Raw genomic sequence first — 114,228 nt, 5'->3', positions numbered from 1 at the left:
CGTTCCGGGGACCGCACTGGACGCTGCTGGGAGCGTCGCTGCCGGACGTCCGGTCGCTCCCGTCGGCTCCGGAGTCCTACGGGCCGGGAGTCTTCCTGATCCGTCCGGACGGGTACGTCGGCTGGGCGGGCGACACCACCGAGGGCCTGCGGGAGTACGCGGAAGGGGTGGGAACCCTCGTGGTGCCGTAGGGCGGAACCCCGAGCGGTCAGGCGCCGGCCAGCGACAACTTCACCGCGAACCCGAGGAACAGGGCACCCGCCGCCGAAGTGGCCGTGGCCGACAGCCGCTTGCGGCGCCGGAACGCCGCGGCGAGGCGGGTGCCGCCGAATATCAGGCCGCTGAGGTACAGGCAGCTGGCCAGCTGGGCGAGGGTGCCGAGGACGACGAAGGACAGGGCGGGGTAGGCGTAGCCCGGATCCACGAACTGCACGAAGAAGGCGACGAAGAAGAGGATCGCCTTGGGGTTGAAGAGGCTGACGACGAAGGCACGGCGGAAGGGCCGCTCGTCGGTGACCTTGGCGGGGACGGCGTCCTCGACGGTCCGCTCGCCCCGGGCCCGCCACATCTGCCACGCGGACCGCAGCATCCCGATCGCCAGCCAGGTCAGATAGCCCGCACCGGCGTACTTCACGATCCCGAACAGCAGGGCGTTGCCCTGGAGCAGCGAGGCGACGCCGGCGGCGGACAGAGTCATCAGCACGGTGTCCCCGCACCACACGCCCGCGGCGGCGGTGTATCCCGCCCGCACACCACGGCGGGCGGCCACGGAGAGCACGTAGAGGGAGTTGGGACCGGGCAGCAGGACGATCAGGATCAGGCCCGCGAGGTACGTGGGGAGGTCGATGACGCCGAACATGGAAGGAGTGTCGCACGGGGGTACGACACCGCGGACCGGGGCGGGTCACCCCTCCCGGGCGCGCCCCGCACACGTGACGTACCCGGCACGTGACGTACCCGGAAATGTCCTTCAGAACGCGTCATTCGGTACGTGACTCCCCCACACCTCCCGCAGCGCCCCGCAGACCTCCCCCACCGTCACCCGCCCCCGCAACGCCTCCTTCATCGGGTACAGGACGTTGTCCTGGCCTTCGGCGGCCTTCCTCAAGGCGTCCAGCGCCGCCTCCACCGCCCCCTGGTCCCGCTCGGCCCGCAGCCTGGCCAACCGCTCGGCCTGCCGGGCCTCGATCGCAGGGTCCACCCGCAACGGCTCGTACGGCTCCTCCTCGTCCAGCTGGAAGCGGTTGACGCCGACCACCACCCGCTCGCCGGAGTCGGTCTCCCGCGCGATGCGGTAGGCGTTCCGTTCGATCTCGGACTTCTGGAAGCCCCGTTCGATCGCCGCGACCGCCCCGCCCAGGTCCTCGATCCTGCGCATCAGGCCGACGGCGGCCTCCTCCACGTCGTCCGTCATCCGCTCGACCGCGTAGGAGCCCGCGAAGGGGTCCACCGTCGCCGGTACGTCCGTCTCGTGGGCCAGCACCTGCTGGGTGCGCAGCGCCAGCCGGGCGCTTTTGTCCGTCGGCAGCGCGATCGCCTCGTCGAAGGAGTTGGTGTGCAGGGACTGGGTGCCACCGAGCACGGCCGCCAGGGCCTGGACGGCCACCCGGACCAGGTTCACCTCCGGCTGCTGGGCCGTCAGCTGGACCCCGGCGGTCTGGGTGTGGAAGCGCAGCATGAGGGACTTCGGATTCCGCGCCCCGAACTCCTCCCGCATCACCCGCGCCCAGATCCTGCGCGCCGCGCGGAACTTGGCGACCTCCTCCAGCAGCGTCGTACGGGCCACGAAGAAGAAGGACAGGCGGGGGGCGAAGTCGTCGACGTCCAGGCCGGCCGCCACCGCGGTGCGGACGTACTCGATGCCGTCGGCGAGGGTGAAGGCGATCTCCTGCGCGGGGGACGCGCCCGCCTCGGCCATGTGGTAACCGGAGATCGAGATCGTGTTCCACCTCGGCATCTCCGTTCTGCAGTACTTGAAGATGTCCGCCGTCAGACGCAGGGAGGGCTTGGGCGGGAAGATGTAGGTGCCCCGCGCGATGTACTCCTTCAGCACGTCGTTCTGGATGGTGCCGGTCAGCCGGTCAGCCGGGACGCCCTGTTCCTCGGCCACCAGCTGGTAGAGCAGGAGCAGCAGCGCGGCCGGCGCGTTGATCGTCATGGAGGTGGAGACCTGGTCCAGCGGGATGCCGTCGAACAGCAGCCGCATGTCCTCGATCGAATCGACGGCCACGCCCACCTTGCCCACCTCGCCGTGCGCCAGGGGGGCGTCCGAGTCGTGGCCCATCTGGGTCGGCAGGTCGAAGGCGACGGACAGGCCGGTGGTGCCGTGGGCGATCAACTGCCGGTAGCGGACGTTGGACTCGGCCGCCGTGCCGAAGCCCGCGTACTGGCGCATGGTCCAGGGGCGGCCGGTGTACATCGTCGGGTACACCCCGCGGGTGAACGGGTACGCGCCCGGCTCGCCCAGCTTCCGGTCCGGGTCCCAGCCGGTCAGGTCGGCCGGCCCGTAGACCGGCTCGATCGGCAGGCCCGACTCCGACTCACGTGCCATGGATGCCTCCGCAGTACGACGCGTACCCCTCACCATGCCCCGTAGTTCGACGCCGGTCACGCGGGGAAGCATCCACGGCATGAGGATCCCGGGGACACCCGCCGCCCTGCTCGCCTCGACCGCCGCCGCGGTCACCGCTCTCGCCGCGCTCTGCGGATGCACCGTGCAGCCGCAGGACGCCGACGGCAAGCGCGGTCTGCCGGTGCACATCCGGCTGCCGGACAGCCGGGCTTCCGGGCCGGCCGGGACGACACCCGCCGCTCAGCCGGCGCCGCGGGTGCTGTGGTCGCGCGGGGACGACGGGCCGGCGGTACGGGAGCTCCAGGCGCGACTGCGCCAGGTGGCCTGGCTGGCCGAGGGGCCGACGGGGTCGTACGACGGTCCGACCGAGCGGGCGGTCAGGGGCTTCCAGGGCAAGCGCGGGCTGCCGCGGACCGGCGCGACGGACGCCGAGACCTGGCGGCGGCTGGTGGCGATGACGCGTCCGCCGGGCAGGTGGGAGCTGTATCCGATGGGCGGTCAGCCGGCCGCCGCGCCGGATCCGCGCTGTCTGACCGGGCGGGTGCTGTGCATCAGCAAGGCCAGCCGGACACTGCGCTGGATGATCGACGGGCGGACCCTGTCCACGATGTCCGTGCGCTTCGGCACGCAGTACACCCCGACCCGCGAAGGTGTGTTCACCGTCTACTGGAAGTCACGGCACCATGTGTCGACCCTTTATGACGCGCCGATGCCGTACGCGATGTTCTTCAGCGGTGGCCAGGCGGTGCACTACTCGTACGACTTCGCGGCACGCGGCTACGCGGGCGGCTCGCACGGGTGCGTGAACGTCCGGGACGAGACGGCGATAGCCCGGCTCTTCGCCCAGGTGCGGATCGGCGACAAGGTCGTCGTCTCCTGGTGAGACCTGCCCGGCGAAAGCGGTGCGTTGCGGGGCGCGGGCGGGACCGGGGGAACGTGTCCCGCCCGCGCCGAGTGCACGAGCCCTGGGTACGGGGGGAACCCGGGCTCAGTGCGACGGCCGATGACCAGTCGGCTCACTCAGTACTGCGTCACCGACTCCAGAAACGTCACACCTCACGCCGAAAAACTTCCATGCCACGCAAAACCGCAGGTCAGAGAGTTGCGTCGGGCACCCGGGGGGGCGGGCCACGGCGACACAGAGGAGACGCCGCAGGTGGGAGGGGTGGCGTGAGGCGGGAGGCAGGACGACGGGGCTGGGCGGACGAGGGCCGTGAGATCGAGGGGAGGGCGACGGCGCTGATCTGACGCGGCCGTGCAGCGGGAGGGAGGGCGACGGGGCTGGGCGGACGAGGGCCGTGAGGTCGACGGGAGGGCGACGGCGCTGATCTGACGCGGGCCGTGCAGCGGGAGGGAGGGCGACGGGGCTGGTCAGTGTGTGGTGTGCGTGGGGCTCGGCGAGGGGGCCGGCTGTCGGTCGCCCGGGCGGGCGGGGTGCGGGGCGGACGTGGAGGAAGAGGGGGGAGCAGCAGGTACGGCGCCACCTCGGTGCCGGCCACCCTCGCCGTGACTCCGTTGACCGTGACCGTGGCCGTGGCTGTGGTCGCGGGTGTGGCCGTGGTCCCGGCTGTGGCCGTCGCCGCCCCCGCCGTCGCCCCTGTGGTGACCGTCGCCCTTGCCGCCTTTGCCGCCCCTGTCGCCTTTACCGCCCTTGCCGCCCTTGCCGACGCTGTCGCCCTTGCCGTCCTTGTCGCCTTTACCGTCCTTGTCGCCCTTGCCGTCCTTGCCCGTCCGCTTGTCTCTGTCATGTCCTTTGCCGGTGTCCCCGCCCGTACCTCCGTTCGTGGCGCCGGAGGCGGCGTCGCCGGAGGTCAGCAGAACCTTGCAGTACCTGGTCACCCGGGTGGGACCGCCCGCCAGGTTCTCCAGGGCGCGCTTACGGCCGGCGTCCAGGCCATTGCCGTCCCGCAGGGCGCGGCAGGCCGCGGCGACGCCGGGCCACCCGGAGCCGGACGTCGCGGAGGGGGATCCCGAGCCGGGAACGGCGCCCCGGCCCGTGCCGTGGTCCTCTCCGGCCTCGTCGGAACCGGCGTCGCGGCGCCCCTCCGCACCGCCACCGGGCACGCCCGTGCCCGTCCCCGTCCCGCCACCCGGTGTGACCGGCGGGGACGGAGAGCCGAGCGGCTGCCCGGTGGTCGTGTCGGCCGAGGCGGAGGCGCCGGGCCGGGGATGCTCGTCACCGAACGGCGTGGGCAGCACTCCGCTGCCGGCGGCCACGGCGACCCCGCCGAGCGTACCGACGGCCAGCGCGGCGGCGAGCGCCAGGCGTGCCGGGCGGGCCCAGCCGGGCCGCCGGGCCGGGATTCCGGTACGGGCCGGGGCGCCGATGCGGACCAGGCCCGCGTCGGTGCCGGGTGCCGGCGTGCGGGCGGCGACGGGGGCGCGGGCGGCGGCGGCGCGCTCCGCCTCGGCGGCCTCCCGGGCCTTACGGAACGCGGCCAGCGCGGCCTGCTCACCGGGGAGTTCACCGGCGGCGGGGGCCGCCTCCGCGGACAGCGCGCCGAGCGCCTGGGAGAGGCGTTCGGCCTGGTCACGGGCAGAGGGGTCGACGGCTTCCAGCGACTCACCGCGCAGCAGACGTTCCGCCGTCTCACGGTTCAGCCACTTGTACTGCTCGTCGGCCATCACATGTCCTTCTGCGTCCGCGCACGCGTATGCGTCACAGTTGCGGACGTCACCGCGCCGCGACGCGGTTCTCGCTGTGGTGGAAGTCCGTCGAGTCCACCCGCCGATTCCGGATCCGCGCCGATCAGCTCCGCGAGTCGCTTCAGGCCGCGGTGCGCGGCGGTACGGACGGCACCCGCGCGTTTGCCGAGCGTCTCGGCGGCGGTCTTGGCGTCCAGGCCCATGACCACGCGCAGGACGACCGCCTCGGCCTGGTCCTGCGGGAGCCGGGCGATCAGGGAGAGGGTGCTGCCGGTGGTCAGGGCCTCGATGGCCTCGCCGGCCGTGTCGGAGTCGGCGGCCCTGCCGGTCAGCTCCGTCTCGTCGCCACCTATGGCGGGGCGTCGCCCGCGCATGCGGATGTGGTCCAGTGCGCGGTTGCGGGCTATCCGGGCGGCCCAGCCGCGGAACCGGTCGGCGTCACCGCTGAAGCGGTCGAGATCCCGGGCGATCTGGAGCCATGCCTCGGACGTGACGTCCTCGGCGTCCGGGTCACCGACCAGTGTGCGGACGTATCCGAGCAGCCTCGGGTGCACCGCGCGATACACCGTACGGAACGCGGTCTCGTCCCCGCCCTGTGCCGCACACACCGCGGTGGTCAGCTCCGCGTCGTCCCCCAGCACCGTACTCCTTCAACGCCTGTCTTCGGTCGGCGCGAAAGGCACGTTACGGCGTTAAACCGCTGCTCGTCCATGTCTGTAGAAGATGCAACTAACTCGTGACCGGGTTCGTATGTGCACAGGGTGATGCCGTGACGTGGCCGGGTGTGACAGAAACCGCACTCGCGGCGCTGAAGGAAGTGCGGGCCGCGCGCGGCCCGTCCGCGCGACGGCCGGGGCCTCTCCTGTGGGGGGTGGCGGCCCCGGCCGTTGCCTCGGTGCCGCCGGCCGGCGCCCATCGCCCGCCGGCTTCCCACCGAGCGGCTTCTCCTGACCGCCACCGCCGTCCTCACCCCGACCGGGTGTCCTCACCCCTGCCGGGTGTCCCCACCACTGCCGCGTGTCGTCGCCACTGCCGGGTGTCCTCACCCTCGCCGGGTGTCCCCACCAATGCCGGTGCCGCTGCAATCGCCCGGCCGGCCGGTGTCCGTTCCGGTGGACCGGGGCGTGGTCGGACCGTCGGCGTCCGTACCGGTGCCGGTGGAGCCGAGCGCCGCGACGGCGAGCGGGCCCAGGGTGAGGCTCGCGAGCCTCGGCGAGAGCGCGGTCCCCGGTGAGCGCCGGGCGCGGGCCGGCCGCCCGGGCCGCCAGTCGTCCCGGGCGCGGGTCCGCGCGTCGTGCGCGCCCGCGTCGCGAGCGGCCCGGAAGGCGGCCACGGCGCCGCGCTCGGCCTCGGGGTCGATCCCCGCGGCGCGCAGTGCGGCGCCGAAACGTGTCTCCAGCCGGGACGTCCCGCGGGAGATGTCGACCGGTTCGGGCACGGCGACCGTGCCGCCGGGGTGCACGTGCCGGCCGCCGCGTGGCCCGTCGCCGCTGTGCCGTTCACCCATGTCCGTTCCCGCCCTCGTCCGGTCCGCCCCGAGATCCACACACCCTTGAGGCCGACGCGCCACACACCCTTGAGGCCGACGCGCCACACACCCTTGAGGCCGACGCGCCACACACCCTTGAGGCCGACGCGCCACACACCCGTGAGGCCGACGCGCCACACACCCGTGAGGCCGACGCGCCACACACCCGTGAGGCCGACGCGCCACACGCCCTTGAGGCCGAAGCGCCGCACGCCGCCCCCGCGGCGAAGGCGCCCTGCGCCCCCGCGGCCGACGCGCCGTCCGCCCTCATATACGTCCCGCGCCCGCTGCCGTTCATCTCGACTCACCCGGCGCCGGGGGATCGCCGTCCCCCACGGGCTGGGCGCGCTCGTCCGCCGGGCCGGGGGCGCCGAGCCGGCGGGCCAGGCCGCGCAGCCCCCGGTACGCGGCCGTACGGACGGCGCCGGGGCGCTTGCCGAGGACGCGGGCGGCGGCCGGCCCGTCGAGGCCGACGACCACCCGCAGCAGGACCGCCTCGGCCTGGTCCCGGGGCAGCGCGCGCACCAGCTCCAGCGCGCGTTCGGTGGAAAGCGACTCCAGCGCCTGGTCGTGGGTGCTGTGCCGGCCGGGCAGTTCCAGGACGTCCTCTTCGAGCCGTGCCACCCGCGGCCGTACCCGTTGCCGGCGCAGATGGTCCAGGGCGCGGTGCCGGGCGATGGTCGCGGTCCAGCCACGGAACCCCGCGCCGTCACCCTGGAACCGGCCGAGGTCCCGGGCGATCTCCAGCCATGCCTCGGAGGCGACGTCCTCCGCGTCCTCGCCGACCAGGCCCCGCAGATAGCCCAGCAGGCCGGGCTGCACGATCCGGTAGGCCACCGCGAAGGCGGTCTCGTCACCCTCCTGGGCCCGCGCGACGGCCGCGCCCAGCTCCCCGTCCCGCGGCTGCGGGCGGCGGGGCTCCCCTCCCTGGCCCAAGACCGTCCTCGTTCGTGCCGAGTTCCTGGCCACTGCGTGGCGCTTCCCTCACGGTGCGAATCGCTCCGGCCGTGTCGTCGCCCTCCACGATCACCAGCGTCGGCCCCGACGGAAGTGTCACAGCCGGCCGGCTCCCCCGCCCGGCGCCGGTCGGCCGGAGGCGGTAGCGTCCCGGCACAGCAGCCGGAGCGAGCCATGCCCGCTGTAGCAGCGGCGCGCCTCGTCGATCGGGTCCCACAGCCGGCCGTCGGGGGTGCGCACCCAGTGCTCGCCGCCGGTCGCCCACCACTCCGCGCCGGTCTGCCGGACGATCACCTCGCCGGCGTAGGCGCCGAAGCCGCGCAGCGCGCTCTCGACGGCCGCGTACGGAGGCCCTTCACGGCGTATCTCCTCGATCATCCGGTCCACCCGCCACAGACTCTGCGCCGAGTAGTCGAGCCGCACCCGCGCACCCTCGCGCATGGTCGCCACCGCGTCCGCCGCCCACCGCACGGGCTTCGCCGCGGCGTGCGGCCTGGTGTCCTGCTGTGCTGTCACGTACTGGGCTGTCACATGGGCTGTCACATAGGGAAGAGCGAGCCGGGGCGAGGTTCTGTCACGGGGTTTCGAAACGTTTCTCCAACGTTTTGCCAACCGCCGCAGGACCGCCCCACGTCCACCGCAGGAAGGTCACAGGTCCCCCTCACGCCCCGGGTTCCGCGGCGCTGCGCGCCCGGCGGGAGACCACCGCGCGCAGCACCCGGCGGCCCTCCACCGACACCTCCAGCGCCCCGCGCAGCCCCTGCGCGCCATGACCCGCCAGGAGTTCCAGGACCGCGGCCTGCCGGCGCAGCTCGGCGGCGACGAGCGGGGGCAGCTCCGCCGTGTCCCCCGCGCGCCCGGCGTCCAGGCCGTCCGGGGCCGGGCTGCCGTCGGCGGCGGGGTCGAGGAGGCGGTGGACGCGCAGCGAGGCGACCGAGCAGGCGTCGGCCCAGGGCCGTACCGCGGCGGTGGTGCGCCCGGCCGGAGCCGACTCCAGCATGCGGCGGGTGAGCCGCACGGCCTCGTCGTCGGCGGGCTCCGCGGAGCCGAGCGCGGCGCGGGCCACGGTCAGGCCGCCGGCCCAGTCGGAGCCGTCGGCGAGGCTCGCCCACAGGGGGCGCAGCAGCTCGTCGTCGCCGCCGAGCAGCGGCAGACACCGATCCAAACAAGCCAACCCGCTGGCGGCCAGTCCGCGTTCGTCGGCCTGTGCGATCAGGTCCACCAGGCTCATGAATGCCTCCCTCGCCAGGGCGCCGACCGGTACGGAGCCCGCACTTCCCCTTACTGCGTGCGACGGCGCGGGAGTGTCACAGCCACGAGTTTTCAGCCATGGGCGGGCGTCGGCAGCTCGTCGGAGCGGACCTTGCGTTCCCGCATGCGGGTCAGGCGGACGACCACCACGACGGCGAGGACGGCCGCCGCGATGTCGAGCCCGGGCCGGGCGGGGCGGCGTACAGCGGCGCGGGCACGGGTGGGCGCGGGCCCGGGCGAGGGCGGGCGGCTCTCCCCGAACCGGACGCGCGAGCACCCGAACATACGGTCGAGTGCGCCCCGCGTCCGTCCGGTTCTCAGCCCAGCCGGTTCGCCAGCTTCTGGAAGTCGGCCCAGGACAGCGTGGGCTTGCCCGGGTTCCACAACCTCTGCACGGTGGCCCGCAGCGGCATCCGCACACCGGCGGCGACCTGGTCCTGCGTCTGCGCATGGGGGAAGTCGCCCCACACCGCGAACGTCCCGCCGAGGATCTGCCCGTCGTAGCGCGCGGGTACGGCGGTCGTGCCGCGCACCACCCGCGGGTTCCACTGCTCGTAGATGCGCTGCCCCGTCGGGTACACGAACGTCTGCGGCTGCCCGAGGACGTAGTAGAGGAACTCGTCGTTGTAGTTGATGACCTTCCGTCCGGCGCTCAGGTACTCCGCCGGCGGCCGGGCGCCGATCTCCTTGCCGGTCCAGTAGGCGGCCTGGAGGTCCTTGGCGGGCTGCACGGAGGTGCCCCGCAAGAAGCCGTCGTTCCACGCCCGCATCGTCCTGCCGTGGGCGCGGACGGTGTCGGCGCGGTCGTTCAGCCAGCCGGTGGCCAGGTCGGCGACGGTGCCGCCGGAGCCGTACCGCTGCCGGGCGGCGGCGGCCAGCCGGGGATAGGAGCCCTGCGGGTCGCGCACCGTCAGCGCCTGGTACTCGTCGCCGCCGAGGTTCCACTGGCCGCCGGTGAAGAGCCCGGCGTACTCGTTCAGGAGATCGTCGACGATCTTCGCGGAGACGGGCTTGGAGATGTCGATCGCACCCCGGGTCGCCACCCCGTTCACGTTGCGCAGCTGGAGGTCGGGGTGGGCGGCGATGACGGCACCCAGGTGCCCCGGTGAGTCGATCTCGGGCACGACGGTGATGTGCCGGCTGTTCGCCAGCTCCACGATCTTCCTGACCTGCGCCTTGGTCAGATGGTCCGGCGAGACGATCTCGGGGTGGGTGCGGGACTCGATCCGGAATGCCTGGTCGTCGGAGAAGTGCAGGCCCAGCTCGTTGAACTTCAGGTCGCCCAGCTCACGTATCCGGTCCTCGATCCAGGACTCGCTGTACGGTTTGCGCGCGATGTCCAGCATGAACCCGCGCACCGGCTTGGCCGGCTCGTCCCGTACGACGCCCTCCGGGGCCGTGCCCCCGCCGTGGACCTCCTGCTTCAGGGTGCGGGTGCCGTAGAAGACGCCCGCCTCGCCGGGCCCGCTGATGTCGACCCGCCCGCCCCGGACGGTCATCGTGTACGACTCCCGGTTCCCGCTCCCGCCGAGCGCGAGCCGCACATCGCCCGCCCGCACGTCGTCCGTCCGTCCCGCGTAGGTCAGCCCCAGCTCCCCGGCCACCAGTCGCCCCTCGTCGGCCAGCCCGGCGTCGCTCACGACCACCCGCTCACCGCTCCGCGGCTGCCAGCCGGGCCCGCGCGCCGGGGTGTGGGAGCGCACCGCGGGGATCGTGCGCGGTGCCTGGGACAGCGGATACGACCGGCTCGGACGGGGACTGGCCGAGGGCGCGCCCGGTTCCGCCGGGTCGGCGCCGGAGACCCGGCCGGACGACGAGTGCCGGGCGCTCCCCTCCGCCCCGCCGCTCCCGTCCGCCGAGGCCCATACGCCGACGCCCGCGCCGAGCGCGATCGTCCCGACGAAGGCGGCGGCCACCACGGCCCGCTTCCGTATCACCTGCCGCGCCGAATCCCGGCGCCTGTGCTGGGTCACCATGCCAACGTACGACCCCTCACCGACCCAGCGGTCACTTGAACGAAGCGAAACTCTCCCGTTCGAGTGAAAATCAGGTATCCCTCGGACACAGCATGACCACTCTCGATAACCTGACGACACACCTTTCACAGCATCCCCTGCCACACCACATGTGACGCGAGGACCCACGCTGCCCGCCCACCATCTGCCGTATCTCCCCACGCCTCTCGACGCCTTCAACACCGCTCCCGCCGACGAGGCGCGCACCCTTCTGCTGCACTGCCTGCACAGCCAGCGCTGGGCCGACCGGATCGCGGACCACCGTCCGTATCCGGATCCGGAGGCACTGCTGGCGGCGGCGGACGAGGCGGCGTACGACCTCTCACCGGCCGATCTGGGGGAGGCCCTGGCGGGCGAGTCGCTGCCCGAGCTTCCCGAGGACACCTACTCGGCGGCTCACATGGCCCTCGGCGCGGCGCACGCCGCGTACGAGGCCAGATTCGGACACGCGTTCGTCATCTCGCTGGGTGGCGTCCCGCGGGACGAGATCATCGACCGCATCCTGGAGGCCATCCGGTCACGATTGGCAAACGATCGCGAGGAGGAGCGGGTGACGGCGGCGGAGGAACTGCGCCGCCTGGCACGAGGCCGGCTCCTGGGCCTGCTGAGCGGCGCGAGGAACCACACGACCAGTCACAACGCACCCGCACCCGGCAGATAACGGGACATCTCGCCCAGGAGGGCGCCGCGGCTAGCCCAACCGCGTGCCACTTCGATCACACAGGTAGGCCCCCCGTAAACCACAGCGCAGCGCCTCGCTACGATGCATAGGGCCGGTGGACCGTACCCGGCCGGGCCCGACCGACAGTGCGCATCCATTTTGCTTACGCGTGGCGGCACGGCCCTAGTCCCCGCTCCCGGAGGGTTCTTCCGTGCCGGCTGGAACGCTGTACCGCGGCCGGGAAGGAATGTGGTCCTGGGTGGCTCACCGAGTCACCGGCGTCCTCATCTTCTTCTTCCTGTTCGTTCACGTCCTTGACACCGCACTCGTGCGGGTCTCCCCCGAGGACTACGACAAGGTCGTAGCCACGTACAAGACGCCGATCGTCGCGCTGCTGGAGTACGGCCTCGTCGCCGCCATCCTCTTCCACGCGCTCAACGGTCTGCGCGTCATCGCCGTCGACTTCTGGTCGAAGGGCCCGCGCTACCAGAAGCAGATGTTCTGGGTCGTCGGCGTCGTCTGGGCCGTGCTGATGCTCTGCTCGGTCATCCCGCTGCTGGGCCACGCCTACCGTGTCCTCGTGGGGAGCTGACGCCACCAATGTCGAACAACTCAGTCACGACGGAAACCGCCGCGTCCGGAGTCGGCCCCGTGGAGGGCGCCCCCGTCTACACCGTCGACAATCCGGCCCCGCTGATCGAGGCGCCGCGCAAGCGCACCAAGAAGTCCCCGAAGTCCACGCGGGGCAACTTCGAGATGGCGGCCTGGCTGTTCATGCGCCTGTCCGGCATCGTGCTGGTGGTCCTCGTCCTCGGCCACCTGCTGATCCAGCTCTTCCTGGACGGCGGCGTCTCCAAGATCGGCTTCGCCTTCGTGGCCGGCCGCTGGGCGTCCCCGTTCTGGCAGGTCTGGGACCTGGTGATGCTGTGGCTGGCGATGCTGCACGGCTCCAACGGCCTGCGCACGATCATCAACGACTACGCGGAGCGCCCGAACAGCCGCCTGTGGCTGAAGGCGCTGCTCTACACCGCCACGGTGTTCACCATCCTGCTGGGCACGCTGGTGATCTTCACCTTCGACCCGAACATCCGCTAGGCACGGGGCTGCGAGAAACATGAAGATCCACAAGTACGACACCGTCATCGTCGGCGCCGGCGGCGCGGGCATGCGCGCCGCCATCGAGGCGACGAAGCGCAGCCGCACCGCCGTGCTGACCAAGCTCTACCCCACCCGCTCCCACACGGGCGCCGCGCAGGGCGGCATGGCCGCCGCGCTGGCGAACGTGGAGGAGGACAACTGGGAGTGGCACACCTTCGACACGGTCAAGGGCGGTGACTACCTGGTCGACCAGGACGCCGCCGAGATCCTGGCGAAGGAGGCCATCGACGCTGTCCTCGACCTGGAGAAGATGGGCCTGCCGTTCAACCGGACGCCCAACGGCACCATCGACCAGCGCCGCTTCGGCGGTCACTCCCGCAACCACGGCGAGGCACCGGTCCGCCGGTCCTGCTACGCCGCGGACCGCACCGGCCACATGATCCTCCAGACGCTGTACCAGAACTGCGTCAAGGAGGGCGTGGAGTTCTTCAACGAGTTCTACGTCCTGGACCAGCTGATCACCGAGGTCGACGGCGTCAAGAAGTCGGCCGGTGTCGTGGCGTACGAGCTGGCGACCGGTGAGATCCACGTCTTCCAGGCCAAGGCGGTCATCTACGCCTCCGGCGGCACCGGCAAGTTCTTCAAGGTGACGTCGAACGCGCACACGCTGACCGGTGACGGCCAGGCCGCCGTCTACCGCCGGGGGCTGCCGCTGGAGGACATGGAGTTCTTCCAGTTCCACCCGACCGGCATCTGGCGCATGGGCATCCTGCTCACCGAGGGCGCCCGCGGTGAGGGCGGCATCCTGCGCAACAAGGACGGCGAGCGCTTCATGGAGAAGTACGCTCCCGTCATGAAGGACCTGGCGTCCCGTGACGTCGTGTCCCGCTCCATCTACACGGAGATCCGGGAGGGCCGCGGCTGCGGTCCCGAGGGCGACCACGTCTACCTGGACCTCACCCACCTCCCGCCGGAGCAGCTGGACGCCAAGCTCCCGGACATCACCGAGTTCGCGCGGACGTACCTCGGCATCGAGCCCTACACGGACCCGATCCCGATCCAGCCGACCGCGCACTACGCCATGGGCGGCATCCCGACCAACGTCGAGGGTGAGGTCCTGGCGGACAACACCACCGTCGTCCCGGGTCTGTACGCGGCCGGCGAGGTCGCCTGCGTGTCGGTGCACGGCGCCAACCGCCTCGGCACCAACTCGCTGCTGGACATCAACGTCTTCGGCCGCCGCGCGGGCATCGCCGCCGCCGAGTACTCCGCGAAGGCCGACTACGTCGAGCTGCCGGAGGCCCCGGAGGCGTTCGTCGTCGAGCAGATCGAGCGGCTGCGCACCTCCACCGGCAGCGAGCGGGTGGCGACCCTGCGCCGCGAGCTGCAGGAGACCATGGACGCCAACGTCATGGTGTTCCGCACCGAGCAGACGATCAAGACGGCCGTCGAGAAGATCGCCGAGCTGCGCGAGCGCTACAAGAACGTGGCGATCCAGGACAAGGGCAAGCGGTTCAACACGGACCTGCTGGAGGCCATCGAGCTGGGCAACCTGCTGGACCTGGCCGAGGTCATGGCCGTCTCGGCGCTGGCCCGCAAGGAGTCCCGCGGCGGTCACTACCGCGAGGACTACCCGAACCGCGACGACGTCAACTTCATGCGCCACACCATGGCGTACCGCGAGGTCGGCGCCGACGGCTCGGAAACCGTCCGTCTCGACTACAAGCCGGTCGTCCAGACCCGCTACCAGCCGATGGAGCGTAAGTACTGATGGCTACCCCTGTTCTGGACAAGGCGGACGCGGCCGGCCAGCCCGAGCCCGGCTTCGCCGACTCCCCGTACATCACGGTCACCTTCCGCATCCGCCGGTTCAACCCGGAGGTCTCGGCGGAGGCCGTCTGGGAAGACTTCCAGCTGGAGATCGACCCCAAGGAGCGGGTCCTCGACGGCCTCCACAAGATCAAGTGGGACATCGACGGCACCCTCACCTTCCGCCGCTCGTGCGCGCACGGCATCTGCGGCTCGGACGCGATGCGGATCAACGGCAAGAACCGTCTTGCCTGCAAGACGCTGATCAAGGACATCAACCCCGAGAAGCCGATCACGGTCGAGCCCATAAAGGGCCTGACGGTCCTGAAGGACCTGGTCGTGGACATGGAGCCGTTCTTCCAGGCGTACCGGGACGTCATGCCGTTCCTGGTCACGAACGACACCAACGAGCCGACCCGCGAGCGGCTGCAGTCGGCCGAGGACCGCGAGCGCTTCGACGACACCACCAAGTGCATCCTGTGCGCCGCGTGCACGTCGTCCTGCCCGGTGTTCTGGAACGACGGCCAGTACTTCGGTCCGGCCGCGATCGTGAACGCCCACCGCTTCATCTTCGACTCGCGTGACGAGGCGGGCGAGCAGCGCCTGGAGATCCTGAACGACCGCGACGGCGTATGGCGCTGCCGTACGACCTTCAACTGCACGGACGCCTGCCCGCGCGGTATCGAGGTCACGAAGGCGATCCAGGAAGTGAAGCGCGCGCTGATCACGCGCCGCTACTGACCTTCCAGGTCGATCCGAGGGCCCCGTCTCCACTGGACACGGGGCCCTCGGGCATATGCCCCGCCTCCGGGTGACGGGTCCGCGCCGGAGCCCCGCCGCGGTCCGCTCCGGTGGGGCTCCTCGCATCCGGGGAGAAGGGCTCCTAATCTGACGACATGTCAGACGAAGAGTCGTACGAACTGCTCGGTTTCGACCACGTGCTGCTCCCCGTCGGTGACCTCGGCGAGGCCGTCGCCTTCTACCGACGAGCCGGGTTCACCGTGGGGTTCCGGTTCGACGAGGCCGGGATCGCGCAGCTGAGGGTCGGCGGGGAGACGCCCGGCATCCTGCTGCGCGCCGAGGAGGGGCTGGGGCACCGGCCGCCGCACTGGCCCGCGCCGCGGGTCTGGCTGGAGGTGCCGGACGCGCGTGCGGCGGCACGGGAGCTGGCCGCCGCCGGCATCGAGCCCCTGGACGAGCTGACCCAGGCGGTCACCGGCTGGACCGTGGAGATCGCCGACCCCTGGGGGAACGTCCTGGGCTTCACGGACTACACCAAACGCCCGGCACTGGGCCGCAGAAGCTGAACCCGCAACCCCGTTGAACACGGCCTCAACCTCGCCGACCTCGGCTTCGTGGCGCTGTACCCGAGCGGCGACGAGACGATCGAGGACACTCGCGGCGTCTTCAAGGCCCTGTCGGCCAGGCTGGGCGCGGTCCTGCCGGTGCTCGGCGTGATGCACCTGGGCAACGTGTACGTGCTCCACCTGATCCGGCGGCGGCCCGACGGCTGGTCGTACCACCCGGGTACCGGCTGGAGCTACGAGCCGCCGTCCCGCTCAGGCGCCGCCGCCACTCGTTAGGCTCTCCTACCGTGCCCGCGAAGAACGACGGCCCCGAGGCGGCCGGCCCCCAGAGCAGCAAGTCCGAGCAGACCCGCGCGCTGATCCTGGAGACCGCGATGCGGTTGTTCCAGGAGGGCGGGTACGACAAGACGACGATGCGGGCCATCGCCAAGGAGGCCGGGGTCTCCGTGGGCAACGCCTACTACTACTTCGAGGGCAAAGAACACCTGATCCAGGGGTTCTACGACCGGATCGCCGCCGAGCACCAGGCGGCGGTCCGCGAAGTGCTGGACCGGGAGACCGACCTGGAGGAGCGGCTCGCGGGCGTGCTGACCGCCTGGCTGGACATCGCGCGGCCGTACCACGAGTTCGCGGTCCAGTTCTTCAAGAACGCCGCCGACCCCGACAGCCCGCTCAGCCCGTTCTCGCCGGAGAGCGAGCACGCGCGCGAACAGGCCATCAGCGTGCACCGGGAGGTGCTGGCCGGCTCCAAGTCCAAGGTGGCTCCCGAACTGCGGGAGGTCCTTCCGGAGTTGATGTGGCTCTCCCAGATGGGCCTGGTCCTGTACTGGATCTTCGACCGGACGGAGGGGCGGGAGCGCAGCTACCGGCTGGCCCGGCGCGGGGCCCGGCTGACCGCCCGCGGTGTCTCCCTGGCCCGCTTCCGCGTCCTGCGCCCGCTGGTCATGGAGGTCCACGAACTGTTCACGGACTTCCTGCCGGGGATGACGAAGGCACTGCCGGATCCGGCGGGCCGGGAGCGGCAGGTCGAGTGACCACTTCCGCGTGAAGGGGTCCGGACGGGACACCGCGGGTCCTGGCTGCCCGCGCTGCCGCGGACGGCAAGCGCCGGGGCGCCGGACCCACCGGGGACGAGTACGCGAACCGCCGCGTCCACGGCCCCGGTGAGATCGGCGCGCTGTCCGGGTCCGTCGGCGCCGAAGTCACCCTCGGCGTCGACGCGAGCCCGGTGCCGGCACCGGCACCGGCACCGGCACGAGGTACCGATCGTGCGCCGGTGGCCTCCCGCGGTCCGGCCGGCGCCCGCCCCCGGCCGGCAGGGTCACCGCCACGTCTCCGCCGGCTCGTCGTCGGCCGTGCGGACGTAGCCGTGGGCCACCGAAGCGGGGTTCTGCGCAGGTACGGCCCCCGCTTCCGCCTCCTTGGGCTCCACCGCGAGGTGCGGCAGCCGCTTCTCCAGCCATCCCGGCAGCCACCAGTTGGACTTCCCCAGCAGGTGCATGGCGGCCGGCACCAGTGCCGTACGCAGGATGAACGCGTCGAGCGCGACCGCCGCCGCCAGGCCCACGCCCGCCATCGCCCCGCCCGGGTCGCCGCTGAGCACGAAGGCCATGAACACGCAGACCATGATCAGGGCCGCCGAGTTGATCACGCGGCTGGTCTCGGCGAGGCCGACGCGGACCGCGCGCGCGTTGTCCTTCGTGTGCACCCACTCCTCGTGCATCCGGCTGACCAGGAACACCTGGTAGTCCATGGACAGGCCGAAGAGCAGGGACAGCATGATGACCGGCAGGAAGGCGTTGATCGGGCCCTCCTTGCCGAGGCCCAGCAGATCCAGGCCCCAGCCCCACTGGAAGACCGCGACCAGGACACCGAAGGAGGCCGCCGCCGCGACCAGGTTCATCACGGCGGCCGTCAGCGGGACCACCAGGGAGCGGAAGGCGATCAGCAGGAGCACGAAGCCGAGGCCGATGATCGTCGCGATGAAGTAGGGCAGGCGCTGGCCGGTGACGGACGCGAAGTCCTTGTAGAGCGCGGTGTCACCGCCGACGTGGGCCTGCACCTTCGCCGCCGGGATCACCTCGTCCCGCAGGGTGTCGATGAGGTCGTCGGTCTCCTTCGCCTGCGGTGACGTCTTCGGCACCACCTGCACGACCGTCACGCCCCCGCGCGCGGGCAGCGCGCCGACCTGGGCGACCCCCTCGGTCGCCTGGATGTCCTTCACCAGGGCGGTCGCGTCCCCGTCGGCGACCACCACCTGAAGCGGGCCGTTGAAGCCCGGCCCGAAGCCCTCGGCGAGCAGGTCGTACGCCTTGCGGGTCGTCAGGGACGCGTCGTCGTTGCCCTGGTCCGACGCACCGAGGCGCAGGGACAGCACCGGCAGGGCGAGCACGGCCATTACGACGAGGGCGAGCGCCGCGATCGTACGGGGGCGCTGCTGCACGCGCGCCGACCAGCGGGCCGCGGGACCGCTCGCCCGCTCCCGCTCGGGGCCGTTCTCGGCGAGCCGGCGGCGCTGCTTGCGGCTGAGCACGCGTGGGCCGTAGAAGCCCAGCAGGGCCGGCAGCAGGGTGGTCGCCGCGAGGACGCTGAGCACGACCGTGAGCGAGGTGCCGATGACCACGCCGTCCAGGAAGCGCAGGTTCGTCACCAGCATGCCGGCGAGCGCGATGCACACCGTGCCGCCCGCGAACAGCACCGCACGCCCCGAGGTGTTGAGGGCGTTGACCACCGACTCCTCGGGGTCCATGCCCCGCAGGATGCCGCGCCGGTGCCGGGTGACGATGAACAGCGCGTAGTCGATGCCGACGCCGAGACCGATCAGGGAGGACAGCAGCGGCGCCAGATCCGGGATCTCGGTGGTGTGGCTGAGCAGCTGTACGGAGAACATGCCCATGCCGACGCCGAAGACGGCGATCCCGATCGGCAGCAGCATCGCGAGGAACGAGCCGAACGCCAGGAACAGCACGACGGCCGCGGCGAGAACGCCGACCATCTCCGACAGGCCCTGGGGCGGCTCCTGCACCCGCTGGATGGCCGGGCCACCCAGATCGACCTCCAGGCCCCCGCGTTCGGCGCCCTGCGCGGTGTCGACGACGTCCTGGATCAGGTCCTTGGGTACGGTTTCGGCCCGCTCGGTGAACGTGACCCGGGCGTAGGCGATCCGCCCGTCCCGGCTGATCTGTGCCGCCCCCTGGGCGCCGGTGTAGGGGCCGGCGACCTCGCCGACGCCCTTCATCTTCGCGATCTCGTCCAGCGCGGGCTGGATGCGGGACTTCACCCGCGCGTCACGCACCGATCCGCCGTCGGTCTTCCACACCACCGTGTCGGTGTCGCCCGCGCTCTGCGGGAAAGCCTTCTCCATCAGGTCGTACGCCTGCTTGGAGTCCGTGTTCGGGAGGGAGAAGACGTTCGCGTAGTCCGTGCCCGCCGCCGAGGCCGCGAAGCCCAGGCCGAGCAGTGCCCCCACCCACAACAACAGGACCACCAACCGGTGCCGGTAGCACCACCGTGTCCATGTCGTCACGCTCAACTCTCCTTAAGAGGTCGGTACTTCTTCGGCCGGTCCCTCGAGGCCCTGGGCTCCAGGATCGGCATCCGCAGGCGCGCGTGGGCACCTGTCACGCATGACTCTCAAGGAACTCCAAAGCTCGTTCCGGCCCCGTCGTGGGCGACCCGGCCGATACTGGGGGCATGACGGCTCTGGGAACCGTGCTGGTCGTGGAGGACGAGGAGAGCATCGCGGACGTCCTCGCCATCGCCCTGCGCTACCACCGCTTCGAGGTGATGACCGCGGGCGGCGTACGCGAGGCCCTCGCGCTCTTCGAGCGCACGCGGCCCGACGCCGCCCTGCTCGACGTCATGCTGCCGGACGGCGACGGCCGCGCCCTGGGCCGCGAACTGCGCGTCCGCCAGCCGGATCTGGCACTGGTGTTCCTCACCGCGCGCGACTCCCCCTCCGAGATAGTCGGCGCCCTCGGCTTCGGCGACGACTACATCACCAAGCCGTTCGACATCGACGTGGTCGTCGCCCGGATCGGCGCCGTGCTGCGCCGCACCCGCCCCGACGACGTCATCCCCGAGCGCCCGCCCCTCAGATACGGCGATCTGGAGCTGGACGAGACGACGTACTCGGTGCACCGCGCGGGCCGCACCGTCGAGCTGACCCCCACCGAGTACGCGCTGCTGCGGTTCCTGGTGCGCAACGGCGGCCGGATCGTGCCGAAGGAGCAACTGCTGCGCCACGTATGGCAGTACGAACACGCCCCGTCGGAGTCGACCGTCGTGGAGACGTACATCAGCTATCTGCGGCGCAAGCTCGACACCCTGGGCTCGCCGGTGATCACCACCCGGCGAGGGGTCGGATACGGGCTCGCATGAGGCCACGCATCAGGCGCGGGGTGCACTCCCTGCGCGGCCAGCTCACCCTGGCCAACGTCGGACTGCTCGCCATCGGCATCGTGGTCGCGACCGCGGTGAGTCTGATGGGGATGCGGCACTACCTGGTCGGCCAGATCGACACCGAACTGACCAAGACGCGCGACTCGATAGGAAGTTCGGGGCTCACCCTGCAACAGGTCGACTCGCTGCGCGTGCTGGACTTCGTCCGGGACCGCATCGCGCCCCGGCACATGAACCAGCAGCCCACCCCGGACTCGATCTTCACCGCCGTGGATGCCCGCGGGGAGCCGCTCGCCCTGTTCGGTATCCAGCCCACCGAAGCCCAGCGTTCCCTCGCTGCCGCCGCCGCCGGCCCGCGCGCCCTCACCACGGACCCGGCCCCGCACGACGTCACCGTGCACGGCGCCACCTACCGCGTGACCGCGACCCGCCTCGCCGACGGCCCGTACATCCTGGTGGCCATCTCCACCGAGGCCCTGGACAACGGCATAGCCAAGGCCCTCAAGCTCGACCTGGCCGTCGGCACCCTGCTGCTCGCGCTGCTGTGCTGCCTGACCATGTTCAGCGTCCGGCGCCGGCTGAGGCCACTGGAGGACATGGTGGAGACCTCGTCCGCCATCGCCGAGGGCGACCTCACCCGGCGCGTGCCCTCCAGCCACTATCCGACGCAGGAGGTCGAGCAGCTGCGGCTGGCCCTGAACTCCATGCTCCACCAGGTGGAGTCCGCGTACCGCACCCGCGAGCGCACCGCGGCCCAGCTGCGCCGCTTCGTCGCCGACGCCTCGCACGAGCTGCGCACCCCGCTCGCGGCGATACGCGGCTACCTCCAGCTGTACGACAAGGGCATGCTGAGCGAGCCCGGCGAGCGCCGGCGCGCCTGGGACCGGATGAACGCCGAGGCCGATCGCATGGGCCGGCTCGTCGACGAGCTGCTCACCCTCGCCCGTCTCGACCAGCGGCCCGAACTTCGCCTGCGGGACGTCGACATCAGCCGGCTGGTACGGGAGGCCGCCGAGGACCTCCGGGTGCAGCAGCCGGACCGGCCGGTCACCGTGGCGGCGGACGGGGTGCTGCTGGTGCGCGCCGACGAGTCGGGGCTGCGCCAGGTGCTGGGCAACCTGCTGGCCAACGTCCGCACGCACACGCCCGCCGATGTGCCGGTGCGGCTGGGCGCGGAGCGTGCGGAGGGGGTGCTGCGGCTGTGCGTGGCCGACGAGGGGCCGGGGCTGGCCGAGGAGGACGCCACCCGCGTCTTCGACCGGTTCTTCCGGGCCGGTGGCGGCGCGGGCAGCGGGCTGGGCCTGGCCATCGTGCAGGGCGTGGTGCACGCGCACGGGGGCGAGGTGGCCGTGCGGACGGCGCCCGGCGAGGGGCTCGCGGTGACGGTGACCCTGCCGCAGCGTACGTCCGTTCGGTGAGGGACTCCCTGCGGGACGGGCGGACCCGTCAGATCCACCCCAGCCGCCACAGCCGGAACACGCCCGTGCCGTCCACCAGGTACTGGGCGCCGCCGACGTCCTCGATGCTGACCACGTACTCCTTGCGCTGCCACAGCGGGATCAGCGGAACGTCCTGGGCGACGTCCCGCTGGATCTCCTCGAAGTCCTTCGCGGCCCTGCTGCGGTCGGCGAACTGCTGGCTGTCCAGGATGAGATGGTCGACCAGCTTGTTGCTGTAGCCGGTGCTCATGGCGGAACCGGTGCCGACGAGCGCGGCGCCGAAGGTGTCCGGGTCGGGATAGTCGGCCACCCAGCCGACCGACCACGCGTCCATCTTCCCGGCGGCCCAGCGCTTCTGGAAGTCGGTCCACTCGTAGCCCTTGACGTCCACCTTGAACAGGCCGCCGGTCTCCAGCTGCTTCTTCAGCTCCGCGGCCTCCTCCGCGCTCGCCTCCCGGTTGAGGCCGTAGCCGAGGGTGACGTGCACCGGCAGGCTCACCCCGGCCTCGGTGAGCAGCTCCCGCGCCTTGTGTGTGCTCGGTTCGGGATAGTTGTCGAAGAACGAGGTGGTGTGGCCGATGATGCCGGTCGGGATCAGCGAGTAGAGCGGATCGACCGTGTCCTGGTAGACCGTCGCGGCGAGCTGCTCGCGGTTGACCAGCCAGGCCAGCGCCCGGCGCACGCGCGCGTCGTGCAGCGGGGAGCGGGAGCGGGTGTTGAGGTACAGGTTGCGGGTCTCGGAGCTGTCGGAGTCGGTGACCCGCTGGCTCGGGTCGCTCGGGTTCAGCGCGGAGAGCACGTTCGGTGGCAGGGTCCGGGTGGCGACGTCGATCTGCCGGCCCTTCCACGCGCGCTCCAGCTTCTCGGAGTCGGTGTAGTAGCGCAGCTCGATCGGGCGGCCGGTGCCGCTGAGGTACCCGCTGTAGCGCTTGTTCGGCGCGAGGTCGGCCTTCCGGCCCTTGGTGTACCCCGTCAGCGTGTACGGCCCGGTGCCGTCGACGCCGGTGTCCGTACGCAGGGCGCCGGCCGGGTACTTGTCCTTGTCCACGATCACACCGGCGCCCGTGGCGACCTTCAGCGGGAAGGTGGCGTCCGAGGACGACAGGTGGAAGGTGACGGTGTGCTCGTTGTCGGCGCTCACCGAGGCGAGCGTGCCGAGCAGCGACGCCGGGCCCACATCGGAGTTGATCTTCTTGACCCGGTCGAAGGAGTACTTCACGTCCTCGGCCGTCATGGCGCGCCCGCTCGGGAAGGTGATCCCGGAGCGCAGGGTGCACCGGTACGTCTTCAGGCCGCTGCCCTCGAACGCGCAGCTCTTCGCGGCGTCCGGGACCGGCTCGACCCCGCCCGGCTCGAACGTCAGCAGCGACTGGAAGACATTGCTGAACAGCGCCCAGGAGCCGGCGTCGTAGGCGCCGGCCGGGTCGAGCGCGGTGACCGCGTCCGTCGTACCGACGGTGATGGTCCTGTTGTCGTTCCCCCGCGACGGCAGCAGCTGCCAGGCGCCGACCCCCACGACAGCGAGCACGAGCAGCGTCAGAAGAATCCGCATGCGAACAGATCGCACGGTGGTGCCCTCCCCGGGGCCGTCGAGGCCCTACCCCTGGCCCAGCACGAATCGGTCACTTCCCCATGAGTGACGCGGCTCACCTAACCACACGGTTTTCACCGCGGGGAAGGGCTTTCTGACCAGTTGTGGAAGAACTTACCCAGGCATGGTTTCCGCCGGGTTCCACAGCTTCCGCACAGCCGTGGGAGGGCGGCCGCAGCAGCTCCCCGCTATGACGTCCGGCGCAGTGCGCGCAGGCCGCGCAACCCGATGACCCCGATGACCGTCCCCAATACGAAGGAAACGACCGCCAGCATCAGATGCACCCAGAAGTACGCGGTCGGGTGACCGTCGTCGAAGGCGAGCCCGCTGCCGTCCTTGACGAGATTCTTGACGAAAGTGACCCAGATGACCCAGCTCCACACCCCGAAAGCGAGCAGGAACCAGGAGACAGGGCGGCTGAGTTTCACAGGGACGGACCTTTCCGCACGACACCGGTCACCCGCGAGCGGCCGGGGGTCCGGGGGTCGCCCCCCGGGTGGGCACAGCATGTCCCCAGTATCGCCCGCCTCCGTCCGGTGCCGGGTCGGGGGTGGGGCGGCCGGGACTTCCCGCAGTGGTGCCGGTACGTTCTCGACCGTGCCCGCACCGAAGAAGCCCGGCCGGCGATCCCTGCTGGTCACCTCCGCCACCCTGCTCTCCCTGTCCGTCACCGCGCCCGCCGCCCTCGCCGCGCCGGCACCGGCCCCCACGACGAGCCCGACGGCCACGCCCCCGGCCCTGATGTCGACGCTGGGCGGTGCCCGGCTCGGGCAGCCGGGCACCCAGGTCAACCTCGCCCCCGGCGTCCCGGTGCTGCCCAAGGACCTGACCGCCCGCTCCTGGATCGTCTCCGACGCCGAGTCGGGCGAGGTCCTGGCCGCGCACAACGCCCACTGGCGGCTGCCCCCGGCGAGCACGCTCAAGATGCTGTTCGCGGACACCGTGCTGCCCCGGTTCCCCGCGAGCACCCGGTACAAGGTGGCTGCGTCGGACCTCAAGGGGGTGGGCGCCGGCTCCAGCGTGGTGGGGATAAAGGAGGGCGGCACCTACTCGGTCCACGACCTGTGGCTCGGGGTCTTCCTGCGCTCGGGCAACGACGCCGTGCACGTGCTGTCGTCGATGAACGGCGGTGTCCGGCAGACCGTCGAGGACATGCAGGACCACGCCGAGGAACTGCAGGCACTGGACACGTACGTGGTCTCCCCCGACGGCTACGACGCCCCGGGGCAGGTGTCGTCGGCGTACGACCTGACGCTGTTCGCCCGTTCCGGACTGCAGAAGAAGGACTTCCGCGACTACTGCTCGACCGTGAGCGCGAAGTTCGGCTCCGCCGAGATCCGGAACACCAACCGGCTGCTGAGCGGCGACAGCGACGTCCCCGTCTACCAGGGCATCGCGGGCGTGAAGAACGGCAACACCAGCCACGCGGGCGCCACCTTCACCGGGGTCGCCGAGCGGGGCGGCAAGGTGCTGCTGGTCACGGTGATGAACCCGGAGAAGCCCGAGCACAACGAGGTCTACAAGGAGACCGCGAAGCTGTTCGACTGGGGTTTCCAGGCGATCGGCAAGGTCAACGCGGTGGGCGAGCTGGTCCCGCCGAGGAGCGCCTCGTCGGCCACCGCGCAGCCGGACGCCGGCGTGTCCCCCGGGCAGGGCGCGCAGCCGTCGTCCGGCGGGACCGGCGGGCCGGGGTCGAAGCCGGCGGCGAGCGCCACCGCCGGGTCCGCATCCAGCGGCGTCGGGATCGCCCTGGCCGTCGTGGGCGGTGTGCTGGTGCTGCTCGGCGGCGGGGCGTTCCTGGTCAACCGCCGGTGGCCGCTGCCGGACCTGATGCGCCGTCGGACGCGTCCCTGAGGCCGACCCCTTCCTCCTCCTTGCTCCGGGTAGCCGTCCAGGCGGCGCAGAACAGTACGAGTTTCGCGGTGAAGTTGATCCACAGCAGCAGGGCCACGGGGACCCCGAACGCGCCGTACATGCTTTTCGCGGCGACGCCCTGGATGTAGCCGCTGAGCAGCAGTTTGAGCAGTTCGAAGCCGATCGCGCCGAGCATCGCGGCGACCAGCAGGCGGCGGCGCGGCGGCTCGACCCCGGGCAGCAGGGTCAGGACGTAGAGCAGGACCAGGAAGTCGGCGAGTACGGCGACGACGAACGCGGCTATCCGCAGCAGCGCGCTGCCCCAGCTGTGTTCGTCCAGCCCGACCTCCCGGGACAGCCGGCCGACGGCGGCCGAGGCGAGGATGGACGCGGCGAGGGTGAGCAGCAGGGCGCCGCCGAGGCCGAGCAGAATGCCGGCGTCCTTGGCCTTGGTGAGCAGCGGGTTCTCCTCGCGGTCCGGCAGCTCCCAGACCGAGCGCAGGCAGTCCCGCACCTGACCGACCCAGCCGATGCCCGTGAACAGCAGGACCGCGCCCGCGATGACACCGACGGTCCCGGCGTTGTCGACGAGCGAGGTGAGGTCCAGCCGGCTGGAGACGACGCCGGGGAACTGCTCGGCGATCTTGTGCTCGACCGTCTTCTGCCGGTCGGGGCGGAGCGTGGCGGCGCTGACGGCGGCGGCCACGGTCAGCAGCGGGAACAGCGCCACGAAGCTGACGAACGTCATGGCGGCGGCCAGCCGGGCCCACTTCACCCGGTCCAGCCGCTCGTAGGACCGCCACGCGTGCGTGGCTGCCAACCGGATGACGATCGGCCCGATGCCGGGGAGCTTCTTCAGCCAGTCCATGATCCGACTGTGCCCGCTGCACGGGAGCGTCAACACCGCGTTTCTTCGCCAGAACGGTCATATGTGGGCTATACGGTCAGCTGTCATGAAGGATGCCTCCGAACCGTCCACCGCGCTGCCCCGGTCGTTGCTCGTCCTCGGCGGCACGTCCGAGATCGCCCTGGCCACCGCGCGCCGGCTGATCGCCCGCCGCACCCGCACGGTGTGGCTGGCCGGCCGCCCCTCCCTCGCCCTGGAACAGGCCGCCGAGAGCCTGCGCGCGCTCGGCGCGGATGCCCGCACCGTCGCCTTCGACGCGCTCGACCCCGAGTCCCATGAGAGCGCCCTCGGCAAGGTCTTCGCCGAGGGCCCCGTCGACATGGTGCTGCTCGCGTTCGGCATCCTCGGCGACCAGGCGCACGACGAACGCGACCCGGTCCGCGCGGTGCAGGTCGTGCAGACCAACTACACCGGGGCCGTCTCGGCGGGGCTGGTGGCCGGCCGGGCCCTCCAGGCCCAGGAGCACGGCTCCATCGTCGTGCTGTCCTCCGCCGCCGCCGAACGCGCCCGCCGCGCCGACTTCATCTACGGCTCCAGCAAGGCCGGCCTCGACGTGTTCGCCCAGGGCCTCGGCGACGCCCTGCACGGCACCGGCGTGCACGTCATGGTCGTACGCCCCGGATTCGTGCGGACACGGCGGACCGCGGGACGGCCGCCGACACCGCCCACCACCACACCGGAGGCGGTCGCCACGGCCGTCGAACTCGGCCTGCGCCGGCGCTCGGAGACGGTCTGGGTACCGGGCAGACTCCGCCTGCTGATGTCAGCACTACGGCACGCGCCACGGCCGCTGTTCCGGCGGCTGTCGGTCTAGCGCCCCGTCAGAGGGCGGGGGCCGCGCCGGCATGCGGCTGTGCCGCGGGCGCGATCGGCCCGGACGAGCCGCGGGCCGCACGAGGGCACATCACGGCGCGACCCGCGGAGCGCACATGTCGGCGTGGCCGGGCTGCGGCGGTACGACGGCCCCGCCGAAGGCGTACTCGCGCAGCTTGCGCCAGACGCCGTCGGCGCCCTGCTCGTACAGCGCGAAGCCGGTGCAGGGCCACTCTGCGTCGTAGCCCGCCAGTTCCTCGAAGGCGCGGTCCATCGCCGCGTCGTCGATGCCGTGCGCGACGGTGACATGCGGGTGATACGGGAACTGCAGCTCGCGCGCCATCGGCCCGGAGGCGTCCCGGATGCGCTGCTGAAGCCGGCCGCACTCCTCGGCGCCCTGGACGACGCGCACGTAGACCACCGGCGACAGGGGCCGGAAGGTGCCGGTGCCGGACAGCCGCATCGGGAACGGCCGGCCCGCCGCCGCGACCCCGGTGAGATGCGCCTCGATCGCCGGCAGGTCGGCCTCGTCGACCTCGGTCGGCGGCAACAGCGTGACGTGCGTGGGGATTCCGTGAGCCGCGGGGTCGCCGAAGCCCGCGCGCCGCTCCTGGAGCAGGCTGCCGTGAGGCTCCGGGACCGCGATCGACACGCCGATCGTTACGGTCCCCACGTCGTCTCCTGTCGTCGCGTCTGTCGTCTTCTCGGCCGTCTCGTCCCGGCCGTCGGATATCGACTGTACGGCCACGGATGTCCTGTGGGCAGGCGCAGCGGAAGTGATGTGCAGCGCTCTGCCCGAGCGGACCCGTACGGTCGTACGCCTCAGTGCTTGGCCGGGAGGAAGCCCACGCGGTCGTACGCCTGCGCGAGGGTCTCGGCGGCGACGGCGCGCGCCTTCTCCGCGCCCTTGGCCAGGATCGAGTCCAGCGTCTCGGAGTCGTCCAGGTACTGCCGGGTGCGCTCCCGGAACGGCGTCACGAACTCGACCATGATGTCGGCGAGGTCGGTCTTGAGCGCGCCGTACATCTTGCCCTCGTAGTCCTGCTCCAGCTCGGCGATCGACTTGCCGGTGAGCGTGGAGTAGATGGTGAGCAGGTTGGAGACGCCCGGCTTGCTCTCGGTGTCGAAGCGGATCACCGTGTCGGTGTCGGTGACCGCGCTCTTGACCTTCTTGGCCGTGGTCTTCGGCTCGTCGAGGAGGTTGATGAGGCCCTTCGGCGTGGACGCCGACTTGCTCATCTTGATCGACGGGTCCTGGAGGTCGTAGATCTTCGCCGTCTCCCTGAGGATGTACGGCTTGGGGACGGTGAAGGTCTGGCCGAACCGGCCGTTGAACCGCTCCGCGAGATCGCGGGTCAGCTCGATGTGCTGACGCTGGTCCTCGCCGACGGGCACCTCGTGGGCCTGGTACAGCAGGATGTCCGCGACCTGGAGGATCGGGTACGTGAACAGGCCGACGGACGCCCGGTCGGCGCCCTGCTTGGCGGCCTTGTCCTTGAACTGGGTCATGCGGCCGGCCTCGCCGAAGCCGGTGAGGCAGTTCATGACCCAGGCCAGCTGGGCGTGCTCGGGGACATGGCTCTGCACGAAGAGGGTGCAGCGGTCCGGGTCGAGGCCGGCGGCCAGCAGCTGGGCGGCGGCGAGCCGGGTGTTGTCCCGCAGCTCCTTCGGGTCCTGCGCGACCGTGATCGCGTGCAGGTCGACGACCATGTAGAACGCGTCGTGTGACTCCTGCAGGGCCACCCACTGGCGGACGGCGCCGAGGTAGTTGCCGAGGTGGAACGAGCCGGCGGTGGGCTGGATTCCGGAGAGCACGCGAGGACGGTCAGCAGAGGCCATGTCCACCATTCTCGCAGAGGGCGCGGGTGGGGTCGGCCCGGGAACGGTGGGGGATCCCGGAGCGCGGGGGTCTGCCGGCCGGTGGGGGCCGTTCGCGCAGTTCCCCGCGCTCCTGGGCGGGCCGCCCCTGGCGGAAGCGCGCCCTTCGGCGGGCCGCCCCCAGCACAAGCGCGCGCCTGGGCGGGCCGCCCCTGGGGGGACCGGTCAGCCGAGGTCGACTTCGGGGTACAGCGGGAATCCGGCGACCAGGTCCGTGGCCCGCTGGGCGATCTCCCGCGCGACCTTCTCGTCCAGGACGTGGGCCGCCTTGGACGGGGCGCCCGACTTCGTGGTGCCCGGCTCGGTGGTGGAAAGGACGCGGTCGATCAGGGCCGCCACCTCGTCCATCTCGGCCGTGCCCAGGCCACGCGTGGTCAGGGCCGGGGTGCCGACGCGGATGCCGGAGGTGTACCAGGCGCCGTTCGGGTCGGCCGGGATGGCGTTGCGGTTGGTGACGATGCCCGAGTCGAGCAGGGCCGCCTCGGCCTGGCGGCCGGTGAGGCCGTAGGACGAGGCGACGTCGATCAGGTTGAGGTGGTTGTCGGTACCGCCGGTGACGAGCGTCGCGCCCCGGCGCATGAGGCCCTCGGCGAGGGCGCGGGAGTTGTCGACGATGCGCTGGGCGTAGCCCTGGAAGGCGGGCTGCCGGGCCTCGGCCAGGGCGACGGCCTTGGCCGCCATGACGTGCGGGAGCGGCCCGCCGAGGACCATCGGGCAGCCGCGGTCGACCTGGTCCTTGAGGGAGTCGTCGCACAGCACCATGCCGCCGCGCGGGCCGCGCAGGGACTTGTGGGTGGTGGTGGTGACGATCTGGGCGTGCGGGACCGGGTCGAAGTCGCCGGTGAGGACCTTGCCCGCGACCAGGCCGGCGAAGTGCGCCATGTCGACCATGAGGGTGGCGCCGACCTCGTCGGCGATCTCGCGCATGATCCGGAAGTTCACCAGACGGGGGTACGCGGAGTAGCCGGCGACGATGATCAGCGGCTTGAAGTCGCGGGCCTGGGCGCGCAGGGCCTCGTAGTCGATGAGGCCGGTGGCCGGGTCGGTGCCGTAGGAGCGCTGGTCGAACATCTTGCCGGAGATGTTCGGGCGGAAGCCGTGGGTGAGGTGGCCGCCGGCGTCCAGGGACATGCCGAGCATGCGCTGGTTGCCGAATGCCTGGCGCAGCTCGGCCCAGTCGGCCTCGGTGAGGTCGTTGACCTGGCGGACGCCGGTCTTCTCCAGGAAGGGGGCCTCGACGCGGTCGGCGAGGACGGCCCAGAAGGCGACGAGGTTGGCGTCGATGCCGGAGTGCGGCTGGACGTAGGCGTGGCGGGCGCCGAAGAGCTCGCGGGCGTGCTCGGCGGCGAGGGCCTCGACGGTGTCGACGTTGCGGCAGCCGGCGTAGAAGCGGCGGCCGACGGTGCCCTCGGCGTACTTGTCGCTGAACCAGTTGCCCATGGCGAGCAGGGTCGCTGGGGAGGCGTAGTTCTCGGAGGCGATCAGCTTGAGCATCTCGCGCTGGTCGGCGACCTCCTGGCCGATGGCGTCGGCGACGCGCGGTTCGACGGCACGGATCACGTCGAGCGCGGCGCGGAAGGCGGTGGACTCGGTGGAGAGAGGGGCGGCGTTCTCGGGCATCGGGGACCTCCGGACGGTGTGCGTGCAGCATTCACGTTCGGCCCAGGCGCACGGCACTCTTCCCGCTCGGGCCGCTCCCTGATGGTCCGTCCCATCCCAGCGCGCCAGTCACGGCCCGCACGTCAGCCTACCCGGCGCGCCGGACGCGGCCACGCGGCGGGGAGCCGCATGTCGGTCACGGGCCGCGTCCACCGCGCGAGCGAGGATGGGAAGGGGGTCACCGTCGTCTCCGGGAGTACCCGTGACCGCTGCTGCGGACCTCATCGCCACCGCCGACGCGCACTGCGCGCCCACGTACCGTCCGCTGCCGGTGGTGATCGCCACCGGGGAGGGGGCGTGGCTGACGGACGTGGCGGGGCGGCGGTATCTGGATCTGCTGGCCGGTTACTCGGCGCTGAACTTCGGGCACGGCAACCGGCGGCTGGTCGAGGCGGCCCGGCGGCAGCTGGACCGGGTGACGCTGACCTCCCGCGCCTTCTACCACGACCGGTTCGCCGCCTTCTGCGCCGAGCTGGCGGAGTTGTGCGGGATGGAGATGGTGCTGCCGGCGAGCACGGGAGCGGAGGCGGTGGAGAGCGCGGTGAAGACGGCCCGGAAGTGGGGGTACCGGGTGAAGGGGGTGCCCGCGGAGATGGCGAAGATCGTGGTGGCGGGCGGCAACTTCCACGGCCGTACGACGACGGTGATCAGCTTCTCGACGGATCCGGAGGCGCGGGCGGACTTCGGGCCCTACACGCCGGGGTTCCAGATCGTGCCGTACGGCGATCTGACGGCGATGCGGGAGGCGCTGACGGAGAACACCGTCGCGGTGCTGCTGGAGCCGATCCAGGGTGAGTCCGGGGTGATCGTGCCGCCGGCCGGTTATCTGGCGGGGGTGCGGGAGCTGACGCGCGAGCGGAACGTCCTCTTCGTCGCCGACGAGGTGCAGTCGGGCCTCGGCCGTACCGGCCGGACCTTCGCGTGCGAGCACGAGGGCGTGGTGCCGGACATGTACGTCCTGGGCAAGGCGCTGGGCGGCGGCATCGTGCCGGTGTCGGCGGTGGTGTCGAGCGCGGCGGTGCTCGGGGTCTTCCGGCCGGGTGAGCACGGGTCGACGTTCGGCGGGAATCCGCTGGCCTGTGCGGTGGCGCTGGAGGTGATCGCGATGCTGCGGACCGGCGAGTACCAGGAGCGGGCGGCCCGGCTGGGCGAGCGGCTGCACCGGCTGCTGGGCGACCTGTCCGGCACCGGCAGGGTGACGGCGGTGCGGGGGCGTGGGCTGTGGGCCGGGGTGGACGTCTCCCCGGCGGCCGGGACCGGGCAGGAGATCTCCGAACGGCTGCTGGCCCGTGGGGTCCTGGTCAAGGACACCCACGGGTCGACCGTGCGGATCGGCCCGCCGCTGGTGATCGGCGAGGAGGACCTGGAGTGGGGGGTGGAGCAGCTGCGGGCGGTGCTGGCCGGGGCGTGATCAGCGCAGCGGGATGTCGGTGCCGTGCTCGTCGGCGGGCCGGGGTCCGAAGATGCGCCGGTCGGCCTCGCGGATGGGCACGTCGTCGATGCTGGCCTCGCGTCGGCGCATCAGGCCGTGCTCGTCGAACTCCCACAGTTCGTTGCCGTAGCTGCGCCACCACTGGCCGGCGGAGTCATGGCACTCGTACTGGAAGCGGACGGCGATGCGGTCGCCGTGGAAGTCCCAGAGGCTCTTGCGCAGCGCGTAGTCCAGTTCGCGCTGCCACTTCTCGGTCAGGAAGGTGACGATCTCCGCGCGGCCGGTGACGAACCGGTCGCGGTTGCGCCAGACGGAGTCCGGTGTGTAGGCCAGGGCGACCCGGTGGGGGTCGCGGGTGTTCCAGGCGTCCTCGGCCGCCTGCACCTTCTGGCGGGCGGTTTCCAGGGTGAACGGCGGGTAGGGCGGGCGGCCTTCGGGCACGGCGACCTCCTGAGGTCGAGAACGAGCGTTCTCCATCGATGCGACTAAGGTAGAGAACGATCGTTCTCGTCGTCAAGGAGCCACGGATGCCCGCCCCGATCACCGAGGAACAGAACCGCCTGGACCGCGAAGCGCTCCTGGACGCGGCGGAGACGCTCTTCTACGCGCACGGCATCCAGGCGGTCGGCATGGACCGGGTCCGGGAGGCGTCCGGACTGCCCCTGAAGCGGATCTACCGGCTCTTCGCGACCAAGGAGGACCTCGTGGTCGCCGTGCTCCGGCGGCGCGACCGGCGCTGGCGCGCGAGCCTGACCGCCCACGTGGAGAGCGTCCCGGACCCGCGCGAGCGGGTGCTCGCGGTCTTCGACTGGCTCGCCGCGTGGTTCGCCGAGCCCGGCTTCCGCGGCTGCGCCTGGATCAACGCCCACGGTGAACTCGGCGCGTCCTGCGAGCGGGTCCTGGCCGAGGTCCGGTCCCACAAGCGGGCCTTCCATGACCAGCTCACCGCCTGGGTGCGCGCCACCGGCGTACCGGTGGCCGAACCGGTGTACCTGCTCGCCGAGGGAGCCATCGTCACGGCCGGCGTCGACGCCGACCCCGCCCCCGCCGGCCGGGCACGGGCGGCCGTCGAGAGGCTGCTCGGGGACCGGACCGGCGGCTAGAGGATCACATGCGGCAGGAAGCGGGCGTACTCGTCCGTGATCAGACCCGTGGACTCGCGGATGCCGAGCCCGGCCGACTCGTCGCGGACGACCCAGGCGCCCAGGACGACGTGGTTGCCGTCGAAGGCGGGCAGGGGGGCCAACTGCTGGTAGCAGCAGGGCTCGTCACGCAGGACGGGCGGCGATCCCGGCTCGTGCACGGTGACGCCCTCGCCCTCGCGGCCGAGCAGGGGCTTGGCGACGTAGCCGGCCGACTCGGCCAGCTCGCGGGGGCCGTCCAGGTAGGCGGGGAGGAGGTTCGGGTGCCCGGGGTACAGCTCCCAGAGGATCGCCAGCAGGGCCTTGTTGCTGAGCAGCATCTTCCAGGCGGGCTCGATCCACAGGGTGCTGCCGGTGCCACCGCCGTTGTCCAGGGTGTCCAGGACGTGCCCGCCGAAGACGTCGGTGGTGAGCCACTCCCAGGGGTAGAGCTTGAAGATGCCGCGGATGAAGCGGAGCCGGTTGTCGACGAAGCGGCCGGAGAGGGTGTCCCAGCCGATCTCCTCGACGGCGAGCCAGTCGGTGGCGAGGCCGGCCTGCTCGGCGGTCTCCTTCAGATAGGCGACCGTCATCAGGTCCTCGCCGAGTTCGTCGGCGGCGGAGTGGGCGAAGTGCAGCGGGCTGCCGGCAGGCAGCAGGGCGGCCTGCGCGCGCCAGGCGTCGACGAGCCGTTCGTGCAGGGAGTTCCACTGGTCCGCGCCGGGGAAACGCTCCTCCATCCAGAACCACTGCGGGGAGGCGGCCTCAACCAGCGAGGTGGGGGTGTCGGCGTTGTACTCCAGCAGCTTCGCCGGGCCCGTGCCGTCGTAGCGCAGGTCGAAACGGCCGTAGACGGAGGGGAGTTCGGCACGGCGCCGCCACGCCTCGGTGACCGCGTCGGCCACCCGCGGGTCGGTGATGCCGAGGTCGGCGAGCCGGTCCTCGGCCACCATGTGCCCGGCCGCCGTGAGGCACATGCGGTGCAGCTCCTCGACGGTCTCCTCCAGCGCCTCGACCTCGTCCAGGGAGAAGACGTAGTAGGCGCTCTCGTCCCAGTAGGGGCGCAGGGAACCGTCGGGCTGCCGGGTGAGCGGATAGACGAGCCCCTGCTCCTCGACGGTCCGCTGCCAGCCTGGACGAGGGGTGATGGTACGGCGTTCCATGTGTGTGCTCCGGTCAGCCGCCGGAGCTGCCCTTGCCGCCGCCGAAGCCGCCGCGGTGGACCCCGCTTCCGCCGTGGTGGTCGTCGTCGTCCGAGGATCCGCCGCCCGAACCCCCGCCGGACTTGGTGAAAGAGCCGCCGTCGGCCCAGCCGCCCTGCTCCTTGCCCCCGTAGTACCAGGCTCCGTCGGGCTGCTTCGACAGACCCTTCTTCACCGGCTTCTTCTTCCCCGTCGACGTTCCGGACCCGCCGGTGGTCTTGCAGCTCTTGTCGGCGACGACCTTGTAGCCCTTGTCGAGGCGGTAGCTGTCGCGGTCGACGCAGCGCTTGTCCGGATCGGACGAGCAGGCGGTGAGCGCGGTGGCCAGCAGACCGACGCTGCCGAGGACGACCGTGCCGGAACGGAGTTGCCCGCGTGCTCGCGCCATCGTGTGTCTCCCCCGTCGGATGCCGTGTACGACGGCCAGCCTAGAGACCGCGTCAGACCGACGGGCAGGGGGCCCCGCGGTCTCCCGCTCGCCTAGAGTCACTTCGTGCTTTTTGGAATGGTGTGCGCTCTCGGCGCTGCGGTCTGTTTCGGTACGGCGACGGTGTTGCAGGCGGTGGCCGCGCGGGCGGCGGGCGCCGGCGGGGATGGCGGCGGGGGTGGCGGCGGCGACGCGGCGCTGCTGCTGCGGGCGCTGCGGCAGTGGCGGTACCTCGCCGGTCTGGCACTGGACGGGCTGGGTTTCCTGCTCCAGATCGCGGCCCTGCGGTCCCTGCCGATCTACGCCGTGGGCGCCGCGCTGGCGGCGAGCCTCGCGGTGACGGCGGTGGTGGCGGCGCGGCTGCTGCGGGTCAGGCTGAGCGCGGTGGAGTGGAGCGCGGTGGGGGTGGTGTGCGCGGGCCTGGCCATGCTGGGCCTGGCCTCGGGCACCGAGGGCGACCGGAGCGCGCCGGACTGGCTGGGTTACGCGATGGTGGCGGTGGCGGTCGGCGTGCTGCTGCTCGGCGGGATCGGCGGCCGGCTGTCCGGCCGGACCCGGGCGCTGCTGCTGGGGCTCGGCGCCGGGTTCGGGTTCGGGGTGGTGGAGGTGGCGGTACGGCTGATCGACTCGCTGCGGCCGGTGGACCTGCTGGCCAACCCGGCGATGTACGCCCTGCTGCTCGGTGGCGGCGCCGCGTTCCTGCTGCTCACCTCGGCCCTGCAACGGGGCTCGGTGACGACGGCCACGGCCGGCATAGTGATCGGCGAGACCCTCGGTCCGGCGGCGGTGGGCGTGATCTGGCTCGGCGACCGCACCCGGGAGGGCATGACGTGGCTGGCGACGCTGGGCTTCGCGGTGGCGGTGGCGGGGGCGTTGCTGCTGGCGCGGTTCGGCGAGGCACCGGTGGAGGAGCCGGCCGCCTGAGGCTGGTGGGGACTGCCGTCCGTCCGGTGGCCGCGAGTTGTGCGCAGCGGGTCCGCCCGAGGGGTGGGCTTCCGTTCCGGCCGGCGGCCACGGGTCGTTCGTGGCCGGCCGCGCGGCGCCTCGCGCCCCGGTCCGCGGCACCCATTTCTTTACGGCAGCACCCGGCACAGCGCCTCCAGCGCCCCCGCCCACGCGCTGTCCGGGGGCGTGCCGTAGCCGACGACCAGGGCGTCCACAGGCTCGGCGACGGCCTGCGGGTGCCGGTGGAAGGCGAGGCCGTGCAGGGCCAGTCCCTGCCAGGCCGCGGCCTGCACCACCGACTCCTCGGTGCCCGGCGGCAGCCGCAGCACCGCGTGCAGCCCGGCGGCGATCCCGGTGACCCGTACCTGCGGCGCCCGCTCGGCCACGGCGGCGGCGAGGGCGTCCCGTCGGCGCCGGTAGCGCAGGCGGGAGGAGCGGACATGCCGGTCGTAGGCGCCGGAGGTGAGGAACTCGGCGAGGGTGAGCTGCTCCAGCACCCCCACGCTGTCCGCCTGGCCCTTGGCCGTGACCGCCTCCGCCGCAAGGTCCGGCGGCAGCACCATCCAGCCCAGCCGTAGTCCGGGCGCGAGCGACTTGCTGGCCGTGCCGAGGTAGACGACCCGGTCGGGGGCGAGGCCCTGCAACGCGCCGACGGGCTGACGGTCGTAGCGGAACTCGCCGTCGTAGTCGTCCTCCAGGACCAGCCCGCCGGTGCGTCTCGCCCAGGACACGACGGCGGACCGCCGGTCGGGGTGCAGGGGTGAGCCCATGGGGAACTGGTGCGCGGGGGTCAGCAGCACCGCGCCCGCGTCCCCCGCCGCACCGGGGTCCGTGCCGAGTTCGTCGTACGGCAGCGCGGGCGTGGCCAGACCCGCCGTCCGCAGCAGCTCCCGGTGCACGTCCAGCCCGTACGACTCCACCGCCGCCGCCCGCGCCCCGCGTGCCCGCAGCACCCTGCCGAGGATGTCCAGGGCGTGCGAGAAGCCCGCGGTGATCAGGATCGTGCCGGGGTCCGCGCGCACGCCGCGGGCGCGGGCGAGGTAGTCGGCGAGGGCGGTGCGCAGTTCGGGCCGGCCGCGCGGGTCGCCGTAGCCGAGGGCGTGGAAGGGGGCCGTGGCCAGGGCCCGGCGGGTGGCCTTGAGCCACTGGGCACGCGGGAACGCGGCGAGGTCCGGGGTGCCGGGGACGAGGTCGTGGGCCGGGCGGCCGGGGATGCGGCGGGGCGCCGGGCCGGCGTCGGCGGGCGGCGCGGTGCCACCGGGCACGCCGGTCGCGACCCGGGTGCCGGAGCCCTGCCGGGCGGTGAGCCAGCCCTCCGCCACCAGGTCGGCGTAGGACTCGGCGACCGTGTTGCGGGCGATGCCGAGGTCGGCGGCGAGGGAGCGGGAGGACGGCAGCCGGGTGCCGGGGGCGAGCCGGCCGGAGCGCACCGCGTCCCGCAGGGCGTCGGTCAGACCCCTGCGCAGGCCACTCGCCCCGCTCGGTTCGAGGTGCAGGTCGACACCCAAAGTGGCCCATGAATCCGCCATGGGAATGGACCATACTCCTGGGCTGCCCGGCTCCTAGGGTCGAGGCATGAGCACTGCACAGGAATCCGTCGAGTACGCCGCCGAAGAAGCACCGCGACTGCGCTGGGCCGAGCACGCCCCCGAGGTCTACAAGGCGATGATCCGCCTGGACTCCGCCGCCAAGCGGGGCCTGGACCCGAAGCTGTACGAGCTGGTGAAGATCCGCGCCTCGCAGGTCAACCACTGCGCGTTCTGCCTCGACATGCACACCAAGGACGCCCTCGCGGCGGGCGAGAGCGTCGAGCGGATCATCCAGCTCAGCGCGTGGCAGGAGTCGCGGCACTTCTACACCGAGAAGGAGCTGGCCGCGATCGAGCTGACCGAGGCGGTCACCGTCCTCACGGACGGCTTCGTGCCGGACGAGGTGTACGACCGGGCGGCGGGGCACTTCGAGGAGGCCGAACTCGCCCAGCTGATCGCCGCGATCACGGTGATCAACGCCTGGAACCGGTTCGGTGTGACCACCCGCATGACCCCGGGGCACTACCAGCCGGGGCAGTACAAGTGAGCGCAGGACCCGCCGGGGCGGTACAGGCCGGCTTCGAGCCGGGAGGTCACCGCACATGAGCACGGTGGACGAGTTCCGCGCGCTGCACCGGGGGCGTGCCCAGGGCGACCCGCTGGTCCTGCCCGGGCCGTGGGACGCGGCCAGTGCGCGGGTCCTCGCGGCGGCCGGGTTCCCGGCCCTGGCCACGCCGAGCGCGGGCGTGGCCGACTCCCTCGGCTACGAGGACGGGGCCACCCCGGCCGGCGAGATGTTCGCGGCCATCGCCCGGATCACGCGGGCGGTGGACGTGCCGGTGTCGGCGGACGTCGAGGGCGGCTACGGGCTCGCGCCGAAGGAGCTGGTCGAGCGGCTGCTGGAGGCGGGTGCCGTCGGCTGCAACCTGGAGGACTCCGACGGGGGTGTCCTCAAGGACCCGCACGAGCACGCCGAGTTCCTCGCCGAGGTGCGGTCCGCGGCCGCCGGCGGGCTGTTCGTCAACGCCCGTGTCGACGTCTTCGTCCACGGCGACGGTGATCCCGAACGGGCCATCGAGCGGGCCGCGTTGTACCGCTCGGCGGGGGCCGACTGCGTGTACCCGATCCTCGCCCCGGCGGCCGTGACACCCCTGCTGCGGTCCGGGATCGAGGGCCCGCTGAACCTGCTGGCCCGGCTGGACGGGGACGGCCCCTCGCCCGCCGCGCTCGGCGAACTCGGGGCCACCCGGATCACGTTCGGTCCGGGACTCCAGCGACGGGCGTCGGCCGCGCTGCGCGAGATCGCGGCCGGCCTGCTGCCCTGAGTCCGGTCAGGACAGCCACTTCTTCCACACGGAGGGGTGGCTGTCGACCCACTTCCGCGCCGCGTCCTGCGGGCTCAGCTTCTGCTCGGCGATCATCAGGGAGACCTCGTTCTGGTCCTCCGTCGTCCACGTGAACTTCCTGAGGAAGTCCGCGGCCTTGCCGCCGGAGTGCGCGAAGTCGGCGTTGAGGTACTTCTGCAGCGGGGTGTGCGGGTAGGCGCAGGCGACCTTCGCCGCGTCCGCGTCGCAGCCCTCCTGGTACGGCGGCAGCTTCACCTCCGTCATGGGGACCTTCTCGAACAGCCACTGGGGCGAGTACCAGTACGTCAGGAAGGGCTTCTTCTCCTTGGCGAACTGCTTCATCTGCGTGATCTGCGCCGCCTCGGAACCGGCGAAGACGACCTGGTAGTTCAGTTTCAGGTTGGTCACCAGGGCCTTGTCGTTGGTGACGTAGGACGGGGAGCCGTCCATCAGCTGGCCCTTGCCGCCGCTCTCCGCGGTGCGGAACAGCGAGGAGTACTTGTCGAGGTTCTTCCAGTTCGTGATGTCAGGGTGCTGCTTGGCGAGGTACGTCGGCACGAACCAGCCGATGTGGCCGGTCACCCCGAGGTCGCCGGCGCGCGCGATCGTCTTCTTGTCCTCGACGTACCGCTTCTGCTGGTCGGGGTGGCCCCAGTCCTCCAGGAGGGCGTCGACCCGGCCCTGGCTGAGCGCGTCCCAGGCGGGCACCTCGTCGACCTGGACGGTGTCGACGCGGTAGCCGAGCTTGTGCTCCAGGAGGTACTGGGCGACGGCCACGTTGGACTGCGCGCCCACCCAGGACTGCACGGACAGGGTGACCGTCCTCGCGCCGCGGGCGTTGGCGAACGGGCTGGCCTGCTTGGTCATGTCGGCGGCGCCGCAGCCGGTCAGCAGCGCGAGCGCGGATGCTCCGGCGGCCACCGTGAGGGTCGTACGGAATCGCATGTCACGCTCCCTTCTTCGTGCGCCGTTCGGTGGGCTGGGTCACCCGGTCGAGCATCAGGCCCAGGCAGACGATGGCCGCGCCGGCCACCAGGCCGGTCGCCAGGTCGCCCTGGGCGAGGCCGAAGGCGACGTTGTAGCCGAGGGCACCGCCGCCGACCAGGCCGCCGATGATGACGACGGCGAGGACGAGGACCACGCCCTGGTTGACGGCGAGCAGCAGCGCGCGCCGGGCGAGCGGGAGCTGCACCTGCCACAGTTGCTGCCGTCCGGTCGCGCCGAGCGAGCGCGCGGACTCCAGCGCCGCCTGGTCGACCTGGCGCAGGCCCTGCGCGGTGATCCGGACGACGGCCGGGAGGGCGTAGACGACGGCCGCGGCGACGGCGGGGGCACGGCCGACGCCGAACAGGGCGACGACCGGGATCAGGTACACGAACTGCGGCATGGTCTGGAAGACGTCCAGGACGGGGCGCAGCGCGCGTTCGACCCGGTCGCTGCGGGCCGCGGCGATGCCGGTCGCCAGGCCCAGGACCAGGGTGACGGCGACGGCGGCCAGCACCTGGGAGAGGGTGTCGAGCGACGGCTCCCACACGCCGAGCACGCCGATCGCGGCCATGGCGAGGACGGCGGTCAGCGCGGTGCGCCAGGTGCCGATCAGCCAGGCCAGGGCGGCGACGATCAGCAGGACCGACCACCAGGGCAGCCACTGGAGGCCGTCGCGGACGGGGTCCAGGATCCAGGTGGTGAAGTGGGCCGCCCAGTCGGCGGTGCCGCCGACGACCGGGACCCCGGAGTAGAGGTGGCCGGTCATCCAGTCGACGGCGCGGTTGACCGGTTCTGCGATGTTCGCCGTCCAGCCGGCGGGCCAGTCGAGCGCGCCGAGGAGGCGGGTGGCGAGGGCGGCGGCGACGGTGACGGCCAGGGCGTAGGGCCAGCCGATCGTGCGGGGGCGGTCGGCCGCCTGGATGCCGTTGCCGGCCGCGGCGGTGACGCGGTCGAGGACCACCGCGAGCAGCACGATCGGGATGCCGGCGGCGAGGGCCGCGCCGACGTCGACGGAGGCGAGGGCCTGGTAGACGCGGTCGCCGAGGCCGCCGGCGCCGATGACCGCGGCGATCACGGCCATGGACAGCGCCATCATGATCGTCTGGTTGAGGCCGAGGAGGAGTTCCTTGCGGGCCAGGGGGATCCGGGCGGTCAGCAGCCGCTGGCGGCGGGTGGCGCCGAGCGACTCCACGGCCTCCAGGACTTCGGGATCGGCGCCGCGCAGGCCGAGCGCGGTGAGGCGGGCCATCGGCGGGGCGGCGTAGACGACGGTGGCGAGGACGGCCGCGGGGACGCCGATGCCGAAGACCAGGACGACGGGGAGGAGGTAGGCGAAGGCCGGGAGCACCTGCATGGTGTCCAGGACCGGGCGCAGGGCGCGGTCGAGCCGGTCGGAGAGGCCGGCGGCGAGGCCGAGGAGCACACCGACGAGCACGGAGGCGAGGACCGCCACGACCATCAGCGCGAGGGTCTGCATGGTCGGGATCCACATGCCGAGGGCGCCGCAGGCGAGGAAGGCGACGGCCGTGCCGGCGGCCAGGCGGACACCGGCGACCCGCCAGGCGAGCAGGGCGCCGAACGCCGTGACGCCTGCCCAGCCCGCGGCGAGGAGGACGAGGTAGACGGCGCGGACGGCCAGCACGACGGCGTTGCTGACGTGGCCGAGGAAGTACAGGAACAGGGGGTGGCTGTCCCGGTTGTCGATGACCCAGTCGCTGGCCGTGGTGAGGGGTTTGTCCAGGCTCACGGTCAGCTCGTGGGGCCAGGTGGCGCCGGGCCAGTGGGTGGCGGCCCAGGGAGCGAGGACCGCGGCGACGAGCGCGAGCAGGAGGAGCTTGCCCGCGGCTCGGCTCTTCAGGACGCGCGGTTCGGCATTACCGGAGGTCGGGAGACTGAGCGTTGCCATCAGACGGCCTCCGGGGTGGTGCGGGGGCCGGGCGGGGTCGCCTGCCGGCGCCCGGCGGGTGCCGGCCCCTTCGGCACGGGCGCCGCTCCGGCGGCGCGACCGCCCGCGGCTGCGGGGGCTGCGGCGGGCCCGGCGGAGACGGCGGCGGCCCCGGCGGGTGCGGAGGCGGGCCCGGCGGGTGCGGAGGCGGTCCCGGCGGGTGCGGAGGCGGGCCCGGCCACTCCCGCTATGACGCCGAGCAGCTGTTCGTGGCCGACCACGCCGAGGCAGCGGCCCTCGTCCATCACACGGGCCGGTTCCCCGGCCCGGGCCACTGCCTCGATGGCCTCGGCGACCGTGGCCTCAGGGCGGACCGCCGGTCCGGTCCCGCTGTCGTCCGACGTCAGCGGGCGCATGGCCGTACGGCAGGTCAGCACCTGCTCGCGCGGAACGTCCCGGACGAACTCGCGGACGTAGTCGTCGGCCGGGGAACCGACGATCTCCTCCGGGGTGCCCAGCTGGACCACGCGGCCGTCGCGCATCAGGGCGATCCGGTCGCCGAGTTTGAGGGCCTCGCTCAGGTCGTGGGTGATGAAGACCATCGTGCGGCCCTCTTCGCGGTGCAGGCGGGTCACCTCGTCCTGCATGTCACGGCGGATGAGGGGGTCGAGGGCGCTGAACGGCTCGTCGAAGAGGAGGACCTCGGGGTCGACGGCGAGGGCCCGGGCCAGGCCGACGCGCTGGCGCTGGCCGCCGGAGAGCTGGCCGGGACGGCGCTTCTCCATGCCTTCCAGCCCGACCTTGGCGACGACCTCGGCGGCGCGCTCGCGGCGTTCGGACCTGCCGACGCCCTGGATCTCCAGGCCGTAGGCGACGTTGTCGAGGACCGTGCGGTGCGGGAGCAGGCCGAAGTGCTGGAAGACCATCGCGGCCCGGTGCCGGCGCAGTTCGCGCAGGCGGGACCTGTCCATCGCGCGGACGTCCTCGCCGTCGATGGAGATCGTGCCCGCTGTCGGTTCGATCAGCCGGGTCAGACAGCGGACCAGGGTGGACTTGCCGGAGCCCGACAGACCCATGACGACGAAGACCTCGCCCTTGCGGACGTCGAAGGAGACGTCCCGGACGGCGGCCGTGCAGCCGGTGCGGGCGCGCAGGTCGGCGGGGCCGAGAGCGCTCAGTTCGGGGTCGGCGGGGACCCGCTCGGGCTTGGGTCCGAAGACCTTCCACAGACCGGACACCGAGAAGACGGACTCGGCCGTGGTGGGGGGTTTGCGGGTGGGGACGGGAAGAGTCATCGGGGGTCGCCTCCGATCAGGTCGACGGCCTTCTCCCCGACCATGAGGACCCCGATCATCGGGTTGACGGCGGTCATGGTCGGGAAGACGGACGCGTCGGCGATGCGTATGCCGTCGAGACCGCGGATCCTCAGCTCCGGGTCGACCACGGCGAGTCGGTCGTCGGCGGCGCCCATCTTGCAGGTGCCGGCCGGGTGGTAGACGGTGTGCGCGACCTTGCGGGCGTACTCGCTCAGCTCGGCGTCGCCCAGGATCTCCGGGCCGGGGCAGACTTCGCGCTTGAGCCAGCCGGCCAGCGGCTCGGTCCTGGCGATCTCACGGGCGATGCGGATGCCGTCGACCAGGGTCTTGGCGTCGTAGTCGTCCTCGTCGGTGAAGTAGCGGAAGTCCAGCGCGGGCTTCACGGACGGGTCGGCGCTGGTCAGGTGGAGACGGCCGCGGGACTTCGGCTTGGGGATGTTCGGGGTCATCGACACGCCGTACGAGGGGCGTTCGTAGCCGAGGCGCTCCGGGTTGTCCGTGAACGGGATCTGGTAGAAGTGGAACATCAGGTCCGGGCCCGCGTGGTCGGGGTCGCGGCGCACGAAGAGGCCCGCGTCGGAGTCCATCGCGGAGTTCTCCGGGATCGGGCCGTGGGTCTCCCAGACGATCACCGACTCGGGGTGGTCGAGCAGGTTCTCGCCGACGCCGGGCAGGTCGTGCACGACGGGGATGCCGAGCGCTTCGAGGTCACCGCGGGGGCCGATGCCCGAATGGAGCAGCAGGCGCGGGGAGTCGACGGCGCCCGCGCACAGGACGACCTCGTTGCGGGCCCGTACCAGCAGTTCCTCGCCGTCCTTGGTGCGCACGTGGACGCCCTCGGCGCGGGTGCCGTTCAGCTCCAGCTTGTGGGCCCAGGTCTCCAGGAAGATGCGGAGGTTGGGGCGCTCGTCCATCACCGGGTGCAGGTAGGCCACGGAGGCGGAGGAACGCTTGTTGTCCTCCGGGTGGTAGGCCAGGTCGAAGAAACCGGCGCCCTCGGTGAAGGGCTTGCGGTTGAAGCCCTCGACCCGGGGTACTCCGAGTGCCGACCGGGCGGCGTCGACGAAGTCGCGGGCGATGGCGTTCCGGTCCTTCTCGTCGACGGAGACGATGTTGTTCTTCAGCCGGGCGAAGTATGCCTCCATGGGGACGGCGCCCCAGCCCGTGGCCCCGGCGGCCTCCCACTCGTCCCAGTCGGAGGGCAGGGGCTTGAAGGAGATGAGGGTGTTGTGCGACGAGCAGCCGCCGAGGACGCGGGCGCGGCTGTGCCGGATGTGGGAGTTGCCGCGGGGCTGCTCCACCGTCGGGTAGTCGTAGTCCAGTTCGCCGCCGAGCAGGCCCATCCAGCGGCGCAGGGTGAGCACGTCGTCACGGCCGACGTCGCTCGGGCCGCCCTCGATGACGGCGACGGTGACGTCGGGGTTCTCGGTGAGGCGGGAGGCGATGACGGAGCCCGCCGTGCCGCCGCCGATGACGACGTAGTCGTAGACATGGGGGGTGTGGGACATGGGGGTACTACTCCAGGGTTGAGAAGCGGTGCGCTCGACCGGCCGGTTCAGCCGGCGAACCAGCGCACCGGGCGCGGCGCGAGGTTCTGGTAGACGTGCTTGGTCTCGCGGTACTCGGCGAGCCCGGCGGGGCCCAGCTCGCGGCCGGTGCCGCTCTTGCCGAAGCCGCCCCACTCCGCCTGCGGCAGGTAGGGGTGGAAGTCGTTGATCCAGACGGTGCCGTGCCGCAGCCGGCCGGCGACCCGGCGGGCCCGGCCGGCGTCGGTGGTCCACACCGCGCCGGCGAGGCCGTACTCGGTGTCGTTGGCGAGGGAGACGGCCTCCTCCTCGGTGTGGAAGGTCTCGACGGTGAGGACCGGGCCGAAGACCTCCTCGCGGACGACCTTCATCTCGCGGTGGCAGGCGTCGAGGACGGTCGGCTCGTAGAAGTACCCGGACTCGGGGCGTTCCGGTGACGGCTCCGGCCGCTTGCCACCGCAGCGCAGCACCCCGCCCTCGGCCAGCGCGGAGGCGACGTACGCCTCGACCTTGGCGCGCTGCTGCTCGGAGACGAGGGGGCCGCACTCGACGCCGTCCGCCGTGCCGCGTCCGAGCCGGATCTTCTGGGCCCGGCGGGCGAGTTCGGCGACGAAGCGCTCGCGGACCGATTCCTCGACGATGAGCCGGGCGCCGGCCGAGCAGACCTGGCCGCTGTGGATGAAGGCCGCGTTGAGGGCCTGGTCCACGGCGGTGTCGAAGCCCTCCTCGGTGGCGCAGGCGTCGGCGAAGACGACGTTGGGGTTCTTGCCGCCGAGTTCGAGAGCGACCTTCTTGACGGTGGGCGCGGCGGCCTGGGCGACCTTGGTGCCGCTGACCAGGCCGCCGGTGAAGGAGACCAGGTCGACGCCGGGGTGCTCGGCGAGCCGGGCGCCGACGGTGTGGCCGGGGCCGGTGACGATGTTGGCCACGCCCGCGGGGAGGCCGGCTTCCGCCAGCAGCTCGATCAGCGCGACGGTCGTCATCGGGGTGATCTCACTGGGCTTGATCACGAAGGTGTTGCCGGCGGCGAGCGCCGGGGCGATCTTCCAGCTGGCCTGGAGCAGCGGGTAGTTCCAGGGGGTGATCAGCGCGCAGACGCCCACCGGCTCGTGGACGACCACGCTGTGGATGTCCGGCGAGCCCGCGTCGACCACGCGGCCGGGGGCCTCGGCGGCCACCAGATCGGCGAAGTAACGGAAGGCGTCGGCGACACAGTCGATGTCGACGCGGCCCTCCTCGGCGGTCTTGCCCGCGTCCCGGCTCTCCAGCAGGCCGAGCTCCTCGCGGTCGCGCACCAGCAGGTCGGCTGCGCGGCGCAGCAGGGCGGCGCGTTCGGCGACCGGGGTGTGCGGCCAGGGGCCGTGGTCGAAGGCGTGCCGGGCGGCGGCCACCGCGCGCTCGGCGTCCTTCTCGTCACCCTCCGCGACCACGGCGAAGGGGCGAGCGTCCGCGGGGTCGAGGATCTCCCGGGTCGCGCCGGAGATCGCTTGCAGCCACTCGCCGCCCGCGTGGATGGTCGCCTGGGCGTGTCGTTCCGTTCTGTCCGCCATGATCGGTGTTGCCTTCCGTTCCTGTTTCGTGCCCCTCTGTCACAGGCGTGTCACGCTCGGGGACCGTCGCCACCTGCCCAAGGCGCGGCACCGCATGCGCAATCCATGGCCGAAAGTGCGCGGGGTCACTGAAAAGGCACCGCAAAACGGATGAAAGTGGGCTACACCGAAATCTTCGCTACCGGTCCGCCGGTCCCGACCCCATCAGTTCCCGTAGGCAGCGGCGTAGCCACGCGTGCGCCGGGTCGGCGTCGTGCCGGGGATGCCAGGCGAAACCCACGCTCACGGCGGGCAGGCGGAGCGGGACCTCGAAGGTGACCAGGCCGAGCGTGTCGGCCAGCGCGCGGCCCCGCCGGCTGATCAGCCCGATCAGCCCGGTCTCGCGCAGCACGAACAACGAGGCCGGGTAGGTGCCGACGCTCCCCACCACCCTGCGCTCCAGGCCGAGCTCGGCGAGGGCGTCGTCGACCGGCCCGCGCTGCCTGCCGCGCCGGGAGACGATGAGGTGCCCCGCCGCCCCGGCGAACCGCTCCGGTGTCAGCTCCCCTTCGAGCAGCGGATGCCCGGCCCGCACGACGCCCAGCATGCGGTCCTCGTACACCGTCTCCACGTGCACCTCGGGAGCCGTCGAGTCGATCACCCCGACCTCCAGGTCCGCGGTGCCCTGGCGCAGGAACGGGGCGTCCACGTGGCTCTCGCTCAGGAAGCGCAGGCGGATGCCCGGCGCCTCGCGGGCGGCCCGGGCGAACAGGGGCGGCCCATGGGTGGCGGCCATCGCGTCGTGGCCGAGGATGGTGAACGTCCGGGCCACCGTGCGCACGTCGGTGTCCCGGCCCGGCGCGAACAGCGCCCGGGCGCGCTCCACCACGGCACTGACCTCGGCACGCACGGCCAGCGCGTGCGGTGTCGGCACCATCCGCCGACCGGCGCGGACCAGCACCGGGTCGCCGAGCGCCTTGCGGATGCGGCCGAGGGTGCGGCTCATCGCCGGCTCGGACAGGTGCAGGCGGCGCGCGGCGCCCTGCACGCTCTGCTCCTCCAGCAGGACGTCCAGCGCGACGAGCAGATTCAGATCGAGGCCGGTGGATTGCGTCATGCGCAGGTGTCCCTTGCAAAGGTTGCACTGGAAGGCAGTCCAGTGCCGAGCCTACGGTGGACGCGCATCCCACACCACCCACCAGCTCCTCGGGAGGAGCCGTGCCCTCGCACGCCCTGAAACGCCCCACCCTGCTCACGCTGTGCGCCTGCGTGCTGGTCGCGCAGAGCATGGTCGCCGCCATCAACCTGCTGATACCGCAACTGAGTTCGTCCACCCTGCACCCCTCGCCCACCGCGATCCTGTGGACGGTCGACGCCTACGTCATCGTCTTCGCGGGCCTGCTGATCCCGGCCGGCGCCCTCGGTGACCGGTACGGCCGCAAGGGCGCCCTGCTCACGGGCCTGGCCCTGTTCGCCGCGGGCGCCGCGACCAGCGCGCTCGCCCCCGGCCCGGCGCTGCTGATCGCGGGCCGGGGCCTGTCCGGCGCCGGGGCGGCACTGATCACCCCGGCGACCATGTCGATCCTGGTGCAGCTGGCCGGCCCCGAGCGCCGCGCCCAGGCGCTGGCCTCCTGGACGCTGGCCATGGGCCTGGGCGGTCTGGCCGGCAATCTGGGCGGCGGCCTGGCCGGTCAGTTCCTGTCCTGGCGGGCGCTGTTCGCCGCGATGGTGCCGCTGGCGGGCGTCCTCGCCGCCGCGGTGGCGGTGACCACCCCGCGCACGGCCCGCTCCGCGCCGGCCCGCCCGGACCCGGTCGGCACCCTGCTGCTGACCGCGGGCCTGGCCGCGATGCTGTTCGGCATCATCGAGGGCCCCGGCCACGGCTGGACCTCGGTCCGCATCCTGACCGCGTTCGGCACCGGCGCCCTGCTGGTGACGGCGTTCACCGTCCGCTCCCTGCGCTCGGACGCCCCGCTGTTCGACCCGCGGGTGTTCCGCTCCGGCGAGCTGCGCGCGAGCACGCTGGGCCTGGCGACCGGTTTCTTCGGCCTGTTCGCGCTGTTCTTCGTCAACTCCCAGTACCTCCAGCAGGTCAAGGGCTTCGAGCCGGCGGTGACCGGGGTCGCGATCGTGCCCCTGATCGTCGGCATGGCGTTGGTCCCGAAGTTCGCGGCCCGCTGGTCGGCGCGTCCGCGTCCGGTCGTGGGCACCGGGCTCGCGCTGATCGGCCTGGGCCTGCTGGCCGCGTCCCTGGCGGACGCGCACACGCCCTACGCCCTGTACGCCTGCTGGCTGCTGGTCATCTCGGCCGGCGCCGGCCTGGCCATGCCGGCGCTCACCCTGGGCGTCGCGGTCTCCCTCCCCCCGCACCAGGCGGGCCTCGGCTCCGGCCTCGGCACCTCGGCCCGGGAGATCGGCGCGGCCCTGGGCGTCGCCGTCGCCGGCACCACCCTGGCGGGCCACGCCGACTTCGGCCACGGCATGGGGCCGGCGCTGCGGGTGGTGGGAGTGGCGGTGCTGGTGGCGACGGCCGTGGTCGTGACGGGGTACCGCGGCTCCGGCCGCTCCGCCCGGGCGGTGTCGGGGGCCCCGGCGCCGGCCGAGGAACCGGTGGCCTGAACCCGACGGTGGGTCACGGTCGGCGGCTCAGAATGCAGACCCCGACCGAGAGGACCGCCGTGCGCCGTATCCCGACCTGTGTGCTGACCGATGCGGGCCCGCCCCGGGTGACCGGCGGACACGCGGTGGACCGTCACGTCCAGATCGGGTCCCTCACGAAGGCGCTGACCGGCACGTTGCTCTCCCGGATGGCGGAGACGGGCACGGTCGGGCTCGACGACCCCGTCGAACGGTGGCTCCCGGCGCCGCCCGGCACGGGCGTCACCCTGCTGAACCTGGCGCGGCACACCTCGGGACTCCCCCGGCTGCCGCCGCGCCTCGGGCGCCGGGATCCGTACGCGGGCTTCGACCGGGCGGAGTTGCTGCGGCTGGTCAGCACCCTGGACACGGTCGCGGTACGCCCGCCGGGCGACGAGGAGTACTCCAACCTCGGGTACGCCGTCCTCGGTGCGGCCCTGGCCGCCGCGGGCGGCGCCACCTACGAGGAACTCCTGGACACCCATGTCCTGCGGCCGTCGGGCGTCACCGAGGTGACCGCCCACCCCTCTCCGGGGCAGCGGTTGACGGCACCGGGCCTGCTGCCGGGCGTACGGCGCAGGCCGTGGACGATGGACGGGGCGATCCTCCCGGCGGGCGGCCTGTGGGCGACACCGCGCGCCGTCGCCGATCTCGTCGTACGGCTGCTGGTGGAACGGCGGTTGGGCGAACCGTCGGTGAGCTGGCAGTCGGCGGGTCAGGTCCGCTGGCACAACGGCGCGACCGGGGACGCGTCCGTGTTCGCCGGGGCGGTGGACGACGGCCGGTGGGTGGTGGTCCACCGGCTGAACGGACGGCCGGACGACACCGACCGCGCCGGGATCGAGGCGCTCAGGCAGAGGGCGTGACCGGGCCGGAACGGACCACGCCAGGACCGGCACCGGGCGCTCAGGCCGAGGGCGGGGGCCAGCCGGAACGGAGCGCGCCGCGATCGGGGCGCTCAGGCCGAGGGCGGGGCCCGGTTGGATACGACGAGGCCCCCTCCCGCGTACCGCGGAAGGGGGCCTCGTGTGTGGAGCGCCGGGCAGGCCTTGCACCTGCATCTCCCCGCAGGAAGCGGGGCGTCTTTCCTTGGACCACCAACGCATCACCTGGTGCCGGTTTCCCGGCGGCCGGTGCGTGATCAACTATAGCGCACCGGCGCCGGGGTCACGCAACGTCAGGTCAGATGAGGCCGAGGCCGCGGACCGCCTCGCGCTCCTCCGCCAGCTCCTGGACGGAGGCGTCGATGCGGGTGCGGGAGAACTCGTTGATCTCCAGGCCCTGGACGATCTCGTACTTGCCGTCCTTGCAGGTGACCGGGAAGGAGGAGATCAGGCCCTCCGGGACGCCGTAGGAGCCGTCCGACGGGATGCCCATGGAGGTCCAGTCGCCCTCGGCGGTGCCGTTGACCCACGTGTGGACGTGGTCGATGGCGGCGTTGGCGGCGGAGGCGGCCGACGAGGCGCCACGGGCCTCGATGATCGCGGCACCGCGCTTGGCGACGGTCGGGATGAAGTCCTCGGCCAGCCACTTCTCGTCGTTCACGACCTCGGCGGCGTTCTTGCCGGCGACCTGGGCGTGGAAGATGTCGGGGTACTGGGTGGCGGAGTGGTTGCCCCAGATGGTCAGGCGCTTGATGTCGGCGACCGTGGAGCCCGTCTTCTTCGCCAGCTGGGTCAGGGCGCGGTTGTGGTCCAGGCGGGTCATCGCGGTGAAGCGCTCGGCCGGGACGTCCGGCGCGGCGGCCTGCGCGATGAGGGCGTTGGTGTTGGCCGGGTTGCCGACGACGAGCACCTTGATGTCGTCCGCGGCGTGGTCGTTGATGGCCTTGCCCTGCGGCTTGAAGATGCCGCCGTTGGCCTCCAGCAGGTCACCGCGCTCCATGCCCTTGGTGCGCGGGCGGGCGCCCACCAGCAGGGCCACGTTGGCGCCGTCGAAGGCGACGTTCGGGTCGTCCGTGATGTCGATGCCCTGGAGCAGCGGGAAGGCGCAGTCGTCCAGCTCCATGGCCGTGCCCTCGGCGGCCTTGAGCGCGGGGGTGATCTCCAGCAGACGCAGCTTGACCGGCACGTCCGCGCCGAGCAGCTGGCCGGAGGCGATGCGGAAGAGCAGGGCGTAACCGATCTGGCCGGCCGCGCCGGTGACGGTGACGTTCACGGGAGTGCGGGTCATGGCGTTCTCCGTATGACAGCTGGCGGTGGGGCGTCCCTGCCCCGGGCGGATGATCGATCTCTTGGTATCAAGAGAGATCCAGCGGTCAGGCTATCGCGCATCCGCCAGGCGAGACGGCCGGGGCCGTGTGGCTCACCCCACAAGGGGATCAGGGGGACGTATCGGCATGCGGCCCGCGAAAAGGCGGCCGCCCGTCGTCCGGGAGAGGAGGGACGGAGACGGCCGCCTCGGGGGGTGCCGGTGTACCGGACTCCCGTGGGGGTACCTGTTCGCGTTCCCAGGATCCGGCCGGCTATGCGCGCGTCCCGGAATTTCTTCCTCCAGGTCCCCCTCCCCCTTTCTCAGGCCGTCACTCCGTACAGCCGCTCTGGCCCGACGCGAGGGTGGCGCAGGCCCTGACCTGCGCCGGGCCTCCTACGGCGACCATGGGGGTGTACCCGATCGTGTCCCCGACGGCGGTGATGTCACCCGTCTGCCTCTCCTTGCCCACGGTGACCCGCACGGTGTCGCCCGGTGCGCCGCCGGTGATCCGGCCCCAGGCCGTGCCGCACGCCCTGCTGTAACGGACCTCCAGGGTGGTGGTGCCGACGGTGGCGGTCTTGGCCGTGGTCACCAGGTCGCCGCTGCACCCCATGGCCTCGGCGTCCTTGCCGGCGCAGGCGGAGCCGGTGCACTTGACCCCGGGCGGCGGGCTGGTGCGGGTACGGGCCGACGAGGAGGGTGAGGCGGCCGTGCCCCGGGTCCCGTCGCCGTCGCCGTTCCGGTGGGTGAGGAAGAAGACGCCGGCGATGAGGGCGAGCACACCGAACAGGCCCGCGAAGAACATCGTCACCTGCTGGCGGCGCGCCGACCAGCCGGCGGCCGGCGCCGGGCGCGGGGCCACGGGCTGTCCGCCGGTGGGGCCGGGGGTGCCGACCGTGCCGGGCGGGGTGGGCGGGGTGGGCGCCCCGGGCGGGACGGCCGTGCCGGGCGGGGCGGAGGCGGGGCCTGACGGGGTGGAGACGGCACCGGGCGGGGTGGAGACGGCACCGGAAGGGATGTCGGCGGAGGCGGACGGGGTGTCGGCGGGGCCGTTCGGGGCGGCGGGGCCGTTCGGGGCGGCCGGGGGCCAGGGGCACGGCCGGGCGCTCGCCTGCGACGGCCCCCGGTAACCGGCCAGCCCCCAGGAGTTCTTGACGGGCAGCGAAGCACCGGCGTCGGCCGGGCCGCCGACGGCACTGTCCCGAGCGGCACTGCCGCCGACGGTACTGTCGCGGGCGCCGGTTCCCGGGCTCGCCGACTGGGCGGGGAGCGTCGGCGAGACACCGGCGGGGCCCGCGATCCCCGGCACGGCGGCGGCCCCGCCACCACGCCGGGCGGTCGTCCTCATGGCCTTCTCCGGAGTCGCGCCTGTCTCCCCGAGCGCGGCACGCGCCTGCGAGATGCGGAGTGCGTCCATGGTGGTGTCGTGCCGCATCTCCGCCCGGCTCCAGGCGCGTTCGGCAAGCTCCCACAGGGTGGTCAGATGACCGGGGTGGGTGCCGGTCGCCTCGGCGAGCGCGATGACCGCGCCCTTGGGCGCCAGAAGCCCGCCGCCCAGGTACCGCTCCCAGGACGTCTTGCTGTAGCCCGTCCGGTCGGCCAGTGCCGCGACGCTCAGACCGCTGCGGTCCACCAGTTGCCGTAGCCGGCCGGTGAACTCCCTGATCTGCGGGTCCAGATCCTCCGGCAGGGCTTTCCAACGAGGCATGGGTTCCCCCTCTTCCCCCGGTCGTGCTGTCGATCCCGCGCATGACCCCAGGCCACCCACAGGGATGCGCTGACCAAGGATCCCAGTTCCCGGGGCGGGGCGCACACGCGCGGGGCTCCGGGGTCATCCGCCGGGGGATCACCAGTCCCGTCTCGTACGCCAGTACCACCGCCTGTGCCCGGCTGCCCAGGTCGAGCCTGGTCATAGCGCCTGGCCGCACACGGAGGCCGCGCAGGGCGGCCGGGAGGTGGGCGAGGGCGACGAGAACGTAGGCGCGGGCGTCGAGTTCCGGCCATCCCTGCGACCGTGACTCCCGCCCGAGCAGGACGGCCACCACGGCCATGGCCGTCGCGATCAGCGTGTCCGCGACGAGCGGGCGGGGGTCCTCGGCCGCATCGCCGCAAGGTAACTCGCACGGGTGGATCCCGGAGTCAACCGAGCGCGGTACCGCGGAAGCCACAGGACCCGCTCGGCTACCGCCCGTGATGGTACGGCGGTTCAGCCCGTGGTGGTACGGCGGTTCAGCCCGTGGTGGTACGGCGGTTCAGCCCTTGGCGGTACGGCGGTTCAGCCCGGGGACGGGCGCGGGGCGGCGCGGGGCGGGCACAGCGTCGGGCAGGGGGATACGGCGATGGCCCGCGTCCCCGGGGGAGGCGCGGGCCGTCTGCCGTAGCACGTGCGCTACTTGGCGAGCGTGAAGTGCAGGATGTCCTTGAGGAACGGCAGCTTCAGCAGCGGGTCGGGCTGGATCATCAGCGCCAGCAGGATGATCGCCAGACCGAGGATGCCGTAGGTGACGATGTCCGTGAAGCGGGAGCGCACGGCGAGCATGCCGACGCCCGGCAGCAGCCAGCGCAGCACCGCGCCGACCAGCAGCGCGACGCCGATGAGCAGGGTCCCCGGACGGAACGCGTCCAGCGCGGTCACCAGCAGGCCGATCGCCACCAGGCCGGTGACGAGGAGCATCGGCCACTGCCGGGCGGGCGCAGGGGCGTCGCCGGCCGCGGCCCGGCCGCCGCCCTCGGGCCGGGCGGTGTCCTTGGTGAACAGCGGGAAGCGGCGGGTGACGCGACGCGGACGCCCCTCGGAGTCGGGGGCGCTGATCGCGTCGCGCACGGTCGGTTCCGCGGGCCCGCGGGAGTCGTCAGCCGGCACTGCGCTCCGCCGCCTCGACCACGTTGACCAGCAGCTGCGCCCGGGTCATCGGACCGACACCGCCGGGATTGGGGGAGATCCAGCCGGCCACCTCGAGCACGTCGGGGTGGACGTCGCCGACGATCTTTCCCTCGGCGTTGCGGGAGACGCCGACGTCCAGGACGGCCACACCCGCCTTGACGTCCTCGGCACGGATCAGGTGCGGGGAGCCGGCCGCCGCGACGATGATGTCGGCCCGCTTCAGGTGGGCGGAGAGGTCACGGGTACCGGTGTGGCACTGGGTGACGGTGGCGTTCTCGCTGCGCCGGGTCAGCAGCAGCGGCATCGGACGGCCGATGGTGACACCGCGGCCGACGACCACGACCTCGGCACCCTTGATCTCCACGCCGTGTGCCCGCAGCAGGCTGAGGATGCCGTTGGGGGTGCAGGGCAGCGGGGCGGGCTCGTTCAGGACCAGGCGGCCGAGGTTCATCGGGTGCAGGCCGTCGGCGTCCTTGGCCGGGTCCATCAGCTCCAGGATGCGGTTCTCGTCGATGCCCTTGGGCAGCGGCAGCTGGACGATGTAGCCGGTGCAGGCCGGGTCCTCGTTCAACTCGCGGACGACCGCCTCGATCTCCTCCTGCGTGGCCGTGGCCGGCAGCTCACGCTGGATGGAGGCGATGCCCACCTGGGCGCAGTCGCGGTGCTTGCCGGCGACGTACTTCTGGCTGCCGGGGTCGTCCCCGACCAGGATCGTGCCGAGGCCGGGCGTGACGCCCTTCTCCTTCAGCGCCGCCACGCGGACGGTCAGATCGGACTTGATCGCTGCTGCGGTGGCCTTGCCATCGAGAATCTGGGCGGTCATGTACCCATCCTCGCGGATGACCCGGTCCCGGTTCCAATCCGGGTGTCACAGCATGATCAGGGATGTTGCACTTGCACAACACCTGACGTATCCGGCTGGACAAGTAAGAGCCCGTTAAAGAACGATGAGCACACAGTGCCGCGGGCAGTGCCGGGGGGACGGACCGCATCTGTAGAACTCTCCTCCGAACCGTGCCGCGTGTCGTCCCCGCACTTGAGCAACGCAACGGAGGAAGACCGCCATGAGCTTTGGCGACCCGAACAATCCCTACGGCGCGCCGCCGCAGCAGCCGCCGGCCGCTCCCGGCTACGGCTACCCCCAGCAGCCCGGCGTCCCGCCGCAGGGCTACGCCTACCCGCAGCAGGCCGCCTACCCCGGTTACCCGGGCGCCAACGCGATGCCTCAGTCCATGCCGGGCCTGCTCGTGACGGCACGGGTGTTCCTGTACCTGATCTCCGCGGTGCAGATCATCGGGGGCCTCATCTGGCTGTACATCGCGGCGTTCGTCAACGACGTGTCGAACAAGGCGGACGAACTGGGCAGCTCGTCCGACGACAACCCGTTCGACTCGATCGGTGACGGCGGCCACATGGCCGCGGGCCTGATCGTGTTCTTCGCGCTGATCGCGCTGGGCCTGGCCGCGCTGTCCATCACGCTGGGTGTGAAGTTCGGCCGCGGCGCCCAGGGCGTGCGCATCACCACGGTGGTCTACGGCGCGCTCGGCGGCGTCGTCGGTCTGATCATGCTCTTCGTCGGCATGGACTCCGGTCTCGCCTCGGCGGTGATCTTCCCGCTCATCTGGGTGGTGTTCGCGGCCGTGATCACCGCCGCCCCGGTCGTCCCGAGCGGTACGGCCTGGTTCAACCGTCCGCGCTACTGAGCGCACGGGCCCGACGTACGACTGGGCTGTGCCCCTCCTGGGAGGGGCACAGCCCAGTCGCGTCGGTGCCGGGATCTGTCTGAACAGGCGTGACAGACGCGGTCCAGACAGACACGGTCCAGACAGACGTGGTCCCGCCCGTCGGAGGACGGGCGGGACCAGGCCGCTCAGTGCGGCCGGCGCTCGGTGCGGCCGGCGCTCGGTGCGGCCGGCGCTCCGTGCGGTCGGCGGCTCAGTGGAAGAAGTGGCGCGTGCCGGTGAAGTACATCGTCACGCCCGCCTTCTTGGCGGCCTCCACGACCGACTCGTCCCGGATCGAACCGCCCGGCTGGACGATCGCCCGGACGCCGGCGTCGATGAGGATCTGCGGGCCGTCGGGGAAGGGGAAGAAGGCGTCGGAGGCCGCGTAGGCACCCCGGGCCCTCTCCTCGCCGGCCCGCTCCACGGCCAGCTTGCAGGAGTCGACCCGGTTGACCTGGCCCATGCCGACGCCGACCGAGGCGCCGTCCTTGGCGAGCAGGATCGCGTTGGACTTCACCGCGCGGCACGCCTTCCAGGCGAAGGCCAGCTGCGCCAGCTCCTCGGGGGCGAGCGCCTCGCCGCTGGCCAGCGTCCAGTTGGCCGGCTCGTCGCCCTCGGCCTGGAGCCGGTCGGCGACCTGGAGCAGCGCGCCGCCGTCGATCGGCTTGACCTCGACCGGGTGGGCCGGGGCGTCGGGGCAGCGCAGCACGCGGATGTTCTTCTTCTTGGTGAGGGCCTCCAGCGCGCCCTCCTCGTAGTCCGGGGCCACGATGACCTCGGTGAAGATCTCCGCGACCTGCTCGGCCATCTCCTTGCTGACGGGCCGGTTCACGGCGATCACACCGCCGTACGCGGAGACCGGGTCACAGGCGTGGGCCTTGCGGTGCGCCTCGGCGACGTCCGCGCCGACCGCGATGCCGCAGGGGTTGGCGTGCTTGATGATCGCGACGCAGGGCTCGGCGTGGTCGTACGCGGCACGGCGGGCGGCGTCCGTGTCCGTGTAGTTGTTGTACGACATCTCCTTGCCGTGCAGCTGCTCGGCCGCCGCGAGTCCGCCCTCGCCGGAGGCGTAGAGGGCGGCGGGCTGGTGCGGGTTCTCGCCGTAGCGCAGGGTGTGCGCGCGCTCCAGGGTGGTGCCGATGAACTCGGGGAAGGCCGCCGCGGCGGAACCGCTGTCGGACGCGGCACCGGCCGGGGCGTACGACGAGGCGAACCAGGAGGCGACGGCGATGTCGTACTCGGCCGTGTGCCGGAACGCCTCGGCGGCCAGCCGCTTGCGGGCGGCGAGGTCGAAGCCGCCGTCCTTCACCGCGGCGAGGACGTCGGCGTACCGCTCCGGGCTGGTGACCACGGTCACGGACGGGTGGTTCTTGGCGGCGGCGCGGACCATCGAGGGGCCGCCGATGTCGATCTGCTCGACGCACTCGTCGGGCGAGGCGCCGGAGGCGACCGTCTCCCGGAACGGGTAGAGGTTGACCACGACCAGGTCGAACGGCTCCACGCCGAGCTCGGCGAGCTGCTCGCGGTGGCTGTCCAGGCGCAGGTCGGCGAGGATGCCCGCGTGCACCTTCGGGTGCAGCGTCTTGACCCGGCCGTCCAGGCACTCGGGGAAGCCGGTCAGCTCCTCGACCTTGGTGACGGGGACGCCGGCGGCGGCGATCCGGCCGGCCGTGGACCCGGTGGAGACCAGCTCCACACCGGCCTCGTGCAGCCCGCGGGCCAGCTCCTCCAGGCCGGTCTTGTCGTAGACGCTGACGAGCGCGCGACGGATGGCCCGCTTGTTGCTCTCGGCGGTCACTGGATAACTACCTTTCGTCCCTCAATGCGATAGCCGTTGCGGGCGAGCCGCCCCACGACCTCGACGAGCAGCCTTCGCTCGACTTCCTTGATGCGCTCGTGCAGCGCGCTCTCGTCGTCCTCGTCCCGGACCTCGACCACGCCCTGAGCGATGATCGGGCCGGTGTCGACGCCGTCGTCGACGAAGTGGACGGTGCAGCCGGTGACCCTGGCGCCGTACGCGAGCGCGTCACGGACGCCGTGGGCGCCGGGAAAACTGGGGAGCAGGGCGGGGTGGGTGTTGACGAAGCGTCCACCGAAGCGGGCCAGGAACTCCTTGCCCACGATCTTCATGAAACCGGCGGAGACGACGAGGTCGGGCTCGTACGCGGCCACGGCTCCGGCGAGGGCGGCGTCCCACTCCTCCCGCGAGCCGTGGTCCTTCACCTTGCACACGAAGGTGGGGATCCCGGCGCGCTCGGCGCGGGCCAGCCCCTCGACACCGGTACGGTCGGCGCCCACGGCCACGACCTGCGCGCCGTACTCCTCGGCACCGAGGGCGGCGATCTCGTCCAGCAGCGCCTGCAGATTGGTGCCGGAGCCGGAGACCAGCACGACGAGGCGCTTGACTGCCGGGCCGGCGGAGGTGGCGGCCACGATGGGGCCCTTTCTCGGGTTGCGATCCGTGCACGGCCGGTTTGTACAGTCCTACGAATGCTTCGCACCCCCGCATACGGGGAAGTCTACGAAGCGGCCGACCGCCAGCAACGATACCGGCACTCCGGAAGGGCCCCTCGGGACGGGTGGCCGACCGGCAGGTAGCGTTCGCAAGGAATCACGAAAGAGCAACCTCGGGAACGCGGTCGTCGTGCGGTGCGTTCACGGGGTGGAAGCTCACGTCGGACTGCCGTAGTCACCTAGGGGAAGACGCTCTTTTGATGCCCGATCGCAGCCTGCGACTCCTCACGTTCCCGCCGCGCCCGGCCCAGGGAGGCGAGCGTGGCGCCGCACTGCTGCGGGAGCGTCCGGCCTGGCCCCCGGCGCGGACCCCAGGCGGCGGCCCCGACGGCTCCGGGCAGGGCGGCACGGGCAACGGCGGCGCGGGCAACGGCGGCTCCGCTCGGGGTGGTTCCGGGGCGGACGGCTCGGGGCAGGGCGGCTCGGGAACGGACGGTTCCGGGCAGAACGGTTCCGGGCAGGGCGGTTCCGGGCAGGGCGGTTCCGGGCAGGGCGGTTCCGGGCAGAACGGTTCCGGGCGAGACGGTGGCCGGCAGGAGGACAATCCGTTCGCGCCGCCGCCGGAGGGTACGCCGGACCGGCCGTGGCAGCCGCGTCATCCCGGTGGCTCTTCAGGGCAGGGCTACGGTCATGGTCATGGTCATGGTCATGGTCACGACCACGGTCCCGGCTGGGGCGGTCCGGGGCAGGAGCACGGGCAGCCGGGCTACGGTCAGGGACAAGGCGCGGGTCAAGGACCCGGTCAGGGGCACGGTCAGGCTCCCGGGGGCGGTCAGGGGCCCGGTGGTGGTCAAGGACCCGGTGGCGGTTCGCCCTGGGGCGGTCAGTGGAGCGACCAGCAGCCCGGCCGTTCCCCCGGCGGCTTCGGCGAGCGACCGGGCGGCGGCCCGCAGGGGCCCGGCGGGCCGACCGGCCCCGGCATGCGCTGGGATCCGACGGACCCGGCGCAGCGCCGTGCGCGGTACGCCCTGCTCTCGGGCATGTGGTCGGTCTTCTTCGTCCTGTTCAGCTGGCCGTACGTGGCCCTGTTGCTGGGCGCCCTGGCCCTGTACTGGGGCAGCAGCGCGCTGCGCGCCAAGCCGCGCCGCCCGGCCCCGGGCGCCCCGGCGAGCCCGACGGACCCGTCGAACCCGGTGGCTCCGTCAGCCCCGGCGGCTCCGGCCGGTCGGCCGCAGACGACAGCGGCCGTCGGCGGCCTGATCACAGCCTCCCTGGCCCTGGTCCTGGTCGCCTCGACGTTCACCGTCCAGCTGGTCTACCGCGACTACTACACCTGCGTCGGCGACGCCCTCACCCACGAGGCCAAGCAGTCCTGCGAGACCCTGCTGCCGCGAGAACTCCGCGGCGTCCTGGGCTCGCAGGACGACTGAGGCCGCTCACTCGGCGGAATCCGGCCGGGGATCGGTACGTGGGCCGGGGCTGGCCTCGCGGCGGGGCTCGCGGTGGGACTCCGGCCGAGATTCACCGTGCGGCTCCGGCCGAGATTCACCGTGCGGCTCCGGGCGAGGCTCGCGGTGCGGCTCCGGGCGAGGCTCACCGTGCGACTCCGGCCGCGACTCACGATGCGGCTCCGGGCAAGGCTCACCGTCCGACTCCGGCCGCGACTCACCATGCGGCTCCGGGCGAAGCTCACCGTCCGACTCCAGCCGCGACTCACCATGCGGCTCCGGGCAAGGCTCACCGTCCGACTCCGGCCGCGACTCACCATGCGGCTCCGGGCGAAGCTCACCGTGCGACTCCAGCCGCGACTCACCATGCGGCTCCAGGCGAAGCTCACCGTCCGACTCCAGCCGCGACTCACCATGCGGCTCCAGGCGAAGCTCACCGTGCGACTCCGGCCGCGACTCACCATGCGGCTCCAGGCGAGGCTCGGGGGTCGGCCAGGAGGCGGGGTCGGTGGCGTCCTGGGATGCGACCTCCCTCAGGGCCGCCCAGCGGGAGGCGCGGGCGACGTCGTCGTGCCAGTCCCCGGGGTAGGGCTCGGTGAACGGGGTCGGGAACGGATCTTCGGCGGGGACGAAGTCGTACAGGTCCTCCTCCGCGACCTCGGTCGTACCGCCAGAGGCCGCCGTCTGCCCCCTCGCGGATCTCCTCCCCTTGAGCGCCTCCTTCTCCTTGCCGGCTCCCTTGGCTCGGGACCAGAACCCGGAACCGTCCGCGGCCCCGTCGGCCCCGTCCGCCCCCTTGCCCGCGGCTGCGTCGGCCAGGGCCGGCGCCCCGGCGGTCCGCACGGCAGCGTCCGCGTCGGCCGCATCCGGGACCGGCACCACCCCGGGCCCCGTCTGCTCGGCGCTCACCGGCTCCTCCGCCTTCCCCGCGGCCGTCGACGGCACGGTCACCGTGCCGCCCTTCCCCGCGTCGCCGACCTTCCCCGCGTCGCCGACCTTCACCCCGTGGGCGCCCTTCACCCCGTCGCCGCCTCTCGCCCTGTCGGCGCCCTTCACCCCGTCGCCGCCCCTCGCCCCGTCGCCGCCCCTCGCCCCGTCGCCGCCCCTCGCCGCCTGCCCGGCCGCGCTCCCCGCGCCCGCGCCCTGCACCGGGATCCCGCCGTGGCCCGCGCGTCGGCGGCGCAGCCGCCAGGCCCGCGCGAGCAGCGCCACCGGCAGTGCGAACACCAGCGTCCAGACCCCGGCCGCTCCCCCGGTCAGCCACCACGGCGGGCCGAGGCGGGCCAGCGCGGCCACGCCCAGGGGACCGCCCGCCGCAAAGGCGAGCAGCGCCAGCACCGCCGCGCAGACCGCGGCCGTCAGCAGGACCACTCCGCAGGTCCGGGCGGCCGACCAGCGGGCCCGCGCCTGTTCCCCGGGCTCCGGCCGCCGCACGGCCGCCCGCGCCACGAACCACCCCGCCGTCATCCCGGCCACCGCCGGCACCAGCCCCGCCGCCCAGTTCTGCGGCGTACCGGCACCTGGATCCGGCACCGCGGCCAGCAGCGGGAACGGCGGCAGCTGTGGGGCCGGGTGGGACGCGAGCGGACTGACGAGGTGCCCGGTGCCGAGGACGAAGCCGGGGCCGAGCGCGTAGGACGCGGCCCACACCGCGGCGTTGGGGATCAGGGCCACACCGAGCAGCAGCACGGCGAACCGCCCCGTCCAACCCGCCGTCAGCTGCAGGAACGACGCCCGCGCCGGCTCGCCGTGCCACACCAGTGACGCCCCGACCAGCAGGGCCCCGCCCCCCAAGAGCACCGCCGTCGCGGCACCGGCGGCCCGTACGGCCGCGCCCAACCGGGCACGTTCGTCCGCGCCGAACACCAGTCGTCGCACCGGTCCCGGCAGCACCGCCAGCACGCTCAGCAGGGGCTCGCGCGGGTGACCGTACGCCGACCACACCCCGGCACCCGCCGCGCCGGCCGCGACCACCGGCAGACACATCGTCACCCGGACCCACTCCGGGCGCAGTTCGCCGCCGGAGCAGTACAGCACCGCCGCGGCACCGACACCCAGATAGCCGAGGACCACGCCCGTCCACGCGGTACGCGCCGGCACCGGCGGCGGGCCGTCCGGCTCGGTGGAGGCGTCGGTGGCGTCCCGTGCCGCCCGGTACACCAGCCACACCGGGAGGGTGAGCAGCAACAACGGGGTGACGCCGACGGGCATCGGCGCACCGGACAGCGTGTCCGTGCGGACCAGTTCCACGCCGTGCGCCAGCAGCCACAGGGCGGCGGCGACGTGCAGCGCCTCGCCCGGCCCGCTGTCCGGGTACGGCGAGCTGACCCACAGCACCATGACGAGCACGGCCAGGGAACCGAGGCCCAGTCCGGCCGCGACGGCGCCGCCCAGCAGGCTCGCGGCGAGTCCGGGCGAGCGGTCGCGCAACCGGGAGCGCAGGGGCGACAGCGACGAACGACGAGCGGTCATCTGGATCACGCCGCCATGCTCCCAACGACACGCGCTTTCCCGGCGTAACAGGCGAACCACCGAAGTGTCGCTCAATATATGTTTATGTTCTTTTTCGCACGAAAGGGCGCATGGTGACGACGACGCAGCATCCTGCCGGCCCGCCGCCACCGCCGGGCAAACGCCGACGCCTGCGCCTGTCGCGCTCGCTGACGTCGGCTCAGAGGACGCCCGGCCGAGCGGACCCGGCCACCGCAATGGGGGAACCGGAGCAACAGGCCGCCACGGCCGCCATGTCCGACCGTCCCCGGGCTCTGACGCCCGATCAGGCATTCGACGCGCTCTACGCGTTCTGCGCCCCGGCCCTCGCACGCCAGACCTATCTGCTCACCGGGCGCCGGGAGCTGGCCCGCGAGGCAGTGGAACGTGCCTTCCAGCTGGCCTGGCAGCGCTGGCCGGAAGTGGCCCAGGACCGGGATCCGGCCGGCTGGGTGCGGGCGGTGGCGTACGACTGCGCGCTCTCCCCCTGGCACCGCTTCCGCCCTCGCTACCGGTCGCCGGAACCCCCGCCCGCCGACCCCGCCGACCGGGAACTGCTGCACGCGCTGCTCACGCTGCCGCCGTCGTACCGGCGCACGCTCGTCCTGTACGACGGTGTGGGCCTGGACCTGCCGGAGACGGCGGCGGAGACGGAGGCGAGCACGCCGGCCGCGGCGAACCGGCTGACCCATGCGCGGGAGGTGGTGGCCGCGCGGGTGCCGGAGCTGGCCGATCCCGCCGAGCTCCATCGCCGGCTGCTCGTGCTGGCCTCGGCCGAGCGGCTGAGCGCGGCCAGACCGCCGACCGTCCGGACCGGCTGCGAACGCCGCAACGTCTTCTGGACCCGGGCGGCCATCGCGTTCACGGTGACGATCATCGGCGCGACGACGCTCACGCTGAGGACGGCGCCGACGCGGTACGAGGCGCCGGTGGCCCCGGCCCAGGCGGTACAGGGAGTCCCGCCCCCCATCGGGTCGGGCCCGTTGTCGCGGGACGAACAGGCGCTGCGAGCGAAGTTGCGGCGAGCGGAGACCAGCGGGCCGGAACGGCTGGCACCCGAACCGAAGTGAGCCCTGCGCCGGCCCGCCACTGCGGCATCCCGCCGCAGCGGCGATCCGCCGGCGCGGCACCCGCCGATGCGCCACACCGCTGCGGCGCCCACCGGTGCGACCCGCCGCTGCGGCACACCGCTGCGGCACCCGTCGGTGCGATCCGTTGGTGCGATCCGTCGGTGCGGCACCAGCCGGTGTCGTGAGCGACAACGCCGGTAGGCCCGCCCCCGACCTCGGGGAACGGGCCTACCGGCTTGGAGTCGAGAAGCTCAGGCGCTCAGGATCTCCCGGGCGAGCTTGGCCGTCTCGGTCGGGGTCTTGCCGACCTTGACGCCGGCGGCCTCCAGGGCTTCCTTCTTGGCCTGTGCGGTGCCGGAGGAGCCGGAGACGATGGCGCCCGCGTGACCCATGGTCTTGCCCTCGGGCGCGGTGAAGCCCGCGACGTAGCCGACGACCGGCTTGGTCACGTTCTCCTTGATGAAGGCCGCGGCCCGCTCCTCGGCGTCGCCGCCGATCTCACCGATCATCACGATCAGGTCGGTGTCGGGGTCGTCCTGGAAGGCGGCCAGCGCGTCGATGTGCGTGGTGCCGATGATCGGGTCACCACCGATGCCGACGGCGGTGGAGAAGCCGATGTCCCGCAGCTCGTACATCATCTGGTACGTCAGCGTGCCGGACTTCGACACCAGGCCGATGCGGCCCGGCTTGGTGATGTCGCCCGGGATGATGCCGACGTTCGACTGGCCCGGGGTGATGATGCCGGGGCAGTTCGGGCCGATGATCCGGGTCTTGTTGCCCTTCTTGCCGGCGTACGCCCAGAAGGCGGCCGTGTCGTGCACGGCGATGCCCTCGGTGATCACGACGGCCAGCGCGATCTCGGCGTCGATGGCCTCGACGACCGCGTCCTTGGTGAACTTCTCCGGCACGAAGATGACGGAGACGTTGGCGCCGGTCTTCTCGATGGCCTCCTTGACGGTGCCGAAGACCGGTACCTCGGTGCCTTCGAATTCCACGGTCTGACCCGCCTTGCGCGGGTTCACGCCGCCCACGACATTGGTGCCGTCGCCCAGCATGAGCTTCGTGTGCTTCATGCCGGTGGCACCGGTCATGCCCTGGACGATGACCTTGCTGTCCTTGTTGAGCCAGATAGCCATGTGTGTTGGTGTCCTCGTCCTGAGTGCTTACTTGGCGGCGTGGGCCAGCTCGGCGGCCTTGTCGGCCGCGCCGTCCATGGTGTCGACGCGCTGCACCAGCGGGTGGTTGGCGTCCGTGAGGATCTTCCGGCCGAGCTCGGCGTTGTTGCCGTCGAGGCGGACGACGAGCGGCTTCTCGACCTTCTCGCCGCGGTCCTCCAGAAGCTTCAGGGCCTGCACGATGCCGTTGGCGACCTCGTCGCAGGCGGTGATGCCACCGAAGACGTTCACGAAGACGGACTTGACGTCCGGGTCGCCCAGGATGATCTCCAGGCCGTTCGCCATCACCTGGGCGGAGGCGCCACCGCCGATGTCCAGGAAGTTGGCGGGCTTGACGTCGCCGTGGTTCTCACCGGCGTACGCGACGACGTCCAGGGTGCTCATCACGAGACCGGCGCCGTTGCCGATGATGCCGACCTCGCCGTCGAGCTTGACGTAGTTGAGGCCCTTCTCCTTGGCAGCGGCCTCGAGCGGGTTGGCCGCGGCCTTGTCGTGGAGCTCCTCGTACTCGGGGTGGCGGAACTCGGCGTTCTCGTCGAGCGACACCTTGCCGTCGAGGGCGATGACCTCACCGGAGGCGACCTTCGCGAGCGGGTTGACCTCGACGAGGAGGGCGTCCGACTTGATGAAGGTGTCCCACAGCTTGATCAGGACGTTGACGACCTTGTCCGCGACCTCGGCCGGGAACTTGGCGGCCTCGACGATCTCGCGGGCCTTGGCCTCGTCCACGCCGTCGATGGCGTCGATCGCGATCTTGGCGACGGCCTCCGGACGGGTGGCCGCCACCTCCTCGATCTCCATGCCGCCCTCGACGGAGGCGATGGAGAGGAAGGTGCGGTTGGCACGGTCGAGGAGGAAGGAGACGTAGTACTCCTCGACGATCTCCGGGGCGGTCTCGGCGATCATCACCTTGTGGACCGTGTGGCCCTTGATGTCCATGCCGAGGATGTCCGTCGCACGGGCGACGGCCTCGTCCGCGGAGGCGGCCAGCTTGACGCCACCGGCCTTGCCGCGACCACCGACCTTCACCTGCGCCTTGACGACGGACTTGCCGCCCAGCCGCTCGGTGATCTCGCGCGCCGCCTCAGGCGTGTCGATGACTTCACCGGCCAGCACCGGTACATCGTGCTTGGCGAAGAGGTCCCTCGCCTGGTACTCGAACAGGTCCACGCGCTTCCGTCCCTATCAGTGATCTCGCGGTTCGTTGGATGCGTGGGCGTGCCGCGAAGGGCAACGTGACGTCCGCTGTCACTAGGGAAGCGCACACGGTGTCCGAGCGCGCGGCATGTCCGTCTCGCAGGTTATCTCTGCTTCCGGGGGCCCTCTAAATCGCGGGTCACACCTGAGCGGTGATACCTGTCACATGATGCCGTGATTGCTGGCACGGCGTGCCGACATATGGGCGGGGCAGGGGCGAAGTGCGAGGCCTCACCGGGCTGGGGTCGACCCGGTGAGGCCTCTGAGCGGGCCCTCCAGGGACCCGGGCGGTTGATCCCCACCCCAATGGGGACCACCCACCCCTTTCCCGCGGGGGTCCGGCCGGACGCACCGACGGCGTTCGGCCGTCCGGGTCCGTTCGCCCCCGCGGAGCCGGACGCGCCTCAGGCCTGCTGCACGCCGTGGGCGTACGTCAGGTCCTGGGCGTAAGCCGGGGTGACGGACCGGGCGACTCCCTGCGCTCCGGCGACGGCATGCCCGGCCAGCGGACCGCCGGTGGCCAGCGCGGTTCCGCCGAGGTCCTGCGCGAACGGCCCGGCCTGCTGCGTGAGCGGGCCGGTCTCACCGACGACCCCGCTCACGTAGGGCTGCACATCGCCGGTCACGCCGTACGCCAGCCCGCTCGCGCCGGCGCCGACACCGTCCACGACCGGCCGCACGCTCCCGTAGACACCGTCCACGACCGTCCGCACGGTGCCCGTGACCGTGTCCACGACCGGCCGCACGGTGCCGGTGACCCCGGCCGCGAACGGCGGGACCTGCCCGGCCACGCCTTCCGCGAAGACACCGGTCTGCCCGGTCACCCCGTGGGCGAGCGGCGGTACGGCGCCGGCGACACCGCCCGCGAAGGGCTGCACGTCACCGACAACGCCGTACGCGAGCGTCCCCGCGTCCCCCACGGCCTGCCCGGCCACCGGCACGACCCCGTGCACGGCCGTCCCGGCGACGGGCGGCAGCACGGCGTGAACGGCGTCGGGGGCCACCTGTCCGACCAGGCCGGTGGCGTAGGGCGGCAGGTCGGCGAGTGCGCCGGTGGCGACACCGTGCACGCCCGTCACCGCATGGGCCGCCACCGGCAGGGCGCCGTTCACGGCGGCGGACGCCGCCGGCGGGACGGCCGCGGTGGCCGTCTCGTCGACGACCGGTGTGACCGAGCCCGGAACCGTTCGGACCGTGCCGACGACCCGCTGTCCGACACCGGTGGCCGTACCCGTGACGTGCCCGGGCACGGCGGCGACGGCCGCCTCCGCGGCGCCGGCCACCTGGCCCGCCTCACCGCGCGCGAGGACGGCCGCACCGGCGGTCCGGCCCTGTGTCCCGGCCACGGTCTGCTGTGCCGTCGTGCGCGCGGCACCCTGGACGCCCTCGGCCTGCCGGCGCACGGCCGGCTGGGTGGCCTGCAGCTTGGTCTGGGCGGCGGCCAGGGCCTCCTCCACCTCCGGGGCGAAGGAGGACAGGGGGCCGAAGAGGTAGTCGATCTGGTCCTGGGCGGCGGAAACCGAGAGGTGGGTGGCGGTGTGGGCCGCCTCGGCCACCCGGCCGGTCCTGGCCGTGGTCCCGCCGGTGAGCCCGTCGCCCACTGCCCGCGCGTGCCGCGCGGGCGCCTCGGCCCGGGACTGGGTGGCACGGGCGGTGCGGGCGCCCTGGATGGCCTGGCCACCCCGGATCTTCGCGGCGGCCGGGGTCTTCGCCTCGGCATGGCGGCGGGCCTGGTCGGCCGTGCCGGTGACGGTCCCGCCCTGCTGCCGTGCCTCGGCCGCCGTGTCCGAGACGGTCGAGGTGGCCGACGCGGCCGTGTCGGTCAGGCCGGAGACGGTGTCGTGGACGCCGGTGAGGGTGCCGTCGACGTCGGTGAGGAGACCGTCGACGGTGTCGGTGACTATGCCGGTGCCGGTGCCAGTGCCGGTACCCGTACCCGTACCCGTGCTGATGCCGGTACCGCTGTCGGCGTCCGGCACCGAGAGTGCCGGGGTGGACAGCTCGTCGGCGCTGGCCACGGCCGAGCCGAGCGCCCATGCGCCGGTGACACCGGCGGCTATCACGATCGAGCGGCGGATGTTCTTGTTCATGCGTGCGTCAAGTCCTTCGGAGAACGGCTAGGGGGGTTCCGTCCGGGAAGCGCCGGGGAGGCCGGCGGGTCCGGCGGAGCGGGCAGACCTGTTCCGCCCCCGCGCGACAGGTCTGTGGCGGGGAGGTCGGCCCTGTGGCCTAGCCGGGGAAGAGGGGGATGTCCCGGTGCCGTTCCCGGGTACGTGGTGCGTCGACGCGCGCTGCGGTGCCGGGCAGGAGGCGCACGGGCGCCCGGCCGCCGGGCGTGACGGCATGCGCGTCACCGTGACGGGAGGCGGTGCCGTCGGCCGCCTGCTTGCCGAGGACGCCGTCCGGGTCTCCGGTGGGCGCGGGGTGCTGCTCGGGGGCGCCGCCGCGTGCGGTGGTGTGGTGGGTGGCCGGGTGCGCCGGGGCCTGAGGCGTGGCTGACTCGAGGTCCGGTCCGTACGCGGTCGCCGACGGCCGTGCGGGTAGAGCGGTACGCGTCTCGGCGCGGGCCTGATCGTCCTTGCCCGCCGCCGGTGACGTGCTGTCCTGCCGGTGCGGCCGGGATTCCGGCGTGGACGGTGCGGGCGGTGCGGGCGAGGCAGGCACCGGCAGCCGCTCGGAGACTCCGGGGAGTTCCGGCAGCGGCACGGAGGGAGGGGAGGGTGGGGAGGGCACGGCAGGAGCGGAGGGCACGGCGGGCAGCGTCGGCACCTTGGTCCGCGTTTCCGCGACGGTGCTGGATGCTGTCCGCGCGACGTCCCGTACGGGGATGACGATCCGTTCCGTGACCGTCCGCACGGTTCGTACCGCGTCCTCGTGCCCGGCCACGGAGTTCACCGGACTCACCGGCGTCCCCTCGGCCGCGTGAGCCTGTGCCCCGCACAGGAACCCGGCCACGAACAATCCGCCGACCAGCAGAGCGAGTTGCAGCGCACGCCGCCCGGCCGCCGTACGCAGCAGGCGCACAGCGGTACCGAACAGAGCGGCGGGCAAGGTCAAGAGACGGAGCTTCCTCGGGTCGGCACGGGCGGCGTCGATCCTCGCACGGTCGGCCCGAGGTTGCGCAAGCCCCCTGTTACCGATGGGTAGTCATGTCCGTGTTCCTGCCTCTTTCCTGCCCGGCGTCACGTGGTGTCCGGTATCGGCAACGGCCGCTTCTCCAGTGCCGCCGCCATCACCTCCGGGAAAAGGTCGGGCGTGCAGGCGAAGGCCGGTGCGCCGAGCGCGGCGAGCGCCGCCGCGTGCTCCCGGTCGTACGCGGGCGCCCCCTCGTCCGACAGGGCGAGCAGCGTCACGAACTGCACCCCGGACGCCTTCATCGCGGCGACCCGCTTGAGCATCTCGTCGCGGATACCGCCCTCGTAGAGGTCGCTGATCAGTACGACGACGGTCTCGGCCGGCCGCGTGATCCGCCCCTGGCAGTAGGCGAGCGCCCGGTTGATGTCCGTACCGCCGCCGAGCTGGGTGCCGAAGAGCACGTCGACCGGGTCGTCCAGCTGGTCGGTGAGGTCGACGACCGCCGTGTCGAAGACGACCAGCCGGGTGCTGATCGACCGCATGGAGGCGAGGACCGCCCCGAACACCGACGCGTACACCACGGACGCCGCCATCGACCCGGACTGGTCGATGCAGAGCACGACCTCCTTCTTCACCGACCGCGCGGCCCGGCCGTAGCCGATGAGCCGTTCCGGTACGACCGTGCGGTGCTCGGGCAGGTAGTGCTTGAGGTTGGCCGCGATGGTGCGGTTCCAGTCGATGTCGTGGTGGCGGGGGCGCTGGACTCGCGCGCTGCGGTCCAGGGCGCCGGTGAGGGTGGCCCGGGTGCGGGTGGCGAGCCGCTTCTCCACGTCCTCGACCACCTTGCGGACGACCGCGCGTGCCGTCTCCTTCGTCGTGTCCGGCATCGCCTTGTTGAGCGAGAGCAGCGTGCCGACCAGGTGCACGTCGGCCTCGACCGCCTCCAGCATCTCCGGCTCCAGCAGCAGGGAGGCGAGCCCGAGCCGGTCGATGGCGTCGCGCTGCATGACCTGGACGACGGAGGACGGGAAATACTTGCGGGTGTCCCCGAGCCAGCGCGCGACGGACGGCGCCGAGGCACCGAGCCCCGCCGACCGGTCCCGGCCCGACTGCGCCGCGTCGCTTCTGCCGTAGAGCGCGGCGAGTGTGCCGTCCATGGCCGCGTCCCGGCCGGACAGCGTGCATCCGGTGCCGTCGGCCGGGTCTCCGCCGAGCACCAGCCGCCAACGCCGCAGCCGCTCCCGCACCGGGTCGGGCCCGTGCCCGCGTTCCGGTACCGGTTCCGGTACCGGACCTGGCGCTGGCGCTGGCATCGGCATCGAGTCACGCCCCTGTGCCGATGCCGGCTCGGCCGTCGTACGCGTCATGTGCCCACCCCCGCGAAGCTGTCGTGGTCTGCGCTGTCGTGGACCGCGCCCCCGTGGACCGCGCCGCCCTGGACCGCGGTGCCGTGGACCGCGCCCCCGTGGACCGCGGTGCCGTGGACCGCGCTGCCGTGTTTCTTGCCGTGCGTGCCGCCGTGTGGCGGCGTACCGCCGTGTGGCGTGACGTGTCTCGTGTCGTGGTCTCCGTCCAGGCCTAGCAGCAGCCGCAGCAGCGGCAGCACGGCGTCGGCGCGCCCGGTGTCCGGTTCGGTGGCGAAGCCGGGGATCGCGGCTCCACGGGCGGCGGCCTGGCCGGTCCGGTCGCCGGGACCGCGCCGGACCAGTTCGCCGAGCGTTCTGCGCACCCCCGGCTCGTACGCCGCGAAGGTGCGCCGCAGCAGCGGCAGGACATCCGTGAACGCCTCCGCCGGCACCCCGGTCAGCCAGGTGTCGAGCAGACCGAGCAGACGCTCGTCGTGCACCAGGAGCAGTCCGCCACCGCCACCGGCGAAGCCCTCGGTCCAGGCGGCGGCAGCGGCGGGCGGTGTGCCCGGCGACAGCGCGAGCCCCATCAGCCGGGCCGCCTCCTCGGGCCGCAGCGCACCGTCGTCCAGCAGCAGCCGCACGGCCCGCCCCCGGATGACACCGGGCGCGGTGTCCCGTAGCGACAGCACCCGCAACACGGCCCGCCAACGCTCCCGCAGTCCGCCACCCGCGCCGAACTCGCGGTGCCCCGCATGGTCGCCATGGCCCTCATCGCCACGGCGCCCCTCATCACCATGGCGCCCCTCATCACCACGGCGCCCCTCATCACCATGGCGCCGCTCGTCGCCACGGCGCCCCTCATCGCCACGGTGACCCGCATGGCCACGGTGACCCTCATCGCCCTGGCGCCCCTCATCACCCTGGCACCCCTCATCGCCACGGCGCCCCTCGTCGCCGCGGTGACCCTCGCCGCGGTGTCCGGCTCGGTCTCGGTGTTCGCCGCCCTCCGGCGCGCCGGTGCCGTCTTCGGTGCCCTCCGCGGACGCACCGGCCAGGCTCTCCGTCAGCAGGCCCACCGCCGTGTGTACGGCGTCCACATGGCCGCGCATCTCCTCCGCCGCGTCCGCGTCGAGCGCGGCACAGGCCGGAGGCAGGCCGACGAAGACCCGCTCGGCGAGGCCCGCGGCGACCTCGGCCAGCGCGCCGGTGTCGGTGCCGCGCACATCGCCGTAGCGCAGCGAGCGGACCAGGGCGGGCAGCGCCTGCGCGAGGTGACCGACGTCGGTGTCGAGGGCCGCCCGGTCGGCGAGCACCCGCATGACCACGGGCAGCGCCTCCGGCAGGCCGGCCAGCAGACAGTGCTCGGCGAGCGCGGTCACGTCGGCGAGGGCGCGCGCGGCCGTCGCGTCCGCCTCGGCCTTGGCCAGGGCCGCCGCGTGCACGGTCGTCCCCCACACCCCCGCTTCGGCGACCCGCACCGACAACTCGGGCTCCCAGCGCAGCCGCCAGGTCTCCCGGAAGGTACCCGTGCTCCCCCGGGACCGGGTCGGCTCGCCCCAGCCGACGCCGAGCAGCCGCAGCCGGTGCAGCAGCCTGCTGCGCCCGCCGTCGGTGTCACCGCGCAGGTCCAGCTCCAGCTCGCGCTCCCCCGCCTCGGGCCTGAGCCGCAGCGAGCGCTGCTGCCGGGCCAGGTCGCGCTGCAACGGCACCGCCGGCGCGGACTCCGGGACCTCGCCCAGGGCGTCCCCGACCACCAGCCGGTCGTGCACCAGCGCCAGCGGCACGTCCGAGCCGTCGCACAGCACCGCGCGCACCGCGTCGGTGGTCTCGCCCAGGCCGGGCAGCGGACGGCCCCGCAGCGCCGCCAGGGTCTCCGCGAGCCGTACGGCTTCGATGACGTGCGCGGAGGAGACGATCCGGTCCTCCTCGCGCAGCAGCCGGGCCACCTTGGTCAGCCAACGCTCGACCGGCCGGTCGGGGGCGTGGAACAGGTGCCCGTACCAGCCGGGCGACTCGATGCCCGCGCCGTATCCGCCGGCCCGGGCCAGCCTGCGGTGTGTCCAAGGCACCCACGTCAGGTCCGTCCTGGTCCTGGGCAGCCCCCTGAGCAGTGCCCGGTCGGCGGTGACGGTGGTCTTCTCGCGCAGCGCGGGCACGTGCCAGGCACCGCACACCACGGCCACGGCACTCCCGAACTCCTTGCGGGCCTCCCGCAGCCGCAGCCGCATGTACGCCTCGCGGACGAGGTCCCGCCGGCGCCCGCCTGCGCCGTACCGCTCACGCAGCACGCCCATGGCCTCCGCCACCGCGTCGAACGGCGCGAAGGGGTCGCGCGGGCCCGGCCCCCGGTGTTCGACGACGTCCTCCCACCAGCGCTCGGGATCGTCGTACCCGGCCGCCTCGGCGAGCACGGCGAGGGGGTCGACACGGACCTGGTCGCCGTCGGAGACGGGCGCGGGCTCACGGGCGTCCGTCTCACCGGCCCCGGGCCCACGACTGTCCGCCCCGTCACCGGCCTCGCGGGCGCCGCCCCCTTCGCCCGCCCCGTACCCACGGACGTCCGCCCCGTCGTCCTCCCCATCGCCCGCCCCGGACCCACGGACGTCCCCCCCGTCACCGGCCCCGGCCTCGCGGGCGTCGCCCCCGTCGCCGTCACCGGGGCCGTCCCCCGGCCCGGACTCGCGAGGTTCCTCGTCCTGCCACGCGAGCGTGTGCGTGGCCGGCAGGTCGATGAAGCGGGCCGGGACACCTTGTTCCAGAGCCCATCGGACGGCCACCCACTCGGGGCTGAACTCCGCGAACGGCCAGAACGCCGAGCGGCCGGGCTCGTCCACGGCGTGCGCGAGCAGGGCGACCGGGGGCCGCAGACCGGGGTCGGCGGCCAGCGGGATCAGCGCATCGGCCTCGGGCGGCCCCTCGATCAGTACGGCGGCGGGGCGTGCGGCGTCCAGCGCGGCCCGCACCGCGCGCGCGGAACCGGGCCCGTGGTGCCGTACGCCGAGCAGCAGCGGCCCGGCGTCGTACGCCGTGCTCCCGCCGGTGCCGGTCATGCGCTCACCTCGCGGCAGGCGCGGTAGAAGTCGGTCCAGCCCTCGCGCTCGCGGACGACCGTCTCCAGGTACTCCTGCCAGATGACCCGGTCGGCCGCCGGGTCGCGGACGACGGCACCGAGGATGCCGGCGGCGACGTCCGCCGGGCGCAGCACGCCGTCGCCGAAGTGCGTGGAAAGCGCTAGGCCGCCCGTGACGACGGAGATCGCCTCCGCCGTGGACAGCGTGCCGCTGGGCGACTTCAGCTTCGTACGGCCGTCGGCGGTGATGCCGTCGCGCAGCTCGCGGAAGATGGTGACGACCCGGCGGATCTCCTCGATGCCGTCGGGTGCGGCCGGCAGGTCCAGGGAGCGGCCGAGCTGCTCGACCCGGCGGGTGACGATGTCGACCTCGTCGTCGGCGCTCTCCGGCAGCGGCAGCACCACGGTGTTGAAACGGCGGCGCAGAGCGCTGGAGAGGTCGTTGACACCGCGGTCGCGGTCGTTGGCGGTGGCGATGAGGTTGAAGCCGCGGACCGCCTGGACCTCCTCGCCCAGCTCGGGGACGGGAAGGGTCTTCTCGGACAGGATCGTGATCAGCGTGTCCTGCACGTCGGCCGGAATACGGGTCAGCTCCTCCACGCGGGCCGTCATGCCCTCGGCCATGGCCCGCATGACGGGGCTGGGCACGAGGGCGTCGCGGCTCGGGCCGTGGGCGAGGAGCTGCGCGTAGTTCCAGCCGTAGCGGATCGCCTCCTCCGGCGTGCCGGCCGTGCCCTGCACCAGCAGCGTCGAATCACCGCTGACGGCGGCGGCCAGGTGCTCCGACACCCAGGTCTTGGCGGTGCCGGGCACGCCGAGCAGGAGCAGGGCGCGGTCGGTGGCGAGCGTGGTGACGGCGACCTCGACGATGCGGCGCGGCCCCACGTATTTGGGTGTGATCAGCGTGCCGTCCGGCAGGCTGCCGCCGAGCAGGTACGTCGCCACCGCCCACGGCGACAGCTTCCAGCGGGCCGGGCGCGGGCGGTCGTCCTGCGCCGCGAGCGCGGCGAGTTCGGCCGCGAAGGCGTGCTCGGCATGCGGTCGCAGCGCCTGTGCGTTCTCTGCGCGGTCGGTCTCGGCGGTCGTCGGTCGCACGGACACAGTCATGGCTGAGGCCCCCTCCAGCTCGGCCGGTTCGGATCTGGCATCCACCGTGCACCACGCCACTGACAATCGCTCTGACCTGTGCGAATACGCCCGCCGGGCCGATTGTCAGTGGCGGGACCTACCGTCGGTGGCATGACTGAGCAGGGGGTGCGCTGGACCGCGGACCAGGTGCTGGCACTGGCGCCTGACGCCGCGTCACGCAAGGCGGGGAGCAGACTCGGCGCGGCCGGACCGTGGTCCGGGACGGGGAGCGGAGAGCGGGCGGTGTGGGGGCTGTGCAAGGGCAGCGGCAGCAGGCCGTACCAGACGGTGGTGGACCTGGCCGACGCGACCGGGCCGGCGTACAAGTGCAGTTGCCCGAGCCGTAAGTTCCCGTGCAAGCACGCGCTCGGCCTGCTCCTGCTGTGGACGGGCGACGACGGCGCGGTGCCGGCCGGTGAGCAGCCGCCGGACTGGGCCGGGCAGTGGCTCGCGGGCCGGCGTGGACGCGCCGAGACCAGGGGGACGCGGGCCGAGGGGGGTTCGAGCGCGGGCTCCGCCGATCCGGAGGCGGCCCGGCGGCGGGCCGAGCGCCGGGCCGAGCGGGTCACGGCGGGCGCGACCGAACTGGAGCAACGTCTGGCGGACCTGCTGCGCGGCGGCCTGGCCACGGCCGAGCAGGCGGGGTACGGGCTGTGGGAGGAGACGGCGGCCCGCATGGTCGACGCCCAGGCACCCGGTCTGGCCGCGCGGGTGCGGGAGCTGGGCGCGATCCCGGCATCCGGCCCGGGCTGGCCGGCGCGGCTGCTGGAGGAGTGCGCGCTGCTGCATCTGCTCGACCAGGGCTGGCTGCGCCGCGACCGGCTGCCGGACGCGCCGGCGGCCACCGTCCGCTCCCGGCTCGGCCTGCCCGCCACACCGGACGGCCCGCCGGTGCGCGACCGCTGGCTGGTCCTCGCCCAGTACGACGCCGCGGACCCGAAACTGACGACGCGCCGGATATGGCTGCACGGTGCCGAGTCCGGCCTGACCCGGCTGCTGCTGTCCTACGGTGCCGCGGGCCGGGCGCCGGAGCTGTCCCTGCCGGTCGGCCTGGCCCTGGAGGCCGAGCTGTCGGTGTATCCGGGCGCCGGCCAGTCCCGGGCCGCCCTGGGCGAGCGGTTCGCCGGGCCGGTCCCGGCCGCGTTCCGCCCACCGGGCGTGACCACCGCCGAGGCGACGGCCCGGTACGGCGAGGCGCTGCGCGACGACCCCTGGCTGGAATCGGTCCCGGTGACGCTGGACCGGGTCACACCGGTCCCGGACGGCGACCGGTGGCAGCTGGCCGACGCCGACACGGACTCGGCCCTGCCGCTGACCCGGGCCGCCCGCTCCCGGCCCGGCCTGTGGCGGCTGGTCGCGCTGTCCGGCGGTGCCCCCGTCACGGTCTTCGGCGAGTGCGGCCACCGCGGCTTCACCCCGCTCACGGCCTGGCCGGAGGGCGCGGGCGAGGCGGTACCGCTGTGCTGACCGGCCGTAGGGACACACACGCCCAGGCAGGCGAAGGGAAGAAAACACGATGAACGGGGCACCGACCAGCGGAACCACCACGGCAACGGGCGGCCGCGTTCCGACGACCGGCGCGAACACCACAGCCACGGACGAGACCACCACGACGACCCACGGCCACCCCCAGACAACCGGCGAACACCCCCCGACCACCAGCGGGCACCCCCCAACGACCAGCGACAACACCACAGCCACAGACGAGACCACCACGACGACCGACCGCCGCCCCCAGACAGCCGGCGGACACCCCCCGGCGACCGGTGGCCACGCCGCGGTGCCGGAGAGCGCCTGGGAGGAGCTGGTCACCGCCGCGCTCCTCGGGACCGACCGGCGTGCCCCGGCCCACACCACGCCCGGCCGCACGGCCCCGGTCGCGCTGCTCGACGCGGCGGCCGTGGCGACCGTGCGGCGCCGGGCCGGGCTGCGGCCCGCGCGGGCGGCCCAGCGGCCCGAGCGAGCGCCCGCCGATCCGCGCCCGACGCTGCCCGCACCGGCCGCACGCCGGCTCACCACCTTGCTGGCCGACCGGGCCGGCGGCGCGGGCGGCGGCCGGCGGGGCAGCTCCCCGGACCTCATGGAGCTGCTCCCGCAGTGGCTCGCGGCGGCCAACGCGCACGGGTACGCGGCACCCCCGCAGGCCCTGCCCGCCCTGCTGGACGCGGCCCGGGGCCGTACGGACCTGCGCCCGGCGGCGCTGGCGTTCGCGGGCCCGCGCGCGCTGTGGCTGGCCCGGCTGAACCCGGACTGGCGGTTCGCCCTGCGCGCGGCCCCCGGCGGCAGCGCGACGCTGCCCGAGCCGGACGACGCCGAGGCGGTGCGCCGGCTGTGGCGGGAGGGGCTGTTCGCCGAGCGGGCGGCGCTGCTGGGCGCGCTGCGCGCCCGTACGCCCGCGCTGGGGCGCGAACTGCTGGCGTCGACGTGGGCGAAGGAGCGTGCTGAGGACCGTCTGATGTTCCTCGACTCGCTCCGCACGGGTCTGTCGGACGCGGACGAGCCCTTCCTGGAGCAGGCGTTGGGCGACCGCAGCCGCAATGTCCGGGCGACGGCGGCGGAACTGCTGTCCGCGCTGCCTAACTCTGCGCTCGCCGAGCGCATGGCCGTACGCGCCACGGCGTGTGTGGCCCTGGACCGTACGGTGAACGTGCCGGCGATCGTGGTGGAGGCGCCGCTGGAATGCGATCCCGGCATGGAGCGGGACGGCGTCGTGGCCACACCGCCGACGGGCCGGGGAGAACGGTCGTGGTGGCTGGGGCAGTTGGTGGGGTCCGCCCCGCTCGGCACCTGGCCGGAGCGGCTCGGCGGCCGGACGCCGGAGGAGATCGTGACACTGCCGGTGGCGGACGACTGGCAGGGCGAGCTGCACGCGGCCTGGTGCCGGGCGGCGGTACGGCAGCGGGACGCCGCGTGGTCGCGGGCGCTGCTCGGCTCGCCGTCGGCACCGGAGGCGGGCGGCCCGGGCGCGGTGTCCCTGGCGGAACGGGCGAAGCTGCTGGCCGCGTTGGAGCCGGCCGAACGGGGCGCGTGGGTGGCGGGGTTCATCGCCACGCACGGCCTGTCGGAGGCGTTCCAGCTGCTCGGGGTGTGCGCGGTGCCGTGGGCTCCGCCGCTCGGCCAGGCGGTGGTGGACGCCCTCAACATCGCCCGTGACGCGGGAAGTTATCCGTGGAGTTTCAGCGGGGTCATGGGACTGGCGGAGCGCTGCCTGGACCCGGCGGAGACCGTGCGCCTGGAGGCGCTGCTGGCGATACCCGACGAGCGGGAGGACGCCGCACCGGGCGCCGGCGGGTACTGGGCGGAGGCGTTCCAGCGGCTGGTCACCACGCTGCGGCTCCGGGCGGCGATGACGCGGGAACTCGCACCGCCCACACCACCCGACGAGTCACCCCAGGTGGCCGCTCAGCCCCCGGACGCGGCCGGCTGACGGACGTTCTCCCGGACCCACTCCACGATCGACGTGGTCGTCGCCCCCGGGGTGAAGATCTCCGCGACGCCCTTCTCCTTCAGCGGCGGGATGTCCTCCTCCGGGATGATGCCGCCGCCGAAGACGAGGATGTCCTCGGCCTCCCGCTCCTTGAGCAGGTCGATGACCGCGGCGAACAGCGTGTTGTGGGCGCCGGAGAGGATGGACAGGCCGATGGCGTCGGCGTCCTCCTGGATGGCGGTGTCGACGACCTGTTCCGGCGTCTGGTGGAGACCGGTGTAGATGACCTCCATACCGGCGTCGCGCAGGGCGCGCGCGATGACCTTGGCCCCACGATCGTGGCCGTCGAGCCCCGGCTTGGCGACCACCACACGGATCGGACCGGCTGCCACACCCATCACTGCCTCCATCAAGCGACCACGGAAGCGATCGCTTCCGTCCGTATCGACAAGTACCGCACTTTTGGCGCGTTCCGCCACCGTCGCGAAGTGAACGAACGTTATCTCCAGCATCCCGCACCCGGCAGTTTTACGGAGGGCGGCGAGGGGGAAATCACATGGTGGGACATGAGGGCACACGGGGTACCGAGCCGTCCCCCGGAGTGCCGACAGGAGGTCGGCCATGAAGGTCACCGGGGTGTTGCCGCCGCTCTTTCTCCCGCTCTGCCGCCGCCTGTGGCCCGGCAGACTGGCCGGACTCTCCATGACGCTGCTCCGGGCCACGGCCCTGGAGGCCGCGATCCTGGCAGGTCACCTCCTGCTGTATCCGACCGGCCTGATCCAGGAACGCCGCTCCGCCGCCCTGCCCGCCACCGACGGCGCGGCCCGGCTGCCGGTGCGCCGCGGACCACCGGTCGTGCTGCTGCACGGCTTCATCGACAACCGCTCGGTGTTCGTCCTGCTCCGCCGTGCCCTCGCGCAGCACGGCAGGCAGCGCGTCGAGTCACTCAACTACTCTCCGTTGACCTGTGACATACGCATCGCCGCCGAGTTGCTCGGCCGGCACATCGACGAGATCTGCGAGCGGACCGGCAGCGCACAGGTCGACATCGTGGGGCACAGCCTCGGCGGCCTGATCGCGCGCTACTACGTCCAGTGCCTCGGCGGTGACCTGCGGGTACGCACGCTGGTCACGCTCGGCACCCCGCACTCCGGGACCCGGGTGGCGCCACTGGCGGACGCGCATCCGATCGTGCGGCAGATGCGGCCCGGCTCGGCGGTGATCAAGGAGCTGGCCGGGCCCGCGCCCGGCTGCCGGACCCGCTTCGTGAGCTTCTGGAGCGACCTCGACTCCCTGATGGACCCGCTGGAGTCGGCCTGCGTGGAGCATCCCGACCTCGACGCGCGGAACGTCCGGGTGACCGGCATCGGCCATCTCGCCCTGCCCGTCCACCCCGCCGTGGCCACCGGGATACGCGAGGCCCTCGACGCCCCGCACCCCGGGGAACGGGCCACCGACGGCCTGACAGTGGCCTGAGACCGGCCGAGACCGGCCGAGACCGAGGAGGGAGGGACCGCGGGACGGCAACTCCGAGGGAGCGCACAGCCCGCGCACAGCCGACAGATCGCCACTCGGCATCGAACATTCTTCGAACACAAGGCCAAGGTCGCGTCCGAGGACCCCCGAAACACAGCCGAATGCCCGTTTCCGGCCCGCGCGAAACAGGCCGAAGATTGTCGCGCCCAGGTACCGCCGGGTACAGTCGCCGCACTGCTCTGGCAGCCCCTGTTGTCGAGGCGAAAGAGAAGTTGGTGAACGACCGTCACCCGTCGGGGAGTACGACTACCCCGGCCCCGGCTTCCGACGCCTCCACCGCGCACTACGCGACGTACGGGGCACAGGAAGCCCACTACGACGACCTCACCACGTACGGCGGTTATGAAGCCACCGGTTTTACCGGCGGTTCAGGCAGCACCACGGCCTTCCACGCCGACCCGCTCTTCGGCAGTCTCCCGGGCAGCGGACAGTCCACCGGCGCGTACGACACCTCCCAGTGGCAGACCGCCACCGGCCAGACCCCGGCCTACGACCCTTACGCGGCCCAGCATGTCGCCGCCTACGACTCCGGTGTCTACGACAGCACCGCCTGGAGCCTCCCCGCGCAGGCCACCGGGAACGACGTCAGCGGCCAGTGGGACACGGGCGCCTGGCTGCAACCCGGACAGGCCGGCACCGCCGACCCCACCCAGCAGTGGGAGTGGGGCACCCAGACCTTCGACACGGGCGCGTACGACGCCACGCAGTGGAACTTCGCCGGACAGAACGGGCCGGCAGACCCCGGGCAGGGTGGTGAACCGTTCGATCAGCAGGCCACCGCGACATTCGAAGCGGTCGGAGACCCGCAGGACACCGCGACGTTCGCGGCCGTCGGCGACCCGCACCCCCCGTTCGAGCAGGCCGGTGACCCGCAGGCGACCGCTGCCTTCGAGCAGGTGTCGTACGAGGACACCTGCTTCGACGACCGACCCGTCGGCGAGGGCGAACCGGACGCCACCGGCGAACTGCCCACCGTGACCGACCTGCTGGACGACCAGGAAGAGATCACCCCCGTGCCGGCGCCCCGCGCGGGCTCGCGCGGCGGGTCACGCTCCCGGCGCCGTACGCCCGCCAAGCGCTCCGCGCTGTTGACCGTCGCCGTGCCCTCGGCCTGTGTGATGGGGGTCGCCGGAATCGCCGCCGCCTCGGTCGGCGCGCTCACCGACGACTCCGCGGACGCCACCGCCACCGCCTCGGACGCACACGCGGTCAAGCCGTCGGTCGCCAACAGCAAGCTGGACACCCAGCTCAACACCCTCTCCGCCGGCGCCACCGACTTCGCCGACCGGGCGAGCCGCACCCAGGAGCGGATCGACCTCAAGGCGCAGCAGGAGCTGGAGAAGAAGAAGGCCGCCGCGGAGGCCGCGCTCAAGGAGCGACTGCGTCCCAAGTTCGCGCTGCCGGTCACCCAGCACGGGCTCAGCGCCTACTTCGGCCAGGCGGGAATCAACTGGATGTCGGTGCACACCGGCATCGACTTCCCGGTCTCCTACGGCACCACGGTGATGGCCGCCACCGACGGCACCGTCACCACGCAGTGGAACAGCGCCTACGGCAACATGCTGATCCTGACGTCGAAGGACGGCACGGAGACCTGGTACTGCCATCTGTCCAGCTACCGCGTCGCCTCCGGTACGACCGTCAAGGCCGGCGAGCCGATCGCCTACTCCGGCAACTCCGGCAACTCCACCGGCCCGCACCTGCATTTCGAGGTACGGCCGGCGGGCGGGGCGGCGATAGACCCGCTGCCGTGGCTGCGCAGCCACGGACTGGATCCCAGCTAGTCCCCCGGGGCCCCGCTCGTCAGCGGGGCCCTTTGCCGACGGACTACAGCCTCTCCACCGGCGCGTACCGCAGCAGCAGCCGCTTCGGTTTGGCGTCGCCGAAGTCGATCGTCGCCTCCGCGTTCCCCCCCGTGCCCTTCACCGCGACGACCGTGCCGAGTCCGAACTGGTCATGGGTGACACGGTCCCCGACGGCCAGTGCGACCACCGGCTTCTCCCCCGTGCGCCGTGTGGCGAACCCGGACGCGCCCGATGCCGAGGAGCGCGAACGGGTCGAGGACAGCGAGGCCGCGATCCCGGACGCCGGCCCGGAGGACACCGGCGCCGCGGCCCCTGTGCGCTTCCAGTCCACATGGGTGGGCGGGATCTCCTCCAGGAAGCGGGAGGGCGGGTTGTACGACGGCTGGCCCCAGGCGCTGCGCATCGCCGACCGGGTGAGGTACAGCCGCTCCCGCGCGCGCGTGATGCCGACGTACGCCAGGCGCCGCTCCTCCTCCAGCTCCTTGGTCTGGCCGAGGGCGCGCATGTGCGGGAAGACACCGTCCTCCATGCCGGTCAGGAACACCACCGGGAACTCCAGGCCCTTGGCGGTGTGCAGGGTCATCAGGGTGATGACGCCGTCGCCGTCCTCCTCGTCCGGGATCTGGTCGGAGTCGGCGACCAGGGCGACCTGCTCCAGGAAGTCGGCCAGTGTGCCGCCCGGGGCGGCGGCCCCTGAGGTCTCGGCTTCCTCGCCGCGCTCCTGCTCGAACTCCAGGGCGACGGCCGCGAGTTCCTGAAGGTTCTCGATGCGGGTCTCGTCCTGGGGGTCGGTGGAGTTCTGCAACTCGGCCAGGTAACCGGTGCGTTCGAGTATGGCCTCCAGCACGGTCGCCGGTCCGGCGCCGGACTCCACGATCGTGCGCAGCCGCTCCATCAGCGTGTTGAACCGCTTGACCGCGTTGGTGGACCGCGCGGCCATGCCGTACGCCTCGTCCACGCGCTTCAGGGCCTGCGGGAAGCTGATCTTCTCGCGCTGGGCGAGGGCGTCGATCATCGCCTCCGCGCGCTCACCGATGCCCCGCTTGGGCACGTTGAGGATGCGGCGCAGCGGCACCGAGTCCTCGGGGTTGGCGAGGACACGCAGGTAGGCGAGGACGTCCCGGACCTCCTTGCGCTCGTAGAAGCGGACGCCGCCGACGACCTTGTAGGGCAGGCCGACGCGGATGAAGACCTCTTCGAAGACTCGGGACTGGGCGTTGGTGCGGTAGAAGACGGCGACGTCGCCGGCCTTCGCCTCGCCCGCGTCCGTGAGACGGTCTATCTCGTCGGCGACGAACTGGGCCTCGTCGTGCTCGGTGTCGGCGACGTAGCCCGTGATCCGCGCGCCCTGGCCGGCGTTGGTCCACAGGTTCTTCGGGCGGCGGGACTCGTTGCGCTCGATGACCGCGTTGGCGGCGGTCAGGATGGTCTGCGTGGAACGGTAGTTCTGCTCCAGCAGGATCGTCGTCGCGTTCGGGTAGTCCTCCTCGAACTGGAGGATGTTGCGGATCGTCGCACCACGGAAGGCGTAGATCGACTGGTCCGCGTCACCCACGACACACAGCTCGGCGGGCGGGATGTCGAATTCGCCGGGCGGTACGTCCTCGTCGTGCCCGCCCGTTCCGACCAGCTCGCGGACCAGGGCGTACTGGGCGTGGTTCGTGTCCTGGTACTCGTCGACCATGACGTGCCGGAAGCGGCGGCGGTAGTGCTCGGCGACGTCCGGGAAGGCGCGCAGCAGGTTGACCGTCGTCATGATCAGGTCGTCGAAGTCCAGCGCGTTCGCCTCGCGCAGCCGCGACTGGTACAGCGCGTATGCCTGGGCGAGGGTCTTCTCGAAGCCGTCCGCGGCCTGGGCGGCGAAGTCCTCCTCGTCGATCAGCTCGTTCTTCAGGTTGCTGATCTTGGCGCTGAAGGACTTGGGCGGGAAGCGCTTGGGGTCGAGGTCCAGGTCACGGCAGACCAGGGCCATCAGGCGCTTGCTGTCGGCGGCGTCGTAGATCGAGAACGACGACGTGAAGCCGAGCCTCTTGCTCTCCCGGCGGAGGATGCGCACGCACGCGCTGTGGAAGGTCATCACCCACATCGCGTTCGCGCGCGGGCCGACGAGCTGTTCGACGCGCTCCTTCATCTCGCCCGCGGCCTTGTTGGTGAAGGTGATCGCGAGGATCTGGCCCGGGTGCACGTCCCGCTCGGCGAGCAGGTGGGCGATGCGGTGGGTGAGCACGCGGGTCTTGCCGGAACCGGCACCGGCGACGATGAGCAGCGGGGAGCCGGCGTGCACGACAGCGGCGCGCTGGTTCTCGTTCAGCCCCTCCAGGAGGACCGCCGGGTCGAGCGCGGGCCGGGGGACGCCGTCGCGGTAGTAGGCGTCCCGGTCCGGTGGCGTGTCGAACTTCCCACCGAACAGATCGTCCGGAAGTGGCTCCGGAGCGTGATCGTCCTCGGGCGGCGGCGGGGATTCCTCCTCGCGCCCGCGAGGGGCCTGGAGGTCCGCCAGGAAGCTGTCGTCAAAGAGGCTGCTCATCGCTCTCCGAGTCTAGGGCGCCCCACCGACAACCGGTCGCCGTCCCCGGAACATGGCTTGCTTCCCGGACAGTCGATCTTCGGGCCCTCGGCCCCCGTCGGCCGCTCACCCACCGGAAGCGCCTGGTCACACGCGTATGAACCTGTCCCCAGGTCACGGAAATGTATCGGACATACCGCGCACCAACCTTCACAGAAGACACACGAGTTGGCTAGGTTTCCGTCAGGCCGCACGACCCCTCTCCGGCGAACGTCGCCGGGCCATGCGGCCTCCGCCGAGTCCGGCGCGCCCCGCACGGTGCCCGGAGCCGGGGACCCACCGATCCTGGGGTGAATCGGCCGACTCCCGCCCGGGACGACGCCGTAGGGCAACCCTTCCAAGCACCCGCCCGAACCCGACAGCTAACCCGGTAGGCGGCAGCACGGAAGGAGTCGCCTCCCTTGGCGTCGCATCGCAAGCCGCGCCCCGGCGGAACCCAGGCGGCGGGCATCCGCACCCCCGCCCTCGCCACCGCCGCCCTCACCTCCGTGGCCGTCCTCTCCCAGACCGCCGAGGCCACGACCGGGACCGATCACGGCAGGCCGAGCCTGGAAGAGGTGGAGCGCAAGATCGACGAGCTCTACCGCCGGGCGGACTCGGCGGCCGACACGTCCGGCACGGGCAGAGAGCGGACCGAACACAAGGTGCGGACCGAACGGACCGAACGAAACGAGCGGCCCGAGCGCACGGAACGGGTCGTCCTCGACGAGCGGGGCGAGCGAGAGCGGGGTGAGCGCGCCGAGGCCCCCCGGCGGCGCGCGGACAGCCTCCAGCGGCTCCGGGAGGAGGTCGCCCGACGCGCCCAGCACCGCACCGTGCCGGCGCAGCGCGCCACGCTCCCGGTCCAGCGCGCCACGCTCCCGGAGCGGCGCGCGGTGATCCCGGAGCGGCGCGCGGCGATCCCCGCCCAGCGCGGCACCGTTCCCGTTCCGGACGCGGCCACCGGGGCGCGTATCGACGCCGCCGCCCTGGCGGCCCCGGAGCGTCAGCCGGAGATCGCCGCGAGCGGCCCGAAGGCGGCCAAGGCCACCGTTCAGAAAAAGCTCGCCCACGCGCGCGTGCTGCTGTCGCAGCGGACCGCCGGCGCGCCGTCCGGCACGGACGCGGCGTTGGTCGCGCCCGGCACGGACGCGACCAAGGCCGGGAAGGCCATCGCCTTCGCCCGCGCCCAACTCGGCAAGCCGTGTGTGTGGGGCGCCGCCGGTCCTGGCTCCTACGACTGCTCGGGCCTGACCCAGGCCGCCTGGAAGTCCGCCGGCGTCACCCTCCCGCGCACCGCACGCCGGCAGGCCGACGCCGGCACGCCGGTATCCCCTGCCGATGCCCGCCCCGGCGACCTCGTCTTCTTCCACGACGACGCGGGGCATGTCGGGCTCTGCACGGGCGACGGCATGATGATCCACGCCCCCAGGCCGGGCGCGTACGTCCGCGAGGAGCCGGTCTCCGCCATCGGCGAGGCGGCCGTCCACAGCGTGGTGCGGCCGGGCTGACGCGGGGGCGCGGCGGGGATCAGGTCCAGAGGACGGCGATGAAGACGTTGGCCGCGGTCAGCAGTCCGACCAGCGCGAAGACGCCCTTGTCGACCCGCTCCTCGTCGCGCTTCACATAGACCAGGCCGAGGATCACGATCAGCAGGGCCAGCTTCACGCCGATCTTGATGTTGTTGACGTGGTGGTCGTCGGCCTGGTTCAGCCCGACCAGGGCCACACCGGTGACCAGCATGGTGATCGCGCCGTGCAGCATCCCGGGCACGAACCGGGCCGTGCCCTGGCCCATCGCCTTCATCTGGGTGAGGAAGCCGCCGAGCAGCGCGGCGATACCGATGATGTGCAGGCCGACGAAGAGATGGATGAGTACGTCCATGGAGCCGGAGCCTAGCCAGCGGCCCCGGGGGCTCCCGCCACCGGCCCCGCCGGCAGCCCGACGAGACGGCCCGGCGGGGCCGGCGGCGCGGCCCGTGACGGGCCGGTTGGCGCGGCCCGTGACGGTGACGACGCCGGGATCGGAGGCGGGTGGCACCGCGGGTTCGTCACTGTGCGGCGCCGCCTGCCGGGCGGTGCCGGCGAATCTTGCATAAATGCGTCCCGTAGCACCCCACGACCCCCGCCCGTCCCACTTTTCCGCACTTCGGTCACCACGCTCCGTAAAGGTGACGTCCCCCTTCGAGCAGACCGGTCACATACGGTCACACCTCGATCCGTCGGAGCCAGTTACGCACACCTCGTTACCAACTCGTCACCGCCCGGCCTAACGTCCTCCCCCAGGTGACCGGCTCCCCGCCGCCGCCCGGACCAGGGGCGGCGACCGGCCACCACCGCCGAGAAAGGCCCCGCGGCGGCCCGCTCCCCCTGTGCGGGCCGCCGCGGGGCGTACGGATCGCTCGGTCGTACAGACCGCTCGGTCGTACGAGTCGCACGGAAGGACGTGACGGTCCAGGTGGCAGCCCACCGCAAACCCCCGCAACGCCCGCTCAGCGGCCACACGGCCCGGACGGCCGCCACTCTCGCCCTGGCGGGCGCGGCCACCGCGACCGGCCTCGACGGGACGGCACACGCCGAGCCCCAGCTGACGCCGGCGCAGGTGAAGGCCAGGGTGGACACGTTGTACCGGGAGGCCGAGGCCGCCACCGAGAAGTACAACGGGGCGAAGGAGAGCACGGACGCGGCCCGTCGGCGGCTGAGCACGCTCCAGGACGAGGCCGCCCGCAGGCAGGAGGCGCTCAACTCGGCCCGGGACGCACTGGGTTCGATCGCGGCGGCGCAGTACCGTGACGGCGGCATCGACCCGGCCTGGCAACTGGCCCTCTCCAGCGACCCCGACCGGTACCTGGACGGCGCCGCGCTCGCGGAGCGGGCCGGTGACCGGCAGGCCGCCGCGGTGACGCGGGTGCACCGGCACCTGCGGGAGATCGAGCAGTTGCGCGGTGCCGCGCGCATCGAGCTGAAGTCGTTGCGCTCCCGGCAGGCCGAGCTGAACCGGCAGAGGAAGACCGTCACCGGCAAACTGGACGAGGCCCGGCGGCTGCTGGCGCAACTGCCCCCACGGCAGCGCACCGAAGTAACCGCCGTAGGCGGCACGAGCCCACGCGCCTCCCGCTCGGCGGCGGATCCGCGGCAGCCGCTGGAGCGGGCCACGCCCGCCCCGGCGCCCACCGGGCGCGCCGCGGCGGCCGTGGCCTACGCCTACAGCAAGCTCGGCAGTCCCTACGTATGGGGCGCCACCGGCCCGAACGCCTTCGACTGCTCGGGCCTGGCCCAGGCCGCCTACCGTGCCGCCGGCATCTCCCTGCCCCGCACCACGTACGCCCAGATCAACGCGGGCCGACGGGTGTCACGCTCGGAACTCCAGCCCGGCGACCTGGTGTTCTTCTACTCCGGGATCAGCCACGTCGGCATCTACGTGGGCGACGGCCAGATGATCCACGCCCCGAACCCGTCGGCGCCGGTCCGTCTGGCCCCGATCGACCAGATGCCGTTCGCGGGGGCGACACGGGTGACGTGAGGGCCGGGCGAGGGGCCGGGCGGTGGACCGGGCGGCCTCGCGGGAGTCAGACCAGCCGGCGCGCGGTCGCCCAGCGGGTCAGCTCGTGCCGGTTGGACAACTGGAGCTTGCGCAGGACCGCCGAGACATGGGACTCGACCGTCTTGACCGAGATGAACAGCTGCTTGGCGATCTCCTTGTACGCGTAGCCGCGGGCGATCAGGCGCAGCACCTCGCGTTCCCGCTGGGTGAGGCGGTCCATGTCCTCGTCCACGGGCGGGGCGTCGGTGGAGGCGAAGGCGTCCAGGACGAACCCGGCCAGCCGCGGGGAGAAGACGGCGTCGCCCTCCTGCACCCGGAAGATCGAGTCGACCAGGTCGGTACCGGTGATGGTCTTGGTGACATAGCCGCGGGCGCCGCCGCGGATCACCCCGATCACGTCCTCCGCCGCGTCCGACACGGACAGTGCGAGGAAGCGTACGGGCCGCTCGGCGTCCCCCATCAACGCCGCGCACCGGCGCAGCACTTCGACACCACCGCCGCCCGGCAGATGGACGTCGAGGAGAACCACCTCGGGCCGGGTGGCGGTGATGACCGTGACCGCCTGGTCGACGTCCGCGGCCTCGCCGACCACCTCGACCCCGGTCTCGGCGGTCTGGCCGATCTCGGCCTGGACGCCGGTGCGGAACATCCGGTGGTCGTCCACGAGCACCACCCGTACGTGCCGCCCGCCCGCGCCGTCGTCGGACCGGCCGGGCTCGGCCGCCTCCGCCGGTCCTGCCGTACCGTTCGCCTCGGTCGCGTCGCTCATGACGTCTTCTCCGCCCTCTCCATCTCCAGCTCGACCTCGGTGCCGCCGTCCGGCACCGCCCGCAGCCGGGCCGTGCCGCCGTTGCGCTCCATGCGGCCGATGATCGATTCTCTGACGCCCATGCGGTCGGCGGGTATCGCATCGAGGTCGAAGCCGGGGCCGCGGTCCCGCACGGACACGAAGACCGTCTTTCCCTCGACTTCGGCGTAGACCTGCACGGCGCCGCCCTCGCCACCGTACTTGGCGGCGTTCACCATCGCCTCGCGCGCGGCCTGCATCTGTGCGCTGGTCCTCTCGTCCAGCGGGCAGTCGCCGACGATCACGACCTCGATGGGTACGCCGTGCTTGTCCTCCACCTCGGCCGCGTTGCGCCGCACCGCCTCGGCGACCGTGTCCGGCTCGTCGGCCTCGTCCTTGCCGGTGCCCTCCGGCTTGTACAACCAGGTGCGCAGGTCCCGCTCCTGGGCACGGGCGAGCCGACGCACCTCGCTCGCGCTGTCGGCGTTGCGCTGGATCAGGGTGAGGGTGTGCAGCACGGAGTCGTGGACATGGGCGGCGACCTCGGCGCGCTCCTGGGCGCGGATGCGCATCAGGCGTTCCTCGGACAGGTCCTGGGTCATGCGGACCAGGTAGGGGCCCGCGAGCAGGGTGATACCGACCAGGACGACGAGCGCGGCCTGAAGGACCGCGCCCAGATGGGCGGCCGAGCCCTGGAGGACGAAGATGGCCGAGACACCGGCCGTGACGAGGAGGACGCCGCCGGCCGCGCGCAGCAGGGTGAGGGTGCGGCGCCGGCGGCCGGCCTCGACCCAGCGGGCCCGGCGGGCGTTGTCCGCCTGCCGCCAGACGAGGGCGACACCGGCCGCGACGAGCACGGCGGGCACCAGATACGCCTTGGCCGCGCTGCCCAGGTTGACGCTGCCCACGAAGACCATGGACACGACGACCATGAGGAGCAGCGCGACGATCTGCCCCCGGTCCGGCTTGCGGGTCACCAGTCTGCGCCGGCCGTCCGGCGAGGTCTCCGTGCCCACCAGCGACGGCTTCTGGTCGCCGACGCCGCCGATGCCGAGCGGGACGAAGAACCAGAACGCGGCGTACAGCAGCGCTCCGAGCCCGTCGGCCATGAACAGACCGACGAACACGAGCCGCACCCAGACCACGGGCAGCCCCAGATGCCCGGCGAGGCCCCGCGCCACTCCGCCGAGCCAGCGTCCGTCGCTGCTGCGGTAGAGCTTGCGCGGGGGCCGCGGGTCGTCGAGTGGCAGGCTTGCGGCTTCCGGCATGCCAACGATGGTCACACGGCCGGCGGGGCAGGGCATCAGGGTCGGTCCCCGAGACGCCCCTGATCTTCCGCCGGGGCCGGTCCGGGCGGGCGGCTCGTGCGGTCGGCGGCGGCGGTCCGTGCCGCTCGAACGTCCCCCCGCCCTGTGTCAGGGCCGATTTCAGGGTTGGTCCAGGGTCGTCCCGACTGCCGCTGCGGTGGCCGGGCCGTCACCATGGACGCATGACGGATCACGAGCACGCCGCGACGGGTCCGGGACCCGGCCCCGGCCCGCGCCCGGCCCCGGGCACCGGACCGACGGATGCCGCGCCCGCCGCGACGGGAGGGACGGGAGCGGCCGACCACGGCACCAGCGCCCACGCCCACGCCGACAAAAGCACAGACACAGGCACGGGCACGGGCACAGACAGCGGCACCGCCGCCGACAACAGCACCGGCGCGGGCGCCGGGGGCACCCACACCCAAGCCGGCCCGCGCCCCCGCTCCCGGACCGGCGTCAACTTCCCCAAGGACGAGCCGGAGGAGGACCCCGCGCTGCCCGCCCGGTTCCGGCGCTACCGCCGGCACAAGATGATCGGGGGCGTGTGCGCGGGACTCGGGCGCCAGACCGACATGGACCCGGTGATCTTCCGGATCACGCTGGCCGTGCTGGCCGCGACCGGCGGCCTGGGTCTCATCTTCTACGGCTTCGCCTGGCTCCTGGTGCCGTACGAGGACGAGGAGGAGAACGAGGTCCGCAAGCTGTTCACCGGCCGGGTCGACGGCCAGGCGCTGGCCGCCGTGCTGTTCGCGCTGGTCGGCTGCGGGATCTTTCTGACGATGCTGAGGAACGGCGGAGTGCTGGCCTTCGCCACGGTGCTCTCGCTGCTGCTCGCGGGCGCGGGGTACTGGTCGCGGCGCCGTGGCGCTCCCGACCCCGACCCCCTGGCCGCGCAGGCCGTCGCCGACGCACCACCGGAGGCCCAGGCGCCGCCGGTCGTCACCACCTACCCCTCCTGGTGGCGGGACCCGATCGTCAAGGACGGCACCCATGACGGCGGCACCGGTTATCTGTGGGGGCCCGGCGACGCCCGCGAGCGCGACCTCGTCTCGGTCGTGGACGTCGGCATCGCCACTCCCTGGACGCACCACGGGGCGGTACGGCCACCCCAGGTCCCGCCCCCGAGACCGCGGGGCCCGCGCTGGATCGGCGGCTGGGTGTTCCTGCTCGCCCTGCTGGCGGGAGGCCTGGGCACCGGGCTCAGCTGGCACACGCACCCGCTGGGCACCAGCCTGCAAACGGGCCTGGCGTGCGCGCTGGTGGTGTTCGGGCTGGGCATCATGCTCAGCGCGTTCCTCGGCCGGACCGGCGCCGGGACGGTGTTCCTGGCGGTGGTCACGGCGGCCCTGCTCGCCGGGGCGGCGGCCCTGCCCCGGGACATCACCACCGACTGGCGGGAGACGTCCTGGAAGCCCGCCGCGGCGGCCCGGGTGCGGTCCTCGTACGACCTCGGCACCGGAAGGGGCACCTTGGATCTGACCCGGGTGCGCCCGGCCGCGGGTCGGACGGTCGCCACGGACGCACGGGTGGGTGCGGGACAGCTGAAGGTGATCGTGCCGGCGGACGTGACCGTGCGGATGGACATCGATGTGGGGGTGGGCGCCATACGGTTGCCCGACGACCAGGGAAAGGACGTGGACGTGCAGCCCGGCCGGCACAAGGACGTGACACTGGCCCCGGCCCGGGGTGACGGGAAGTCCGGCGCGCTGGAGCTCACGCTCGGCGTCGGCGTGGGACAGGTGGAGGTCAGTCGTGCTGCGTCATGAGTTCCAGCCCGGGAAGCTGGTCGCCGGTCTGTTCCTCACCGCCGCCGGTGCGGCTTACGCGGGGGACGCGCGCGGTCTGTGGGACACGCCCTGGTTCGTGATCGTGCCACTGGTGGTGGGCGGCCTCTGCCTCGCCGGCGTCACCGCCGCGCTGACCCGGGGGATACGCGGACGAGGCGGCGCCGAGGGCGGCTAGCGGTAACCGCCGATGCGGCGCCGGGCCCGCCAGGCCGCGTCCACGGAGAGGTAGGGGGCGCCGGCCAGGACCAGGGGGATCCAGGCCATCAGGTAGGCGAGGTCGTTGCCGTAGTAGTAGGGGGTGGACGCCCAGCTCATCGTCAGCCAGAGGCTGAGCGAGATCAGCGCGCCGCCCAGCGCGGCCAGTCGGCCGAAGAGACCGAGCAGGGTGCCGATGCCCACGGCCAGCTCACCGATGGCGATGGCGCAGCCGAAGCCGACCGGGTTCTTCAGAGCCAGGTCGACCAGGGCCGGGATCGCGGCGGAGTCGCGGGCGGCGCGCATGGTGTCGCCGATCGATCCGGCGCCGCCGGACTGCATGAAGGCGCTGTCGGTGAGTTTGTCCAGGCCGGCGTAGACGAAGGTGACGCCCAGGAAGACGCGCAACGGAAGCAGGGCGTAGTGGGCGGCGGTGTCCCGCCAACCGCGCGGGCCGTCCAGCCGGATGGAATGCGTGTCGGTCCGCATGCCGTGAGTCATCGCTGCCAGCCGCCTTTCGCCCGCCCTGCCACCCTCACTCGACGATACGTATGACGAGCAGGGTCGGTTCAATCCTCTCCCGGATGATTTTCCGGATTTCGGGTGTTCCGTGGCCGCCCCTGCCCCGCCGGGATCACTCCGTCACATGGAGCGGGTAGCGGTTGGTCGCCACGCCGGCCGCGGTCACCACCTGGACGTCCACCGCACCGGGCTCCACGTCCGCGGGTACGGGCACGGTCAGTGCGTTGTCGGTGGGGTTGCGGAAACCGCCCGTGACGGGGACGAGGGGGACGTGGACGTCGACCGCGCCGATGCGGACGACCATCCGGGAGAGCCGGTCGGCCGTCTGGGCGCCCGGCGGGACGAAGCCGGTGCCGCGGATCTCGATGTCGTCGCCGGTGCGCACCGGGCCGTCCAGGTCACCGGGCTCGCGGGCACGGACCACCGAGAGGATCACCGGCCGGCCGCCCTCGGCGTACTTGCCGGCCAGATAGGTCGCGGCCGAGATCAGCACGACCACGCCCAGACCCCAGGGCAGGTCGGGCAGCTGGTCCGGGCGGCGGGCCAGCCGCACGGCGGCGAAGAGCAGGGCCACACCGCTGATGGCGACGTACTGGATGTCGGCGAAGGCGCCCCGGCCGGAGTCGTCGGTGAGCAGGTCGGCGGCGCGCGGGCGGTGGGCCGGCACCTTCTGCAGCCGCTGGGCGAGGATGCGCAGGCCCACCACCCGGCGGACCAGGACGGCGATGCCGCACACCACGGCGAGGACGGTCACCACGCCCGCGCCGCGCGCCAGGTCGAGGCCGGCGATCAGCGCGTCGCGTTCGGCGTGGTCGGAGGCGGCGGCGAGGCGGGCGGCCAGCAGCAGGATCGCGTAACCGACGAACAGCACCCAGCAGGCGGCGACGGTACGGGAGGTGGAGATGCGATTGTCCTCGCCGATCACCGGCGCGAGCGCTCCGCCGCGCGTCCGGTGGAGGAAGCAGGCGGTGGTCAGGGCACCGGCCACGGTGAGCGCGGCGAGCAGGGCCGCGGTGCGGGCGCCGGTCCAGCCCGCGCCGATCGCGGTGAACGCCTCGATGAGCAGCAGCACGGTGACCGCGCTCCACACCCCGCACACCGTCCGCAGCCACAGCCGGGCGAGCCGGACCGCGCCCTCGGCCCGGCCCTGTTCAGCGACGGCCTCGGCCCGCTGGGTCAGTTGCTCGGACACCCACTGCCGGGACGCCGAGGCGGAGTGCGCCACGCCCGTGGGCAGCCCGTGTCCGGCGGCGAACTCGTCACGCCGGCGCAGGAACGCGGCGACGGCCCGCCGGTGCCCCTCCCGGGCGCCGTGCGGGCAGTCCCCGCAGGTGCAGCCACCGTCGTGGACGCCCCCGGCACCCGTGTCCCCCCTCGCCTCCTGCACCGCCACGCCCGACGCCCGCCTTCCCCACCGCCTGCCGCCCCTGCCGCCGGCACGCACGACGCGTGTGACGGTCGGACAACTCCCCGGTCATGTCAGCGAATTGTGCCCTACCCCGGAGCGCCTTTGGGGCGGCCGGGCAGGGTCACCGCGGGTGAAGCCGGGGCCGCCGTGTTGACCCGGCTGCGCACATTCCGGCCCGGGTGGACGGCGGCGCGGGACGTGCGGGGGCTGCGGGCCGCTGCGGCCTCAGCTCAGCAGGTCCGGTTCGCTGCGGCTGATGTCCTGCCACAACGGCTGGTAGTTGATCCAGGCCACCAGGTCGCCGCCGAGCTGTTCGCGGGTGGCGGCGGCCGCCTTGTGGTCGATGAGCACCGGTCGGCCGGCTGCCTTCGCCAGCAGCTGGACCTGGCAGGACCGGTCCAGGGACAAAAACCACCAGGCGGCCGCGTCCACCGAGTCCCCTACGGTGAGCAGCCCGTGGTTGCGCAGCACGAGCGCCTTGCAGGAGCCCAGCGCGCCGGCGATCCGGCGGCCCTCCTCGGCGTCGACGGTGACGCCGGTGTAGGCGTCGTAGAGGGCGAGGTCCTCGTAGAAGGCGCAGCTCTCCTGGGTGATGGGGTCGATGAGGTCGCCGAGGGCGGCGAGGGCACGGCCGTGCACGGAGTGGCAGTGGGCGACGGCGACGACGTCGGGGCGGGCGGCGTGCACCTGGGCGTGCACGGTGAACGCGGCCTGGTTGACGTGGTAACGGCCCTCGACGACCTGCCCGTCCTGGTTGGCGAGGACGAGATCACCGACCGTGACGTGCTTGAAGGGCATCCCGAACGGGTTGACCCAGAAGCAGTCGGTGAATTCCGGGTCCCGGGCCGTGATGTGCCCCGAGACCCCGTCCTCGAATCCCGCCCGCCCGAAGATCCGCAGGGCGCCCGCGAGCCGTTCCTTGCGGTGCCGGCGCTCGTCCTCGGCCGACTCGTGCATCGGCGGCATGGCGAACTGCAGCCGGCCGGTGGGCAGCGGCAGGGGCGGGGTGGGCCCGTGCATAGATCCTCCCGTCCTGGGATTGCGGTACGGGCCGGAACGTACCGCCAGGCGGCGCAAAAGGGCAGAGCCGTTTTGTAAAGATGCCGTACGCAGCGCATACCCGACAGGAGGTGTCGGGTTTCCCGGTGAGACTGAGCCGTATGAACTGGGCAGACTTCAGCACCGCCGCACCCGAGCTGGCGAAGATCACCGAGGAGCGCTTCGGCGCGTACCGGCACCATGTCCTGGCGACCCTGCGCGCGGACGGCTCACCGCGCACCTCCGGCCTGGAGGTGCGCTTCCTGGACGGGGAGTTGTGGCTCGGCATGATGCCGGGTTCGCTCAAAGCCCTCGACCTGCGCCGCGACCCGCGCTTCACCCTCCAGGCCAACCCCGGCGACGGCACGGACATGAACGGGGGTGACGTCCGGATCAGCGGGCGGGCGTTCGAGGTCGGCGAGGGCACGGCCAGGTCGGCGTATGTGGAAGAGGTGGAACCGCCGCAGCCGTTCCACCTCTTCCGCACCGAGCTGACGGAGGTCGTACGGACCCGCGTCGAGGACGACCGCTATCTGGTCGTCCAGGTCTGGAAGCCCGGAGAGCCGGTGCGCGCTCTCAGGCGGACCTAGGGCCGCTCGCTTGGATCATGCCGGGCTCGTGGAGTCTGGCGCCGTGCCCTGATCCGGCCTGATCCGAACGAAAGACCCTGGGGAGGACTACTCCCACTCGATCGTGCCCGGCGGCTTCGACGTCACGTCGAGCACGACGCGGTTGACGTCCCGGACCTCGTTGGTGATCCGGGTGGAGATGCGGGCGAGGACGTCGTACGGCAGCCGGGACCAGTCGGCGGTCATGGCGTCCTCGGAGGAGACCGGGCGCAGCACGATCGGGTGGCCGTAGGTGCGGCCGTCACCCTGGACGCCCACGGAGCGGACGTCCGCGAGCAGGACCACCGGGCACTGCCAGATGTCGCGGTCCAGGCCGCTCGCGGTCAGCTCCTCACGGGCGATGGCGTCGGCCTCGCGCAGCAGGTCGAGCCGCTCCTTCGTCACCTCGCCGACGATGCGGATGCCGAGACCCGGGCCGGGGAACGGCTGGCGCTGGACGATCTCCTCCGGCAGGCCCAGCTCCTGGCCGACCATGCGGACCTCGTCCTTGAACAGCTTGCGCAGCGGCTCGATCAGCTTGAACTCGAGGTCCTCGGGCAGGCCGCCGACGTTGTGGTGCGACTTGATGTTCGCGGTGCCGGTGCCGCCGCCGGACTCGACGACGTCCGGGTAGAGGGTGCCCTGGACCAGGAACTCCACGGCCGGGCCCTCATCGGCGATGATCTCGGCCTGCGCCTGCTCGAAGACGCGGATGAACTCGCGGCCGATGATCTTGCGCTTCTCCTCGGGGTCCGACACGCCCTTGAGGGCGTTCAGGAAACGCTCCTCGGCGTCGACGACCTTCAGCTGCACCCCGGTGGCCGCGACGAAGTCCTTCTCGACCTGCTCGGTCTCACCCTTGCGCATCAGTCCGTGGTCGACGTACACGCAGGTCAGCTGCGAGCCGATGGCCTTCTGCACCAGGGCGGCCGCGACGGCGGAATCCACACCGCCGGACAGACCGCAGATCGCGCGCTTGTCGCCGACCAGCTCGCGGATGGCCTCGACCTGCTCCTCGATCACATTGCCGGTGGTCCAGTCGGGGCTCAGGCCGGCACCGCGGTAGAGGAAGTGCTCCAGCACCTGCTGACCGTGCGTGGAGTGCATGACCTCGGGGTGGTACTGGACGCCGTAGAGCTTCTTCTCGTCGTTCTCGAAGGCGGCGACCGGGACAACGTCCGTGGAGGCGGTGACCGTGAAGCCCTCGGGGGCCGCGGAGCAGGCGTCGCCGTGCGACATCCACACGTGCTGCTCGTCCGGGGTGCCCTCGAAGAGGGTCGAGGAGTTCCTGGACACGTGCAGATCGGTGCGGCCGTACTCGCGCGACCCGGTGTTGTCGACGGTCCCACCGAGGGCCTGCGCCATCAGCTGGAAGCCGTAGCACATGCCGAAGACGGGGACGCCGGCCTCGAAGAGCTGGCTGTCGAGGCGGGGGGCACCCTCCTCGTACACCGACGAGGGGCCTCCGGAGAGGATGATCGCCGCGGGGTTCTTGGCGAGCATCTCCTGGACCGGCATGGTGCTCGGCACGATCTCGCTGTAGACCCGCGCCTCGCGGACGCGACGGGCGATGAGCTGGGCGTACTGCGCACCGAAGTCGACGACCAGGACGGTGTCGGTGGTGCCGGCAGTGGGAGTCGCTGATGACACGGGGTGCCTTCTGGTGGTCGGGCGGGGGTCTGTGCTACCGAGTCTAACGGGAGGGCGGGAAGGGTTCCCCTGTACGGGCCGTGGCATACTGGCCGCATGCTTCAGCACACGACCTTCGTCTTTACCTATGGCATCCGGCCCGCCGGCTGCCATGGTCGTGCCGCTTGAGCTGACGCCAAGCGACTTCCCAGGCGCCCCGGGCCGACAAGGCCCGGGGCGCCTGTCGTTCTCCGGGTTCTGTTCGTTCCAGGGCATCCACACTTCCCGACCGAGGAGCCCGACGTGACCACCACCACCGCGGCAACGACCGCCCCCGCGGAAGCGACCGCCACCCCGGAGACGACCGCCACCCCGGAAGCGGCCATCGCCGGCGCGCGGGAGCGCATCGACGCGCTCGACGACCGGATCATCGGCCTCGTCCAGGAACGGATGGCCGTCTCCGCCGTCGTCCAGCAGACCCGGATCGCCTCCGGCGGGCGGCGGGTGCACCTCTCGCGTGAGATGGAGATCCTCGGCCACTACCGGGACGCCCTCGGCAAGCCCGGCACTGCCCTCGCGATGACCCTGCTGGAGCTGTGCCGGGGTCGCATCTGAGTTCGGCCCCGCTCTCACCCGTACGGCGCGTGACCGGTCCGCACACCGCTTCGTTGAGGGGGATGTCCGTGTCAGCCAGGGGCGGGCCCGAAAGAACCACGCGTGGCTCACCGGAGCGATGAGACGTACGGGTCGTGCCGTACGTCGTGGGACCTCGCTCCGGGAAAGTGACCGGACGGCAGGGGACAGCAGCCCGGTCACCCAAGAGAACGGCCGGCTCCGGGGACGCCTGGGGCCGGCCGGCGGAAAACTGCAGACAGGCCACAGGGCACAGGAACAGGCGGCGCGACCCCCCGGCGCCGCTCCCCGGCACCGGCGCTGCCCTGACGCCGGTGCTGACCGCAAGAAGGGCCCCGCGGCCCCTCCGTCCCGCGGGGCCCTTCGTCATGCCCGCAGGCGGCCGGGCGTCCCCTGTCCGCGGCGGACCAGGCACTTCCGTGTCCGCCGTCGGTCGGGCACCCCGTGTCCGCCACCGGGCGGGCGCCTCATGTCAGCAGGCGGTCGGGCGACCGGCATGTGACCCACGTCATACGAAAACCGCGGGCCTTCGAAGCAACCCTTCTCGCTTATCGCCGATCAAACCTGCCGGATCAAGAAACGGCGAGAGGGACCTGCCTTCGGAGGGGGATGCAGGTCCCTCTGTGCCGTTCGGGTCACTTCTTCGGCGGTACCGCCGGCATCCCCAGGAAGGGCAGCCGCAGCGCGCCGAACGCCTCCGCGGGGACCACCGGGGCCTGCGGCTCCACCGGCTTCAGCCGCTCGTACGCCACTCCCGGCGCCGGCCGCGGGTCCTCCTCACCCTTGTTCGGCCAGAACGACATCGCCCGCTCGGCCTGCGCGGTGATCGTCAGCGAGGGGTTCACGCCCAGGTTCGCCGAGACCGCGGCGCCGTCCACGACCGAGATGCCGGGGTGGCCGTAGAGCCGGTGGTACGGATCGATCACGCCCGTCTCCGGGGAGTCGCCGATGGGGCAGCCGCCGAGGAAGTGCGCGGTGAGCGGGGTGCCCATCAACTCCCCGACGTTGCTGCCGGCGAAGCCGTTGATCTCGGCGGCGAGAGCGGAGGCGGCCTCGGTGGCGGACCTGATCTGCTTGGGGTTCGGGGAGCCGTGCCCCTGCCGGGCGGTGAGCAGGCCCTTGCCGACGCCACCGGGCTTCAGATACGTCGTCAGCGAGTTGTCCAGGGACTGCATGACGAGGCCGATGATGGTCCGCTCCGACCAGCGCCGGTTGGACAGGGAGCGGGCGACCAGCATCGGGTGCCGGGCCGCGTTCGCCAGCCAGGCGAGCACCCGCGAGGAGCCTTCCGCGTACGGCACCTGGAGGATCGACAGGCCACCCATCGAGTTGGAGCCCTTGCCGTAGCGGACCGGTTCGATGTGGGTGTTCTCGTCGGGGTGGATCGAGGACGTGATGGCGACGCCCCGGGTGAAGTCGGCCCTCGGCTCGCCGGTCGCCATGCGGTAACGGCGGTTGTCGGTCTGCGCGCCGACCAGGGCCTCGGAGTTGGTACGAGTCAGGTCGCCCAGCCGGTTCGACAGGTACGGCAGCCGCCCGCTCGCCTTCATGCGGTGCAGCAGGGTCTGGGTGCCGTAGGTACCGGCCGCGAGGACGACCCTGCGGGCGGTGAGGAGCCGGCCCTCGCCCTTCTTCTTCCGGTCCGTGGGCAGGGTCGCCACCGCGTACCCGCCCCGCGAGTCGTCCGTGACGGACACGACCGTCGTCATGGGGTGGACGACCGCACCCGCCTTCTCCGCGAGGTAGAGGTAGTTCTCGTTGAGGGTGTTCTTCGCGCCGTGCCGGCAGCCGGTCATGCACTCGCCGCACTCGGTGCACGCCTTCCGGTCCGGGCCGGCCCCGCCGAAGTACGGGTCGTTCACCTGCTCGCCGGGGCGGGCCTTCGCCTTGCCGTCGGCGTCCTTGCCGTCGCCGAAGAACACGCCGACCGGCGCCAGGTGGAAGGTGTCGCCGACCCCCATCCGCTGGGCCGCCGCCTTCAGATGGACGTCCGAGGGGGTCATCGTGGGGTTGAGCCGGACGCCGAGCATGCGCTGGGCCTGGTCGTAGTACGGCTTCAACTCCTCCTGCCAGTCGGTGATGTGCCGCCACTGGGCGTCATCGAAGAACGCCTTCGGCGGTATGTAGAGGGTGTTGGCGTAGTTGAGCGAGCCACCGCCGACGCCCGCGCCTGCCAGCACCATCACGTTGCCCAGCAGGTGGATGCGCTGGATGCCGTACATGCCGAGTTTCGGGGCCCAGAGATAGTTCTTCAGGTCCCAGGAGTTCCTCGGCAGCGCGTCACGGGTGAAGCGGCGGCCGGCTTCGAGAACGCCTACCCGGTATCCCTTTTCGGTGAGGCGCAGGGCTGTGACCGAACCGCCGAACCCCGACCCGACGACGATGACGTCGTAGTCGTACCCGTCCTCGTCCCGGGCCTGGACAGACTTCTCCTGCGACACGTGCTCTCCTCGTTGAGAACGGGTGGTCTAGCGGAACCGGAATGCCTTCATCAGGCGGAGACTGCGGCTCATGAACGCCGCGTACCGCTCGTCGTCCATGCCCAGCGACGGCGCCATCGGCAGCAGCCGCTGCCGGGCCACCGTCTGGGCCTCCGTGTACTTGAGGATGCCCTCGGAGCCGTGGCGGCGGCCGAGGCCGGAGTCCTTCATGCCGCCCATCGGGGACTGGACGCTGCCGTAGGCGGGCGCGTAACCCTCGTTGACGTTGACCGTTCCGGTGCGCAGGCGGCCGGCGACCTCCTGGCCGCGGCGGGCGCTCTTCGTCCACACGGACGCGTTCAGACCGTACGGCGTGGCGTTGGCACGCTCGACGGCCTCCTCGTCGCTCTTGAAGCGGTAGACCGAGACGACCGGGCCGAAGGTCTCCTCCTCGCAGACGGCCATGGAGCTCTCGACGCCGTCCAGGATGGTGGGCTCGAAGAAGTAGGGACCGATGTCGGGGCGGGCCACCCCGCCCGCTATCACCTTCGCGCCCTTGGCGACGGCCTCCCGCACATGCCGTTCGACGGTCTCGAGCTGGCGTTCGCCGACCAGCGAGCCCATGTCGGCGCCGTAGGCCAGGGAGTTGCCGAGCCGCATGGCCCTGGTGCGGGCGGCGAACCGTTCCAGGAAGGCGTCGGCGACGGACTCGTGGACGTACAACCGCTCGATGGAGATGCACAGTTGGCCGGCCGAGGAGAAGCAGGCGCGGACGGCTCCGGCGGCCGCCTTCTCGATGTCGGCGTCCTCCAGGACGAGCATGGCGTTCTTGCCGCCGAGTTCGAGGGAGACACCGACCAGCCGGGAGGCGGCGCCGACGGCGACCTCTCGGCCGGTACGGGTGGAGCCGGTGAAGGAGACGTAGTCGGCGTGCCTGACCAGCTCCGGGCCGACGACCGGCCCCTCGCCGAGGACGACCTGGAAGACCCCGTCGGGCAGTCCGGCCTCGATCAGCAGGTCACGCGCCCACAGTGCCGTGAGGCAGGTCTCCGTGTCCGGCTTCATCACCACCGCGTTGCCCGCGACGAAGGCGGGCAGGGCGTCACCTACGGACAGCTCCAGCGGGTAGTTCCAGGGGGCGATCTGGCCCACGACCCCGCGCGGGTGCCGCAGTTCGGTGACCTTCGTCAGGGTCGGCACGGCGCCCGCGTGCCGCTTGGGCTTCAGATACGCCGCGGCCCGGCGGCCGTAGTGGCGGGCCGCGACGGCGACGGCCTGCACCTCCTCGTGCGCGTGCAGGCGGGCCTTGCCGGTCTCCAGCTGGATCAGGTCCAGGACTTCGGCCTGCCGCTCCAGCACCAGGTCGTGAAAGCGGAGCAGGACGGCGGCCCGCTGCCGTACCGGGGTCCTCTCCCACACGGCCTGGGCGGCGCGGGCCACCTCGAACGCCTTGCGGACGTCCTCCGGGGTGGACTCGGGCAGGTCGGCCAGTTTCTCGCCGCTGAACGGGGTGTGGTTGGCGGTGCGGCCGGAGCCGACGACGCCCTTGGTGAGCTGGGCCACCAGTTCGGGGGTGACCACGTCGGCGGCGGTGCGGGCGCCTTCGGGAGCGGGCGCGAGCGGGTTGGTGCCGGCGATGTCCGGGGCCTGCGTGTCCGTCATGACGCGCAGGGTATGCCGCGGCGCACCGCTTTGTGTACCCGTCGGTAACGCGGATTCACCGAGTGCTCACACACTGCCAGTGATCACTGGCAGAGAATGCGCTGATCAGGGCGTTGGCGGGGTGGCGATCAGTCGACTCCGGGTTTTCTCGCGAGCAGCAGACCGAGGGCGCCGAGGGGCGTACGACGGCGCGCGCCCGTCACGCCCCCCGGCTCCGACGGCTCGGTCCGCTCCCCCGGCTCCCCCGGCTCCCCCGGATCCCCGCGATCCGACGGCCCCATCGGTCGCCCCGGCTCCACCGGCTCCCCGCGATCCGACGGCCCCATCGGTTGCCCCGGCTCCACCGTGGCCCCCGGCTTCACCGGCTCCCTCGGCTCCCCCGTCTCCCCCGTCTCCCCCCGCGTCGTCGGCGCGTCCTGTACGGCGTCGGCGGTGCGGGCGAGGTAGTCGCCGAGTACGGCGGTGACCTCGTGCGGGTCCGGCCGGGCCGCCGGTTCCTCCGCGAGCAGCCGGTCCAGCAGCGGGCCGAGCGGACCCAGCGAGCCGGGGTCCGCGTCACCCAGGGCCGTACGCAGCAGCGCACCCAGGGACCACAGGTCGGAAGCCGGCCCGGCACCGGGCCCCGCCGCTCGTTCGGGGGCGACGAAGCCGGCGGGCGCCTCCTGCGCGCGCCCGCCGCCGATGCCGAAGTCGGTGAGGACGACGCGTCCGGTGCCGGACTCCAGCAGGACATTGGCCGGTTTGACGTCCCGGTGCACGATGCCGACGGCGTGGGCGGCGCGCAGCGCACCGAGCACGGCGAGCCCGATGCGCGCGGCCTCGGCGGCCGGCAGCGGCCCGCGCCGCAGCACCTCGCGCAGGGACTCGCCCGACACCAGCTCCATGACGATCCAGGGGACGCCGGCCTCGGTGACGACGTCGTACACCGTCACGGCCGAGGGGTGCCGCACCAGGGTGGTGGCCCGGGCCTCGTGGTGAAGCCGGTGTGCGACGCGCCGGCTCTCCTCGTCGGTGGCCGGATCGCCGGGCAGCAGTGGCTCCTTGACGGCGACCGGTCCGTGCCCCTGCTCGTCCCGGGCACGCCACACGGTCCCGGTCGGCCCGGACCCCAGGCGTCCGGCCAACCGGTAACGGCCGCCGATCAGACGTGCGTCGGGCGGGTGTTCGCCGTCTTCGGTCATGTCACATGAGTACCGTGCGCACCGCGCCGTTGTCGAAGCGGGCGGCCGGGCTCAGGGCTTGGTGATCTCCAGGTTGGCGATCGCCGCCCTCGCCACCTCCCGGCCGCGGGCGGTGAAGTCGCCCTTGGCCGGGTATCCGACGGCCAGTTCGTACATGTCGCCCGACTCGCTGCGGTAGTAGAAGATCCGCAGCTCGCGAGGACTGTCGCGCTCGTCGTCCGCGGGATAGACGACCGTGTTCCCGGCGGCCTGCCGGCCGTGGTAGGTGGCCTCCGTGTCCGGGACCGTCTTCGTGGCCCTGCCCATCCGCAGGTCGTAGTCGCCCTGGCTCTTGAACTCCTCGTTGTCGTCGTACATCTGGGCCCTCGCACTGGACTTGATCCGGTCCAGGGAGTCCTCCGACCCGCGCGCCAGGTGCAGGCGGATCCAGAGGGACCCGCTCCAGTCCCAGTACGTCACCCAGTTCTGGTCGCTGTCGTCCTTGTCCGGCCGGGCGGCCTGATAGCTCGCGGGGACGGCGAGGGTGACGCCGAGCCTGCTCTCCGGCCGCTTGGCCCAGCCGTCGGGCAGCGGGCCCGCGGAGGGGGCGGCGAGGACGAGGTACGCGGTGACGGCCGCCGCGACCGCCGCCGCACCGGCACCGAGCCAGGCGATACGGCGCCGGCGGCGGGAGCGGGTGACGGCCGGACCGCCCTGGGCCGGGGACGGCGCCGTGGGGGGCGCTGATGCCGGGGCCTGGGACGTCGGATCCCGGAGGACCAGAGCCTGGGGGACCGGGGTCTGGGAGACCGGAGTCGGGGGGAGCGGGGCCGGGGGCGCCGGGGGGTTCGCGGCCTCCTGGAGCAGGGCGCGGACCCGGTTCGCCGTCGGGCGGTGCGCGGGGTCCTTGTGGAGCAGCCCGTTGATGACCTCGGCCAGCGGGCCGGAGGCGGACGCGGGCGGCGCCGGGGTGGCGTTGAGGACGGACTGGAGGGTGGCCGGCGTGTTGCTGCGGCGGAACGGCGACACGCCCTCCGTGGCCGTGTACAGCACCACGCCCAGGGACCACAGGTCGCTCGCCGGGCCGGGCCGCTGCCCGAGCACCCGCTCCGGCGCGATGAACTCGGGCGAGCCGACGAAGCCGCCGGTGTCCGTGAGCCGCGGATCCCCCTCGATCCAGGCGATGCCGAAGTCCGTGAGGACCACCCGGTCGTGCCGGCCGAGCAGGATGTTGTCGGGCTTGACGTCCCGGTGCAGGACACCCGCGGCGTGCGCCGCCTCCAGCGCGCCGAGGACCTCCAGACCGATCCGGGCCGCCTGCCGCGCGTCCAGCGTGCCGTCCTGCAGCGCGCTGCCGAGCGTGCGGCCGTGCACCAGCTCCATGACGATCCAGGGCCGGCCGTCGACGACCGCGACGTCGTGCACGTTCACCACCGCGGGGTGGTCGAGACGGGCCGCCGCGCGGGCCTCACGGCGCATGCGTTCAAAGGCGTTGGCCTGTTCGCGCTCGGGAAGATGGTCCGGTACGCGCGGTTCCTTGACGGCGACCTCACGGTCCACCGTCTCGTCCTTGGCCCGCCATACGGTGCCCATCCCGCCGTGTCCCAGCTTGCCGAGCAGCCGGTAGCGGCCCGCGACGATCCGGCCCGTGCCCGGGTCCGCGGCGGCGGGGAGGGCGGCTCCGGCGCCCGGAGCGGTCGAGGGCACCGCCGCCGCCGGGCCCGGCAGCGCGTGGGCCCCGCCGTCCGGGCCGGGGCGCGGTCTCGGCGGTTGCAGCACAAAACTCGTCGTGTCGTCGGCCCCGTGGCCGACTCCCCCGTCACTGCTCATGCGTCATCTCTACCGCGCCCCCGGCGCCCGCAGCCACAGAGAGGGCGAACCGGTCACACACCCGTGACCGAGAACGTGTCGACCGCCACGTCGAAGTACTCCCGTGCCTCCCGCACCTTCCCCACCGGCGCCGACACCCAGACGTCGTACAGCAGGCCGTCCTCCTCCCAGCACAGGTCGTAGGTGTGGCGTGCGCCCTCCGCCGTGCTGAAGCCGTCCCAGGTGAACTCCCAGAGCGCGGCCCGGTGCCCGCCGTGCGTGGTCCGGGTGACCCGTCCGTCGTGGTAACCGGGGTTCGTGGACGCCCCGTCGGCGGCGGACCGGTCCATCACGCCCTGCGGGCCGCCCGGTTGCGGTGCGCTCACCTTGATGCCCAGGCGGAAGGTCTGCCCCGGCGAGAGGTAGAACACGCGCTCGCCCTGCGGGCTGCGGGTGAAGTCCTCCGGTACGGCGAGGGTGAAGCCGGCCGGGTCCCGTGCGGTGCGGTAGCCGGAGGGCGCGGTGTGCGAGGCGGCACCGGTCGGGCGGGGGGTGCCGGAACCGGGCCTGCCCGGCGAGGGGCTGCCGGGAAAGGGGGTGGACGGCGACGGTGTCCCGGTCGCCGTCGGGGAACCCTCGGGGCCCGTGCCGGTCCGGGTCGCCGGGGTCGTCGCCGTGCCGCCCGGGGTGCCGCCGCCCCCGCCCCCGTCCCGGTGCAGCAGCAGGGCCGCGGCCGACACGCCCGCCCCGGCCAGCGCGGCGACGAGGAGCGCCGCCACCAGCACCCCGCGCGGGGACGACCGGGCCGGGGGCGGCTGCGCGCCGGCGGCCGGCAGTGGTCCGCCGTGGGGCAGGTCCGGCTGGGTCGGCACGTAGGGCTCCGGGGTCTTCGGCGTACGGCCTCCGCCGGCCCGGTGGGCGCGCCCGCCGCCGTACGGTCCCGCTGTGCCCTGGCCGGCCGGCGCGTCCGGTGTCCGGCCCGTCTCCAGGTACGTCCGCAGCATCCACTCGGCGTCCGCCGCGCCCAGCCGCCGGTCGGGGTCGCGGTCCAGCAGGCCCCGGACCACCGGCAGCAGCGGCTCGGCCTGGGCCGGCGGTCGGATGTCGTCGGCGACGACGGCGTGCAGGATGCCGCCGATCGAGTCGCGCCGGAACGGTGACTCGCCGCTGAGCGCCGTGCACAGCAGCGCGCCCAGCGACCACAGGTCGGACTCCGGCCCCGTGCGCAGCCCGGACATCCGCTCCGGTGAGGTGTACTCGGGCGAGCCGACGAAGGAGCCGGTCTCGGTGAGCGTGGTCGCGCCCGCGACCTGGGCGATTCCGAAGTCGGTGAGGACGACCCGGTCGGTGTCGGACTCGATCAGGACGTTCGCGGGCTTGATGTCCCGGTGCAGCACGCCCGCCTCGTGCGCGGTGCGCAGCGCGCTCAGCAGGGCGATGCCGATCCGCGCGGCCTCGGCGGCGTCGACGGGGCCGTGCCGGGCGATCCGCTCGGCGAGCGAACCGCCGTCGATCAACTCCATCACCAGGTACGGCCGTTCGTCCTGCTCCACCACGTCGTGCACGACGATGATGTGCGGGTGCCGCAACTGACAGACCGCGCGGGCCTCGCGGAACGTACGGTCACGGCGGCGGTGCGCGTCGTCGTCCGGGCGCGAGTCGTCCGGAAGGAGTTCCTTGACCGCCACCTGACGGCCCAGCACCTGGTCGCTCGCCCGCCACACGACGCCCATGCCGCCGCGCCCGACGCGTTCTTCCAGGCGGTAACGGCCCGCGATCAGCCGGAAGCCGGCTCCCTCGGTCCCCATGCGCCCATCATGCCGCAGAGGGCGTCCGGTTCCTCGAAATCCGGTCGCCCGCCCGGAGGCACCCGGTCACCTGCCGAGCGGCGATCAGCAGCCGGCTCGAACGCCCTCAAAAGACGCCGTGTCCGGCCGCGTGTGCAGCCGGGACCGGCCGCCCGTCTCACCGCGGCTGCTGCCAGCCCTGAAGCACCGCCTTGAACTGCTTGCCCGTCGTCGCCCAGTCCGCCGCGGGCGACGAAAGATAGATCACGTACTCGACGCCGTCCCGGGACATGTACGTCTCCTCGACGGCACGCCGCGGCCCGGGGAAGGGCGTGTCCTTGGGCTGCGCGGTCCAGGTGTACTCCCAGACGGAGCCGTCGAGGTCGCGGTAGAGGTTCTTCTCCAGCCGGACGCGGTGGTAGTCGACGAGCCGCCGCCTGAGCTGATCGTCCAGGTCGAACTGGTGCGAGTAGGCGTCCTTGAAGTCCGGTGAGGAGTCGACGGCGATACGGACGAAGTGCTTGCCGCCGTCGGGCGTGTAGTCGACCTGCCTGAGGTCGCCGGGAACGCCGACGACCTTCCGCGACCAGCCCTTGGGCAGATAGATGCTGAAGCCCCATTCGTCGTCGTAGCGCTGCCACGAGGCGGGAACCGTGCCGTCGGTGCCCGGCGCGGCGCCGTTCGTGGAGGGTGACGTGATGGCCGGGTTCGCGCCCCCGCCCGTGCCGCCGGCCTGCTCTCGGTCGCCCCAGTGCTGGAAGGCCACCGCCGCGCCACCGCCGAGCACGGCCGCGGCGGCGACGACGAGCGCGAGCGTGCGCAGCCGGCGCCGGGGCCGGGCCGGCGCGGTGCCGCCCGCCGGGGCCGGGGGCATGGGCGCCACCGCCGTCGACCCGGTCCCGGGACGGCCGGCGCCCGGGGGGAACCCGGGGACGGTGCCACCGGTCGGATAACCGCTCGTTCCGTGGCCGGAGTTGCCGGCCCCGCCCGTGTGCCCGCCCGAGCCCTGGGTCGGGATGAACGCCTCCGCGGCGCGCGGCCGGCGGCCCTCCGCCGCCTCGGCGAGCATCTGCTCCGCCTCCCCCGCGTCCGGCCGGTGGGCCGGGTCCTTGCGCAGCAGGGCGGTGATGACAGGTTCGAGCGCACCGGCGTGGCGCGGCTCGTTCACGTGCTCCTCGACGATCGCCTGCATGGTGGTCAGCGGCGAGGTGCGCCGGAACGGTGAGCGCCCTTCGACCGCCGTGTACAGCGTGGCACCGAGTGCCCACAGGTCGGAGGACGGGCCGGGGTCGTGGCCGCGTACCCGCTCGGGGGCCAGGTAGTCGACGGAACCGACGACCTCTCCGGTGCGGGTGATGGTGGTGTCGCCCTCGATCTGGGCGATGCCGAAGTCGGTGAGCAGCACCCGGCGGTCGGTGCCGAGCAGTACGTTGCCGGGCTTGACGTCCCGGTGCAGCACACCGGCGGTGTGCGCGGCGCGCAGCGCCCGCAGCACCCACAGCCCGATCCGCGCGGCCTCCTCGGGCTCGACGCGCCCGCGCTCCTTGACCGCGTCGGCCAGCGAGTAGCCCTCGACCAGTTCCATCACGATCCACGGGCGGCCGTCGTGTTCGAGGACGTCGTGCACGGTGACGACGGCGGAGTGGTTGATGCGCGCGGCGGCCCGCGCCTCGGCTCGGGTACGGGCGAGCAATACGGCCTGATCGCTGTCGGAGACGTAGAGCGCCGCGGTCAACTCCTTGATGGCGACCTTTCGGTGCAGCACCTCGTCGTGGGCGCGCCACACCCGGCCCATGCCGCCGCTGCCGATGGAATCGGCGAGCCGGTAGCGGCCTGCTATGAGCAGACCCTGCATCTGATTCACGTTGCCCCGCAATGCTCTTGACAGGGTCAGACTAAGGACCGGTCCGCGCACAGGGAACCAGCGGGGTGCGAAGGAAACCGCACTGTGACGATGGTCATTTCCGCGCGAGAGAGGGAACCGGCCGGCCGTGCCCCGCCCCCGCATACACGGTGCTCAACCGATGTAGCGATACGTCGCCGTCGCCTGCTCGTACAACCGTGTCACCTCGTCCCGTTCGGCGTCCGGGCCACGCACCTGGAGGATGTGGTAGCGGCCGTTCAGCAGCACCGCCATGTTCCGCACGAACAGGTCTCTTCCCTGTCCGTCGGTCCAGGTGAACTGCCCCTCGGCCATGGTCCGTCCGCCCACCTCGATGGTCCGCAGGCCGGTCGCCGTGGCCCAGCTGGAGTCGCGGTACGGCTGGAGTTCCCGCTCCTTGTCCCGCTGGTAGGCCATCGGATCGCTGCCGTAGGCGGACGTGCCGTCCCGGCCCGGTACGACGATCAGCTCGAAGCTCCCGTGGCCGTAGACCACCTGGCCGCTGCCGTTCTTCGCCGCGCGCTCCCAGCCCTTGGCGACGGCCACCTGGAAGCCGTCCGGGTCCTTGCGCAGCGTGAACCCGTCGGGGACGGCGGGGTCCCCGCCGGTCTGCGTCTCGGTCGCGGGCGCGGACGCGGAGGCGCCGCCGTCCGGTGCGCTCTGCCCGGTGGAGGGCTGCCGGGTGTGCGTGGGCACGGGGCCCGTCCGCCCGGCGCTGCCGGTACGGTCCCCGCTCGCGGCGCCGCTCCCCTCCTGCTTCGGCATGAAGAGCATCGCGTACGCGATCGCGCCGGCCAGCAGGAGCAGGATCAGCACCAGCAGGGTCCGGCCGAGGCTGCGCGGCGAACCGGTGCCCTCCCGGGCCCGCTTGTGCCGGCCGTGCGGATGGGCCGCGGGCAGTCCGGCGCGCCGCCGGCGCACCAGCTCACCGCGGCGCCGGACGATCGGCAGCCGGCGCGGATCGGCGGGCGGCACGGGGACGACATGGGTACCGGCGTCCGGCTCGGGCGCGGACCGCACCAGGGAACGCAGCCAGCCGCTCAGCTCCTCGACATCCGGCCGCTCGGTGGGGTCCTGACGCAGCAGCGACTCCACGACCGGCCGCAGCGGGCCGCACTCCTCGGCGAAGGCGGGCGGCTCGGCGCACACCAGCTGCACCAGCTCGGCCGTCGACTCCTCCGGGTACGGTGCGTGCCCCTGCACGGCCCGGAACAGCAGCGCGCCCAGCGCCCACAGGTCGGTGGCGGGACCGATCGGCGCCGCCAGCTGCCAGTTCTCGTGCACGGGACCGGCCTGCTCCGGCGCCCACCGCTCGGTCACCGGTCCCACCACGGTCATCCGCACCTGCCGCGCCCGCTCGGCGGCGAGCGGGGTCCCGGGCCCACGGCGCACGGCACCCGGTTCGTCCCACCGGACGCCGGACGGTGCGGGCAGCGCTACGGGGGCGAGTTCGGAGTGGGCGGGCAGGGCACCCTGCCGGCCGGGTCCGGCCGGCGGGCGGGCCTGCCGGCTGTCCGCGTCCTGCGACGCCGGGCCGTGCCCCTGGCCCGGCACCTGTCCGGGCGGGCCCGGCCGCCGCGCACCGCCGCCCAGGGCCGGGGCTGCGCCACCGGACCCGGTGCGCGGTGCGGCACCGTGCCAGGGGGCGCCGCGCACCCCGTACGGGTCGGCTGTCCGGCCGGGCGGCGGCGCGGTGCCCGCCTCCGAGGGGTACGACGGCTGTGCCGCGCCGTCGGCCCGGCCGGCCCCGGTGTCGTCCTCGGCGGGCGGACGGGCGCCGGGCAGCGCGGGGGGTCCGCTCTGCTGGACCTCGTGCACCCGGGCAGCGGCACGGGCACCGGCCCGGTACGCCGCGATGGCCCCCGCCCGGGCGGCCCGGACGTCGGCACCGGTCTCCAGGGCCGGCTGCCCGGCCGCACCGGACACCCCGTTCACGCCCGGAGCCGGCAGTCCCCCGGCCGCCCGCGCCTGGATGGCGGCGCGCCGCGCGGCCTCGGGATCGGCGTCCGCGTTCGGCCCGCCGGCCGCCCCCGCGTCACCCGCCACACCCCCGGAAAGACCGCCGGAGCCGGCGAAAGCCCCGGCTCCCGAGCCGGGATCACCTCCTGGAGGGCCGCCGCCCGCACCAGGTCCTGTCGGTCCGGTCCGCCCGTCCGGCCCGGCGCCGGGCACCTCCGCCGCGCCCTCTCCCGGGCCCTCCGGAGCCGGCACCGGGTCGTACCCGCACAGCGCCTCCTCCGCCGCGCCGGCCGCGAGGCCGGTCAGCATCACGCGGCCGTCTTCGCAGACGAGGACCGTGCGGACGGTGATGTTGCGGTGCACCCAGCCATGGGCGTGCAGCACCCGCAGCGCCATGAGCACGTCGGAGGCGACCTCGGCCGCCCGGTACGGGGACAGCGGCTTGTCGGTGAGCAGGGCGGACAGGGGACGCGCGGCCACCAGTTCGCTGACGATCCACAGGGACCCGCCCTCGGCGAACACGTCGAAGACCTGGTCCAGGCGGGGGTGGTCGGGAATGCGGGCCGCCGCCTGCGCGGCCTCGACGGCGCGCCGGACCGCCGGATCGGCGGGCTGCCGGGTGGCGGTCCTGGCCTGCGGCGCCCGGCGGGAGGTGGGTTCGCGTGCGGTGAACCCCTCGGGCAGTCCCTCGGCGTCGATCACCTCGGCCTCGACGACCTCCGGCAACGGCACCTGCCGGACGAGGACTTCCTGGCCGCTGTAGGTGTCGAAGGCGCGCGTCTCGGTGAGTTCGTACTCGTCGGACGGCGGCAGTGGCAGGCGGTAGCGGTCGGCGAGCACCCGACCCGCGTAGTCGTCCACTTTGCCTCCCCCGGCCGCCCGGTTGGTCACATCCGATCGCCTCACGACCCGTTTCGCACACGCATGCGGCTGCGTACGGTCCGCGACCCTTCACGATACGTGCCGGAGGCAACCCGCATTGAGAGGATGACGGATTCTCACGCACCAAACCGGTGTTGAGCGCCTACGACTTCGGCTTGAAGGACTTCGTCAACGTCTTCCACGTGTCCTCGCGCAGATCACCGTGCCAGCCGGCGTCCTTCGCGGTGTACATCAGCCCGTAACCGAGGTGGTCGTTCACCACGAAACCCCGGTCGATCGAGCGGTACTTGGTACCGCCCTCGGTGTAGGTGAACTCCCAGTCGGCGGTGTTCCAGCCGCGGTAGCCCACCTTCTCGATGCGGATCCTCTGGTAGTGGGAGCGCACCATGTACCGCTCCTGGTTCTCCCAGTCCGCCACCGGGTCGTCCTTGGGCGTGCCGGTCCAGCCGACCAGCAGCTTCTGCCCGTCGGGTCCGGTGTAACGGTCGCCGGCGGCCACGGTGGTCTGGTACCTCCACCCCTTGGGCAGACCTATCGAGTAGCCCTGACCGCCCTTGCGGGTGGTCACGACCGGCGCGCTCCCGCCGTCCTTCGAACCGGAGGAGCCGGAACCGTGGGAGTCGGCGGAGTCGTCGGCGGACCGGCTCGCGTCGGGGTCCGCCGCGGTGTCCGACGCCGAGGGGGTACCGGCGGACGCCGAACTCGCGCCGTCCGTCCGCTCCCCGCTGCCCGTGCCGCCGCCCGTGTCCTTGTCCTGCTTGGTGGACGCGCTGGGACTGGCCGCGGCCTTGGCCCCACCGTTCTTACCGTCCTTGCCGCCACCGCCGCTGAGGGCGAACGCCAGCACGGTCCCGAGCACCGCGAGCGCGACGAGCACGGCGATGACCACCAGCGTGCGCTTGGGCACCACATCGGTCAGCGGGGCCCTCGGCACCGGCCGCGGCTGCAGGTCCAGGTCCGGCGGCGGCACCACGGGCCAGCCGGAACTCGTCTTGTTCGCGCTGGAGTTCGGCATACCGGCGGCACCCGGCCCCGGGCCCCCCGGCCGCGCGGCGGCACCGGCCCCCGGCCCGCCCACGGAACCCGGCCGCACCCCACCGGCGGAACCCGGCCGCACCCCACCGGAGGCGGCACCCCCGGCACCCGTGGTGCCGCCCGTGTCCCGCGCGGACGGCTCGCTGCCGCTCTTCCCCCGCGCCGTCGCCGCGGCCGAGGCGGCCCCGGCCACCTTGCGCACCGACCGCAGAGCGCCGCGCAGCTTCTCGCCGGCCTCCTCGCCCCGCTTGCCCTCCGGCCCGCCGGGCTGCGCCGGCAGCGGAACCACCCGCGTGGCGTCCATCGGCTCCGGCGCGGGCGCGTTGATCACCGCGTGGAGCATGGCCCGGGCCCCGGCGTCGTCGAGCCGCTGGGCCGGGTCCTTGGTCAGCAGGCCGTAGATGACGTCCCGCAGCGGTCCCGCGTGCTTCGGCTCCTCCAGGTTCTCGGTCATCACCGCGGTGAGCGTGGCGATCGCCGAACCCTTGTCGTAGGGCGGCGAACCCTCGACCGCCGCGTACAGCAGACCGCCGAGCGACCACAGGTCGGCCGCCGGTCCCGGCTTGTGGCCGCGGGCCCGCTCCGGGGAGATGTAGGAGGGGGCGCCGACGAGCATGCCGGTGGAGGTGATGGACGGGTCGCCCTCCACCTGGGCGATGCCGAAGTCGGTGAGCACGACCCGGCCGTCCTCGGCGATGAGCACGTTGGACGGCTTCACGTCCCGGTGCAGTATGCCCTCGCGGTGCGCGGAGCGCAGCACGTCGAGGACGGCGAGACCCACCTCGGCGGCGCGCTTCGGCTCCAGCAGGCCGTCCTCGCGGATGACCTCGGCCAGGGACTTGCCCTCGACCAGTTCCATGACGATCCAGGGCCGGTCGTCCTCGTCGACCACGTCGAAGACCGTCACCGCGCTGTTGTTGCGGATCCGGGCGATCGCCTTGGCCTCGCGCAGGGTGCGCGTGATCAGGCGCCGCTTCTCCTCCTCGTCGATGTTCGACGGGAACCGCAGCTCCTTGACGGCGACCGTCCGGCCCAGGGTCTCGTCCTCGGCGCGCCAGACCGTGCCCATACCGCCCCGGCCCAGCACGTCTCCCAGCCGGTACCGCCCCGCGAGGAGACGCCGCTCGTTCTTGTCCTGACGAGTCTCCTGACGGGGTGTCCCCGCCCGCTCCGCGTCCGACATGCGTCCCCTCATACAACCCGCCCTGACAGAGCCTCCATTGTCCCTCACCCGGCAAGTGCCCCTCGCCCCGGGTGCCCCTGGGCGAAACGGCCACTCCTCGCCTCGGACGCCCCCTTGAAGCTGACGTTCCGCTTACCGGGATGATGGGTCGTAAGAGGGGAGGAACCGGCATGCCGACGCTTCGGACAGTCCTGGCCATACCGGTGTCACTCGCGCTGCTGCTCGCCCCGGTCGCCTCCCGGGACACCTCCCCGGCCGCGGCCGTGGAAGCGGTCCTGCCGCTGCTCGTCAGCGACGGCGGGGCACCCGCCGCGGCCCTGCTGGCCCAGGACACCGAGGGGGACGCGCCCCGCCTGCGCTACACCGCCGCCGGCCAGGGCATCGCCCGCGCCGACCACTTCCGTGCCGGCAGCATCACCAAGACCTTCATCGCGACGGTCGTCCTCCAGCTGGCCGCGGAACACCGGCTCTCCCTGTCCGACACCGTGGAGCGGCACCTGCCGGGACTGCTCCGCGGGCGCGGCACCGACGGCCGGCGCATCACCCTGCGGGCCCTGCTCACCCACACCAGCGGGCTGGCCGACTTCACCGAAGCCACCCGGGGGACCGTGCCCCTGACCCCGTTTCAGGCCGTACGCATCGCTCTGGCCCTCCCTCCGGCCCGCCCGGGCCACTACTTCTACTCCAGCACCAACTACGTCCTGCTCGGCCTGGTCGTCCGCCAGGTCACCGGTCACTCCTACGCCTCCGAGGCCGAGCGCCGCATCATCGCTCCGCTGGGTCTGACGGGCACCTCCTTTCCCGGGTCCCGCAGGTCACTGCCCGCGCCGCACGGCCGTGCCTACGCCGCCGACGGCTCCGACGTCACCGAGCTCGACCCGCGCGTGGCCGGCGCGGCGGGTGAGCTGGTGACCACACTGGCCGACCTGGACCGCTTCTACGGGGCACTGCTGGGCGGCCGGCTGCTGCCCTCGCGCCGGCTGCGCGAGATGCTCGACACCCGCGCCGCACACGGCTCGTACGGCATGGGGCTGTTTCCGGTGAAGCTGCCGTGCGGCACCACCGTGTGGGGGCACAACGGCCGGATATCCGGCAGCTACGTGCGCAGCGCGGCCACCGCCGACGGCCGCCGTGTCCTCACCTTCCGGGTGAACACGGACGCGAACGCGGACCCTCGCCTGGAACCGGCCCTGCTTGCCGCCGAGTTCTGCCCTCGCACCCCGTAGAACGACCGGGGCCGCACCGGAGATCCCGGCGGCGATCACTCGTGCGAGTGAGGTTCGCGGTGCGGTTCGCGGCGGAGAAGAACCAAGAACCGCTGCTAGCGCGGCACGATGTCCGGTGCCCCCAGCCGCGCCGCGTCCGCCGTCTGGTCGTCCGGCTGGAGCTGGGACTCGCGCTCGGCCTCCACCCGCTTCTCGTAGTGCTCGACCTCGCGCTCGATCTGGTCCTTGTCCCAGCCGAGGACGGGTGCCATCAGCTCGGCCGCCTCCCGGGCGCTGCGGGTGCCCCGGTCGAAGGTCTCGATGGAGATGCGGGTACGGCGGGTGAGGACGTCGTCCAGGTGCCGGGCGCCCTCGTGCGAGGCGGCGTACACCACCTCGGCGCGCAGGTAGTCGTCGGCGGCGTGCAGCGGCTCACCGAGCGCGGGGTCGGCGGCGATGAGGTCCAGGACCTCCTCGGCCAGGGAGCCGTACCGGTTCAGCAGGTGTTCCACGCGGACCACGTGCAGCCCGGTGCGTGCCGCGATCCGCGCTCGCGCGTTCCACAGCGCCTGGTAGCCCTCCGCGCCGAGCAGCGGGGTCTCCTCCGTCACGCAGTCGGCGACGCGCATGTCGAGGCCGTGGACGGCCTCGTCGACGGCGTCCTTGGCCATCACGCGGTAGGTGGTGTACTTGCCGCCCGCCACGACCACCAGCCCCGGCGCCGGGTGGGCGACCGTGTGCTCGCGGGACAGCTTGCTGGTGGCGTCGGACTCGCCGGCCAGCAGCGGACGCAGCCCGGCGTACACCCCCTGGACGTCGTCGCGGCTGAGCGGCACGGCCAGCACCGAGTTCACGTGTTCCAGCAGATAGTCGATGTCGGCGCTGGACGCGGCCGGGTGGGCCTTGTCGAGGTCCCAGCCGGTGTCGGTGGTCCCGACGATCCAGTGCC

Annotated in this window: 92 protein-coding genes, 2 pseudogenes and 2 riboswitches (2 of these 96 cut by a window edge); of the genes and pseudogenes, 35 read left to right on the top strand and 59 right to left on the bottom strand. The window is 72.8% G+C overall.

Translation table 11 applies throughout. The annotated features are described in order from the left end of the window. Window positions 1-191: the 3' portion of an FAD-dependent monooxygenase gene (locus ACIGYR_RS25760; protein WP_399597177.1), read on the top strand. Its footprint begins 1,186 nt before the window's first position; the window shows 191 of its 1,377 coding nt (coding positions 1,187-1,377); the start codon falls outside the window, past its left edge; the stop codon is at window positions 189-191. Between the two features lie 17 nt (window positions 192-208). Here ACIGYR_RS25760 and leuE read toward each other — a convergent pair whose 3' ends face one another. Continuing rightward, entirely contained in the window at window positions 209-859 is a 651-nt protein-coding gene (leuE, locus tag ACIGYR_RS25755; protein WP_399597175.1) for a leucine efflux protein LeuE, read from the bottom strand. A gap of 111 nt (window positions 860-970) precedes the next feature. After that, window positions 971-2,551 carry a methylmalonyl-CoA mutase gene (locus tag ACIGYR_RS25750; protein WP_399597173.1) on the bottom strand — a complete coding sequence of 527 codons (1,581 nt, stop codon included), beginning with the start codon at window positions 2,549-2,551 and terminating at the stop codon, window positions 971-973. A 79-nt stretch (window positions 2,552-2,630) separates the two neighbouring features. Between ACIGYR_RS25750 and ACIGYR_RS25745 the strand changes: the two genes are divergently transcribed. Next, window positions 2,631-3,455: a L,D-transpeptidase family protein gene (locus ACIGYR_RS25745; protein ID WP_399597171.1), complete on the top strand. Its 825-nt coding sequence runs from the start codon at window positions 2,631-2,633 to the stop codon at window positions 3,453-3,455. Between the two features lie 488 nt (window positions 3,456-3,943). Here the strand turns inward: ACIGYR_RS25745 and ACIGYR_RS25740 are convergent, their stop codons facing one another. The 8 genes from ACIGYR_RS25740 to ACIGYR_RS25705 form a co-directional block, all read right to left on the bottom strand. After that, window positions 3,944-5,197 (bottom strand): hypothetical protein, encoded by a 1,254-nt coding sequence (locus ACIGYR_RS25740; protein ID WP_399597168.1) that lies wholly within the window; start codon window positions 5,195-5,197, stop codon window positions 3,944-3,946. Then, entirely contained in the window at window positions 5,197-5,859 is a 663-nt protein-coding gene (locus ACIGYR_RS25735; RefSeq protein ID WP_399597166.1) for an RNA polymerase sigma factor, read from the bottom strand. The genes ACIGYR_RS25740 and ACIGYR_RS25735 overlap by 1 nt, the downstream gene beginning before the upstream one ends. Window positions 5,860-6,260: 401 nt before the next feature. After that, entirely contained in the window at window positions 6,261-6,725 is a 465-nt protein-coding gene (locus ACIGYR_RS25730) for a hypothetical protein (protein WP_399597163.1), read from the bottom strand. A gap of 315 nt (window positions 6,726-7,040) precedes the next feature. Then, window positions 7,041-7,682, bottom strand: a complete 642-nt coding sequence (locus ACIGYR_RS25725) for an RNA polymerase sigma factor (RefSeq protein WP_399597161.1) — start codon at window positions 7,680-7,682, stop codon at window positions 7,041-7,043. A gap of 117 nt (window positions 7,683-7,799) precedes the next feature. Further along, entirely contained in the window at window positions 7,800-8,219 is a 420-nt protein-coding gene (locus ACIGYR_RS25720) for a hypothetical protein (RefSeq protein ID WP_399597159.1), read from the bottom strand. A 145-nt stretch (window positions 8,220-8,364) separates the two neighbouring features. Beyond that, window positions 8,365-8,934 (bottom strand): hypothetical protein, encoded by a 570-nt coding sequence (locus tag ACIGYR_RS25715; RefSeq protein ID WP_391840023.1) that lies wholly within the window; start codon window positions 8,932-8,934, stop codon window positions 8,365-8,367. A 92-nt stretch (window positions 8,935-9,026) separates the two neighbouring features. Further along, the gene (locus ACIGYR_RS25710; RefSeq protein WP_399597156.1) at window positions 9,027-9,239 is read right to left on the bottom strand and encodes a hypothetical protein; all 213 of its coding nucleotides are present in this window, start codon (window positions 9,237-9,239) and stop codon (window positions 9,027-9,029) included. A gap of 32 nt (window positions 9,240-9,271) precedes the next feature. Then, window positions 9,272-10,930, bottom strand: coding sequence for a glycoside hydrolase family 20 protein (locus ACIGYR_RS25705; protein ID WP_399597154.1), 1,659 nt, complete (start codon window positions 10,928-10,930; stop codon window positions 9,272-9,274). Between the two features lie 151 nt (window positions 10,931-11,081). On the opposite strand from ACIGYR_RS25705, the gene ACIGYR_RS25700 reads away from it, so the two are divergent. From ACIGYR_RS25700 to ACIGYR_RS25665, 8 genes and pseudogenes are all read left to right on the top strand, one after another. Then, entirely contained in the window at window positions 11,082-11,630 is a 549-nt protein-coding gene (locus ACIGYR_RS25700; RefSeq protein WP_399597151.1) for a 2-oxo-4-hydroxy-4-carboxy-5-ureidoimidazoline decarboxylase, read from the top strand. Window positions 11,631-11,841: 211 nt separating this feature from the next. Continuing rightward, window positions 11,842-12,222, top strand: a complete 381-nt coding sequence (gene sdhC, locus ACIGYR_RS25695; RefSeq protein ID WP_391840016.1) for a succinate dehydrogenase, cytochrome b556 subunit — start codon at window positions 11,842-11,844, stop codon at window positions 12,220-12,222. A gap of 8 nt (window positions 12,223-12,230) precedes the next feature. Continuing rightward, window positions 12,231-12,725 carry a succinate dehydrogenase hydrophobic membrane anchor subunit gene (locus ACIGYR_RS25690; RefSeq protein WP_399597149.1) on the top strand — a complete coding sequence of 165 codons (495 nt, stop codon included), beginning with the start codon at window positions 12,231-12,233 and terminating at the stop codon, window positions 12,723-12,725. 19 nt (window positions 12,726-12,744) lie between these two features. Continuing rightward, complete coding sequence (gene sdhA / locus ACIGYR_RS25685; RefSeq protein ID WP_399597147.1) at window positions 12,745-14,499, top strand: succinate dehydrogenase flavoprotein subunit; 1,755 nt, start codon at window positions 12,745-12,747, stop codon at window positions 14,497-14,499. Continuing rightward, on the top strand, window positions 14,499-15,278 hold the full coding sequence (locus ACIGYR_RS25680) for a succinate dehydrogenase iron-sulfur subunit (RefSeq protein WP_391840011.1): 780 nt from the start codon (window positions 14,499-14,501) through the stop codon (window positions 15,276-15,278). Before sdhA ends, ACIGYR_RS25680 begins: the two co-directional genes overlap by 1 nt. Before the next feature lie 155 nt (window positions 15,279-15,433). After that, window positions 15,434-15,844: a VOC family protein gene (locus tag ACIGYR_RS25675; protein ID WP_391840009.1), complete on the top strand. Its 411-nt coding sequence runs from the start codon at window positions 15,434-15,436 to the stop codon at window positions 15,842-15,844. A gap of 21 nt (window positions 15,845-15,865) precedes the next feature. Beyond that, window positions 15,866-16,120, top strand: a pseudogene (locus ACIGYR_RS25670) (hypothetical protein); the annotation flags it as partial. A gap of 11 nt (window positions 16,121-16,131) precedes the next feature. Next, on the top strand, window positions 16,132-16,878 hold the full coding sequence (locus ACIGYR_RS25665) for a TetR/AcrR family transcriptional regulator (protein WP_399597143.1): 747 nt from the start codon (window positions 16,132-16,134) through the stop codon (window positions 16,876-16,878). A 168-nt stretch (window positions 16,879-17,046) separates the two neighbouring features. On the opposite strand, the pseudogene ACIGYR_RS25660 reads toward ACIGYR_RS25665, so the two are convergent. Next, window positions 17,047-19,370: pseudogene (locus tag ACIGYR_RS25660) on the bottom strand (MMPL family transporter). 167 nt (window positions 19,371-19,537) lie between these two features. Between ACIGYR_RS25660 and ACIGYR_RS25655 the strand changes: the two are divergent. Both ACIGYR_RS25655 and ACIGYR_RS25650 read left to right on the top strand, forming a co-directional pair. Beyond that, window positions 19,538-20,224 (top strand): response regulator transcription factor, encoded by a 687-nt coding sequence (locus ACIGYR_RS25655; RefSeq protein WP_399597140.1) that lies wholly within the window; start codon window positions 19,538-19,540, stop codon window positions 20,222-20,224. Further along, entirely contained in the window at window positions 20,221-21,663 is a 1,443-nt protein-coding gene (locus ACIGYR_RS25650) for an ATP-binding protein (RefSeq protein WP_399597138.1), read from the top strand. Before ACIGYR_RS25655 ends, ACIGYR_RS25650 begins: the two co-directional genes overlap by 4 nt. 28 nt (window positions 21,664-21,691) lie before the next feature. On the opposite strand, the gene ACIGYR_RS25645 is transcribed toward ACIGYR_RS25650, so the two are convergent. Together ACIGYR_RS25645 and ACIGYR_RS25640 are read right to left on the bottom strand one after the other, a co-directional pair. Further along, entirely contained in the window at window positions 21,692-23,236 is a 1,545-nt protein-coding gene (locus tag ACIGYR_RS25645) for an ABC transporter substrate-binding protein (RefSeq protein WP_399597135.1), read from the bottom strand. A 227-nt stretch (window positions 23,237-23,463) separates the two neighbouring features. Continuing rightward, entirely contained in the window at window positions 23,464-23,703 is a 240-nt protein-coding gene (locus ACIGYR_RS25640; RefSeq protein WP_391840000.1) for an SCO4848 family membrane protein, read from the bottom strand. Between the two features lie 169 nt (window positions 23,704-23,872). Between ACIGYR_RS25640 and ACIGYR_RS25635 the strand changes: the two genes are divergently transcribed. Further along, window positions 23,873-25,129 (top strand): D-alanyl-D-alanine carboxypeptidase family protein, encoded by a 1,257-nt coding sequence (locus tag ACIGYR_RS25635; RefSeq protein ID WP_399597131.1) that lies wholly within the window; start codon window positions 23,873-23,875, stop codon window positions 25,127-25,129. Here the strand turns inward: ACIGYR_RS25635 and ACIGYR_RS25630 are convergent. Next, window positions 25,077-25,997, bottom strand: coding sequence for a YihY/virulence factor BrkB family protein (locus ACIGYR_RS25630; protein WP_399597128.1), 921 nt, complete (start codon window positions 25,995-25,997; stop codon window positions 25,077-25,079). The two genes, ACIGYR_RS25635 and ACIGYR_RS25630, sit on opposite strands and share 53 nt — an antisense overlap. Before the next feature lie 85 nt (window positions 25,998-26,082). On the opposite strand from ACIGYR_RS25630, the gene ACIGYR_RS25625 reads away from it, so the two are divergent. Continuing rightward, window positions 26,083-26,850: an SDR family NAD(P)-dependent oxidoreductase gene (locus tag ACIGYR_RS25625; RefSeq protein ID WP_399597125.1), complete on the top strand. Its 768-nt coding sequence runs from the start codon at window positions 26,083-26,085 to the stop codon at window positions 26,848-26,850. 90 nt (window positions 26,851-26,940) lie between these two features. Here the strand turns inward: ACIGYR_RS25625 and ACIGYR_RS25620 are convergent, their stop codons facing one another. The 3 genes from ACIGYR_RS25620 to ACIGYR_RS25610 form a co-directional block, all read right to left on the bottom strand. Continuing rightward, window positions 26,941-27,522: a 2'-5' RNA ligase family protein gene (locus tag ACIGYR_RS25620; protein ID WP_391839993.1), complete on the bottom strand. Its 582-nt coding sequence runs from the start codon at window positions 27,520-27,522 to the stop codon at window positions 26,941-26,943. A 149-nt stretch (window positions 27,523-27,671) separates the two neighbouring features. Continuing rightward, a complete protein-coding gene (gene trpS / locus ACIGYR_RS25615) occupies window positions 27,672-28,697 on the bottom strand; it encodes a tryptophan--tRNA ligase (protein WP_391839991.1) in 1,026 nt (341 codons plus the stop codon). 195 nt (window positions 28,698-28,892) lie between these two features. Next, window positions 28,893-30,347, bottom strand: coding sequence for a glycine hydroxymethyltransferase (locus ACIGYR_RS25610; protein WP_399597120.1), 1,455 nt, complete (start codon window positions 30,345-30,347; stop codon window positions 28,893-28,895). A gap of 33 nt (window positions 30,348-30,380) precedes the next feature. Next, window positions 30,381-30,469: riboswitch (ZMP/ZTP riboswitch) on the bottom strand. An 83-nt stretch (window positions 30,470-30,552) separates the two neighbouring features. Here ACIGYR_RS25610 and rocD point away from each other — a divergent pair. Continuing rightward, a complete protein-coding gene (gene rocD, locus ACIGYR_RS25605) occupies window positions 30,553-31,797 on the top strand; it encodes an ornithine--oxo-acid transaminase (RefSeq protein WP_399597117.1) in 1,245 nt (414 codons plus the stop codon). Here rocD and ACIGYR_RS25600 read toward each other — a convergent pair whose 3' ends face one another. Further along, window positions 31,798-32,259: a nuclear transport factor 2 family protein gene (locus ACIGYR_RS25600; protein ID WP_391839986.1), complete on the bottom strand. Its 462-nt coding sequence runs from the start codon at window positions 32,257-32,259 to the stop codon at window positions 31,798-31,800. It abuts the gene before it with no gap. Window positions 32,260-32,345: 86 nt separating this feature from the next. Between ACIGYR_RS25600 and ACIGYR_RS25595 the strand changes: the two genes are divergently transcribed. Next, a complete protein-coding gene (locus ACIGYR_RS25595; protein ID WP_399597114.1) occupies window positions 32,346-32,921 on the top strand; it encodes a TetR/AcrR family transcriptional regulator in 576 nt (191 codons plus the stop codon). On the opposite strand, the gene ACIGYR_RS25590 is transcribed toward ACIGYR_RS25595, so the two are convergent. Then, window positions 32,918-34,102, bottom strand: a complete 1,185-nt coding sequence (locus ACIGYR_RS25590; protein WP_391839982.1) for a glutathionylspermidine synthase family protein — start codon at window positions 34,100-34,102, stop codon at window positions 32,918-32,920. The two genes, ACIGYR_RS25595 and ACIGYR_RS25590, sit on opposite strands and share 4 nt — an antisense overlap. Window positions 34,103-34,115: 13 nt before the next feature. Continuing rightward, the gene (locus ACIGYR_RS25585; protein ID WP_399597110.1) at window positions 34,116-34,529 is read right to left on the bottom strand and encodes a hypothetical protein; all 414 of its coding nucleotides are present in this window, start codon (window positions 34,527-34,529) and stop codon (window positions 34,116-34,118) included. Between the two features lie 117 nt (window positions 34,530-34,646). On the opposite strand from ACIGYR_RS25585, the gene ACIGYR_RS25580 reads away from it, so the two are divergent. Beyond that, complete coding sequence (locus ACIGYR_RS25580) at window positions 34,647-35,492, top strand: hypothetical protein (RefSeq protein ID WP_399598595.1); 846 nt, start codon at window positions 34,647-34,649, stop codon at window positions 35,490-35,492. A 149-nt stretch (window positions 35,493-35,641) separates the two neighbouring features. Here ACIGYR_RS25580 and ACIGYR_RS25575 read toward each other — a convergent pair whose 3' ends face one another. Then, entirely contained in the window at window positions 35,642-37,042 is a 1,401-nt protein-coding gene (locus tag ACIGYR_RS25575) for a PLP-dependent aminotransferase family protein (RefSeq protein WP_391839978.1), read from the bottom strand. 46 nt (window positions 37,043-37,088) lie between these two features. Here ACIGYR_RS25575 and ACIGYR_RS25570 point away from each other — a divergent pair, with 46 nt between their 5' ends. Together ACIGYR_RS25570 and ACIGYR_RS25565 are read left to right on the top strand one after the other, a co-directional pair. Beyond that, the gene (locus ACIGYR_RS25570) at window positions 37,089-37,589 is read left to right on the top strand and encodes a carboxymuconolactone decarboxylase family protein (protein WP_399597107.1); all 501 of its coding nucleotides are present in this window, start codon (window positions 37,089-37,091) and stop codon (window positions 37,587-37,589) included. A 55-nt stretch (window positions 37,590-37,644) separates the two neighbouring features. Then, the gene (locus tag ACIGYR_RS25565; protein ID WP_399597105.1) at window positions 37,645-38,367 is read left to right on the top strand and encodes an isocitrate lyase/phosphoenolpyruvate mutase family protein; all 723 of its coding nucleotides are present in this window, start codon (window positions 37,645-37,647) and stop codon (window positions 38,365-38,367) included. 6 nt (window positions 38,368-38,373) lie between these two features. Here ACIGYR_RS25565 and ACIGYR_RS25560 read toward each other — a convergent pair whose 3' ends face one another. The 6 genes from ACIGYR_RS25560 to ACIGYR_RS25535 all read right to left on the bottom strand — a co-directional run bounded on the left by ACIGYR_RS25560 (window position 38,374) and on the right by ACIGYR_RS25535 (window position 46,748). Further along, window positions 38,374-39,333 (bottom strand): ABC transporter substrate-binding protein, encoded by a 960-nt coding sequence (locus ACIGYR_RS25560; RefSeq protein ID WP_399597102.1) that lies wholly within the window; start codon window positions 39,331-39,333, stop codon window positions 38,374-38,376. Between the two features lies 1 nt (window position 39,334). Next, the gene (locus tag ACIGYR_RS25555; protein WP_399597100.1) at window positions 39,335-41,281 is read right to left on the bottom strand and encodes an ABC transporter permease; all 1,947 of its coding nucleotides are present in this window, start codon (window positions 41,279-41,281) and stop codon (window positions 39,335-39,337) included. Further along, entirely contained in the window at window positions 41,281-42,555 is a 1,275-nt protein-coding gene (locus ACIGYR_RS25550; protein WP_399597097.1) for a glycine betaine/L-proline ABC transporter ATP-binding protein, read from the bottom strand. The genes ACIGYR_RS25555 and ACIGYR_RS25550 overlap by 1 nt, the downstream gene beginning before the upstream one ends. Next, complete coding sequence (locus ACIGYR_RS25545; RefSeq protein WP_399597094.1) at window positions 42,552-44,084, bottom strand: GMC family oxidoreductase; 1,533 nt, start codon at window positions 44,082-44,084, stop codon at window positions 42,552-42,554. The genes ACIGYR_RS25550 and ACIGYR_RS25545 overlap by 4 nt, the downstream gene beginning before the upstream one ends. A gap of 47 nt (window positions 44,085-44,131) precedes the next feature. Further along, window positions 44,132-45,652, bottom strand: coding sequence for an aldehyde dehydrogenase family protein (locus ACIGYR_RS25540; RefSeq protein ID WP_399597091.1), 1,521 nt, complete (start codon window positions 45,650-45,652; stop codon window positions 44,132-44,134). A gap of 178 nt (window positions 45,653-45,830) precedes the next feature. Next, on the bottom strand, window positions 45,831-46,748 hold the full coding sequence (locus tag ACIGYR_RS25535; RefSeq protein WP_399597089.1) for a LysR family transcriptional regulator: 918 nt from the start codon (window positions 46,746-46,748) through the stop codon (window positions 45,831-45,833). A gap of 101 nt (window positions 46,749-46,849) precedes the next feature. Between ACIGYR_RS25535 and ACIGYR_RS25530 the strand changes: the two genes are divergently transcribed. Beyond that, window positions 46,850-48,250, top strand: a complete 1,401-nt coding sequence (locus ACIGYR_RS25530) for an MFS transporter (protein WP_399597087.1) — start codon at window positions 46,850-46,852, stop codon at window positions 48,248-48,250. Window positions 48,251-48,282: 32 nt separating this feature from the next. Continuing rightward, entirely contained in the window at window positions 48,283-49,134 is an 852-nt protein-coding gene (locus ACIGYR_RS25525) for a serine hydrolase domain-containing protein (RefSeq protein ID WP_399597084.1), read from the top strand. 316 nt (window positions 49,135-49,450) lie between these two features. Here ACIGYR_RS25525 and ACIGYR_RS25520 read toward each other — a convergent pair whose 3' ends face one another. From ACIGYR_RS25520 to ACIGYR_RS25505, 4 genes are all read right to left on the bottom strand, one after another. Continuing rightward, the gene (locus tag ACIGYR_RS25520; RefSeq protein ID WP_391839958.1) at window positions 49,451-50,440 is read right to left on the bottom strand and encodes a malate dehydrogenase; all 990 of its coding nucleotides are present in this window, start codon (window positions 50,438-50,440) and stop codon (window positions 49,451-49,453) included. 349 nt (window positions 50,441-50,789) lie between these two features. Further along, complete coding sequence (locus ACIGYR_RS25515) at window positions 50,790-52,169, bottom strand: DUF2690 domain-containing protein (protein ID WP_399597080.1); 1,380 nt, start codon at window positions 52,167-52,169, stop codon at window positions 50,790-50,792. Between the two features lie 681 nt (window positions 52,170-52,850). Beyond that, on the bottom strand, window positions 52,851-53,324 hold the full coding sequence (locus ACIGYR_RS25510; RefSeq protein WP_399597077.1) for a DUF3017 domain-containing protein: 474 nt from the start codon (window positions 53,322-53,324) through the stop codon (window positions 52,851-52,853). Beyond that, window positions 53,314-54,168 (bottom strand): bifunctional methylenetetrahydrofolate dehydrogenase/methenyltetrahydrofolate cyclohydrolase, encoded by an 855-nt coding sequence (locus ACIGYR_RS25505; RefSeq protein ID WP_391839953.1) that lies wholly within the window; start codon window positions 54,166-54,168, stop codon window positions 53,314-53,316. Before ACIGYR_RS25505 ends, ACIGYR_RS25510 begins: the two co-directional genes overlap by 11 nt. 241 nt (window positions 54,169-54,409) lie before the next feature. Here ACIGYR_RS25505 and ACIGYR_RS25500 point away from each other — a divergent pair, with 241 nt between their 5' ends. Next, complete coding sequence (locus tag ACIGYR_RS25500; RefSeq protein ID WP_399597074.1) at window positions 54,410-55,048, top strand: hypothetical protein; 639 nt, start codon at window positions 54,410-54,412, stop codon at window positions 55,046-55,048. A gap of 232 nt (window positions 55,049-55,280) precedes the next feature. Here ACIGYR_RS25500 and purH read toward each other — a convergent pair whose 3' ends face one another. Further along, window positions 55,281-56,867 (bottom strand): bifunctional phosphoribosylaminoimidazolecarboxamide formyltransferase/IMP cyclohydrolase, encoded by a 1,587-nt coding sequence (purH, locus tag ACIGYR_RS25495; RefSeq protein WP_399597072.1) that lies wholly within the window; start codon window positions 56,865-56,867, stop codon window positions 55,281-55,283. Beyond that, the gene (gene purN, locus ACIGYR_RS25490) at window positions 56,864-57,502 is read right to left on the bottom strand and encodes a phosphoribosylglycinamide formyltransferase (RefSeq protein WP_391839947.1); all 639 of its coding nucleotides are present in this window, start codon (window positions 57,500-57,502) and stop codon (window positions 56,864-56,866) included. Before purN ends, purH begins: the two co-directional genes overlap by 4 nt. A 281-nt stretch (window positions 57,503-57,783) precedes the next feature. Here purN and ACIGYR_RS25485 point away from each other — a divergent pair, with 281 nt between their 5' ends. Beyond that, window positions 57,784-58,953, top strand: coding sequence for a hypothetical protein (locus tag ACIGYR_RS25485; RefSeq protein WP_399597069.1), 1,170 nt, complete (start codon window positions 57,784-57,786; stop codon window positions 58,951-58,953). 6 nt (window positions 58,954-58,959) lie between these two features. Here the strand turns inward: ACIGYR_RS25485 and ACIGYR_RS25480 are convergent, their stop codons facing one another. Beyond that, window positions 58,960-61,443 carry a DUF6350 family protein gene (locus ACIGYR_RS25480; protein ID WP_399598593.1) on the bottom strand — a complete coding sequence of 828 codons (2,484 nt, stop codon included), beginning with the start codon at window positions 61,441-61,443 and terminating at the stop codon, window positions 58,960-58,962. Window positions 61,444-61,679: 236 nt separating this feature from the next. Here ACIGYR_RS25480 and ACIGYR_RS25475 point away from each other — a divergent pair, with 236 nt between their 5' ends. Beyond that, on the top strand, window positions 61,680-62,531 hold the full coding sequence (locus ACIGYR_RS25475; RefSeq protein ID WP_399597066.1) for an RNA polymerase sigma factor: 852 nt from the start codon (window positions 61,680-61,682) through the stop codon (window positions 62,529-62,531). 251 nt (window positions 62,532-62,782) lie between these two features. On the opposite strand, the gene sucD is transcribed toward ACIGYR_RS25475, so the two are convergent. The 7 genes from sucD to ACIGYR_RS25440 all read right to left on the bottom strand — a co-directional run bounded on the left by sucD (window position 62,783) and on the right by ACIGYR_RS25440 (window position 73,504). Next, window positions 62,783-63,667: a succinate--CoA ligase subunit alpha gene (gene sucD / locus ACIGYR_RS25470; RefSeq protein WP_391839943.1), complete on the bottom strand. Its 885-nt coding sequence runs from the start codon at window positions 63,665-63,667 to the stop codon at window positions 62,783-62,785. 27 nt (window positions 63,668-63,694) lie between these two features. Further along, window positions 63,695-64,876, bottom strand: coding sequence for an ADP-forming succinate--CoA ligase subunit beta (gene sucC / locus ACIGYR_RS25465; protein ID WP_391839941.1), 1,182 nt, complete (start codon window positions 64,874-64,876; stop codon window positions 63,695-63,697). A gap of 431 nt (window positions 64,877-65,307) precedes the next feature. Beyond that, window positions 65,308-66,993, bottom strand: a complete 1,686-nt coding sequence (locus ACIGYR_RS25460; protein WP_399597061.1) for a hypothetical protein — start codon at window positions 66,991-66,993, stop codon at window positions 65,308-65,310. Window positions 66,994-67,132: 139 nt separating this feature from the next. After that, the gene (locus ACIGYR_RS25455) at window positions 67,133-67,960 is read right to left on the bottom strand and encodes a hypothetical protein (protein ID WP_391839937.1); all 828 of its coding nucleotides are present in this window, start codon (window positions 67,958-67,960) and stop codon (window positions 67,133-67,135) included. 125 nt (window positions 67,961-68,085) lie between these two features. After that, window positions 68,086-69,291: a VWA domain-containing protein gene (locus ACIGYR_RS25450; RefSeq protein WP_399597057.1), complete on the bottom strand. Its 1,206-nt coding sequence runs from the start codon at window positions 69,289-69,291 to the stop codon at window positions 68,086-68,088. A 50-nt stretch (window positions 69,292-69,341) separates the two neighbouring features. Further along, window positions 69,342-72,377 carry a DUF5682 family protein gene (locus ACIGYR_RS25445; protein WP_399597055.1) on the bottom strand — a complete coding sequence of 1,012 codons (3,036 nt, stop codon included), beginning with the start codon at window positions 72,375-72,377 and terminating at the stop codon, window positions 69,342-69,344. Then, entirely contained in the window at window positions 72,374-73,504 is a 1,131-nt protein-coding gene (locus ACIGYR_RS25440; protein WP_391839935.1) for an AAA family ATPase, read from the bottom strand. The genes ACIGYR_RS25445 and ACIGYR_RS25440 overlap by 4 nt, the downstream gene beginning before the upstream one ends. Window positions 73,505-73,636: 132 nt before the next feature. Between ACIGYR_RS25440 and ACIGYR_RS25435 the strand changes: the two genes are divergently transcribed. Both ACIGYR_RS25435 and ACIGYR_RS25430 read left to right on the top strand, forming a co-directional pair. Continuing rightward, window positions 73,637-74,992, top strand: coding sequence for an SWIM zinc finger domain-containing protein (locus tag ACIGYR_RS25435; RefSeq protein WP_391839933.1), 1,356 nt, complete (start codon window positions 73,637-73,639; stop codon window positions 74,990-74,992). 49 nt (window positions 74,993-75,041) lie between these two features. Continuing rightward, entirely contained in the window at window positions 75,042-76,952 is a 1,911-nt protein-coding gene (locus ACIGYR_RS25430) for a DUF5691 domain-containing protein (protein WP_399597051.1), read from the top strand. Here ACIGYR_RS25430 and ACIGYR_RS25425 read toward each other — a convergent pair. Then, the gene (locus tag ACIGYR_RS25425) at window positions 76,928-77,350 is read right to left on the bottom strand and encodes a cobalamin B12-binding domain-containing protein (protein ID WP_184964892.1); all 423 of its coding nucleotides are present in this window, start codon (window positions 77,348-77,350) and stop codon (window positions 76,928-76,930) included. The two genes, ACIGYR_RS25430 and ACIGYR_RS25425, sit on opposite strands and share 25 nt — an antisense overlap. Window positions 77,351-77,573: 223 nt before the next feature. On the opposite strand from ACIGYR_RS25425, the gene ACIGYR_RS25420 reads away from it, so the two are divergent. Both ACIGYR_RS25420 and ACIGYR_RS25415 read left to right on the top strand, forming a co-directional pair. Beyond that, window positions 77,574-78,428 (top strand): esterase/lipase family protein, encoded by an 855-nt coding sequence (locus ACIGYR_RS25420; RefSeq protein ID WP_399597049.1) that lies wholly within the window; start codon window positions 77,574-77,576, stop codon window positions 78,426-78,428. Window positions 78,429-78,703: 275 nt separating this feature from the next. Beyond that, complete coding sequence (locus ACIGYR_RS25415) at window positions 78,704-80,272, top strand: peptidoglycan DD-metalloendopeptidase family protein (protein ID WP_399597046.1); 1,569 nt, start codon at window positions 78,704-78,706, stop codon at window positions 80,270-80,272. A gap of 43 nt (window positions 80,273-80,315) precedes the next feature. On the opposite strand, the gene pcrA is transcribed toward ACIGYR_RS25415, so the two are convergent. Then, window positions 80,316-82,820: a DNA helicase PcrA gene (gene pcrA / locus ACIGYR_RS25410; RefSeq protein WP_399597044.1), complete on the bottom strand. Its 2,505-nt coding sequence runs from the start codon at window positions 82,818-82,820 to the stop codon at window positions 80,316-80,318. Window positions 82,821-83,082: 262 nt separating this feature from the next. Further along, window positions 83,083-83,252, top strand: a riboswitch (cyclic di-AMP (ydaO/yuaA leader). 8 nt (window positions 83,253-83,260) lie between these two features. Here pcrA and ACIGYR_RS25405 point away from each other — a divergent pair. After that, complete coding sequence (locus ACIGYR_RS25405) at window positions 83,261-84,349, top strand: C40 family peptidase (RefSeq protein WP_399597041.1); 1,089 nt, start codon at window positions 83,261-83,263, stop codon at window positions 84,347-84,349. A gap of 19 nt (window positions 84,350-84,368) precedes the next feature. Here the strand turns inward: ACIGYR_RS25405 and ACIGYR_RS25400 are convergent, their stop codons facing one another. Further along, window positions 84,369-84,722 (bottom strand): hypothetical protein, encoded by a 354-nt coding sequence (locus tag ACIGYR_RS25400; protein ID WP_399597039.1) that lies wholly within the window; start codon window positions 84,720-84,722, stop codon window positions 84,369-84,371. A gap of 573 nt (window positions 84,723-85,295) precedes the next feature. Here ACIGYR_RS25400 and ACIGYR_RS25395 point away from each other — a divergent pair. Next, window positions 85,296-86,360 (top strand): NlpC/P60 family protein, encoded by a 1,065-nt coding sequence (locus ACIGYR_RS25395; RefSeq protein WP_399598591.1) that lies wholly within the window; start codon window positions 85,296-85,298, stop codon window positions 86,358-86,360. Between the two features lie 46 nt (window positions 86,361-86,406). Here ACIGYR_RS25395 and ACIGYR_RS25390 read toward each other — a convergent pair whose 3' ends face one another. Both ACIGYR_RS25390 and ACIGYR_RS25385 read right to left on the bottom strand, forming a co-directional pair. Then, window positions 86,407-87,150 (bottom strand): LuxR C-terminal-related transcriptional regulator, encoded by a 744-nt coding sequence (locus ACIGYR_RS25390; RefSeq protein ID WP_391839919.1) that lies wholly within the window; start codon window positions 87,148-87,150, stop codon window positions 86,407-86,409. Beyond that, the gene (locus ACIGYR_RS25385; protein ID WP_391839917.1) at window positions 87,147-88,472 is read right to left on the bottom strand and encodes a PspC domain-containing protein; all 1,326 of its coding nucleotides are present in this window, start codon (window positions 88,470-88,472) and stop codon (window positions 87,147-87,149) included. Before ACIGYR_RS25385 ends, ACIGYR_RS25390 begins: the two co-directional genes overlap by 4 nt. Before the next feature lie 185 nt (window positions 88,473-88,657). On the opposite strand from ACIGYR_RS25385, the gene ACIGYR_RS25380 reads away from it, so the two are divergent. Continuing rightward, the gene (locus ACIGYR_RS25380) at window positions 88,658-90,241 is read left to right on the top strand and encodes a PspC domain-containing protein (protein WP_399597034.1); all 1,584 of its coding nucleotides are present in this window, start codon (window positions 88,658-88,660) and stop codon (window positions 90,239-90,241) included. After that, entirely contained in the window at window positions 90,228-90,437 is a 210-nt protein-coding gene (locus ACIGYR_RS25375) for a hypothetical protein (RefSeq protein WP_399597031.1), read from the top strand. The genes ACIGYR_RS25380 and ACIGYR_RS25375 overlap by 14 nt, the downstream gene beginning before the upstream one ends. On the opposite strand, the gene ACIGYR_RS25370 is transcribed toward ACIGYR_RS25375, so the two are convergent. From ACIGYR_RS25370 to ACIGYR_RS25360, 3 genes are all read right to left on the bottom strand, one after another. Further along, window positions 90,434-90,958: a DoxX family protein gene (locus tag ACIGYR_RS25370; RefSeq protein ID WP_391839912.1), complete on the bottom strand. Its 525-nt coding sequence runs from the start codon at window positions 90,956-90,958 to the stop codon at window positions 90,434-90,436. The two genes, ACIGYR_RS25375 and ACIGYR_RS25370, sit on opposite strands and share 4 nt — an antisense overlap. Before the next feature lie 133 nt (window positions 90,959-91,091). Continuing rightward, window positions 91,092-92,372, bottom strand: coding sequence for a hypothetical protein (locus tag ACIGYR_RS25365; RefSeq protein WP_399597027.1), 1,281 nt, complete (start codon window positions 92,370-92,372; stop codon window positions 91,092-91,094). A 240-nt stretch (window positions 92,373-92,612) separates the two neighbouring features. Next, window positions 92,613-93,407: a class II aldolase/adducin family protein gene (locus ACIGYR_RS25360; RefSeq protein WP_399597024.1), complete on the bottom strand. Its 795-nt coding sequence runs from the start codon at window positions 93,405-93,407 to the stop codon at window positions 92,613-92,615. A 140-nt stretch (window positions 93,408-93,547) separates the two neighbouring features. Here ACIGYR_RS25360 and ACIGYR_RS25355 point away from each other — a divergent pair, with 140 nt between their 5' ends. Next, window positions 93,548-94,015, top strand: a complete 468-nt coding sequence (locus tag ACIGYR_RS25355; RefSeq protein ID WP_399597021.1) for a pyridoxamine 5'-phosphate oxidase family protein — start codon at window positions 93,548-93,550, stop codon at window positions 94,013-94,015. 87 nt (window positions 94,016-94,102) lie between these two features. On the opposite strand, the gene guaA is transcribed toward ACIGYR_RS25355, so the two are convergent. Further along, window positions 94,103-95,683 carry a glutamine-hydrolyzing GMP synthase gene (guaA, locus tag ACIGYR_RS25350; RefSeq protein ID WP_391839904.1) on the bottom strand — a complete coding sequence of 527 codons (1,581 nt, stop codon included), beginning with the start codon at window positions 95,681-95,683 and terminating at the stop codon, window positions 94,103-94,105. A 282-nt stretch (window positions 95,684-95,965) separates the two neighbouring features. On the opposite strand from guaA, the gene ACIGYR_RS25345 reads away from it, so the two are divergent. Continuing rightward, entirely contained in the window at window positions 95,966-96,277 is a 312-nt protein-coding gene (locus ACIGYR_RS25345; protein WP_391839902.1) for a chorismate mutase, read from the top strand. A gap of 653 nt (window positions 96,278-96,930) precedes the next feature. On the opposite strand, the gene ACIGYR_RS25340 is transcribed toward ACIGYR_RS25345, so the two are convergent. The 8 genes from ACIGYR_RS25340 to ACIGYR_RS25305 all read right to left on the bottom strand — a co-directional run bounded on the left by ACIGYR_RS25340 (window position 96,931) and on the right by ACIGYR_RS25305 (window position 112,074). Next, window positions 96,931-98,736 (bottom strand): GMC family oxidoreductase N-terminal domain-containing protein, encoded by a 1,806-nt coding sequence (locus ACIGYR_RS25340; RefSeq protein WP_391839900.1) that lies wholly within the window; start codon window positions 98,734-98,736, stop codon window positions 96,931-96,933. 27 nt (window positions 98,737-98,763) lie between these two features. After that, window positions 98,764-100,377, bottom strand: coding sequence for a succinic semialdehyde dehydrogenase (locus tag ACIGYR_RS25335; RefSeq protein ID WP_399597015.1), 1,614 nt, complete (start codon window positions 100,375-100,377; stop codon window positions 98,764-98,766). A 128-nt stretch (window positions 100,378-100,505) separates the two neighbouring features. Beyond that, window positions 100,506-101,558 carry a protein kinase gene (locus ACIGYR_RS25330; protein WP_399597012.1) on the bottom strand — a complete coding sequence of 351 codons (1,053 nt, stop codon included), beginning with the start codon at window positions 101,556-101,558 and terminating at the stop codon, window positions 100,506-100,508. Between the two features lie 51 nt (window positions 101,559-101,609). Beyond that, on the bottom strand, window positions 101,610-103,367 hold the full coding sequence (locus tag ACIGYR_RS25325; protein WP_399597009.1) for a serine/threonine-protein kinase: 1,758 nt from the start codon (window positions 103,365-103,367) through the stop codon (window positions 101,610-101,612). Window positions 103,368-103,420: 53 nt separating this feature from the next. Further along, complete coding sequence (locus ACIGYR_RS25320) at window positions 103,421-105,154, bottom strand: serine/threonine-protein kinase (protein WP_399597007.1); 1,734 nt, start codon at window positions 105,152-105,154, stop codon at window positions 103,421-103,423. A gap of 157 nt (window positions 105,155-105,311) precedes the next feature. Continuing rightward, a complete protein-coding gene (locus tag ACIGYR_RS25315) occupies window positions 105,312-106,988 on the bottom strand; it encodes a serine/threonine-protein kinase (protein WP_399597003.1) in 1,677 nt (558 codons plus the stop codon). A 162-nt stretch (window positions 106,989-107,150) separates the two neighbouring features. Continuing rightward, window positions 107,151-109,835: a protein kinase gene (locus tag ACIGYR_RS25310; protein ID WP_399597000.1), complete on the bottom strand. Its 2,685-nt coding sequence runs from the start codon at window positions 109,833-109,835 to the stop codon at window positions 107,151-107,153. 163 nt (window positions 109,836-109,998) lie between these two features. After that, window positions 109,999-112,074 (bottom strand): serine/threonine-protein kinase, encoded by a 2,076-nt coding sequence (locus tag ACIGYR_RS25305; RefSeq protein ID WP_399596998.1) that lies wholly within the window; start codon window positions 112,072-112,074, stop codon window positions 109,999-110,001. Between the two features lie 170 nt (window positions 112,075-112,244). Between ACIGYR_RS25305 and ACIGYR_RS25300 the strand changes: the two genes are divergently transcribed. Then, window positions 112,245-113,300, top strand: coding sequence for a serine hydrolase domain-containing protein (locus ACIGYR_RS25300; RefSeq protein WP_391839885.1), 1,056 nt, complete (start codon window positions 112,245-112,247; stop codon window positions 113,298-113,300). A 95-nt stretch (window positions 113,301-113,395) separates the two neighbouring features. Here ACIGYR_RS25300 and ACIGYR_RS25295 read toward each other — a convergent pair whose 3' ends face one another. Then, window positions 113,396-114,228: the 3' end of a glycerol-3-phosphate dehydrogenase/oxidase gene (locus ACIGYR_RS25295; protein ID WP_399596996.1), read on the bottom strand. The gene runs 874 nt beyond the window's last position; only the last 833 of its 1,707 coding nucleotides appear in the window; the start codon falls outside the window, past its right edge — the gene reads right to left on this strand; its stop codon occupies window positions 113,396-113,398.

Origin of the sequence: Streptomyces sp. NPDC053076 (assembly GCF_044546845.1) — a bacterium.
Taxonomy (GTDB): Bacteria; Actinomycetota; Actinomycetes; order Streptomycetales; family Streptomycetaceae; genus Streptomyces.
This window is presented reverse-complemented; position numbering and strand designations above follow the sequence as displayed.

Bases quoted from the DNA above. Each gene is read 5' to 3' on its own strand.
- ACIGYR_RS25645 (WP_399597135.1), bottom strand. From the start codon at position 23,236: ATGCGGATTCTTCTGACGCTGCTCGTGCTCGCTGTCGTGGGGGTCGGC.
- ACIGYR_RS25705 (WP_399597154.1), bottom strand. From the start codon at position 10,930: ATGGTGACCCAGCACAGGCGCCGGGATTCGGCGCGGCAGGTGATACGG.
- ACIGYR_RS25390 (WP_391839919.1), bottom strand. From the start codon at position 87,150: ATGAGCGACGCGACCGAGGCGAACGGTACGGCAGGACCGGCGGAGGCG.
- ACIGYR_RS25505 (WP_391839953.1), bottom strand. From the start codon at position 54,168: ATGACCGCCCAGATTCTCGATGGCAAGGCCACCGCAGCAGCGATCAAG.
- ACIGYR_RS25560 (WP_399597102.1), bottom strand. From the start codon at position 39,333: ATGCGATTCCGTACGACCCTCACGGTGGCCGCCGGAGCATCCGCGCTC.
- ACIGYR_RS25330 (WP_399597012.1), bottom strand. From the start codon at position 101,558: ATGACCGAAGACGGCGAACACCCGCCCGACGCACGTCTGATCGGCGGC.
- ACIGYR_RS25580 (WP_399598595.1), top strand. From the start codon at position 34,647: ATGGTGTGCGCTCTCGGCGCTGCGGTCTGTTTCGGTACGGCGACGGTG.
- ACIGYR_RS25655 (WP_399597140.1), top strand. From the start codon at position 19,538: ATGACGGCTCTGGGAACCGTGCTGGTCGTGGAGGACGAGGAGAGCATC.
- ACIGYR_RS25400 (WP_399597039.1), bottom strand. From the start codon at position 84,722: ATGGACGTACTCATCCATCTCTTCGTCGGCCTGCACATCATCGGTATC.
- rocD (WP_399597117.1), top strand. From the start codon at position 30,553: ATGGGAAGGGGGTCACCGTCGTCTCCGGGAGTACCCGTGACCGCTGCT.
- ACIGYR_RS25325 (WP_399597009.1), bottom strand. From the start codon at position 103,367: ATGAGCAGTGACGGGGGAGTCGGCCACGGGGCCGACGACACGACGAGT.
- ACIGYR_RS25320 (WP_399597007.1), bottom strand. From the start codon at position 105,154: ATGGGGACCGAGGGAGCCGGCTTCCGGCTGATCGCGGGCCGTTACCGC.
- ACIGYR_RS25545 (WP_399597094.1), bottom strand. From the start codon at position 44,084: ATGTCCCACACCCCCCATGTCTACGACTACGTCGTCATCGGCGGCGGC.
- ACIGYR_RS25555 (WP_399597100.1), bottom strand. From the start codon at position 41,281: ATGGCAACGCTCAGTCTCCCGACCTCCGGTAATGCCGAACCGCGCGTC.
- ACIGYR_RS25750 (WP_399597173.1), bottom strand. From the start codon at position 2,551: ATGGCACGTGAGTCGGAGTCGGGCCTGCCGATCGAGCCGGTCTACGGG.
- ACIGYR_RS25500 (WP_399597074.1), top strand. From the start codon at position 54,410: ATGAGCTTTGGCGACCCGAACAATCCCTACGGCGCGCCGCCGCAGCAG.
- ACIGYR_RS25730 (WP_399597163.1), bottom strand. From the start codon at position 6,725: ATGGGTGAACGGCACAGCGGCGACGGGCCACGCGGCGGCCGGCACGTG.
- ACIGYR_RS25565 (WP_399597105.1), top strand. From the start codon at position 37,645: ATGAGCACGGTGGACGAGTTCCGCGCGCTGCACCGGGGGCGTGCCCAG.
- ACIGYR_RS25435 (WP_391839933.1), top strand. From the start codon at position 73,637: ATGACTGAGCAGGGGGTGCGCTGGACCGCGGACCAGGTGCTGGCACTG.
- ACIGYR_RS25370 (WP_391839912.1), bottom strand. From the start codon at position 90,958: ATGACTCACGGCATGCGGACCGACACGCATTCCATCCGGCTGGACGGC.
- ACIGYR_RS25570 (WP_399597107.1), top strand. From the start codon at position 37,089: ATGAGCACTGCACAGGAATCCGTCGAGTACGCCGCCGAAGAAGCACCG.
- ACIGYR_RS25355 (WP_399597021.1), top strand. From the start codon at position 93,548: ATGAACTGGGCAGACTTCAGCACCGCCGCACCCGAGCTGGCGAAGATC.
- ACIGYR_RS25480 (WP_399598593.1), bottom strand. From the start codon at position 61,443: ATGACCGCTCGTCGTTCGTCGCTGTCGCCCCTGCGCTCCCGGTTGCGC.
- ACIGYR_RS25475 (WP_399597066.1), top strand. From the start codon at position 61,680: ATGGGGGAACCGGAGCAACAGGCCGCCACGGCCGCCATGTCCGACCGT.
- ACIGYR_RS25440 (WP_391839935.1), bottom strand. From the start codon at position 73,504: ATGACTGTGTCCGTGCGACCGACGACCGCCGAGACCGACCGCGCAGAG.
- ACIGYR_RS25585 (WP_399597110.1), bottom strand. From the start codon at position 34,529: ATGGCGCGAGCACGCGGGCAACTCCGTTCCGGCACGGTCGTCCTCGGC.
- ACIGYR_RS25305 (WP_399596998.1), bottom strand. From the start codon at position 112,074: ATGTCGGACGCGGAGCGGGCGGGGACACCCCGTCAGGAGACTCGTCAG.
- ACIGYR_RS25445 (WP_399597055.1), bottom strand. From the start codon at position 72,377: ATGACCGGCACCGGCGGGAGCACGGCGTACGACGCCGGGCCGCTGCTG.
- ACIGYR_RS25745 (WP_399597171.1), top strand. From the start codon at position 2,631: ATGAGGATCCCGGGGACACCCGCCGCCCTGCTCGCCTCGACCGCCGCC.
- ACIGYR_RS25625 (WP_399597125.1), top strand. From the start codon at position 26,083: ATGAAGGATGCCTCCGAACCGTCCACCGCGCTGCCCCGGTCGTTGCTC.
- ACIGYR_RS25690 (WP_399597149.1), top strand. From the start codon at position 12,231: ATGTCGAACAACTCAGTCACGACGGAAACCGCCGCGTCCGGAGTCGGC.
- ACIGYR_RS25540 (WP_399597091.1), bottom strand. From the start codon at position 45,652: ATGGCGGACAGAACGGAACGACACGCCCAGGCGACCATCCACGCGGGC.
- ACIGYR_RS25550 (WP_399597097.1), bottom strand. From the start codon at position 42,555: ATGACTCTTCCCGTCCCCACCCGCAAACCCCCCACCACGGCCGAGTCC.
- ACIGYR_RS25535 (WP_399597089.1), bottom strand. From the start codon at position 46,748: ATGACGCAATCCACCGGCCTCGATCTGAATCTGCTCGTCGCGCTGGAC.
- ACIGYR_RS25650 (WP_399597138.1), top strand. From the start codon at position 20,221: ATGAGGCCACGCATCAGGCGCGGGGTGCACTCCCTGCGCGGCCAGCTC.
- leuE (WP_399597175.1), bottom strand. From the start codon at position 859: ATGTTCGGCGTCATCGACCTCCCCACGTACCTCGCGGGCCTGATCCTG.
- ACIGYR_RS25385 (WP_391839917.1), bottom strand. From the start codon at position 88,472: ATGCCCTGCCCCGCCGGCCGTGTGACCATCGTTGGCATGCCGGAAGCC.
- ACIGYR_RS25595 (WP_399597114.1), top strand. From the start codon at position 32,346: ATGCCCGCCCCGATCACCGAGGAACAGAACCGCCTGGACCGCGAAGCG.
- ACIGYR_RS25575 (WP_391839978.1), bottom strand. From the start codon at position 37,042: ATGGCGGATTCATGGGCCACTTTGGGTGTCGACCTGCACCTCGAACCG.
- ACIGYR_RS25740 (WP_399597168.1), bottom strand. From the start codon at position 5,197: ATGGCCGACGAGCAGTACAAGTGGCTGAACCGTGAGACGGCGGAACGT.
- ACIGYR_RS25710 (WP_399597156.1), bottom strand. From the start codon at position 9,239: ATGTTCGGGTGCTCGCGCGTCCGGTTCGGGGAGAGCCGCCCGCCCTCG.
- ACIGYR_RS25360 (WP_399597024.1), bottom strand. From the start codon at position 93,407: ATGCACGGGCCCACCCCGCCCCTGCCGCTGCCCACCGGCCGGCTGCAG.
- ACIGYR_RS25430 (WP_399597051.1), top strand. From the start codon at position 75,042: ATGAACGGGGCACCGACCAGCGGAACCACCACGGCAACGGGCGGCCGC.
- ACIGYR_RS25675 (WP_391840009.1), top strand. From the start codon at position 15,434: ATGTCAGACGAAGAGTCGTACGAACTGCTCGGTTTCGACCACGTGCTG.
- sucD (WP_391839943.1), bottom strand. From the start codon at position 63,667: ATGGCTATCTGGCTCAACAAGGACAGCAAGGTCATCGTCCAGGGCATG.
- ACIGYR_RS25380 (WP_399597034.1), top strand. From the start codon at position 88,658: ATGACGGATCACGAGCACGCCGCGACGGGTCCGGGACCCGGCCCCGGC.
- ACIGYR_RS25450 (WP_399597057.1), bottom strand. From the start codon at position 69,291: ATGCCAGCGCCAGCGCCAGGTCCGGTACCGGAACCGGTACCGGAACGC.
- ACIGYR_RS25630 (WP_399597128.1), bottom strand. From the start codon at position 25,997: ATGGACTGGCTGAAGAAGCTCCCCGGCATCGGGCCGATCGTCATCCGG.
- ACIGYR_RS25300 (WP_391839885.1), top strand. From the start codon at position 112,245: ATGCCGACGCTTCGGACAGTCCTGGCCATACCGGTGTCACTCGCGCTG.
- sdhA (WP_399597147.1), top strand. From the start codon at position 12,745: ATGAAGATCCACAAGTACGACACCGTCATCGTCGGCGCCGGCGGCGCG.
- ACIGYR_RS25715 (WP_391840023.1), bottom strand. From the start codon at position 8,934: ATGAGCCTGGTGGACCTGATCGCACAGGCCGACGAACGCGGACTGGCC.
- trpS (WP_391839991.1), bottom strand. From the start codon at position 28,697: ATGGTGGACATGGCCTCTGCTGACCGTCCTCGCGTGCTCTCCGGAATC.
- ACIGYR_RS25525 (WP_399597084.1), top strand. From the start codon at position 48,283: ATGCAGACCCCGACCGAGAGGACCGCCGTGCGCCGTATCCCGACCTGT.
- ACIGYR_RS25420 (WP_399597049.1), top strand. From the start codon at position 77,574: ATGAAGGTCACCGGGGTGTTGCCGCCGCTCTTTCTCCCGCTCTGCCGC.
- ACIGYR_RS25335 (WP_399597015.1), bottom strand. From the start codon at position 100,377: ATGACGGACACGCAGGCCCCGGACATCGCCGGCACCAACCCGCTCGCG.
- ACIGYR_RS25485 (WP_399597069.1), top strand. From the start codon at position 57,784: ATGCCCGATCGCAGCCTGCGACTCCTCACGTTCCCGCCGCGCCCGGCC.
- ACIGYR_RS25520 (WP_391839958.1), bottom strand. From the start codon at position 50,440: ATGACCCGCACTCCCGTGAACGTCACCGTCACCGGCGCGGCCGGCCAG.
- ACIGYR_RS25590 (WP_391839982.1), bottom strand. From the start codon at position 34,102: ATGGAACGCCGTACCATCACCCCTCGTCCAGGCTGGCAGCGGACCGTC.
- pcrA (WP_399597044.1), bottom strand. From the start codon at position 82,820: ATGAGCAGCCTCTTTGACGACAGCTTCCTGGCGGACCTCCAGGCCCCT.
- ACIGYR_RS25680 (WP_391840011.1), top strand. From the start codon at position 14,499: ATGGCTACCCCTGTTCTGGACAAGGCGGACGCGGCCGGCCAGCCCGAG.
- ACIGYR_RS25610 (WP_399597120.1), bottom strand. From the start codon at position 30,347: ATGCCCGAGAACGCCGCCCCTCTCTCCACCGAGTCCACCGCCTTCCGC.
- ACIGYR_RS25315 (WP_399597003.1), bottom strand. From the start codon at position 106,988: ATGCAGGGTCTGCTCATAGCAGGCCGCTACCGGCTCGCCGATTCCATC.
- ACIGYR_RS25460 (WP_399597061.1), bottom strand. From the start codon at position 66,993: ATGAACAAGAACATCCGCCGCTCGATCGTGATAGCCGCCGGTGTCACC.
- ACIGYR_RS25425 (WP_184964892.1), bottom strand. From the start codon at position 77,350: ATGGGTGTGGCAGCCGGTCCGATCCGTGTGGTGGTCGCCAAGCCGGGG.
- ACIGYR_RS25515 (WP_399597080.1), bottom strand. From the start codon at position 52,169: ATGCCTCGTTGGAAAGCCCTGCCGGAGGATCTGGACCCGCAGATCAGG.